The 112,887-nt window shown below is 57.3% G+C and carries 108 protein-coding genes, 2 tRNA genes, 1 other RNA gene, 5 pseudogenes and 1 other annotated feature (2 of these 117 only partly in view); of the genes and pseudogenes, 55 read left to right on the top strand and 61 right to left on the bottom strand.

Going from position 1 to position 112,887, the window contains the following annotated elements; genetic code table 11:
* On the top strand, positions 1-746 hold the 3' portion of the coding sequence (gene cfa / locus ACZ6J2_RS00860) for a cyclopropane fatty acyl phospholipid synthase (RefSeq protein ID WP_023335428.1). The gene continues 403 nt to the left of window position 1, outside the view; only the last 746 of its 1,149 coding nucleotides appear in the window; the start codon falls outside the window, past its left edge; its stop codon occupies positions 744-746.
* Positions 747-776: 30 nt separating this feature from the next.
* Here the strand turns inward: cfa and ACZ6J2_RS00855 are convergent, their stop codons facing one another.
* Positions 777-1,421, bottom strand: a complete 645-nt coding sequence (locus ACZ6J2_RS00855; protein ID WP_471724516.1) for a riboflavin synthase subunit alpha — start codon at positions 1,419-1,421, stop codon at positions 777-779.
* A gap of 225 nt (positions 1,422-1,646) precedes the next feature.
* Here ACZ6J2_RS00855 and mdtK point away from each other — a divergent pair, with 225 nt between their 5' ends.
* From mdtK to ACZ6J2_RS00835, 4 genes are all read left to right on the top strand, one after another.
* Positions 1,647-3,020, top strand: a complete 1,374-nt coding sequence (gene mdtK / locus ACZ6J2_RS00850; protein ID WP_471724515.1) for an MdtK family multidrug efflux MATE transporter — start codon at positions 1,647-1,649, stop codon at positions 3,018-3,020.
* Between the two features lie 153 nt (positions 3,021-3,173).
* Positions 3,174-3,250, top strand: a tRNA-Val gene (locus tag ACZ6J2_RS00845).
* A gap of 4 nt (positions 3,251-3,254) precedes the next feature.
* A tRNA-Val gene (locus ACZ6J2_RS00840) sits at positions 3,255-3,331 on the top strand.
* Between the two features lie 117 nt (positions 3,332-3,448).
* Complete coding sequence (locus tag ACZ6J2_RS00835) at positions 3,449-5,044, top strand: FAD-NAD(P)-binding protein (protein ID WP_471724513.1); 1,596 nt, start codon at positions 3,449-3,451, stop codon at positions 5,042-5,044.
* Between the two features lie 28 nt (positions 5,045-5,072).
* Here ACZ6J2_RS00835 and ACZ6J2_RS00830 read toward each other — a convergent pair whose 3' ends face one another.
* Together ACZ6J2_RS00830 and ACZ6J2_RS00825 are read right to left on the bottom strand one after the other, a co-directional pair.
* Positions 5,073-5,708 carry a carbonic anhydrase gene (locus ACZ6J2_RS00830; RefSeq protein WP_039262341.1) on the bottom strand — a complete coding sequence of 212 codons (636 nt, stop codon included), beginning with the start codon at positions 5,706-5,708 and terminating at the stop codon, positions 5,073-5,075.
* Positions 5,709-5,780: 72 nt separating this feature from the next.
* Positions 5,781-6,563 carry an MBL fold metallo-hydrolase gene (locus tag ACZ6J2_RS00825; RefSeq protein WP_471724512.1) on the bottom strand — a complete coding sequence of 261 codons (783 nt, stop codon included), beginning with the start codon at positions 6,561-6,563 and terminating at the stop codon, positions 5,781-5,783.
* 125 nt (positions 6,564-6,688) lie between these two features.
* On the opposite strand from ACZ6J2_RS00825, the gene ACZ6J2_RS00820 reads away from it, so the two are divergent.
* A complete protein-coding gene (locus ACZ6J2_RS00820; protein ID WP_003857665.1) occupies positions 6,689-6,829 on the top strand; it encodes a hypothetical protein in 141 nt (46 codons plus the stop codon).
* Between the two features lie 92 nt (positions 6,830-6,921).
* Here the strand turns inward: ACZ6J2_RS00820 and ACZ6J2_RS00815 are convergent, their stop codons facing one another.
* A complete protein-coding gene (locus tag ACZ6J2_RS00815) occupies positions 6,922-7,089 on the bottom strand; it encodes a hypothetical protein (protein WP_014831607.1) in 168 nt (55 codons plus the stop codon).
* Positions 7,090-7,334: 245 nt separating this feature from the next.
* On the opposite strand from ACZ6J2_RS00815, the gene ACZ6J2_RS00810 reads away from it, so the two are divergent.
* From ACZ6J2_RS00810 to ACZ6J2_RS00795, 4 genes are read left to right on the top strand one after another with little or no spacing between them, the layout of a single operon-like run.
* The gene (locus tag ACZ6J2_RS00810; RefSeq protein ID WP_471725046.1) at positions 7,335-8,165 is read left to right on the top strand and encodes an ABC transporter substrate-binding protein; all 831 of its coding nucleotides are present in this window, start codon (positions 7,335-7,337) and stop codon (positions 8,163-8,165) included.
* 2 nt (positions 8,166-8,167) lie between these two features.
* On the top strand, positions 8,168-8,983 hold the full coding sequence (locus tag ACZ6J2_RS00805) for an amino acid ABC transporter ATP-binding protein (RefSeq protein ID WP_471724510.1): 816 nt from the start codon (positions 8,168-8,170) through the stop codon (positions 8,981-8,983).
* Positions 8,983-9,759 (top strand): amino acid ABC transporter permease, encoded by a 777-nt coding sequence (locus ACZ6J2_RS00800; RefSeq protein WP_471724509.1) that lies wholly within the window; start codon positions 8,983-8,985, stop codon positions 9,757-9,759. Before ACZ6J2_RS00805 ends, ACZ6J2_RS00800 begins: the two co-directional genes overlap by 1 nt.
* On the top strand, positions 9,743-10,429 hold the full coding sequence (locus ACZ6J2_RS00795; RefSeq protein ID WP_471724508.1) for an amino acid ABC transporter permease: 687 nt from the start codon (positions 9,743-9,745) through the stop codon (positions 10,427-10,429). The genes ACZ6J2_RS00800 and ACZ6J2_RS00795 overlap by 17 nt, the downstream gene beginning before the upstream one ends.
* Here the strand turns inward: ACZ6J2_RS00795 and fumD are convergent.
* The 4 genes from fumD to ACZ6J2_RS00775 all read right to left on the bottom strand — a co-directional run bounded on the left by fumD (position 10,410) and on the right by ACZ6J2_RS00775 (position 13,249).
* Positions 10,410-10,619 carry a fumarate hydratase FumD gene (gene fumD, locus ACZ6J2_RS00790; protein WP_008500615.1) on the bottom strand — a complete coding sequence of 70 codons (210 nt, stop codon included), beginning with the start codon at positions 10,617-10,619 and terminating at the stop codon, positions 10,410-10,412. The genes ACZ6J2_RS00795 and fumD overlap by 20 nt on opposite strands.
* A 110-nt stretch (positions 10,620-10,729) precedes the next feature.
* The gene (locus tag ACZ6J2_RS00785) at positions 10,730-11,542 is read right to left on the bottom strand and encodes a MetQ/NlpA family ABC transporter substrate-binding protein (protein ID WP_008500616.1); all 813 of its coding nucleotides are present in this window, start codon (positions 11,540-11,542) and stop codon (positions 10,730-10,732) included.
* Between the two features lie 23 nt (positions 11,543-11,565).
* The gene (locus ACZ6J2_RS00780) at positions 11,566-12,234 is read right to left on the bottom strand and encodes a methionine ABC transporter permease (protein WP_008500617.1); all 669 of its coding nucleotides are present in this window, start codon (positions 12,232-12,234) and stop codon (positions 11,566-11,568) included.
* Positions 12,227-13,249, bottom strand: coding sequence for a methionine ABC transporter ATP-binding protein (locus ACZ6J2_RS00775; RefSeq protein WP_032657779.1), 1,023 nt, complete (start codon positions 13,247-13,249; stop codon positions 12,227-12,229). Before ACZ6J2_RS00775 ends, ACZ6J2_RS00780 begins: the two co-directional genes overlap by 8 nt.
* A gap of 400 nt (positions 13,250-13,649) precedes the next feature.
* On the opposite strand from ACZ6J2_RS00775, the gene ACZ6J2_RS00770 reads away from it, so the two are divergent.
* The 5 genes from ACZ6J2_RS00770 to lpp all read left to right on the top strand — a co-directional run bounded on the left by ACZ6J2_RS00770 (position 13,650) and on the right by lpp (position 18,522).
* A complete protein-coding gene (locus ACZ6J2_RS00770) occupies positions 13,650-15,020 on the top strand; it encodes a pyridoxal-phosphate dependent enzyme (protein ID WP_471724506.1) in 1,371 nt (456 codons plus the stop codon).
* Between the two features lie 11 nt (positions 15,021-15,031).
* A complete protein-coding gene (locus ACZ6J2_RS00765; RefSeq protein WP_471725044.1) occupies positions 15,032-16,177 on the top strand; it encodes a trans-sulfuration enzyme family protein in 1,146 nt (381 codons plus the stop codon).
* A gap of 73 nt (positions 16,178-16,250) precedes the next feature.
* Positions 16,251-16,547, top strand: coding sequence for a protein YnhH (gene ynhH, locus ACZ6J2_RS00760; RefSeq protein ID WP_418921897.1), 297 nt, complete (start codon positions 16,251-16,253; stop codon positions 16,545-16,547).
* A gap of 7 nt (positions 16,548-16,554) precedes the next feature.
* Positions 16,555-17,976 (top strand): pyruvate kinase PykF, encoded by a 1,422-nt coding sequence (gene pykF, locus ACZ6J2_RS00755; RefSeq protein WP_029739779.1) that lies wholly within the window; start codon positions 16,555-16,557, stop codon positions 17,974-17,976.
* Between the two features lie 309 nt (positions 17,977-18,285).
* Positions 18,286-18,522, top strand: a complete 237-nt coding sequence (lpp, locus tag ACZ6J2_RS00750; protein ID WP_010430241.1) for a murein lipoprotein Lpp — start codon at positions 18,286-18,288, stop codon at positions 18,520-18,522.
* A gap of 60 nt (positions 18,523-18,582) precedes the next feature.
* On the opposite strand, the gene ldtE is transcribed toward lpp, so the two are convergent.
* From ldtE to ACZ6J2_RS00705, 9 genes and pseudogenes are all read right to left on the bottom strand, one after another.
* Entirely contained in the window at positions 18,583-19,596 is a 1,014-nt protein-coding gene (gene ldtE / locus ACZ6J2_RS00745) for a L,D-transpeptidase LdtE (RefSeq protein WP_202769960.1), read from the bottom strand.
* A gap of 97 nt (positions 19,597-19,693) precedes the next feature.
* Positions 19,694-20,110 (bottom strand): cysteine desulfuration protein SufE, encoded by a 417-nt coding sequence (gene sufE / locus ACZ6J2_RS00740; RefSeq protein ID WP_063438351.1) that lies wholly within the window; start codon positions 20,108-20,110, stop codon positions 19,694-19,696.
* A 14-nt stretch (positions 20,111-20,124) separates the two neighbouring features.
* Positions 20,125-21,344: pseudogene (gene sufS / locus ACZ6J2_RS00735) on the bottom strand (cysteine desulfurase SufS).
* Positions 21,341-22,612, bottom strand: coding sequence for a Fe-S cluster assembly protein SufD (gene sufD / locus ACZ6J2_RS00730; protein ID WP_471724505.1), 1,272 nt, complete (start codon positions 22,610-22,612; stop codon positions 21,341-21,343). The pseudogene sufS and the gene sufD overlap by 4 nt, the downstream one beginning before the upstream one ends.
* Positions 22,587-23,333: a Fe-S cluster assembly ATPase SufC gene (gene sufC, locus ACZ6J2_RS00725; protein ID WP_014831592.1), complete on the bottom strand. Its 747-nt coding sequence runs from the start codon at positions 23,331-23,333 to the stop codon at positions 22,587-22,589. The genes sufD and sufC overlap by 26 nt, the downstream gene beginning before the upstream one ends.
* Before the next feature lie 9 nt (positions 23,334-23,342).
* On the bottom strand, positions 23,343-24,833 hold the full coding sequence (sufB, locus tag ACZ6J2_RS00720) for a Fe-S cluster assembly protein SufB (RefSeq protein ID WP_023335409.1): 1,491 nt from the start codon (positions 24,831-24,833) through the stop codon (positions 23,343-23,345).
* 8 nt (positions 24,834-24,841) lie between these two features.
* The gene (sufA, locus tag ACZ6J2_RS00715) at positions 24,842-25,210 is read right to left on the bottom strand and encodes a Fe-S cluster assembly scaffold SufA (protein ID WP_008500631.1); all 369 of its coding nucleotides are present in this window, start codon (positions 25,208-25,210) and stop codon (positions 24,842-24,844) included.
* 313 nt (positions 25,211-25,523) lie between these two features.
* Entirely contained in the window at positions 25,524-26,252 is a 729-nt protein-coding gene (locus ACZ6J2_RS00710) for a MerR family transcriptional regulator (protein ID WP_336668173.1), read from the bottom strand.
* Between the two features lie 188 nt (positions 26,253-26,440).
* Positions 26,441-27,661, bottom strand: coding sequence for a diguanylate phosphodiesterase (locus tag ACZ6J2_RS00705; RefSeq protein WP_181594939.1), 1,221 nt, complete (start codon positions 27,659-27,661; stop codon positions 26,441-26,443).
* 336 nt (positions 27,662-27,997) lie between these two features.
* Between ACZ6J2_RS00705 and ycgZ the strand changes: the two genes are divergently transcribed.
* The 4 genes and pseudogenes from ycgZ to fdhF all read left to right on the top strand — a co-directional run bounded on the left by ycgZ (position 27,998) and on the right by fdhF (position 31,210).
* Entirely contained in the window at positions 27,998-28,237 is a 240-nt protein-coding gene (gene ycgZ / locus ACZ6J2_RS00700; protein ID WP_029739771.1) for a regulatory protein YcgZ, read from the top strand.
* Positions 28,238-28,241: 4 nt separating this feature from the next.
* Positions 28,242-28,562, top strand: a complete 321-nt coding sequence (locus tag ACZ6J2_RS00695; RefSeq protein ID WP_033145299.1) for a hypothetical protein — start codon at positions 28,242-28,244, stop codon at positions 28,560-28,562.
* A gap of 29 nt (positions 28,563-28,591) precedes the next feature.
* A complete protein-coding gene (locus ACZ6J2_RS00690) occupies positions 28,592-28,870 on the top strand; it encodes a biofilm/acid-resistance regulator YmgB/AriR (protein WP_048977426.1) in 279 nt (92 codons plus the stop codon).
* Positions 28,871-29,060: 190 nt separating this feature from the next.
* Positions 29,061-31,210, top strand: a pseudogene (gene fdhF, locus ACZ6J2_RS00685) (formate dehydrogenase subunit alpha).
* A gap of 88 nt (positions 31,211-31,298) precedes the next feature.
* Here fdhF and ACZ6J2_RS00680 read toward each other — a convergent pair.
* From ACZ6J2_RS00680 to ydiJ, 3 genes and pseudogenes are all read right to left on the bottom strand, one after another.
* Positions 31,299-31,493: a YdiH family protein gene (locus ACZ6J2_RS00680; protein ID WP_003857766.1), complete on the bottom strand. Its 195-nt coding sequence runs from the start codon at positions 31,491-31,493 to the stop codon at positions 31,299-31,301.
* An 85-nt stretch (positions 31,494-31,578) separates the two neighbouring features.
* Positions 31,579-31,989, bottom strand: a complete 411-nt coding sequence (menI, locus tag ACZ6J2_RS00675; RefSeq protein WP_023311321.1) for a 1,4-dihydroxy-2-naphthoyl-CoA hydrolase — start codon at positions 31,987-31,989, stop codon at positions 31,579-31,581.
* Positions 31,986-35,040: pseudogene (gene ydiJ, locus ACZ6J2_RS00670) on the bottom strand (D-2-hydroxyglutarate dehydrogenase YdiJ). The gene menI and the pseudogene ydiJ overlap by 4 nt, the downstream one beginning before the upstream one ends.
* Before the next feature lie 199 nt (positions 35,041-35,239).
* Between ydiJ and ydiK the strand changes: the two are divergent.
* Both ydiK and rprA read left to right on the top strand, forming a co-directional pair.
* Entirely contained in the window at positions 35,240-36,355 is a 1,116-nt protein-coding gene (gene ydiK / locus ACZ6J2_RS00665) for an AI-2E family transporter YdiK (RefSeq protein WP_471724503.1), read from the top strand.
* A gap of 209 nt (positions 36,356-36,564) precedes the next feature.
* Positions 36,565-36,672: antisense sRNA RprA (rprA, locus tag ACZ6J2_RS00660), an RNA gene on the top strand.
* 4 nt (positions 36,673-36,676) lie between these two features.
* Here the strand turns inward: rprA and ACZ6J2_RS00655 are convergent.
* The 3 genes and pseudogenes from ACZ6J2_RS00655 to ppsA all read right to left on the bottom strand — a co-directional run bounded on the left by ACZ6J2_RS00655 (position 36,677) and on the right by ppsA (position 43,067).
* Positions 36,677-39,051, bottom strand: a pseudogene (locus ACZ6J2_RS00655) (glycoside hydrolase family 3 N-terminal domain-containing protein).
* Between the two features lie 3 nt (positions 39,052-39,054).
* The gene (locus ACZ6J2_RS00650; protein WP_143345001.1) at positions 39,055-40,455 is read right to left on the bottom strand and encodes an MFS transporter; all 1,401 of its coding nucleotides are present in this window, start codon (positions 40,453-40,455) and stop codon (positions 39,055-39,057) included.
* Between the two features lie 233 nt (positions 40,456-40,688).
* On the bottom strand, positions 40,689-43,067 hold the full coding sequence (gene ppsA, locus ACZ6J2_RS00645; protein WP_023311316.1) for a phosphoenolpyruvate synthase: 2,379 nt from the start codon (positions 43,065-43,067) through the stop codon (positions 40,689-40,691).
* Positions 43,068-43,402: 335 nt separating this feature from the next.
* Here ppsA and ppsR point away from each other — a divergent pair, with 335 nt between their 5' ends.
* From ppsR to ACZ6J2_RS00605, 8 genes and pseudogenes are all read left to right on the top strand, one after another.
* Entirely contained in the window at positions 43,403-44,236 is an 834-nt protein-coding gene (gene ppsR, locus ACZ6J2_RS00640) for a posphoenolpyruvate synthetase regulatory kinase/phosphorylase PpsR (RefSeq protein WP_023311315.1), read from the top strand.
* A gap of 152 nt (positions 44,237-44,388) precedes the next feature.
* Positions 44,389-45,435, top strand: coding sequence for a 3-deoxy-7-phosphoheptulonate synthase AroH (gene aroH / locus ACZ6J2_RS00635; RefSeq protein ID WP_471724501.1), 1,047 nt, complete (start codon positions 44,389-44,391; stop codon positions 45,433-45,435).
* 209 nt (positions 45,436-45,644) lie between these two features.
* On the top strand, positions 45,645-45,827 hold the full coding sequence (gene hemP / locus ACZ6J2_RS00630; RefSeq protein ID WP_471724499.1) for a hemin uptake protein HemP: 183 nt from the start codon (positions 45,645-45,647) through the stop codon (positions 45,825-45,827).
* Between the two features lie 77 nt (positions 45,828-45,904).
* A complete protein-coding gene (locus tag ACZ6J2_RS00625; protein WP_471724498.1) occupies positions 45,905-47,887 on the top strand; it encodes a TonB-dependent hemoglobin/transferrin/lactoferrin family receptor in 1,983 nt (660 codons plus the stop codon).
* 35 nt (positions 47,888-47,922) lie between these two features.
* Positions 47,923-48,951 carry a hematinate-forming heme oxygenase ChuS gene (gene chuS / locus ACZ6J2_RS00620; protein WP_471724496.1) on the top strand — a complete coding sequence of 343 codons (1,029 nt, stop codon included), beginning with the start codon at positions 47,923-47,925 and terminating at the stop codon, positions 48,949-48,951.
* Positions 48,948-49,769, top strand: coding sequence for a heme/hemin ABC transporter substrate-binding protein (locus ACZ6J2_RS00615; protein ID WP_471724495.1), 822 nt, complete (start codon positions 48,948-48,950; stop codon positions 49,767-49,769). The genes chuS and ACZ6J2_RS00615 overlap by 4 nt, the downstream gene beginning before the upstream one ends.
* Positions 49,769-50,760, top strand: a pseudogene (locus ACZ6J2_RS00610) (FecCD family ABC transporter permease). Before ACZ6J2_RS00615 ends, ACZ6J2_RS00610 begins: the two are co-directional and overlap by 1 nt.
* On the top strand, positions 50,753-51,532 hold the full coding sequence (locus ACZ6J2_RS00605; protein ID WP_471724493.1) for a heme ABC transporter ATP-binding protein: 780 nt from the start codon (positions 50,753-50,755) through the stop codon (positions 51,530-51,532). Before ACZ6J2_RS00610 ends, ACZ6J2_RS00605 begins: the two are co-directional and overlap by 8 nt.
* On the opposite strand, the gene ACZ6J2_RS00600 is transcribed toward ACZ6J2_RS00605, so the two are convergent.
* Entirely contained in the window at positions 51,499-52,422 is a 924-nt protein-coding gene (locus tag ACZ6J2_RS00600; protein WP_471724491.1) for a LysR family transcriptional regulator, read from the bottom strand. The genes ACZ6J2_RS00605 and ACZ6J2_RS00600 overlap by 34 nt on opposite strands.
* A gap of 139 nt (positions 52,423-52,561) precedes the next feature.
* On the opposite strand from ACZ6J2_RS00600, the gene ACZ6J2_RS00595 reads away from it, so the two are divergent.
* From ACZ6J2_RS00595 to ACZ6J2_RS00575, 5 genes are read left to right on the top strand one after another with little or no spacing between them, the layout of a single operon-like run.
* Positions 52,562-53,269, top strand: coding sequence for a CoA transferase subunit A (locus ACZ6J2_RS00595; RefSeq protein WP_471724489.1), 708 nt, complete (start codon positions 52,562-52,564; stop codon positions 53,267-53,269).
* Between the two features lie 2 nt (positions 53,270-53,271).
* Positions 53,272-53,928, top strand: coding sequence for a CoA transferase subunit B (locus tag ACZ6J2_RS00590; protein WP_029740425.1), 657 nt, complete (start codon positions 53,272-53,274; stop codon positions 53,926-53,928).
* A 9-nt stretch (positions 53,929-53,937) separates the two neighbouring features.
* On the top strand, positions 53,938-55,119 hold the full coding sequence (locus ACZ6J2_RS00585) for an acetyl-CoA C-acetyltransferase (RefSeq protein ID WP_471724487.1): 1,182 nt from the start codon (positions 53,938-53,940) through the stop codon (positions 55,117-55,119).
* A gap of 44 nt (positions 55,120-55,163) precedes the next feature.
* Positions 55,164-56,555, top strand: coding sequence for a GntP family permease (locus ACZ6J2_RS00580; protein ID WP_471724486.1), 1,392 nt, complete (start codon positions 55,164-55,166; stop codon positions 56,553-56,555).
* A 10-nt stretch (positions 56,556-56,565) separates the two neighbouring features.
* Complete coding sequence (locus tag ACZ6J2_RS00575) at positions 56,566-57,336, top strand: 3-hydroxybutyrate dehydrogenase (RefSeq protein ID WP_471724485.1); 771 nt, start codon at positions 56,566-56,568, stop codon at positions 57,334-57,336.
* Between the two features lie 40 nt (positions 57,337-57,376).
* Here ACZ6J2_RS00575 and selO read toward each other — a convergent pair whose 3' ends face one another.
* From selO to thrS, 14 genes are all read right to left on the bottom strand, one after another.
* Entirely contained in the window at positions 57,377-58,819 is a 1,443-nt protein-coding gene (gene selO, locus ACZ6J2_RS00570; protein ID WP_471724483.1) for a protein adenylyltransferase SelO, read from the bottom strand.
* A 61-nt stretch (positions 58,820-58,880) separates the two neighbouring features.
* Positions 58,881-59,597 (bottom strand): EAL domain-containing protein, encoded by a 717-nt coding sequence (locus ACZ6J2_RS00565; RefSeq protein ID WP_471724482.1) that lies wholly within the window; start codon positions 59,595-59,597, stop codon positions 58,881-58,883.
* Between the two features lie 294 nt (positions 59,598-59,891).
* Positions 59,892-60,356: an NlpC/P60 family protein gene (locus ACZ6J2_RS00560; RefSeq protein ID WP_471724481.1), complete on the bottom strand. Its 465-nt coding sequence runs from the start codon at positions 60,354-60,356 to the stop codon at positions 59,892-59,894.
* 74 nt (positions 60,357-60,430) lie between these two features.
* Positions 60,431-61,186: a vitamin B12 ABC transporter ATP-binding protein BtuD gene (gene btuD / locus ACZ6J2_RS00555; protein WP_471724479.1), complete on the bottom strand. Its 756-nt coding sequence runs from the start codon at positions 61,184-61,186 to the stop codon at positions 60,431-60,433.
* Positions 61,186-61,737, bottom strand: a complete 552-nt coding sequence (locus ACZ6J2_RS00550; RefSeq protein WP_023311298.1) for a glutathione peroxidase — start codon at positions 61,735-61,737, stop codon at positions 61,186-61,188. Before ACZ6J2_RS00550 ends, btuD begins: the two co-directional genes overlap by 1 nt.
* 34 nt (positions 61,738-61,771) lie before the next feature.
* Positions 61,772-62,752 carry a vitamin B12 ABC transporter permease BtuC gene (gene btuC, locus ACZ6J2_RS00545; RefSeq protein ID WP_409244946.1) on the bottom strand — a complete coding sequence of 327 codons (981 nt, stop codon included), beginning with the start codon at positions 62,750-62,752 and terminating at the stop codon, positions 61,772-61,774.
* Positions 62,753-62,855: 103 nt separating this feature from the next.
* Positions 62,856-63,155: an integration host factor subunit alpha gene (gene ihfA, locus ACZ6J2_RS00540; protein WP_003857805.1), complete on the bottom strand. Its 300-nt coding sequence runs from the start codon at positions 63,153-63,155 to the stop codon at positions 62,856-62,858.
* A 4-nt stretch (positions 63,156-63,159) separates the two neighbouring features.
* Complete coding sequence (gene pheT / locus ACZ6J2_RS00535) at positions 63,160-65,547, bottom strand: phenylalanine--tRNA ligase subunit beta (protein WP_471724477.1); 2,388 nt, start codon at positions 65,545-65,547, stop codon at positions 63,160-63,162.
* Positions 65,548-65,562: 15 nt separating this feature from the next.
* Entirely contained in the window at positions 65,563-66,546 is a 984-nt protein-coding gene (gene pheS, locus ACZ6J2_RS00530; RefSeq protein ID WP_029740434.1) for a phenylalanine--tRNA ligase subunit alpha, read from the bottom strand.
* Positions 66,547-66,608: 62 nt separating this feature from the next.
* Positions 66,609-66,733, bottom strand: a sequence feature (Phe leader region).
* Positions 66,684-66,728, bottom strand: coding sequence for a pheST operon leader peptide PheM (gene pheM / locus ACZ6J2_RS00525; protein WP_001386830.1), 45 nt, complete (start codon positions 66,726-66,728; stop codon positions 66,684-66,686). Its footprint overlaps the feature before it by 45 nt.
* Before the next feature lie 117 nt (positions 66,734-66,850).
* The gene (rplT, locus tag ACZ6J2_RS00520; RefSeq protein ID WP_000124850.1) at positions 66,851-67,207 is read right to left on the bottom strand and encodes a 50S ribosomal protein L20; all 357 of its coding nucleotides are present in this window, start codon (positions 67,205-67,207) and stop codon (positions 66,851-66,853) included.
* A gap of 50 nt (positions 67,208-67,257) precedes the next feature.
* Positions 67,258-67,455 (bottom strand): 50S ribosomal protein L35, encoded by a 198-nt coding sequence (gene rpmI, locus ACZ6J2_RS00515; RefSeq protein WP_003030583.1) that lies wholly within the window; start codon positions 67,453-67,455, stop codon positions 67,258-67,260.
* 97 nt (positions 67,456-67,552) lie between these two features.
* Positions 67,553-68,095, bottom strand: a complete 543-nt coding sequence (gene infC, locus ACZ6J2_RS00510) for a translation initiation factor IF-3 (RefSeq protein WP_014069901.1) — start codon at positions 68,093-68,095, stop codon at positions 67,553-67,555.
* A 3-nt stretch (positions 68,096-68,098) separates the two neighbouring features.
* Positions 68,099-70,027: a threonine--tRNA ligase gene (thrS, locus tag ACZ6J2_RS00505; protein WP_008500657.1), complete on the bottom strand. Its 1,929-nt coding sequence runs from the start codon at positions 70,025-70,027 to the stop codon at positions 68,099-68,101.
* Between the two features lie 142 nt (positions 70,028-70,169).
* Between thrS and yncL the strand changes: the two genes are divergently transcribed.
* Positions 70,170-70,442, top strand: a complete 273-nt coding sequence (yncL, locus tag ACZ6J2_RS00500; RefSeq protein ID WP_319875770.1) for a stress response membrane protein YncL — start codon at positions 70,170-70,172, stop codon at positions 70,440-70,442.
* Positions 70,443-70,540: 98 nt separating this feature from the next.
* Complete coding sequence (gene yniD, locus ACZ6J2_RS00495; protein WP_008500658.1) at positions 70,541-70,648, top strand: small membrane protein YniD; 108 nt, start codon at positions 70,541-70,543, stop codon at positions 70,646-70,648.
* Between the two features lie 80 nt (positions 70,649-70,728).
* Here yniD and ACZ6J2_RS00490 read toward each other — a convergent pair whose 3' ends face one another.
* Positions 70,729-71,487, bottom strand: coding sequence for a DUF481 domain-containing protein (locus ACZ6J2_RS00490; RefSeq protein ID WP_058840788.1), 759 nt, complete (start codon positions 71,485-71,487; stop codon positions 70,729-70,731).
* A 295-nt stretch (positions 71,488-71,782) separates the two neighbouring features.
* Here ACZ6J2_RS00490 and pfkB point away from each other — a divergent pair, with 295 nt between their 5' ends.
* The 3 genes from pfkB (at position 71,783) to ACZ6J2_RS00475 (ending at position 74,078) form a co-directional block, all read left to right on the top strand.
* Positions 71,783-72,715: a 6-phosphofructokinase II gene (pfkB, locus tag ACZ6J2_RS00485; RefSeq protein ID WP_182071285.1), complete on the top strand. Its 933-nt coding sequence runs from the start codon at positions 71,783-71,785 to the stop codon at positions 72,713-72,715.
* 106 nt (positions 72,716-72,821) lie between these two features.
* A complete protein-coding gene (gene ghoS, locus ACZ6J2_RS00480; protein WP_471724476.1) occupies positions 72,822-73,112 on the top strand; it encodes a type V toxin-antitoxin system endoribonuclease antitoxin GhoS in 291 nt (96 codons plus the stop codon).
* A gap of 105 nt (positions 73,113-73,217) precedes the next feature.
* The gene (locus tag ACZ6J2_RS00475; protein WP_029740438.1) at positions 73,218-74,078 is read left to right on the top strand and encodes a fructosamine kinase family protein; all 861 of its coding nucleotides are present in this window, start codon (positions 73,218-73,220) and stop codon (positions 74,076-74,078) included.
* 36 nt (positions 74,079-74,114) lie between these two features.
* On the opposite strand, the gene ACZ6J2_RS00470 is transcribed toward ACZ6J2_RS00475, so the two are convergent.
* Positions 74,115-74,651: a YniB family protein gene (locus tag ACZ6J2_RS00470; protein WP_471724475.1), complete on the bottom strand. Its 537-nt coding sequence runs from the start codon at positions 74,649-74,651 to the stop codon at positions 74,115-74,117.
* 148 nt (positions 74,652-74,799) lie between these two features.
* Between ACZ6J2_RS00470 and hxpB the strand changes: the two genes are divergently transcribed.
* From hxpB to ACZ6J2_RS00455, 3 genes are all read left to right on the top strand, one after another.
* Positions 74,800-75,471, top strand: coding sequence for a hexitol phosphatase HxpB (gene hxpB, locus ACZ6J2_RS00465; RefSeq protein WP_471724474.1), 672 nt, complete (start codon positions 74,800-74,802; stop codon positions 75,469-75,471).
* A gap of 101 nt (positions 75,472-75,572) precedes the next feature.
* Entirely contained in the window at positions 75,573-76,163 is a 591-nt protein-coding gene (locus ACZ6J2_RS00460; protein WP_014883483.1) for a metal-dependent hydrolase, read from the top strand.
* 127 nt (positions 76,164-76,290) lie between these two features.
* Entirely contained in the window at positions 76,291-77,682 is a 1,392-nt protein-coding gene (locus ACZ6J2_RS00455; protein ID WP_029740442.1) for an L-cystine transporter, read from the top strand.
* Positions 77,683-77,730: 48 nt separating this feature from the next.
* On the opposite strand, the gene cedA is transcribed toward ACZ6J2_RS00455, so the two are convergent.
* Positions 77,731-78,087 carry a cell division activator CedA gene (gene cedA, locus ACZ6J2_RS00450; protein WP_072196682.1) on the bottom strand — a complete coding sequence of 119 codons (357 nt, stop codon included), beginning with the start codon at positions 78,085-78,087 and terminating at the stop codon, positions 77,731-77,733.
* An 86-nt stretch (positions 78,088-78,173) separates the two neighbouring features.
* Here cedA and katE point away from each other — a divergent pair, with 86 nt between their 5' ends.
* Positions 78,174-80,423, top strand: coding sequence for a catalase HPII (gene katE, locus ACZ6J2_RS00445; protein ID WP_211437883.1), 2,250 nt, complete (start codon positions 78,174-78,176; stop codon positions 80,421-80,423).
* 102 nt (positions 80,424-80,525) lie between these two features.
* On the opposite strand, the gene chbG is transcribed toward katE, so the two are convergent.
* From chbG to osmE, 7 genes are all read right to left on the bottom strand, one after another.
* Positions 80,526-81,275: a chitin disaccharide deacetylase gene (gene chbG / locus ACZ6J2_RS00440; RefSeq protein ID WP_471724472.1), complete on the bottom strand. Its 750-nt coding sequence runs from the start codon at positions 81,273-81,275 to the stop codon at positions 80,526-80,528.
* An 11-nt stretch (positions 81,276-81,286) separates the two neighbouring features.
* Complete coding sequence (locus ACZ6J2_RS00435; protein WP_471724471.1) at positions 81,287-82,642, bottom strand: 6-phospho-beta-glucosidase; 1,356 nt, start codon at positions 82,640-82,642, stop codon at positions 81,287-81,289.
* A 109-nt stretch (positions 82,643-82,751) separates the two neighbouring features.
* Positions 82,752-83,594, bottom strand: coding sequence for a transcriptional regulator ChbR (chbR, locus tag ACZ6J2_RS00430; protein ID WP_072034209.1), 843 nt, complete (start codon positions 83,592-83,594; stop codon positions 82,752-82,754).
* A gap of 5 nt (positions 83,595-83,599) precedes the next feature.
* Positions 83,600-83,947 (bottom strand): PTS N,N'-diacetylchitobiose transporter subunit IIA, encoded by a 348-nt coding sequence (chbA, locus tag ACZ6J2_RS00425; RefSeq protein ID WP_063142895.1) that lies wholly within the window; start codon positions 83,945-83,947, stop codon positions 83,600-83,602.
* Positions 83,948-83,994: 47 nt separating this feature from the next.
* Complete coding sequence (gene chbC / locus ACZ6J2_RS00420; RefSeq protein ID WP_023311283.1) at positions 83,995-85,353, bottom strand: PTS N,N'-diacetylchitobiose transporter subunit IIC; 1,359 nt, start codon at positions 85,351-85,353, stop codon at positions 83,995-83,997.
* A 79-nt stretch (positions 85,354-85,432) separates the two neighbouring features.
* Positions 85,433-85,750: a PTS N,N'-diacetylchitobiose transporter subunit IIB gene (chbB, locus tag ACZ6J2_RS00415; RefSeq protein WP_008500676.1), complete on the bottom strand. Its 318-nt coding sequence runs from the start codon at positions 85,748-85,750 to the stop codon at positions 85,433-85,435.
* A gap of 280 nt (positions 85,751-86,030) precedes the next feature.
* Positions 86,031-86,375, bottom strand: a complete 345-nt coding sequence (gene osmE, locus ACZ6J2_RS00410; protein WP_010430142.1) for an osmotically-inducible lipoprotein OsmE — start codon at positions 86,373-86,375, stop codon at positions 86,031-86,033.
* Positions 86,376-86,607: 232 nt separating this feature from the next.
* Between osmE and nadE the strand changes: the two genes are divergently transcribed.
* Positions 86,608-87,435 (top strand): ammonia-dependent NAD(+) synthetase, encoded by an 828-nt coding sequence (gene nadE / locus ACZ6J2_RS00405; protein ID WP_033145265.1) that lies wholly within the window; start codon positions 86,608-86,610, stop codon positions 87,433-87,435.
* Between the two features lie 178 nt (positions 87,436-87,613).
* On the top strand, positions 87,614-88,492 hold the full coding sequence (gene cho / locus ACZ6J2_RS00400) for an excinuclease Cho (RefSeq protein WP_075204792.1): 879 nt from the start codon (positions 87,614-87,616) through the stop codon (positions 88,490-88,492).
* On the opposite strand, the gene ves is transcribed toward cho, so the two are convergent.
* From ves to astC, 7 genes are all read right to left on the bottom strand, one after another.
* Positions 88,470-89,027 carry an environmental stress-induced protein Ves gene (ves, locus tag ACZ6J2_RS00395; RefSeq protein WP_471724470.1) on the bottom strand — a complete coding sequence of 186 codons (558 nt, stop codon included), beginning with the start codon at positions 89,025-89,027 and terminating at the stop codon, positions 88,470-88,472. The genes cho and ves overlap by 23 nt on opposite strands.
* Positions 89,028-89,324: 297 nt before the next feature.
* A complete protein-coding gene (spy, locus tag ACZ6J2_RS00390) occupies positions 89,325-89,819 on the bottom strand; it encodes an ATP-independent periplasmic protein-refolding chaperone Spy (protein WP_039262058.1) in 495 nt (164 codons plus the stop codon).
* Positions 89,820-90,157: 338 nt separating this feature from the next.
* Positions 90,158-91,123: a succinylglutamate desuccinylase gene (astE, locus tag ACZ6J2_RS00385; protein ID WP_471724469.1), complete on the bottom strand. Its 966-nt coding sequence runs from the start codon at positions 91,121-91,123 to the stop codon at positions 90,158-90,160.
* Between the two features lie 10 nt (positions 91,124-91,133).
* On the bottom strand, positions 91,134-92,459 hold the full coding sequence (astB, locus tag ACZ6J2_RS00380; protein ID WP_094935579.1) for an N-succinylarginine dihydrolase: 1,326 nt from the start codon (positions 92,457-92,459) through the stop codon (positions 91,134-91,136).
* Positions 92,446-93,933, bottom strand: coding sequence for a succinylglutamate-semialdehyde dehydrogenase (gene astD, locus ACZ6J2_RS00375; protein WP_471724467.1), 1,488 nt, complete (start codon positions 93,931-93,933; stop codon positions 92,446-92,448). Before astD ends, astB begins: the two co-directional genes overlap by 14 nt.
* A complete protein-coding gene (gene astA, locus ACZ6J2_RS00370) occupies positions 93,930-94,964 on the bottom strand; it encodes an arginine N-succinyltransferase (RefSeq protein WP_023311275.1) in 1,035 nt (344 codons plus the stop codon). Before astA ends, astD begins: the two co-directional genes overlap by 4 nt.
* The gene (gene astC, locus ACZ6J2_RS00365; RefSeq protein ID WP_039262052.1) at positions 94,961-96,181 is read right to left on the bottom strand and encodes a succinylornithine/acetylornithine transaminase; all 1,221 of its coding nucleotides are present in this window, start codon (positions 96,179-96,181) and stop codon (positions 94,961-94,963) included. Before astC ends, astA begins: the two co-directional genes overlap by 4 nt.
* Before the next feature lie 433 nt (positions 96,182-96,614).
* Between astC and xthA the strand changes: the two genes are divergently transcribed.
* From xthA to ACZ6J2_RS00335, 6 genes are all read left to right on the top strand, one after another.
* On the top strand, positions 96,615-97,421 hold the full coding sequence (gene xthA / locus ACZ6J2_RS00360; protein WP_023311273.1) for an exodeoxyribonuclease III: 807 nt from the start codon (positions 96,615-96,617) through the stop codon (positions 97,419-97,421).
* A gap of 6 nt (positions 97,422-97,427) precedes the next feature.
* Complete coding sequence (locus ACZ6J2_RS00355) at positions 97,428-98,111, top strand: TVP38/TMEM64 family protein (protein ID WP_471724466.1); 684 nt, start codon at positions 97,428-97,430, stop codon at positions 98,109-98,111.
* A gap of 15 nt (positions 98,112-98,126) precedes the next feature.
* Positions 98,127-99,287, top strand: coding sequence for an ABC transporter substrate-binding protein (locus tag ACZ6J2_RS00350; RefSeq protein ID WP_471725041.1), 1,161 nt, complete (start codon positions 98,127-98,129; stop codon positions 99,285-99,287).
* Positions 99,260-100,789, top strand: coding sequence for an ABC transporter permease family protein (locus ACZ6J2_RS00345; RefSeq protein ID WP_471724464.1), 1,530 nt, complete (start codon positions 99,260-99,262; stop codon positions 100,787-100,789). The genes ACZ6J2_RS00350 and ACZ6J2_RS00345 overlap by 28 nt, the downstream gene beginning before the upstream one ends.
* Entirely contained in the window at positions 100,789-101,409 is a 621-nt protein-coding gene (locus ACZ6J2_RS00340) for an ATP-binding cassette domain-containing protein (RefSeq protein ID WP_471724463.1), read from the top strand. Before ACZ6J2_RS00345 ends, ACZ6J2_RS00340 begins: the two co-directional genes overlap by 1 nt.
* Positions 101,410-101,482: 73 nt before the next feature.
* The gene (locus ACZ6J2_RS00335) at positions 101,483-102,790 is read left to right on the top strand and encodes a sulfurtransferase (RefSeq protein WP_471724462.1); all 1,308 of its coding nucleotides are present in this window, start codon (positions 101,483-101,485) and stop codon (positions 102,788-102,790) included.
* On the opposite strand, the gene ACZ6J2_RS00330 is transcribed toward ACZ6J2_RS00335, so the two are convergent.
* Positions 102,787-103,404 carry a CDP-alcohol phosphatidyltransferase family protein gene (locus ACZ6J2_RS00330; RefSeq protein ID WP_471724461.1) on the bottom strand — a complete coding sequence of 206 codons (618 nt, stop codon included), beginning with the start codon at positions 103,402-103,404 and terminating at the stop codon, positions 102,787-102,789. The genes ACZ6J2_RS00335 and ACZ6J2_RS00330 overlap by 4 nt on opposite strands.
* Complete coding sequence (locus tag ACZ6J2_RS00325; RefSeq protein WP_471724460.1) at positions 103,397-103,966, bottom strand: carboxymuconolactone decarboxylase family protein; 570 nt, start codon at positions 103,964-103,966, stop codon at positions 103,397-103,399. The genes ACZ6J2_RS00330 and ACZ6J2_RS00325 overlap by 8 nt, the downstream gene beginning before the upstream one ends.
* A 75-nt stretch (positions 103,967-104,041) precedes the next feature.
* Between ACZ6J2_RS00325 and ACZ6J2_RS00320 the strand changes: the two genes are divergently transcribed.
* Complete coding sequence (locus ACZ6J2_RS00320; RefSeq protein ID WP_471724459.1) at positions 104,042-104,458, top strand: pyrimidine (deoxy)nucleoside triphosphate diphosphatase; 417 nt, start codon at positions 104,042-104,044, stop codon at positions 104,456-104,458.
* Here the strand turns inward: ACZ6J2_RS00320 and ACZ6J2_RS00315 are convergent.
* Positions 104,418-104,696, bottom strand: a complete 279-nt coding sequence (locus ACZ6J2_RS00315) for a DUF1496 domain-containing protein (RefSeq protein ID WP_115874800.1) — start codon at positions 104,694-104,696, stop codon at positions 104,418-104,420. The two genes, ACZ6J2_RS00320 and ACZ6J2_RS00315, sit on opposite strands and share 41 nt — an antisense overlap.
* Before the next feature lie 228 nt (positions 104,697-104,924).
* Between ACZ6J2_RS00315 and gdhA the strand changes: the two genes are divergently transcribed.
* Positions 104,925-106,268: an NADP-specific glutamate dehydrogenase gene (gene gdhA / locus ACZ6J2_RS00310; RefSeq protein ID WP_048979437.1), complete on the top strand. Its 1,344-nt coding sequence runs from the start codon at positions 104,925-104,927 to the stop codon at positions 106,266-106,268.
* A gap of 71 nt (positions 106,269-106,339) precedes the next feature.
* On the opposite strand, the gene ACZ6J2_RS00305 is transcribed toward gdhA, so the two are convergent.
* From ACZ6J2_RS00305 to ACZ6J2_RS00295, 3 genes are all read right to left on the bottom strand, one after another.
* The gene (locus ACZ6J2_RS00305; protein ID WP_471724458.1) at positions 106,340-108,247 is read right to left on the bottom strand and encodes a DNA topoisomerase III; all 1,908 of its coding nucleotides are present in this window, start codon (positions 108,245-108,247) and stop codon (positions 106,340-106,342) included.
* Between the two features lie 4 nt (positions 108,248-108,251).
* Positions 108,252-109,295, bottom strand: coding sequence for a selenide, water dikinase SelD (gene selD, locus ACZ6J2_RS00300; RefSeq protein ID WP_008500702.1), 1,044 nt, complete (start codon positions 109,293-109,295; stop codon positions 108,252-108,254).
* A 115-nt stretch (positions 109,296-109,410) separates the two neighbouring features.
* Positions 109,411-109,962 (bottom strand): NAD(P)H nitroreductase, encoded by a 552-nt coding sequence (locus tag ACZ6J2_RS00295; protein WP_033145247.1) that lies wholly within the window; start codon positions 109,960-109,962, stop codon positions 109,411-109,413.
* A 167-nt stretch (positions 109,963-110,129) separates the two neighbouring features.
* On the opposite strand from ACZ6J2_RS00295, the gene sppA reads away from it, so the two are divergent.
* Positions 110,130-111,986, top strand: coding sequence for a signal peptide peptidase SppA (gene sppA, locus ACZ6J2_RS00290; protein ID WP_471724456.1), 1,857 nt, complete (start codon positions 110,130-110,132; stop codon positions 111,984-111,986).
* Positions 111,987-112,049: 63 nt separating this feature from the next.
* Positions 112,050-112,887, top strand: the 5' portion of a protein-coding gene (gene ansA / locus ACZ6J2_RS00285; RefSeq protein ID WP_008500705.1) for an asparaginase. It continues 179 nt past the right edge of the window; 838 of the gene's 1,017 nt are visible here — the first part of the coding sequence; it begins with the start codon at positions 112,050-112,052; the stop codon falls past the right edge of the window.

Raw genomic sequence — 112,887 nt, 5'->3', positions numbered from 1 at the left:
TGCAGTACTCCTGCGCCTACTGGAAAGAGGCGTCGACGCTTGAAGAGGCCCAGCAGGCCAAGCTGCGTCTGATTAGCGAGAAGCTGCAGCTCCAGCCCGGAATGCGCGTGCTGGATATCGGCTGCGGCTGGGGCGGGCTGGCGTATTTTATGGCGAAGCACTATGGCGTCAGCGTCGTCGGCGTCACGATTTCAGCGGAACAGCAAAAAATGGCGCGGGAACGCTGCCAGGGCCTCGATGTCGATATCCGGCTGCAGGATTACCGTGACCTGAACGAACAGTTTGACCGGATCGTTTCCGTCGGCATGTTCGAGCACGTCGGGCCGAAAAACTACGCTACCTATTTTGAGGTGGTGGATCGGAATCTGAAACCGGACGGCATCTTCCTGCTGCACACCATCGGCTCTAAGCGGACCGACAATAACGTCGACCCGTGGATCAACAAATACATCTTTCCGAATGGCTGTTTACCGTCCGTCCGCCAGATTGCCAACGCCAGTGAACCCCATTTCGTGATGGAAGACTGGCATAACTTTGGCGCGGATTACGACACCACGTTGATGGCCTGGCATGCGCGTTTTCAGGAGACCTGGCCCGAGATTGCGGACAACTATTCTGAACGATTCAGGCGGATGTTTAGCTATTATCTGAATGCCTGCGCGGGGGCGTTTCGCGCACGGGATATTCAGCTCTGGCAGGTGGTATTCAGCCGTGGGATTGAACACGGACTACGTGTCGCACGCTAAAAAATAACCCCGGATAGCCGGGGTTATTTTTTATTCTTCTTCTGCGACGGTCTTTATTATTGCCGCTTCTTTTGCTGCCAGCACGCGCTCAACCGTATCCACCACCGCCTGGGTTTGCGGATCGATTTCGATATTCACGCGATGCCCCAGTTTTTTGGCGCCCAGCGTGGTGCGCTGCAGCGTTTCAGGAATTAAATGCACGCAAAAACGCGTTGGCGTCACTTCACCCACCGTCAGGCTAATCCCGTCAATGCCAATAAATCCTTTATAGAGGATGTATTTCATTAATGAAGGATCCTGCATTTTAAACCAGATTTGACGGTTATTTTCCGAGGTCACGATTTTTGCCACTTCAGCGGTGGTCATGATGTGGCCGGACATCAGGTGGCCGCCAATCTCATCGCTGAACTTCGCCGCCCGCTCAACGTTAACGGTATCTCCTACCGCCAGCTCGCCAAGGTTGGTGATGCGCAGCGTCTCTTTCATTAAATCAAAGCTAATCTGGTTGCCGTTAATTTCGGTAACGGTCAGGCAGCAGCCGTTATGAGCAATCGACGCGCCTGTTTCAATGCCCTCAAGCATATATTCCGGCAGCTCAACAACATGAGTACGGAAATTAGGTTTTTCATCAATGGACACCACTTTGGCGGTGCCCTGCACAATACCAGTAAACATGCTTACAACTCCTGTTTTTTCCGGACGGTGGTGACACCGTTTAATCCCACCACAATAACAGTTGGAAAAAGAGGTTGCCAGCGGAGCGCATTTTCTGGCGATTTTTTCACTAGATAAATAGCTAAAGCCCGCTACAATAGCTGGCACCCCCCTGCATTTTCTTCTTGCTGCCCGTTTCGGCGGCTTTTTTAGTCTCTCAAATAACAACAAAATAAAGGTGTTCACGTGCAGAAGTACATGAATGAAGCGCGCCAGCTATTGGCACTGGCTATACCAGTGATCGTCGCGCAAGTGGCCCAGACCGCAATGGGATTTGTGGATACGGTAATGGCAGGTGGCTATAGCGCCACCGATATGGCGGCCGTTGCTATCGGCACGTCAATCTGGCTTCCGGCCATCCTGTTCGGCCACGGTCTGCTGCTCGCGCTCACGCCGGTTATCGCTCAGCTCAATGGCTCGGGTCGTCGCGAGCGCATTGCCCATCAGGTTCGTCAGGGTTTCTGGCTGGCAGGGTTTGTTTCCGTGCTGATCATGGTCGTGCTCTGGAACGCGGGCCACATCATTCGCGCTATGCATAACATTGACCCGGCACTGGCTGATAAAGCCGTGGGCTATCTGCGCGCCCTGCTCTGGGGTGCGCCCGGCTACCTCTTTTTCCAGGTGGCGCGTAACCAGTGTGAAGGCCTGGCGAAAACCAAGCCCGGAATGGTGATGGGCTTTATCGGCCTGCTGGTCAACATTCCGGTGAACTATGTCTTTATTTACGGTCATTTCGGGATGCCGGAGCTGGGCGGCGTCGGCTGCGGCGTGGCGACGGCAGCCGTTTACTGGGTGATGTTTTTCGCGATGATCACCTATGTAAAACGCGCCCGTTCCATGCGCGATATTCGCAACGAGAACAGATTTAGCACGCCGGACTGGAACATCATGACGCGTCTGGTGCAGTTAGGGTTGCCTATCGCCCTCGCGCTGTTCTTTGAGGTGACCCTGTTTGCCGTGGTCGCCCTGCTGGTCTCCCCGCTGGGCATTGTGAACGTGGCCGGGCACCAGATTGCGCTGAACTTCAGCTCCCTGATGTTCGTCCTGCCGATGTCGCTGGCGGCGGCGGTCACGATCCGCGTCGGCTTCCGCCTGGGCCAGGGCTCAACGCTGGATGCGCAAACGGCCGCCCGGACCGGGCTGGGCGTCGGCGTCTGCATGGCTGTCTGTACGGCGCTCTTTACCGTTGCATTACGCGAGCAGATTGCCCTGCTCTATAACGACAATCCGGAAGTGGTCACGCTGGCATCGCACCTGATGCTGCTGGCTGCGATTTACCAGATCTCTGACTCCATCCAGGTGATTGGCAGCGGCGTGCTGCGCGGATATAAAGACACGCGCTCCATCTTCTTTATCACCTTCATCGCCTACTGGGTGCTGGGTCTGCCGTGTGGCTATATCCTGGCGCTTACCGATCTGGTGGTGGATCGCATGGGTCCGGCAGGGTTCTGGATGGGCTTTATCATCGGCCTGACGTCGGCGGCGATTATGATGATGATGCGAATGCGCTTCCTGCAACGCCAGCCATCAACGGTCATTTTGCAGCGCGCGGCACGTTAACGACGCGGTAGCCGCCGCCCGGCGGCTACTTTCTCTTCACTTTGCGCGGTAATGAAGCAATCGCGTGAAATCAGAGAGAAAAATGCATTTTCCCTCTTGCCACCTCGGTGCTGTGCCGCTAATATTCGTCCCCGTTGTCACCGACAACACGTTGCGTTCATAGCTCAGTTGGTTAGAGCACCACCTTGACATGGTGGGGGTCGTTGGTTCGAGTCCAATTGAACGCACCATTCTGCGTCCGTAGCTCAGTTGGTTAGAGCACCACCTTGACATGGTGGGGGTCGGTGGTTCGAGTCCACTCGGACGCACCATTTCAGTCCTGAAATGGTGCAAATCCTCTTCTGATATCCTGAATTTTCCTAATCCCTTATTTTCTTCATTGTTCTCCTGCTACGCTTTTCCTATGGAAAAACACAGGAAACGTGTTGATGAAGAAGATCGCGATTATCGGCTCCGGCCCCACAGGGATTTACACCTTTTATCACCTGCTTAAGAACAGCACGCCGCTCTCCGTTTCCGTTTTCGAACAGGCCGATGAAGCTGGCGTGGGTATGCCCTATAACGACGACGATAACTCTCGTCTGATGCTGGCGAACATTGCGAGCATTGAAATCCCGCCCATTTTTATGACCTACTTCGACTGGCTGAAGGATCAGAGCGAAGCTCATCTGGCGCGCTTTAAGGTCGATAAAACTCGTTTGCATGACCGGCAGTTCCTGCCCCGGCTTCTGCTGGGCGAGTATTTTCGCGACAGCTTTCGTTCAATCGTGAAAGAGGCCAGAAAGCTGGGGTTTCAGGTTGATGTCCATGAATCCGCCCAGGTCACCGATATCGTGTCCACGAAAGAAGGGGTCACGCTTTCCGTCAACGACAGCGCCTTTCCTGAACGCTTCGACCTTGCGGTTATCGCAACTGGCCACGTCTGGCCAGACGAGGACGAAGCCACGCGCACGTTCTTCCCAAGCCCCTGGTCCGGTCTGATGGATGCCAGTATTCCTCCCTGCCGCGTCGGTATTATGGGGACATCGTTAAGCGGTCTCGACGCGGCCATGGCGGTAGTGATGCAGCACGGTGAATTTCGTGATGATAAATTCGTGCTGGATAAAGGCAGCGACGCGTTGAAGATTGTCCTGATGTCCCGGACGGGCATTCTGCCGGAAGCCGATTTTTACTGCCCTATCCCTTACGAACCGCTGTCGGTCTTAACCGAATTCGTGGTTGAAAACGAGATCGCCAAAGGATCGGATGGCCTGCTCGACCGTATATTTACCCTGATGGTGAAAGAGCTTCAGCTCGCTGACCCGACTTGGTGTGAGAAAATATCCCTGCATAAGCAGAATGCGGACAGCATTCGTGAGGCCTGGTTTGAGGATCGTAAACGGCACGGCCCCTTTACCTGGGCGGAAGAAAATCTCAACGAGGTGGAGCGGAACAAACGCGAGCGGCGCACCGTAGCCTGGCGCTATACCGTGCTTCGGCTGCATGAGGTGGTTCAGGAGATTGTTCCCCACCTCAACGAACGGGACAGAGAGCGCTTTAAGCAAGGCCTCGCCCGCGTATTTATCGACAACTATGCGGCCATCCCTCCGCAGTCTATCCGCAGGCTGCTCGCGCTTCGCGAAGCCGACATCATCAGCGTGGCTACGCTCGGTGACGATTACGCGCTGGACGTTGGCAGCGATCGAACGGTAATCACCACACAAGAGACCGTTTACCGTTTCGACGTGTTTATTGATGCGCGCGGGCAGAAGCCGCTCAAAACGAAAGATCTGCCCTTTCCGACGCTGCGCAAACAGCTGGAAGCCACGGGCGAAGAGATTCCCGACGTCGGTGAGGATTACACCTTAAAAGCGCCTGACGCCGTTCGCGGACGCATTGCCTTCGGCGCGATACCGTGGCTGATGCACGATCGTCCCTTCGTTCAGGGGCTGGCGGAGTGTGCAGAGATTGCGGAAGCAATGGCAAAGGCGGCGGAAAAACCCGCGTCGCGATCGCGGCGCAGACTACCGTATATCGAGAACTGACAGGGCTTCCATGCCCTGCTGTCGCGGATTACTCGAAGAAGACTTCCGGATTTTCAGACAGCGAAACGAAGCTTTTCGTCGCTTTATCCAGGGCGAGGATTTTGCCGCTTTCAATGTCGTACACCCAGCCGTGCAGTCGGATGGAGTTATTACGCAGGCCCACCGCGACGGACGGGTGGGTCTTAATGTTGCTCAGCTGCGCAAACACGTTCTCCTGCACCATCGCATTGACCTTATCGATCGGCTTATCCCAGGTTTTCTTCTCTACCACGGCTTTCGCCGCGTCGGAATAGCGCAGCCAGTGTGACACAGCAGGCATCGGTTCCAGGTTCGCGTTATCGGCAATCGCCTTCATCGCCCCGCAGTTGGAGTGACCGCAAATCACGATATCCGTGACGCCCAGCGCCACCACGGCGTATTCGATAGTGGCGGAGACGCCGCCAGGCTCCGGCCCGAACGGCGGCACGATGTTGCCAGCATTACGAATGACAAAGAGTTGTCCTGGCTCTTGCTGGGTGACCAGTTCCGGGACCAGACGGCTGTCGGAGCATGAGATGAACAGCGCTTTGGGATTCTGGCTGGACGCTAAACTGCGGAAGAGTTCTTTACGTTGCGGGAAAATCTCTTTTTGAAAGCTGAGAAAACCTTCAATGATATGTTGCATAGCAATGTCTCTTTTATCTGTTTTAGTTTAGGCATGATCGAGATCACACTCGTAAAGTTTACCCATCGTGGTTTACTTCAGACAAGCAATATATTTCTGGCCCGACCGCTGCACAATCTCGTCCGCGAAGGCCGGGATGTTCTGCCCTTCGAACGCGCCGTACAGACGTTCAAAGGTTTTGCTTTCGAGATGATTCACCACCGACGTCACGGTGCGGGCCGGCAGCGGAAGATAATTCGGATAGCTCCACATAAACGAGACGGCGTCTTTACCCGGCGTGACCTGCAGAATATCGCCCACCAGCAACACCCCATCCCCCTCCTGCCAGTGCAGCACCGTTCCACCAGCAAAATGCCCGCCCAGACGCAGCAAGGTGACCGACGGGAAAATCTCCAGCGCATCCCCCTCCCAGAAATGAATGTCCGGGCTGTCGCGCATGACCCACTCTCTGTCGCTGGCGTGCAGGTACACCGGCGCATCAAACGCCGCAGCCCACTCCTGCATCGTGGTGTAATAGTGCGGATGTGAAATCGCTATCGCGCTGATGCCGCCGAGGGCGGTAATGAGCGCTTTGGTTGCGGGGTCGAGGTTGGCGATGCAGTCCCAGAGGATATTGCCGTGGGGCGTTTGCAGGAACAGCGCCCGCTGGTTTATCGCAAACGCGGGGACCGTTTTGATCCCAAACAGCCGCGGCTCCAGCAGCTGCCATTTGTTGCTATGGCTGGCGGTGACGGTGTCGAAATCGGTCCATGCCTGGCCCGTGGCGGGCACGTACTGGCGTTCATCCTCGCAAATTGGGCATCTGTCCGGGCGGGCATCGTAGGCGGTTCCGCAGGTTTTACAGAGTGTAATCATGTGCTCTCCTCAGCGATAAAGCACTGAGTATGGCAGGGATTATCCTTATGTGCTGCGAGGTACATTGCTGGCTTTTTTTGCCCTATACTGTGCCAGTATCAAAAACTGAACAGAGCAGGTGCCACATGGAAATTGATCTCGATAACTTAGTCTTTAACGGTCTGGATGAAGCCGAAGAGCGTAATGCCGAACGTCTGGACGATGCAGACAAAAAAGCGCAGGCGATTGTCGCCGACGACGACTGCGGCGACGCCTGCAAGATCTAATAAAAAAGCACCGGGAAACCGGTGCTTTTTTATTTCACTCGTTAAACGTCACGCACACCTCGTTCCAGTACGTTTCGCGCGTGCGGCGCAGTTCAGCGTGACGTTTTATCATGGAACCACTCCGGGTCAATGTTGGCAACGTCAACGCCATACAGGCTGGCGACAGGCAGGATTGACTCAAGAACACGTTGCGCGCTGTTCTCCGCATTCACTGGTCGGGTCGCAAAAAACCGCCGTAACGTGCTGATCCATTTTTTCATCGTCTTACCCTCTCTTGCCGTGTCTGACCTCAGTTAAGCACTCAAATGCCGCGCGGGGGAAATACCAAAATCCACTGTCGATGTGCAGGATCTGCAAATAGCCTCCCGTTCTTTTCACTCTTCATTAACACCTTGTTCACTAATGCTTTTTTGCTCATAGCAAAGAACGATTTCTTATTTGGCGATAGCTTTCGCTTATGGGAGCGTAGCGGGGTAAAACAAAAACAACGGGATGGCGAATGACTATGGCAGCAAACATGAAAGGGTTTACCAAACGGACACTGGTTCTGGGATTACTGGCGGCGGGCAGCCTGCTTTCAGCGCAGGCACAGGCCGATCAGCTGGCGGATATTAAGGCCGCAGGCGTGGTGAAAGTGGCCACGTTTGACGCCAACCCGCCGTTTGGCTCTATTGATGCCAAAACGCACGAGATCGTGGGCTATGACGTGGACTTCGCCAAAGCGCTGGCAAAATCGCTCGGCGTGAAGCTTGAACTGGTTGCCACCAATCCGGCTAACCGTATTCCGCTGCTGCAGTCCGGAAAAGCCGACCTGATCGTGGCGGATATCACTATCACCCCGGAACGCGCGCAGGTGATTGATTTCTCGACGCCTTACTTTGTCACCGGCCAGCAGTTCCTCGTGCCGGCGAAATCACCGGACAAGCTTGATGACTACAGCCGGGCGCGTATTGGCGCGGTCAAAGGAACGACGGGCGAGCAGGCGCTGCACCAGCGTTTCCCACAGTCACGCGTGCTCTCTTATGACGATATTCCGCTGGCGCTGACGGCACTGCGCAACGGTAACGTACAGGCCATCACCCAGGACAGCACCATTCTGGCCGGTCTGCTGGCGCAGGCGCCGGATAAAGCGAACTTTAAAATCCTGCCCGACCTGCTCAGTAAAGAAGAGATTGGCGTTGGGGTGAAGAAAGGTGAAACGGCGCTGCTGAAGACCGTTAACGACGAGCTGGTTAACCTCGAGAAGAACGGTCAGGCAGCAAAAATCTACGATGTCTGGTTTGGCCCAAACACGCCTTCCCCACAGCCTCGCGCCTTTAAAATAGAAGCCAGATAATTATGCTCTCAGGTTTATTTTCACACTCCGCGGCCGGTGCCGCGGATTTTTCACATCTGGAACAGGCCAGCGTCGAGTTTCGTCACGTGGACAAACGCTACGGTGACCATCAGGTTTTAAACGACATTAACCTCACCATCACGCCCGGTGAAGTGGTCGCCATCCTCGGCCCTTCGGGTTCCGGTAAATCCACCCTGATCCGCCTCATCAACCAGCTTGAAACCCTGAGCGGCGGAGAGATTCTGGTCGACAACAAGCCTACCGCAAAGCTCTCCGGTAGAGGGCTGCGCCAGCTGCGCAGCCGCGTGGGATTTGTGTTTCAGCAGTTCAATCTTTACGCCCACCTCACCGCAAGCCAGAACATCACCCTGGCGCTGGAGCAGGTTCACGGCTGGAAGCCGCAGCCTGCCCGGGAGCGCGCGCTGGCCCTGCTGGAGAAGGTCGGGATGCTGGAAAAAGCCCACCATTTCCCGGCAGAACTTTCCGGTGGACAGCAGCAGCGCGTCGCGATTGCCCGCGCCCTGGCCTCCTCACCGCAAATCATTCTGTTCGATGAACCCACCTCCGCGCTGGATCCGGAGATGATTGGTGAAGTGCTGTACGTGATGAAAGCCCTCGCCCACAGCGGGATCACGATGATCGTGGTGACCCACGAGATGCAGTTTGCCCGGGAAATTGCCGACCGGATTGTCTTTATCGACGGCGGGCAAATTCTGGAAACCGCGCCCCCGGCGCAGTTTTTCAGCCAGCCGTCGCATCCGCGCGCGCAGCGGTTCCTGCAGAAGGTGCTCAACCCGCTGCATCAGGAGCATCTGTAATGCCCGCGCTCGACTGGCAGGGGGTACTGACCGGACAGCCTCTGCAGTGGATACTCTCCGGATTCCTCACCACCCTGTGGGTCACGCTTGCCGGGATGCTGCTGGCCAGCCTGCTCGCACTGCTCTTTATGCTCCTGCGCCTTTCCGGCGGACGCCCCGGGAACGCGGTCGTCAGCAGCTGGGTGTCGCTGTTTCGCAATACGCCTCTGCTGGTGCAGCTGTTGTTCTGGTATTTTGCCGCCTGGAACGGGCTACCGCAGGCGTTCCGCGACGCGGTGAATGCGGATCACAGCTGGTCAATTCTGCCCGGTAACGTCTGGTGGTTTACGCCCGAATTTTTATGTTCTGCCTGGGGGTTGGGCGTCTTTACCTCGGCGTTTTTAATCGAAGAGGTGGAGTCGGGGTTACGTTCCGTGCCTGCCGGACAGCGGGAGGCAGCGCTCGCGCAGGGATTCTCCGCGTGGCGCCTGTTTCGTTACATCCTTCTGCCGCAGGGCCTGGCCAACGCCTGGCAGCCGGTCGTGGGCCAGTACCTAAATCTGATGAAGCTCTCCTCGCTCGCGAGCGGGATTGGCTTTGCCGAGCTGACCTATCAGGTCAGGCAGATCGAGAGCTATAACGCGCACGCGCTGGAGGCGTTTACCCTCGGAACCGCACTCTATCTGCTGACCGGCCTGGCCATGGGGATGGTGCTGATTCGCATCGGGCCTGACGCGAAACGTAAACGCCCAGGCGTCGCCACCACAGGGAGTGAAAAACATGATTGCCGGACTTAACGTCATCACCGATAACCTCGACTATCTGCTGTGGGGACGCGCGGCAACGGGTGAACCGGGGGGCGTATTGCTGTCGTTGATGATGGCTGCCGGGGCCGCCGTCATCGCCCTGCCCGGTGGGATAGTGCTCGCGTGTCTGGCCTGGCGCTTTACCGGGCTCGTGCGAAAGGCCCTCTTTTTATGGGCAGAGCTGATCCGCGGCATCCCGCTCATCTTCGTGATTTTCTGGATGTGGTATCTGCTGCCGCTTATGACCGGGGGCGATCTGCCGGGAGCGCTCACCGTCACGCTGGCCCTGGCCTGGTTTACCGCGGCAACGGTGATGCACTCGGTGCTGGCCGGGCTTAACGCGCTGCCGACCGGGCAGTACGAAGCCGCACTGTCACAGGGATTCAGCACGCAGCAAACCCTGTGGCGGGTGCTGCTGCCGCAGGCGTTGAGGAACACTCTGCCGTCGCTGGTGGGGATTTTTATCAGCCTGCTGAAGGATACGTCGCTGGCGTTTATCGTGAACGTCCCGGAGCTGACCACGGTGGCGGGACAGGTCAACAACCGGGTGCAAATCTACCCGGCGGCCATTTTTATCTTTACGGGCGTGGTCTACTACCTGCTCTGCTGCTCGCTCGAACAGCTTGCGAAACGCTGGCGCATTACCCGGCCAGCGCTTTAACCACCGTTTCCATCGCTTCGGTTGTCAATTCACTGCGCTTAACGCGCTGGTTCGCCAGCGCGGTACGCAGGACTCCGGCAATGACAATATGCTTTGGCTCCTGCCCTAAATCACGCATCTCAAGCACCACTTTCCCGACCACCCGGCACATTTCCTGGTACAGCGCTTCATCTTTGGTCACGTTACCCATCGTCATCACTCCATTGCCTGTTAAACGTTGAGCTTAAATGATTCTCCTGCCGGATACAAAAAAGAAGCCCGGCGAGAGACTCGCCGGGCTTCATCTGTAAAATCAGTAAATTAGTTGTTTACTGGGATGACCGCGCCTTTGTACTTGGTGCGGATCCAGTCCTGAATCTCTTTCGAGTGCAGCACGTTCACCAGGGCAACGATATCTTTCTTCTTCTCGTCACCGCGATGCACGGTAATGATGTTGGCGTACGGGTTGTTTTCACCGCTCTCTACCGCAATCGGGTCGTGAACCGGATCCAGACCGGCGTCAATCGCGTAGTTGGCGTTAATCACCACCGCATCACCTTCGTTGTTGTTATACATCTGCGGCAGCAGAGAGGCTTCCACGTTCGGCGTGAACTTCAGCTTTTTCGGGTTCTCAACGATGTCGCTGATGCGCGCGGTCACTTTATCGATGCCCGGCTTCAGCTTGATCACGCCCTCTTTCTCGAAGATAGAGAGAATACGCCCCTCTTCAGAAACCGCGTCACGCATGATGATCTTGCCACCTTCCGGCAGGTCTTTCAGCGACTTGTATTTTTTGGAGTAGATGCCGATTGGCTCAATGTGGATCGCGCCCGCACTGACGAAATCGTAGTCTTTATCGCCCGCATGATCCTTCAGCACGCTGTTCAGGTAAGGAATGTGCTGGAAATAGTTCGCGTCGATGTCATGACCCGCCAGCGCGGTGTTCGGCAGAATGTAGTCCTGGAACGGTTTAATCTCCAGGTCGATACCCTGCTTCGCCAGAATCGGCTTAGCCTGCTCCAGAATTTCGGCGTGCGGCGTGTTGGATGCGCCCACGGTCAGGGTGTCGGCCCAGGAGGCGAAGCTCAGGGCGCTCAGGGTTGCGGCGGCGATCAGTGTCAGTGTTTTTTTCATGATGTGGTTCCTGTGTGTATTTATTAGCGTTTATCTAACAGTGAAGTAATGACATCGCCGCAGAACTGGATAATGAAAACGATGATCAGAATGGTCACCGTTGCCACCAGCGTGACGTCACCATGGTTGCGCTGGAATCCTTCCAGATAAGCCAGATTTCCCAAACCGCCGGCGCCAATCACCCCCGCCATTGCGCTGTAGCTCACCAGCGCAATCAGCGTCACCGTAATACCCGATACCAGTGCGGGTGATGATTCCGGCAGTAAAACCCGAAACACTAACGTGCTCAGTCGTGCGCCCATCGAGCGCGTTGCTTCGATGACGCCTTTATCCACTTCACGCAGGGCGATCTCCACCAGGCGTGCGTAGAACGGTGCGGCACCCACAATCAGCGCCGGCAGCGCCGCGTTGGCGCCAAGAATGGTGCCGACGACGGTCTTGGTGAACGGGATCAGCAGGACAATCAAAATGATGAACGGAATAGAGCGGAACACGTTCACCACAATCGAAATCACGCTGTAGACCGTGCGGTTGTGGAACAACCCGCCGCGCGCGGTTAAAAACAGCGCCAGCCCCAGCACGATGCCCAGCACAAACGTCGCTACGCCGGACAGCGCGGTCATGTACAGCGTCTCCAGCGTCGCCGCCCAGAGCTGATCCCACTTGAGATGCGGAAAGAGATTCTCAGCCATGTTTAATTACCTCGCCTTCAATATCGCTGTGCTGCAGGTCGGCGAGGATATTGTTCAGTTGTTCATCGGATGCCACCACGTGCACCCAGAGCTGACCAAACACCCCGTGGGCGGTTTGCGTCATTTTCCCGTGCAGGATGTTAAACGGCAGGCCGTAGCGCAGGGTCAGTTCACCCACGATCGGCTTATGGGTGCTGTGCCCGGTGAAGGTCAGCCTGATGACCGTGCCTTCCAGATCGTTTGCCAGTTCGGTATTGAAGGTTTCTTCCTCAGCGTACTGGCTCACCTGGCGGACAAACTGCTGCGTAATCGGCTGCTGCGGATGGGTAAAAACGCTCAGCACGTCGCCCTCCTCCACCACTTTACCGTTCTCCATCACCGCCACGCGGTCGCAGATTTTGCGTACCACGTGCATCTCGTGGGTGATCAGCACGATGGTCAGCCTGAAGCGGCGGTTAATATCCAGCAGCAGATCGAGGATCTGATCGGTGGTCTGCGGGTCGAGCGCCGAGGTAGCTTCATCGCAGAGCAGCACGTCAGGGCTGTTAGCCAAAGCGCGCGCAATGCCGACGCGCTGCTTTTGCCCGCCGCTCAGCTGGGACGGGTACGCATTCTCGCGCCCCTTCAGGCCAACCAGCTCCACCAGCTCGGCGACGCGCGCCTTGATGCTGGCTTTTGGCACACCGGCGATTTGCATCGAGAAAGCGATATTCTCGCTCACCGTGCGCGACCACAGCAGGTTGAAGTGCTGGAACACCATGCTGATTTTCAGGCGCGCCTGGCGCAGCGCTTCACCCTTTGCAGCAGAGATATCCTGTCCGTTAATGGTGACGCTTCCGGCGCTGGGTTTTTCCAGGCCGTTCAGCAGACGAATCAGCGTGCTTTTCCCGGCTCCGCTGTAGCCGATAATTCCGTAAATTTGTCCCTGCTCTATCGTCAAATTGACGTTATCAACGGCAGTCAGCGCGACCTTTCCGTTGTCAAAAACCTTCGAAATATTCCTGAGTACGATCATTCTTATTCTTTATCCGTTTCGCGCATGGCTGTTTAGCAGTATGGATGTCCAAACGATAGTAAACAGGCGTTATCAGCTTTCAAATGAACAAAAAAGAATTTGTTATAACTTTCGGAAATAAACAGCGGATTTACAGGGTGGGAAGCATTTAGACCAATTTCAGCAATGATTATCTACCGGATGCATATCTGCTGGTGGATGCCCACGAAAAACGGTCATTTTTTCAGCATTTCATGCCGGTATAGACATCCTCACATCCAGACAACTTTACGTCTTGCTGTCCTGACATCCAAAAATGGCATTTATATTCTTTTCTGTTCTAAAGAGCAGTGAATGGTTCTTTATTGCGAAAATTTCGCCGCTCTATCATCCCGTCATGACATCCAGAAAGGAAAACATCATGACGATTTACCATTCCGTCACCGAACTGATTGGCCGTACCCCGCTTATCCAGCTGCACAAGCTTGATACCGGTCCCTGCTCGCTGTTCCTGAAGCTGGAAAACCAGAATCCGGGCGGCTCAATTAAGGATCGCGTTGCGCTGTCGATGATTAACGAAGCGGAGCGTACCGGCCAGCTGCAGCCGGGCGGCACGATTATTGAGGCGACGGCGGGGAATACCGGTCTCGGCCTGGCCCTGATTGCCGCCCAGAAAGGCTACTCGCTGATCCTGGTGGTGCCGGACAAAATGAGCCGCGAGAAGATTTTCCACCTGCGCGCGCTGGGTGCCCAGGTGGTGCTGACCCGCTCCGACGTTAACAAGGGCCACCCTGCCTACTACCAGGATTACGCCCAGCGCCTGGCCAACGAGCTGCCCGGCGCGTTTTACATCGACCAGTTCAATAACGAGGCCAACCCGCTGGCGCACCGCACCACCACGGCACCGGAACTGTACGAGCAGCTTGACGGGCGGATCGACGCCATCGTGGTGGGCGTCGGCTCAGGCGGTACGCTGGGCGGCCTGCAGGCGTGGTTCGCCGAGCACTCTCCGCACACGGAGTTCGTCCTGGCAGACCCGGCCGGATCGGTTCTCGCCGACCAGGTAGAAACCGGACGCTACCACGACGCGGGCTCCTGGCTGGTTGAGGGTATTGGCGAAGACTTTATTCCGCCGCTGGCCCACATTGAAGGGGTGAATCGCGCCTGGCGCATTACCGACCGCGAAGCCTTCACCACCGCGCGCGACCTGCTGAAAACGGAAGGCATTCTGGCGGGCTCTTCCAGCGGCACGCTGCTGGCGGCCGCGCTGAAATATTGCCAGGCGCAAACCGCGCCGAAACGCGTGGTGACCTTCGCCTGCGACAGCGGCAATAAGTATCTCTCGAAGATGTTCAACGATGACTGGATGCGTCAGCAAGGGCTCATCACGCGCCCTCAGGCCGGCGATCTCTCTGACTACATCGCCCTGCGCCACGATGAAGGCGCCACCGTTACCGCCGCCCCGGACGACACGCTTTCCACCGTACTGGCACGCATGCGCCTGTATGACATCTCCCAGCTGCCGGTGCTGGAGAACGGCAAGGTGGTGGGCATTGTCGACGAGTGGGATCTCCTGCGGCACATCGGCGGCGACGGCGACCGCTTCGCGCTTCCGGTGACGGCAGCCATGACGCGTCAGGTGGAGTTTCTTGATAAACACGCCCCGGAAAGCGCCCTGAACGCCATCTTCGACCGCGGTCTGGTGGCCGTGATTAATGACAATGACCGTTTTCTCGGTCTGATTACGCGCAGCGACGTTCTGACCGCCTGGCGCAACCGTCTTCAGCAATAAAGGAATCGATGATGAAAAACCTGGCTACCCTGAGCGTACACAGCGGCGAGTTCAACGACCAGCACGGCGCCGTCATGCCGCCGATATACGCCACCTCAACGTTTGCGCAACCGTCACCCGGCGAGCATACCGGCTATGAGTATTCCCGCAGCGGCAACCCTACCCGCCATGCGCTGGAAACCGCCATCGCCGAACTGGAAGGCGGCACGCGCGGCTACGCCTTCGCCTCCGGTCTGGCGGCCATCTCCACGGTGCTCGAACTGCTGGATAAAGACAGCCATATTGTCGCCATTGATGACGTTTACGGCGGGACGTACCGCCTGATTGAAAACGTGCGCAAGCGCAGCACCGGCCTGCAGGTCAGCTGGGTTAAACCGGACGACTTAGCCTGTCTCGAGGCCGCCATTCGCCCGGATACCCGCATGGTGTGGGTCGAAACGCCAACCAACCCGCTGCTGAAGCTGGCGGATCTGGCGGCCATTGCGGCGATCGCCCGCCGTCATAACGTCATCAGCGTGGTGGATAACACCTTCGCGTCGCCGGTGATCCACCGTCCGCTGGAGTCGGGTTTCGATATCGTGGTGCACTCCGCCACCAAATACCTGAACGGCCACTCTGACGTGGTGGCAGGGCTGGCGATTGTCGGGGACAACAGGGAACTGGCGGATAAGCTGGGCTATCTGCAAAACGCGGTAGGCGGCGTACTGGATCCGTTCAGCAGCTTCCTGACGCTGCGCGGTATTCGCACGCTTGCTTTGAGGGTAGAAAAGCACAGCACCAACGCGCTGGCGATTGCGCAATGGCTGGAGCAGCATCCTCTGGTCGAAAAGGTGTTCTATCCCGGCCTGGAATCGCATCCGCAATATCAGCTTGCCCGTACGCAGATGGCCCTGCCCGGCGGCATGATTTCCGTCGTGGTAAAAGGCGATGCGCAACGCGCCACCGAGGTGATTCGCAACCTGAAGCTGTTCACCCTCGCGGAAAGCCTCGGCGGTGTGGAAAGTCTGGTGAGCCAGCCTTACAGCATGACGCACGCCTCGATTCCGCTTGAGCAACGCCTGGCAAACGGCATTGTGCCGCAGCTGATCCGTCTGTCAGTCGGGATTGAAGATCCGAAAGACCTGATTGCCGACCTCAGCCAGGCGCTGCAAAAATAAGCAAAACGCGGCAGGTCAATCACCTGCCGCCACAAGTTGTCATCATGGCTTAACGCCTTGATAACAATATTATGTGAAACTGCACAGATTATTTCTGAAACACCGTTTCCATTTTCCTTTTATCTTAAAATCAGCGTATAATGCGCGCCTAATCCCTGGTGAATGGTTTCAGCGCTTGGAATACAAAAAACAACGTACAACTTCTCCTCTCCTTCGTTGGGCTGTCACTCAGGCACACTTTCTTCTGCACGCTCATTTGATGTCTCCTATCCTTAGTGCGTGTCATATACTCTTTTGCAACACAGGTTTGACTCCGCGGCGGTGCGCCCCCGGAGCGAGATTTCCATATCCTTCCCAACTTAAAGACTAAGACTGTCATGAAAAAGACGAAAATTGTTTGTACTATCGGCCCGAAAACCGAATCTGAAGAGATGCTGACCAAAATGCTGGACGCCGGCATGAACGTGATGCGTCTGAACTTCTCCCACGGTGACTACGCAGAACACGGCCAGCGTATCCAGAACTTGCGCAACGTAATGAGCAAGACCGGTAAAAAAGCTGCGATCCTGCTGGATACCAAAGGTCCAGAAATCCGCACCATCAAACTGGAAGGCGGTAACGACGTCTCTCTGAAAGCGGGCCAGACCTTCACCTTCACCACCGACAAATCCGTTGTTGGCAACAGCGAAATCGTTGCAGTGACCTACGAAGGCTTCACCAACGACCTGTCCGTCGGTAACACCGTGCTGGTAGACGATGGTCTGATCGGTATGGAAGTCACCGCTATCGAAGGCAACAAGGTTATCTGTAAAGTGCTGAACAACGGCGACCTGGGCGAAAACAAAGGCGTTAACCTGCCGGGCGTTTCTATCGCACTGCCAGCACTGGCTGAAAAAGACAAACAGGACCTGATCTTCGGTTGCGAACAAGGCGTTGACTTTGTTGCGGCCTCCTTCATCCGTAAGCGTTCTGACGTGGTTGAAATTCGTGAGCACCTGAAAGCGCACGGCGGCGAGAAGATCCAGATCATCTCCAAAATTGAAAACCAGGAAGGCCTGAACAACTTCGACGAAATCCTCGAAGCGTCTGACGGCATCATGGTTGCACGTGGCGACCTGGGCGTAGAAATCCCGGTTGAAGAAGTGATCTTCGCGCAGAAGATGATGATCGAGAAATGTGTTCGCGCGCGCAAAGTGGTTATCACCGCAACTCAGATGCTGGACTCCATGATCAAAAACCCACGCCCAACCCGCGCAGAAGCAGGCGACGTGGCTAACGCCATCCTCGACGGTACTGATGCCGTTATGCTGTCCGGCGAATCCGCAAAAGGTAAATATCCGCTGGAAGCGGTGTCCATCATGGCCACCATCTGCGAACGTACCGACCGCGTAATGAAAAGCCGTCTGGACTACAACAACGACAGCCGCAAGCTGCGCATCACCGAAGCGGTATGCCGTGGTGCAGTAGAAACAGCTGAGAAGCTGGAAGCACCGCTGATCGTGGTTGCCACCCAGGGCGGTAAATCTGCTCGCGCGGTGCGTAAATACTTCCCGGATGCGACTATCCTGGCGCTGACCACCAACGAAACCACGGCTCGTCAGCTGGTGCTGAGCAAAGGCGTGATCCCTCACCTGGTGAAAGAGATCGCGTCTACGGATGATTTCTACCGTCTGGGTAAAGAAGTGGCTCTGGAGCTGGTTGATCGTGGTCTGGCACAGAAAGGTGACGTTGTGGTCATGGTTTCTGGCGCGCTGGTGCCAAGCGGAACCACCAATACCGCATCTGTTCACGTGCTGTAATAATTCCCGAACGAATTAATTTTGATAAAAAGCGCCCTCCGGGCGCTTTTTTTATTCCTGGCATTAGCCAAAGTCATTCAAATTGCAAATCGGGTTTTTCTATTTAATTGCGAATTATCTAAGATGAATCCGATGATAAATGCCTTTTTTTACATAGTTTTTTGCTCAAAAAGGGCCGATTCGATGCTTCTTTGAGCGAACGATCAAAAATAGGTGTATTCCCATCAAAAAAATATTCTCAACCCAAAAAACTTTGTGTAATACTTGTAACGCTACATGGAGATTAACTCAATCTAGAGGGTATTAATAATGAATCGTACTAAACTGGTACTGGGCGCGGTAATCCTGGGTTCTACTCTGCTGGCTGGTTGCTCCAGCAACGCTAAAATCGATCAGCTGTCTTCTGACGTTCAGACTCTGAACGCTAAAGTTGACCAGCTGAGCAACGACGTGAACGCAATCCGTTCCGACGTTCAGGCTGCTAAAGACGACGCAGCTCGCGCTAACCAGCGTCTGGACAACCAGGCTACTAAATACCGTAAGTAATAGTACCTGTTAATAAAATGGCGCACATTGTGCGCCATTTTTTTTGCCTGCGTCAAACGGCTACTGCGTCACCTTCTCCCCTTCATCTTCCGCTACCGCAGCGGACACCCGACTGTTCTGCACCGATAACACGCTATTGCTGGCCGACGGGCCGCTCCCTGACGACACGATAACCGGGATCCCGGCGCGGCGCGACAGGGCTTTCTCAATCAGCGTCTTATCGCTTCCCGCCTGAGAAACAAAGGTCGCAAAGTCGGCGGAATGGGTAATGGGCGAGACCTGCGGGTTTTCTCCCTCAGCCTGCGCCAGCGGGCGGTGGACTTCAATATAGCGTTTACCATCCGGCTCCACGGAGAACTTCACGGGTTCATTGATAATCTGTACCCGCGTGCCAACCCGCACCTGTTCGAACAGGGCCTTAATGTCCGGGGCGTTCATCCGCATACAGCCGGAGCTGACCCGCAGGCCGACGCTGTCCGGCGCGCTGGTGCCGTGGATGAGATATTCCCCGTTGCCCACGCCTAAACGCAGTGCGAAGCGTCCCAGCGGGTTATTTGGCCCGGCAGGTACCACCGGCGGTAATTTAATTCCCTGCTCAAGAGAGCGGGCTCTGATGCCCGGCGTGGGTGTCCAGGTGGGATTCGGGATTTTCTGGCTTACGCGCGTGGTCGTGACCGGTGTTTCCAGCCCCAGCTGTCCGATGCCGAGCGGGAAGACCTGAACGATGTTTTCTCCCGGCGGGAAGTAGTAGAGCCGCAGCTCTGCGAGGTTCACCACAATCCCCTCGCGCGGCGTGTCCGGCAGCAGCATCTGCGACGGGATGGTAATGACGGTTCCCGGCGCCGGGTTGACCGGCGCAATGGTGTTGTTCGTTTCCAGAATCACCTGCGCCGCGGTATTAAACCGGCGGGCGATGGTCTGCAGCTTATTATCCCCTTCCTGTATCGTGTAGGTTTGATTTTGCCCAATCAGGCGACTGCCTGCGGGCGGCAACGGATAGTCCATCGCGCGGGCCGAATTAAGTGCGCCGAGCGAACTGAGGAGTAATAGAGTTATGAGAGACGCGCGCTTCATGCTGAGATTCCTTATTCACTGGCAGGACGCCAGAAAGCTGAAAAACCAGCGAGGCGGGAACCACCTCGCGAAACAGAATGAATGCTGTTCTGTAAGTCTAGCTAAGGATTGCAGCTTTGGCGCGAATCGCGCGAATCATCGCTTCCAGTCCCTGGGAACGAGACGGGGTGAGGTGTTGTGTGAGGGCCATTTTTTCAAACCACGGGCGGACGTCGAACGCGACAATATCCTGCGCCGACATCTGGTGATAGAGAATAAAGACGACGGCAATAAGCCCTTTTACAATGGCCGCATCGCTGTCGCCGTGCAGTGCTATCGTGCCGTCGTCAGACTGTTCCATCACAATCCACACCTGGCTCTGACAGCCCTGAATAATATTTTCCGGGTTATGCGCCTCTTCACCGAGCGGCGGCAGACGCTGCCCCAGCTCGATGATATAAAGGTACTTCTCTTCCCAGTTTGCGCAACGCCCAAAGTTGCGCAGCAATTTGTCTCTGTCCGGCAGTTCTGCCATCTTTTGCCTCTCCGTTAGCCCAGCAGCTGGTGAATACGCTTAAGCCCCGCCACCAGCCTGTCGACCTCTTCCGTTGTGTTGTACATCACCAGCGACGCGCGGCACATTGCCGGCACCTGGTAAAACGCCATCAGCGGCATGGCGCAGTGGTGCCCGGTACGGACCGCCACGCCGTAGTTATCGAGGAAACTGCCCACGTCATAGGCGTGATGTTTCCCGAGATTGAACGCAATCACCCCTTGCCGGTCGGCAGGCCCGTAGAGGGTCAGATCCGGCACGCTGGCAAGCTCGGCAAGCGCATAGTGCATCAGCAGCTGTTCGTACTCCTGGATGCTATCAAGGCCGATCGCGGAGACGTAGGAAACCGCCGCCCCCAGCCCGATAATCCCACCGGTGTTGGGCGTACCCGCCTCAAAACGCCACGGCGCGCGCGCGTAGGTGGTGCCTTCCGTCAGGCTGACGGTGGCGATCATCGACCCGCCCCCTTCCCACGGCGGCATCGCCTGCAGGATATCTTCTTTCACGTACAGCACGCCAATCCCGGTCGGCCCATAGAGCTTGTGGCCTGAAAAGACGTAGAAATCACAGTCCAGCGCCTGAACGTCAACCGCGTGGTGCATCACCGCCTGAGCGCCGTCAATCAGCACCTTCGCGCCAGCCTGGTGGGCTTTTTCGATAATCTCTGCCACCGGGTTTTCAGTCCCGAGCACGTTAGAGACCTGGGTGACCGCCACCAGCCGCGTTTTATCATCCAGCAGTGCGTCGAGCTGGTCGAGCTGCAGCGTCCCGTCAACGTTGAGCGGAATGACCCGCAATTGCGCGCCAACGCGCTCGCAGAGCATCTGCCACGGCACGATATTGGCGTGGTGCTCCATCTGGGTGATGATGATGTTATCCCCCGCGTGGACCTGCGCGTTGCCCCAGCTGTTAGCGACAAGGTTGATCCCTTCGGTGGTCCCGCGCACGAAGACCAGCTCTTCAGGCGATTTCGCATTGAGGAAGGCGGCAATTTGCGTGCGCACGTTTTCCATACGCTGGGTCGCTCGGCGCTCAGGGTATGAATACCGCGATGCACGGCGGCGTAGCCGTGGCGATAAAACTCGGCTTCCGCATCCACGACCGGGTTCGGCTTCTGCGCGCTGGCCGCGCTGTCCAGATAGGCCAGAGGAAGACCGTTCACTTCACGGGTCAGAACCGGAAAATCTGCCCGTACTTTCTCGACGGGAAAACTCATGCTTCGCCTCCAGGCAGACGCTGACCGATACGCGCCAGCACCTGCTGTTTCAACTGACCATCGTTCAGCGCTTCCGTCAGTTCGGCGGCAAACGCATAGATAATCATTTTCTGCGCCGCCTGCTGGTCGATGCCGCGGGAACGCAGGTAGAACATCTGCTCGTCGTCGATGCGCCCGACCGTCGCACCGTGGCTGCACTTAACGTCGTCGGCGTAGATCTCCAGCTGCGGTTTGGTGTCCACCTCTGCCAGGCGACCTAACAGCAGATTGTTGTTGGTCATCTGCCCGTCGGTTTTAATGGCGTGCTGCGCCACGTTAATCAGTCCGTTAAAAACCGCGCGGCCTTTATCACTCACGATAGTTTTGTGCAGCTGGCGGCTGTTGCAGTAGCCCTTGTTGTGCTCAAGCCAGGTGCGCGTGTCGCACACTTCAGATTTAACCGGCATCGCCAGGCTGTTGATGCGCAGCGTGGTGTTTTCACCGTTAAGCTGCGTGCTGGTGTTGTGGCGCAATACCGACCCGCCGAGCAGGAAACTGTGGCTGTACGCCGCGGCATCCTGATCCAGCACAATGTCGTTATGGGCAAAGTGGTGGCTCTGCGCATTCTCAAACGCCAGCTTGACGTGGTGAAGCTGGGCATTGGCGGCAACGTTCATCGTCAGACGCGATCCGGTAAAGTGCCGGACATCGTTAAGGCTGACGTAATGTTCGATTACCGTGGCCTCCGCTCCCTCCGCCAGCTCAAGATGGTGGCGATAGTGCGCGGTGTTGATTTCGTCGCCGTCCAGACCCTGGGTGATGTGCATCAGCAGCAGCGGTTTTGCCGGACGCTGGTTACGCTTCACGTGGATATGCGTCACGCTGCGGGCCAGGCTCTCGGTCAGGTGCAGGAACACCTCAGGCTGAACCGGGGCGCTCAGGGGCTGGCGATCGTCGTTTATCACAATCTCAAATCCGCTCCCCTGAAGGGCGTCGCTCAGATCCGCACGAAACTCACCGTCGACAAACACCAGGCGCACGGCGTCCACGTTTACGGCCAGCGCGTCACGCTGCGCCGGGGTGAGATCCGCCAGACGGGACACAAACTCGGCGTTCAGCAGGCCATCAAGCGGGGTGTATTTCCAGTTCTCATGCTTACGCGTCGGCAGGCCGAGACGCAGCATCTGCTGCAGATGCTGCTGCGCCTGCTCAGAGCGCGTGCCGCCCTGGGCTTCAAACAGCCGGTGCCACTGCTGGAGCGCATTACTGCTGTTCGGTAAGCCAGCCATAGCCCTGCTCCTCCAGTTGTTTAACCAGCGTGAAATCACCGGATTTCACAATACGCCCCTGGTAAAGCACGTGAACGTAATCCGGCTTGATGTAGTCCAGAATGCGCTGGTAATGGGTAACGATAATGAACGAACGCTTGCCGTCGCGCAGGGAGTTCACCCCGTCAGCGACAATCTTCAGGGCGTCGATATCCAGACCGGAGTCGGTCTCATCCAGAATGCACAGCTCGGGCTCCAGCACCGCCATCTGCAGAATGTCGTTACGCTTTTTCTCGCCGCCGGAAAAGCCAACGTTCACCGAGCGGGTCAGCAGGTCTTCCGGCATTTTCAGCAGCTTGATCTTCTCTTCCATCAGGTCCTGGAAGTCAAAGCGGTCCAGCGCCTCCAGGCCGCGATACTTGCGCACCGCATTCAGCGCCGTCTGCAGGAAGAACTGGTTGCTGACGCCAGGAATTTCGACCGGGTACTGGAAGGCCATGAAGATGCCCTCTCCCGCGCGGTCTTCCGGCGACATCTCAAGCAGATCTTTACCGTTAAACTCGACCGAGCCGTGGGTTACCTCGTAATCTTCGCGCCCCGCCAGCGTCGCAGAAAGCGTACTTTTCCCGGAGCCGTTCGGCCCCATGATGGCGTGGACTTCACCCGGCTTAACGTCAAAATTGAGGCCACGCAGGATGGCTTTGTCTTCTACGCTAACCTGTAAATCTTTAATGCTTAACATGTGCTTTCCTTAACCGACGCTGTGTTCAAGACTAATGGCGAGGAGTTTCTGGGCTTCAACGGCAAATTCCAGCGGCAGTTCAGAGAACACGTCCTTACAGAAGCCGTTAACGATCATCGAGATGGCGTCTTCTTCGCTGATCCCGCGCTGCAGGCAGTAGAAGAGCTGATCTTCCCCAATCCGCGACGTCGTCGCCTCGTGCTCAAGCTGGGCCGTGTTGTTACGGCACTCGACGTACGGGAAGGTATGCGCCCCGCAGTCAGCGCCAATCAGCATCGAGTCACACTGGGTAAAGTTTCTCGCATTGGTGGCCGTCGGCATGATTTTCACCAGCCCGCGATAGCTGTTCTGGCTATGCCCGGCAGAGATCCCTTTCGAGATGATGGTTGATTTGGTGTTTTTACCAATGTGGATCATCTTGGTGCCGGTATCGGCCTGCTGATGGCCGCTGGTCAGCGCCACCGAGTAAAACTCGCCGATGGAGTTATCCCCGCGCAGAATGCAGCTCGGGTATTTCCAGGTGATGGCAGAGCCGGTTTCAGACTGGGTCCACGACATCTTGCTGTTTTCGCCTTCGCACAGCGCGCGCTTGGTGACGAAGTTCAGGATACCGCCGGTATTGCCGTCGCCCGGGAACCAGTTTTGCACCGTGGAATATTTCACCTCGGCGTCTTTGTGGATGATGACCTCCACCACCGCCGCGTGCAGCTGGTAGCTGTCGCGGACCGGGGCGGAGCACCCTTCGATATAGCTGACGTAGCTGCCTTCATCCGCAACCAGAATCGTGCGTTCGAACTGGCCGGTTTTTTCGGCATTGATGCGGAAATAGGTGGACAGCTCCATCGGGCAGCGCACGCCTTTCGGCACATAGATAAAGGTGCCGTCAGAGGCTACCGCCGCGTTGAGCGCCGCAAAGAAGTTGTCGTTAGAAGGCACCACGGTCCCAATGTATTTTTTCACCAGTTCCGGATGATCGTGAATCGCTTCGCCGAAGGAGCAGAAAATGATCCCCTGCTCTGCCAGCTTCTCGCGGTAGGTGGTCGCCACCGAGACGGAGTCGAAAATAGCGTCCACCGCCACCTCTTTCCCCTCACGCACGGGCACGCCAAGCTGGTTAAAGGCTTCTTCCACCTCTTTGCTGAGGAAACTGTTCTCCGCACCGGTTTGCTGGACCGCGCCGGGCTGCGAGGCGCAGGTATCATCACAGCTGCCGCAGGAGGGCGCAGAGTAGTAGCTGTAATCCTGATAGTTCAGCTTGTCGTAGTGCGCTTTCAGCCAGTGCGGCTCTTCCATCTCCAGCCAGGCGCGGAAGGCGCTCAGGCGGAACTCCAGCATCCACTCGGGTTCGTTACGTTTCGCCGAGATCGCCCGCACGACATCTTCGTTAATGCCTTTCGCCAGCTCATCGGTCTGCAGCTGGGTGAAGAACCCCTCTTTATAGTTGAGGTGCCCACCGCCCCAGGTATTTACTTCACTCGTTGCTTCAGTATTACGAGACATAGTACCGCCTATACCCCAAAGCTTTCGCCGCAGCCGCATTCGTTCTGGGCTTTCGGGTTATGAAATTTGAATAACTGGTTTAAGCCTTCGCGGACGTAGTCCACTTCGGTACCGTCAATAAACGGCATGGCCTGCAGCGCGACGTAAAGTTTTGCGCCGTCCGTCTCGAACACCAGGTCATCTTTCTCGGGCTCGGTGACGGTATCGAGCACGTAGCCGAAACCCGCGCAGCCGGTCTGTTTAACGCCCAAACGTACGCCGAGGATCTCGGGCTTTTTCGCCACCAGCTCGTGAATATGTGCCGCCGCCGCTGGCGTGAGCGTTAAGCCGCGCCAGGCAAAATCGGCAGGATTAAAGGTTTCTGAATGCAGTTCCATAGGTCCACCTCATCTGATAAGCCATCAGGGCATAACACCATGTTAGTGATAACGATTATCACTTCAACCCTCTGTCAGCAGGGGCATTCGGCTAAACCGCCCTTTTTGCCTACTTTTATTAAGCATAGACCCTGTGAGAGGATGCAGTCAGGATGGATGTATTTGTTCAATGCATTGATTAATAATGCATTTCATCGCGGCATTTATGACGAGGAAGAGAAAAGTAAAATATGCATCGGAAATGCCTATTTTTGAGATAGCTTTTGCTCAGAAAATGACTAAAACAAAAAAAGGCCCTCTGGGCCTCTGACGATCAGTGATGAAATGAGACGGCAAACCCCTGTTCACGCCAGTGGTCGAGCTGTTCCTGCTGGCGAGGCGTTGGGGATTTCCCCGTCCAGACGAAGATTTTTTGCCCAGGAAACAGTTCAGGGCGCGGCGAATCAATAGGTTCCGCCAGGACGTCAATGTGCCAGCCCTTCTGCGACAAGCGCGCGGCTTCCAGCCACAGGTGGGTGCGGTCATCGCATTCCCAGCCAATCAGGAGCGCGTCTTTACCGGTTTTTTTGCGGGATTCCGCCAGGCTTGCAATCGCGAATTCGATCAGGACGCCGTCAAACAGGCTTGCCATGTGACGCACGGTGTTTTGATCCTGATTCATGCGCTGACGAACGGGAGAAATGATATTGTCGATCAGCGCATCTATCGCGTGATCGCGGCGGAATTCGCCCATTTTGGCGCGCAGCTTTGCCGGGCTGGCGTAACGCAGAACGGTCATCATCTCTTCCTGGAACGAGACCCAGTTGCCCTGAGTCAATACTTCTTTGTTTTCCAGCAAGGCTTTGACTTTTCCGACCGAGACGCCGCTTTTCATCAGGCGCTTGATCTCTTCTATGCGGAGGATATCTTCATCGTCAAACTGACGATGCCCCCCTTCGCTGCGCTGCGGCTTCAACAATCCATAACGGCGCTGCCAGGCACGCAGCGTAACGGGGTTGATACCGCATCGTTCGGCCACTTCGCCGATACTGTAATAGGCCATTAACTCCCTCACGCTCAGAACTTCCATACCTAACTGCACCAACCTTATCAGATTGTACACACCATTTGTATAACTAAGACCGCATTTTGCTCAGGTGAATGGGCTACTCCTCCCTTCACCTGTTAATACATTGTTGTATAAAAATTACCATTCGTACAGTTAACTCTGCCGTAATGTGTACAGCTTTATCAGAAGTCGAACTTTTTCTCCGGCCACGCAATCGCGGGAATACCGCCGTGTCGCGGGCTGGCAAAAAGATGACCCTGGAACTGGGAAATCCCGGCGGATTCCAGCCACATCCACTCTTCAGCCTTCTCTACTCCTACCGCGCAGAACTGGATCTCAAGCGAGGAACAGCATTTGATAATCGCCTGAATAATGGCCTGCCGGGGGCCACTTTTATGCACGTTCGCGACCAGATCGCGATTAATCTTAATTCTGTCCGGCTGGAACTGCGCCAGCAGCTGTAGCCCGGCAAAACCGGCGCCAAAGTGATCGATCGTCACGCTGATACCCGCGCTTTTTAACTGCCTGACCGAGTCCGTGAAGTCATCAAAACGGGAAATGGCTTCGCTCTCGGTGAACTCCACCACAATTTGCTCGGGGACAAACCCATTAGCTTCAATCGCGGTGAGCAGGAAATCCACGGCGTTGGGAATATTGACCAGCGTCATGGGCCGCAGATTGAGGGATAACGTCTGGTCCTGGAGCCCCAGCGCGCTGGCCATGGAGAGCGCCACCTGCTTGCTGTGTAAATCAGAGGCATACACCTCGTCATGCGGCAGATTAGCAAAGTAATCTCCCGGAGCGCCGCCGTCAGGCGTGCGGAGAAGCGCCTCCCAGGAGACGACCTGCTGCATAAACGGATCGACTATCGGCTGGAACGCAAAGCTGCAATCCGCCCCTTTCGCGACCACTTCGGGCTGCGCGGACAAACGCGTTTCCTCGCGAACGAACTCCCAGGAATCCGCAGGCGGCAGTTCAAAATAGTTCGCTTTTTCCGTGGCCTCGACAAAGGTGCGGAAAAACTGCAGCGGGCGGTCGTTATACGTCAGCTGATAGCGCGTCGTCCCCCTGTTGAGCACCTGCTGCAGCACTTCGTCCCTGTCGAAGTGGCGCAAATCAAAAAGCTCCATGCCCACGTTGCCAAAACGCCGGACAGGTCCGTGATCGCGCATCAGCTCCACCACGTTATGGTGGCGCGGGTCGTTGCAGATCTGCTCATAGATAGCAGAGACGTGTTCCACTGGCCCTTCAAGCAGCTGAAAAAAATGTGTGCCGTTAAACAGCAGGATCCCCGTGACGTTGGATTGCCGGTTTTTACTATTTGCTGCAGCGACCATGGCTTCCAGCGCTTTCACTGGAACGTCCTCGCAGATATGGCTGCGGTAAATGATGGTTGTGAGCATGCGATTCCTGGGGTTAGGGTTTTGGCCACAAAAAGGTGGGTAAGTATCATTTATAGCACATTCATTGCCTGACAAATAATTTACATCTCAATCATTTACGGCAGTTAGTGAAACATTTTTCTGCGCTGTACAACTTACCAGTGCCAGACCTTTTTGTACAATATATCCTGTAACATTACCGGTTCATACCAACTAATTAACCATCTGAAAATAAAGCAATTTATAAAATATATCATAAAAATATTAAAAATCTGTACATTTTAAGTGTACAGATTTAAGAATTGTGTATACCTTAATTGTAACGTTAGTGATTACAAAATTTTACAGGAGCGAAACATGCAGCAGAAAGGTTACGCCACAGATTCCGCAGCAGCGATCGCACAGTACTTCGAAAAGGCTGCGCTTCCCACCCAGCAGGAGACGCTGGGCCAGGTGGTTGTCGAAATCCTCAGCGACGGGCGAAACCTGAATCGCAAATCGCTCTGTACCAAACTGCTCAGCCGCCTCGAAAGGGCCGATGGTCCGGAAGAGGAAGAGCACTACCACATGCTGCTTGGTCTGCTCTTCGAACGATAACGTGATGAATAGCAGTGACGCAGACCGACTGATCGACACGCTTATCGGTGAAGCCGTTCTCTCTCTTCTGAAAGAGCGGGGGCCAGTGACAACCGAAGGATTGCTGCAGCGTCTGCGGGTTATGAAAGAACATGAAAAGGATCCCCGGCGGCGGGAGACACTAGCGGTGGTGATTGCCGAGATCGGCTCAAACAGCATCGCCTTTACACGTCGCAGAACCGCGCAAGGACGAACGAACAGAGAGGGACCTCTCAACGATAACAGAGACAATGTAGTGCCGTTATTTGGAAGTGGAAAACCGTCCGACCCCAAAAAAATACATTGACTGCAATTTAACAGCTACGGTGAGAACAAATGAGACAAAATATTCAGCTTCAACCCGAATACCACTCTGCTTTTTTAGACAGTGCGCTGGCGGAATATTTCCGTCATGCAGGCGATCGTTTTGCTGAAGAGTCCGCTATTTTTTCTACTGCAGTACGCTGTGTTCTGGCCTCCGAAGGCCATCTGTCCAACAAAGCGATCATCCTCTGGCTCATTCAGACGCTGGAAGCGACCCACGACGTTGTCCAGGCGGATGTGATTCGCAAGACGCTGGAAATTGTCGTGGGCTACACCATGGACGACCTGTAATTTCACGGCTCCTCATCCTGCTTTCGTGTCATCGTCAAAACTGACGAACAGCCTGACGATGACACGCGCCTTCCCCGCTTAACACCCTGTAAAACCAGCAAAGCCAACCTGGCACGGTTCCTGCTTACCTCTGCTTACGGGACTGGGTTTCCAGTCAACTTTGCTTCATTTCTTAACAGGTCTGTTATTGATGAAAAAGATCGCCAGCGTCTGCCCCTACTGCGGTGCAGGCTGTAAATTAAACCTTGTCGTTGAAAATAACCGTATCATCCGTGCCGAAGCCGCAGAGGGCGTCACAAACCAGGGTACCCTGTGTCTGAAAGGCTTTTACGGCTGGGACTTCCTCAACGATACCCGTCTGCTCACCCCCCGCCTGACCCAGCCGATGATCCGCTACCGCAAAGGCGAGGCATTCACTCCCGTTACCTGGGAAGAGGCTATCCGCTACACCGCGCACAAACTCAGCAGCATTAAAGCGCAGCACGGGCCGCGGTCGATCATGACCACCGGATCCTCTCGCGGAACCGGCAATGAAACAAACTATGTGATGCAAAAATTTGCCCGCGCGGTGCTTAACACCAACAACGTGGACTGCTGCGCGCGCGTCTGTCACGGCCCTTCCGTGGCCGGGTTACAGGAAACGCTCGGCAACGGCGCGATGAGCAACTCAATCAACGATATTGAAAACTCAAAATGCCTGCTGGTGTTTGGCTATAACTGCGCGGACTCCCACCCTATCGTCGCCCGACGCGTGCTGAAAGCGCGGGAAAACGGCGCAAAAATTATCGTCTGCGATCCGCGGCGTATTGAAACGGCGCGCATCGCCGACCAGCATCTGCAGCTGAAAAACGGCAGCAACATGGCGCTGGTAAACGCCTTTGGCTACGTGCTGCTGGAAGAGGAGCTCTACGACAAAAGCTACGTGGCGCGCTTTACCGAGGGGCTTGAGGCCTATCGCCAGACGGTGAAAGACTATGCGCCGGAGAAGGTTGAGCATCTTACCGGCATTCCCGCCCGTGACGTTCGCCAGGCGATGCGCACCTTCGCGGCGGCCCCTTCCGCCACCGTGATGTGGGGGATGGGCGTGACCCAGTTTGGTCAGGCCGTGGATGTGGTTAAAGGGCTTTCCAGCCTGGCGCTGCTGACCGGCAACCTGGGTCGACCCGCCGTCGGCGTCGGGCCGGTGCGCGGACAAAACAACGTTCAGGGCGCCTGCGATATGGGTGTTCTGCCGAATATGTTCCCCGGCTATCAGGATGTGACCGATCCGGCGGTCAGGCAGAAGTTTGCCGATGCCTGGGGAATTGACGTCAATAAAATGGACGATCGGGTCGGAACGCGCATTACCGAGGTGCCCCATCTGGCGCTGGAAGGCAAGGTCAAGGCCTACTACATCATGGGGGAAGATCCGCTTCAGACCGAAGCCGATCTCGGTCTCGTTCGCAGCGGTTTTGAGGCGCTCGACTTTGTGGTGGTTCAGGACATCTTTATGACCAAAACGGCAGAAGTGGCGGACGTCCTGCTTCCTGCCACCTCCTGGGGTGAACACGGCGGCGTCTTTACCTGTGCCGATCGCGGGTTCCAGCGTTTTGGCAAAGCCATTGAGGCCAGCGGCAACGTGAAGCGCGACTGGGAAATCATCAGCCTGCTCGCCACCGAGATGGGCTACCCGATGCATTATGACGACAACCAGCAGATCTGGGATGAGATGCGCGAGCTGTGCCCGCTCTTCTACGGCGTGACGTATGAAAAAATGGGCGAGATGGGCCACGTGCAGTGGCCGTGCCCGACGCTGGATCATCCGGGAACGCCGTACCTGTATAAAGACAATCAGTTCGACACCCCAACCGGTAAAGGCCAGCTCTTTGCCGCCCCGTGGCGCGCGCCGGCGGAAACTCCGGACGCGGATTTCCCGCTGGTGCTGTGTACGGTTCGTGAAGTGGGACACTACTCCTGCCGCTCGATGACCGGGAACTGCGCCGCGCTGCAAAGCCTGGCCGATGAGCCGGGCCGGGTGCAAATGAACCCAGCCGATGCGGAAAAGCTGGGCATCTCGGAGGGCCAGCTGGTCTGGGTGCGTTCGCGTCGCGGTAAAGTGATTACCCGCGCCAGCATTAGCGAGCGTATCAACGCCGGAGCGGTCTACATGACCTATCAATGGTGGATTGGCGCCTGCAACGAGCTGACCCAGGACAACCTCGACCCCATCTCCAAAACGCCGGAAACGAAGTACTGCGCGGTACAGCTGGAGGCGATTGAGGACAGCGCTGGGCGGAGGATTTTGCGGCGTCGGCGTATCAGTCCATGAAGTCGCGGCTGATTAACGCGGTGAATGTCTGAAGACAATGCCGGGTGGCCTCACCGCCGCCCGATACTGAATTTCAGACACAAAAAAGGCCGCACTCGCGGCCCTTTTACTCTCATGTACTCAATGGACGTGAACGCCCAACCGCCAGGCAAAGTAGATCTCTTCTTTCAGTTCATTCGAAGAGAGCGCCAGCAAATCTGTAAATTCCAGCTCAAGCTGTTTCAGCTTTTTCAGGTACTGCGCCGGAGACAGGTTGCTCTTATCGCGACGTAAATATTCAATTGCCAGCTGAGTTGGGGTTATTTCAGTATCCATGATGTCCTCGCTTATGTACAAAACCTGACCAGTATATCACAACGCACTGGCTAGTTTTTGACCAAAGGCAAAACATCTGAAAACTTTACACAACCGCCGTGGTCAGCCGCGACGAGCAGCACAGGCGATCCTGCTCATCGAGAATATCTATCTGCCACACCTGATGGCGGCTTCCGGCGTGCAGCGCGCGGCAAACACCGCGCACGCGCCCGCTGCGCACCGAGCGAATGTGGTTAGCATTCACCTCGAGTCCGACAACCTTCTGCTCCCCTTCGGTACAGAGATACCCCGCAACAGAGCCCAGCGTTTCGGCCAGCACGACGGAGGCCCCGCCGTGCAATAAACCAAACGGCTGGTGGGTGCGACTATCGACCGGCATGGTAGCCTCAATTTCATCGTCGCCAATGCGGATGAACTGGATATCCAGCAGCCCCACCATATTCCCCTCGCCCATGGCGTTCAGCGCCTGCAGCGTCACGGCACGTTTCCAGATCATCCAATTATCTCCAGTAAAGCCTGCAATGGGTGACGCACACCGTTACCTTCTACCCGTTTTACCTGGCTGCGGCAGGAGTAGCCCGTCGCCAGACAGCGGTTTCGCGGCAAACGCTGCATCGCCTGATGCCAGGACAGCTCATAGATGCCGAGCGAGTTGGCGTGGTTTTTCACTTCGTGTCCGTAGGTTCCGGCCATCCCGCAGCAGCCTACGTTGACGCTCTCCAGCTTCGCACCGAAGCGGGCAAAAACGGACGCCACTGCGCGGGGGCACCCGGCAGCGCGGTCACTTCCGTGCAGTGGCCGAACAGATACCACGGTTCACCGCTGACGTCCTGAACGGCCTTATCTGCCAGCGCCACCGGAAGCCACTCGTGCACCAGCATGACGTTGAAATCACCGCGCTTATCGCCCAGCGTCTGCTTGTATTCATCGCGATAGCAAAGCACCAGCGCCGGATCGACGCCGACCATCGGTATCCCGAGCTGCGCCACGCGGTTTAAGAAGTCAGACGTTTTCTGCGCGGTCTTCGCAAAGCGGTTCAGAAAACCCTTAATGTGCTGCGCCTTGCCGTTGGGAGAGAACGGCAGCACAACCGGCTGGTAACCCACCTTCTCCGCCAGACGGACAAAATCGGCCACGACCTGCGCATCGTAGTAGCTGGTGAACGGATCCTGCACCACCAGCACCATACTGGCTTTGTGCTCCGGAGCGAGCGCCTCCAGCTGTTCGAGGGTCATGTTCGCCGAACGGTGACCGACGAGCTGGCGCTGCAGAGACGGCACCGACAGCAGCGGGAGATCGACCATGCCGATGTGTTTTTCGGAGAGCTTGCGCACCAGCGGCTGGTTGATAAAGAAGTTGAAGGTCTTTGGCGCCCGCGCCATCAGCGGCGCGTAGCTTTCCACCGTCGCCACCAGATGGTCGCGCACCGGGCGGAGGTATCGGGTGTGGTAGAGCTGCAGGAAACGCGAGCGGAATTCCGGCACGTCGATTTTAATCGGGCACTGGGTGGAGCAGGCTTTACAGGCCAGACAGCCGGACATCGCCTCTTTCACCTCATGGGAGAAATCATACTCGCCCTTGTTGGCATGCCAGCTGTTGCGGGTGCGCTCAATCAGCGAGCGCAGGCTGGCCCGTTTTTCCGGCAGCTCCTGCTCCAGCTTGAGCGGATCCACCCCGCGGTCGGCCAGCAGACGCAGCCACTCGCGCACCAGCGTCGCCCGCCCTTTCGGCGAGTGGATACGGTTGCTGGTGATTTTCATCGACGGGCACATCGGGCTTTTCACATCAAAGTTAAAGCACAGGCCGTTGCCGTTGCACTCCATCGCGCCGCGCCAGGACGAGCGCACCGCAATCGGGATCTGCCTGTCGTAGGTGCCGCGCTTGACGGCATCCACCTGCAGCATCGGGGCATCAACACCCTCAGGCGGGCAGATTTTACCCGGGTTAAGGCGGTTATGCGGGTCGAAAGCCGCTTTCACCTTACGCAACTCCGCGTAGAGCTGTTCGCCGAAGAATGCCGGACTGTATTCCGCGCGGAACCCTTTCCCGTGCTCCCCCCACAGCAGACCGCCGTATTTGGCGGTTAAGGCCACCACGTCGTCGGAGATCTGCTTCATCAGGATCTCCTGCTGCGGGTCGCACATGTCCAGCGCCGGACGCACGTGCAGTACCCCGGCGTCGACGTGGCCGAACATGCCATAGCTCAAGCCGTGGCTGTCCAGCAGGGCGCGAAACTCCACGATGTAATCCGCCAGATGCTCGGGCGGCACGCAGGTATCTTCGGCAAAGGGAATGGGCTTCGCCGCCCCTTTCGCATTGCCGAGCAGGCCCACGGCCTTTTTACGCATCGCATAGATACGCTCAATCCCGGCCAGATCGTTACAGAGCTGCCAGCCGATCACGCCGCCTTCACCCTGCGCAATCAGCTCATCCAGCCGCTGGCAGAGCGTGGTGACCTGCCGCTCAATCAGCTCCGCATCATCGCCGGCAAATTCCACAATGTTGAGACCGAGCATCTCTTTGTCCGGCACGTCGGTAATGAGGTCACTCACGGAGTGCCAGACAATATCTTCCCGGGCAAGATTGAGCACCTTAGAGTCGACGGTTTCCACCGACAGCGCCTGCGCTTGCACCATAAACGGCGCATTGCGCAGCGCGGAGTCGAAGGAGTCATATTTGACGTTCACCAGACGGCGCACTTTCGGCAACCGGGTGATATCCAGCCGCGCTTCGGTGATAAACGCCAGCGTTCCCTCGGAGCCGGTCAGCACGCGGGTTAAATCAAACTGGGTCAGGTCATCGTTAAAGACGTGGCGCAGATCGTACCCGGTCAGGAAGCGGTTCAGCTTGGGGAATTTATCGAGAATAAGCTGGCGGTTGTCGCGGCAGCGTTCCAGCACGGTACGATAGATGCGCCCGCTGGCGGTGTTGTCTTTACCCAGCGTTTCCGCCAGTTCGACCGGCATCGGCTGGGTATCGAGGATGTCGCCGCCCAGCAGCACCGCACGCACGCCCAGCACGTGATCGGAGGTTTTACCGTAGACCAGCGAGCCCTGGCCGGAGGCATCCGTGTTAATCATCCCGCCAAGGGTCGCGCGGTTGCTGGTGGAAAGCTCAGGGGCAAAAAGTAGCCGTACGGCTTGAGATACTGATTAAGCTGATCTTTGATGACGCCCGCTTCGACCCGCACCCACCCCTCTTCCGGGTTGATCTCAATGATGCGGTTCATATAGCGCGACATATCAACAATGATGCCCTGGTTCAGCGCCTGACCGTTGGTTCCGGTGCCGCCGCCGCGCGGCGTGAAGACCAGCGAGGCAAACCGCTCCTGCGTGGCCAGCCGGGCGATAAGCGCGACGTCGGCCGTTGAACGGGGGAAAACCACGGCATCGGGAAGAAGCTGGTAGATACTGTTATCGGTCGCCATCGTCAGCCTGTCGGCATAGTTCGTGGCGGTATCACCTGTAAAACCCTGTTGCTCCAGTGCCTGCAAAAAATTAAGCACCAGCTGAACGACGCCAGGTGCCTGAGAAATCTGTGGGATCATGACTGTCGACCCTAATTAGAGTTGTATGAAATCGTTTGCGTGTATCTTAAAAGTTTTATCACATTTTTTTCTTATAATCTCTGCTGAATTACAGGCAGAATTCGCCTGTTAAAAACCGCTGAGATCATTAATGATTAAAGAGACGCGGTTTTCCGTTCCCGCCAGTCTTACTGGCGTTCTTTTAAGGAAAGTTTCATTTATGGTCAATCTTCGCCAGCCCAGGGATGTTGCGCAAATTTTGCTGTCGGTGCTGTTTCTGGCCCTCATGATTATTGCGTGTCTGTGGATTGTTCAACCCTTTATTCTTGGCTTTGCGTGGGCTGCGACCGTTGTCGTGGCCACGTGGCCTTTGCTGCTGCGCTTGCAGAAGCTGCTGTTTGGCCGCCGCGGGCTCGCCGTGCTGGTCATGACGCTCCTGCTGTTCCTGCTGTTTATTATTCCGATTGCCCTGCTGGTAAATAGCCTGGTGGATTCCAGTGGCCCGGTTATTCGCGCCATTAGCAGCGGCGACCTGACGCTGCCGGATCTCACCTGGCTGAACAGCATTCCGCTCGTGGGCACCAAACTCTACAGCGGCTGGCATAGCCTGCTGGAGATGGGCGGCAGCGCGCTGATGGCAAAAGTCCGCCCGTATATTGGCACCACCACCACCTGGTTTGTCGGTCAGGCCGCGCATATCGGCCGCTTTATGATGCACTGTACCCTGATGCTGCTCTTCAGCGCCCTGCTCTACTGGCGCGGCGAGCAGGTGGCTTTAGGCGTTCGTCACTTTGCCACCCGCCTGGCGGGCAAACGCGGTGACGCAGCGGTGCTGCTGGCCGCGCAGGCCGTGCGCGCGGTTGCGCTGGGCGTGGTGGTCACCGCGCTGGTGCAGGCGGTGCTGGGCGGGATCGGTCTGGCAATTTCCGGCGTACCGTACGCCACCGTGTTCACCGTTGTCATGCTGATGACCTGTCTTGCGCAACTGGGACCGTTGCTGGTGCTGGTCCCCAGCATTATCTGGCTCTACTGGACGGGCGATACCACGTGGGGAACGGTGCTGCTGGTCTGGAGCTGCGTGGTCGGCACCATGGATAACGTGATTCGTCCGATCCTCATCCGCATGGGGGCAGACCTGCCGCTGATCCTGATCCTCTCCGGGGTCATTGGCGGTCTGATTGCCTTTGGCATGATTGGCCTGTTTATTGGCCCGGTGCTGCTCGCCGTCACCTGGCGTCTGTTCTCTGCCTGGGTGCATGAAATTCCGCCGCCGGGAACTGACCCGGACGTGATTTTGAGCGAACTGGAAGAGCTGGAAGAGAAGAACACGCATTAAGGTATGCTGCCGGGTTGCGTTAACGCTCACCCGGCCTACACTCTCTCGCATGATACTTAAACGCTGCTAAAGTATTTATTCGTTGCTCACTGGTCAGACCCGCCTTTTCAGCAGTAAGTCTGCTAATAACCTCAAGAATTCTTTACGTCTCTTTAACTATTGAGACGAATCCGATCGACGCTAAATAACACAATGCCTACTATTAGCACACGGTTATAAATCAACACCTTGATTTATAAGCATGGAAATCCCCTGAGTGAAACAACGAATTGCTGTGTGTAGTCTTTGCCCATCTCCCACGATGGGCTTTTTTTATCCTGACTACGCGCGCTTCACGTCACAGCGACTGAGCATCCGCCATTCAGCAGGCAGAACCCGCGTCTCTCCGGTTACGTTGACCGTCACGACCTCGTGGATATCCGCCGACGATGCGCCAACCTGCAGCTCAAACTCGCCCGGCTCAACGATGCGTTTTCCGTCGCGACGGGTGAAGTTGAACATCTCAACCGGCAGCATAAAGGTGAGCGTGGCGGTTTCTCCCGGCGAGAGCGTGACGCGCTGGAAGGCCTTCAGCTCCTGAAGCGGCCGCACCTGCGTGGCGACCTTATCCCTGACGTAAACCTGCACCACCTCGCTGCCGCTGCGCTCTCCGGTATTGGTGATATCCACGCTCAGCGTCACCTCGCCGTCAACCGGCACGCTGCTTTCGGCGACGCGGACAGCGCCCCAGCAAAACGTCGTCCAGCCGAGGCCGAAGCCAAACGGATACCGTGAGCCGAAATGGAACGCAAACGGCGTACCGCCGCTTTTGAGCTTGTGATTGTAGTAATACGGCATCGCACCGGCGCTTTTCGGTACGCTCACCACCAGACGACCCTGCGGCTCCGCACGCCCGGTTAACACGTCCGCAATCGCCCAGCCCCCTTCCTGTCCCGGCGCCCAGGCCATCATCAGCGCCGCGACCTTATCTTCCAGACCCTGCAGGTTGTATGGACGCCCCCCGTCATGACCACAATCACCGGTTTACCGGTGGCGACCAGCGCTTCCAGCAGCTGTTGCTGCACGCCCGGCAGGTTCAGGGAATCGGTATCGGAACCTTCCCCCACGGTACCGCTCTGGAACAGCCCGGCGAGATCGCCCACGCAGGCCACCACCACGTCACTCTTCCGCGCGGCGTTCACGGCCTCGGGGATCAGAGCAGTACTTTGCGATACCGGTGACTGCTGCATCGGTTTGCCGCCGCTGTCGCCCGGGAAGACCGGCGCGCCCGCCATCCGTTTTTCGATGATGTGGCACCCTTTGGCATAGCGGACGTTCGATGTACCGAGATACTGCTCCAGCGCCGCGCGCGGGGTCGTGACCTGCGAGGTCTCTTCCACCATATCGCTGATGATCAAATGCACCGGGAAGCTGTAGCCGCTCAGTAACGCCAGCGGATCGTCTGCCGTCGGCCCCACCACCGCCACCCGGGGTTTGCCGCCGAGCGGTAAAATCCCGTTGTTTTCCAGCAGCGTGATCGATTTCGTCGCCACCTCCCGCGCGGCCTGTCGGGTGATAGTATTTTGCAGATCGATACCGTTTTCATCCGCGTACGGCTTTTCAAACAGGCCAAGGCGGAATTTTTCCGTCAGCGTACGCGCCACGATCTCATCGACCTTCGCCATAGAGATCAGCCCGCGCTCTACCGCTTCCGCCAGATGCCGCGCGCAGTCATCTTTCGGCAGCTCAACGTCCAGCCCGGCGTTGAACGCCAGCGCGGCAGATTCGGCCGCGTCGTGGGAAATCCCGTGGTGCTGGTGCAGCAGGCTGACGCCGCCGTAGTCCGCAACAATAATCCCGTCGAACCCCCACTGCTCTCGCAGGACGGTGGTCAGCAGGAAGCTGTCGCTGTGTCCCGGCTGGTTATCAATATCGTGGTACGCGGGCATCACCGAACCGGCGTTTGCCAGCTTAACCGCCATTTCAAACGGCAGCAGGAAGGTGTCGTTCAGCTCGCTGAAGCCAAGATGAACCGGGGCGTGGTTACGCGCCCCTTCGCTGAACGAGTGGCCCACGTAATGCTTGAGCGTCGCCAGCAGATCGCGCTTATCGCCCTGCAACCCTTTCACGTAGGCGGTCGCCATCACCCCCACCAGCCAGGGATCCTCCCCGAAGGTCTCTTCGGTTCGCCCCCAGCGCACGTCGCGGGAAACGTCCAGCACCGGGGCCAGCCCCTGCTGGCAGCCGACGGAACGCGCCTCTTTACCAATCTGCTCTGCCGCGCGCTGCACCAGTTCAGGGTCCCAGGTGGAACCGTAGTTCAGCGACGACGGGAACAGCGTGGCGTCTTTGCACAGCAGCCCCACCAGGCACTCTTCATGGAACAATGCCGGAATGCCAAGACGCGTCTCCTCCATCATCATGCGCTGCAGGCGGTTAGCGGCGCGCACGCCGGTTTTCGCGTCAACGATGTGGGTGCCCAGCGGCCGCGTGATCTGCCCGACGCCCAGCTTAAGCCGTTCGCTGAGCGCAGCCTGCTCGCTCACGCCGGCGAATTCGTCGCTGAGGTCGCTGCGCTCGCGGTGGTTACCGTTTTCATCGAGGATCAGCCAGTACGCGTGCATCTGGGCGAACTTCTCTTCCGGGGTCATGCGCGCCAGTAAATCGGCGACGCGCTCGTGCACGGGACGTCCCGCGTCCTTATAGATAGCAGTCATATTTTACTCCTGTAGTGCGGAAGGGGTTGCCGGGCTGAGCTGCCCCGCTTCGGGTCTGACTTCACGCTTGCTGGCCAGCTCCCGGGCGATGGAATCCACCAGCCGGCTGTTGAGTTTGTAGATGGCAAGCAGCGCGACCATGCAGAGGAACAGCGCGCAAGGGATAAGGGTGAACAGCGCGTTAATGGTCGAGAGAACGCCTGGCGCCTGGGTTGCCTGGCCCGGGGCGTAATCCACCATGCCAAGCACCCAGCCGACGACCGCCCCGCCCAGCGCCAGGCCAAACTTGATGGCAAACAGCGCGGTGGAGAAGACCAGCCCGTCCAGACGACGGCCGCTGCGGTGCTCTTCGTAGTCGACCACATCGGAGAACATGGTCCACTGCAGCGGCGTGGTGAGGTTTTGAATAAAGCTAAAGACGATGTTAAGGCCAAAGATTAGCCAAACCTGTGAAGGAGGCAGGAAGAAAATCAGCGCGCCGAAGATAACGAAGGAGATAATCGTCCACTGGTAGGCGCGCACGCGGTCAAATTTCCCCAGCAGCCGTTCAGATAATAATGCGCCGCTTAAGGAGGCCACCATGCCGGAAACAATAAAGGCAAAAACCAGATCCGGGCGCAGCAGCACATAGTTTACGTAATACATGGTGGCGGAACCGCGCGTCACCACCGCCGTTAACAGCAAAATATTAAACAGGAAAACAATCCGCCACTGGCTGTTCCCGGCCAGCAGTTTTAAATCGGTGAGCATGGAGCCGGAGGTATCATTGCGCGGGGAATATCGCTCGCGGGTCATCAGGAAACAGCAGAAAAACAGCACAATCCCCAGCAGCCCCATCAGGCTCATGGCGTAGAAATAGCCTTTCTGCACGTTGCCCTGTCCTAACAGTGAGACCAGCGGCAGGGCAATAACCGTCACGATCAGCCCGCCGATAAACGACAGGCCAAAGCGCCACGACTGCAGAGAGTGGCGCTCGCGCGGGTCCAGCGTCAGCGCGCCGGGCATGGCGCAGTAAGGCACGTTAATCGCGGAGTAAATCAGGCTTAAAATCGCGTAGGTCGCGCAGGCGTAAACGATTTTTGCCGTCGGCCCAACGTCCGGTACGTAGAAGGTAATAAGGCAGCTTACGCCAAAGGGAATAGCAAACCACAGCAGCCAGGGACGAAAACGTCCGTGACGCGTCTGCGTGCGGTCAACCAGTGCGCCAATGCACGGGTCGACAAACGCATCGACCACGCGTACCACTAAAAACATGGTGCCCATAATCGCGGCGGGCAGCCCAAATACGTCTGTATAAAAATAAGCAAGAAATAACGTGGCCGTTTGCCAAACCAGCGCGCTAGCCATATCGCCTAAGCCATAACCTATTTTATCTTTGGTACGCAATACAGAGGAAAGTGTCATTGTTATTTGCCTTTTTATCAGGTTAAAACGTATTTCAACCAGTTGCGCATCTTCCGAAGGGAAATGCGCAGTAAGGCTCAAGTATTAGCAACGGTTTGCGCGCTAACAATTGTCTAAATTGACAGACAAATTATGATATTTGGTTTTTTACTTTATTTGTGATGGGGAGCAAATAAGAAATGAAATAAAAAAGGCGAGGAATAATATCCTCGCCTTTTCGGGTCAGCGTGGCGTTACTTGTTCAGTTCCGCCAGGCTCAGCCAGGTTTGCACCACGGTGTCCGGGTTCAGGGACAGGCTATCGATCCCCTCTTCCATCAGCCATGCGGCAAAGTCTTCATGGTCGGATGGACCCTGACCGCAGATCCCGACGTATTTACCCTGCTTCTTCGCCGCGCGGATGGACATGGAGAGCAGCGCTTTCACCGCCTCGTTGCGCTCGTCGAACAGCTCGGAGACCACGCCGGAGTCGCGGTCCAGACCCAGCGTCAGCTGAGTCATGTCGTTCGAGCCGATAGAGAAGCCGTCGAAGTGCTCCAGGAACTGCTCGGCCAGCAGGGCGTTGGACGGGATCTCGCACATCATGATGATCTTCAGCCCGTTTTCACCGCGCTTCAGCCCCTGACGCGCCAGCTCGTCCACCACCGCTTTCGCCTGATCCACGGTACGCACGAACGGGATCATGATTTCGACGTTGGTCAGCCCCATATCGTTGCGCACGCGTTTCACGGCCTCACACTCCAGCGCGAAGCAGTCGCGGAAGCTGTCGGACACGTAGCGTCCGGCGCCGCGGAAGCCCAGCATCGGGTTCTCTTCTTCCGGCTCGTAGCGCTCGCCGCCGACCAGGTTGGCGTATTCGTTAGACTTAAAGTCAGACAGACGCACGATCACGCGTTTCGGATAGAAGGCGGCGCCCAGCGTCGCGATCCCTTCGGTCAGACGGCCGACGTAGAACTCTTTCGGCGAGTCGTAGCCTTTCATCATCTCGCGGATTTCGTTCTGCAGCTTCGGATCCTGATCGTCAAACTCCAGCAGCGCGCGCGGGTGAACGCCGATCATACGGTTGATGATAAATTCCAGACGCGCCAGGCCAACGCCTTCGTTCGGCAGGCAGGCGAAGTCAAACGCGCGGTCCGGATTGCCGACGTTCATCATGATCTTCAGCGGCAGGTCCGGCATGGTATCCACGCTTGAGCTCTTCACGCTGAAGTCGAGGATATCGGCGTAGACGTAACCGGTATCGCCTTCGGCACAGGAGACGGTCACGTTCTGCCCGTCCTTCATGCGCTCGGTGGCGTCGCCGCAGCCGACAACCGCAGGAATGCCCAACTCGCGGGCAATGATCGCCGCGTGGCAGGTACGACCGCCGCGGTTGGTGACGATAGCCGCCGCTTTCTTCATGATCGGTTCCCAGTCCGGGTCGGTCATGTCGGTCACCAGCACGTCGCCTGGCTCAATTCGGTTCATCTCGCTGATGTCGTGGATCACTTTGACCGGACCGGCACCGATGCGGTGACCGATGGCGCGGCCTTCCGCCACGATTTTACCCTGCGCGTGCAGCGTATAACGCTCCATCACCTGACCGCGCGAGCGAACGGTTTCCGGACGCGCCTGCACGATAAACAGCTTGCCGGTGTTCCCGTCTTTCGCCCATTCGATGTCCATCGGACGGCCGTAGTGTTTTTCGATCTGCACCGCCTGCTTCGCCAGTTCCTGCACTTCGGCGTCGGTCAGGGAGAAGCGGTCGCGCTGCTCCTGCGGTACATCTTCAATTTTAACCTGCTTGCCATGCTCCTGGGTCGGGGCATAGATCATGCGGATTTTTTTCGAGCCCATGGTGCGGCGCACCACCGCCGGACGGCCAGCGGCCAGCGTTGGCTTGTGGACATAGAATTCGTCAGGGTTTACCGCGCCCTGCACAACCATCTCACCCAGACCCCACGCGGAGGTGATAAACACCACCTGGTCGAAGCCGGATTCGGTATCAATGGAGAACATCACGCCGGATGAGCCCACGTCCGAGCGCACCATGCGCTGCACGCCAGCGGAGAGCGCCACGCCGCGATGGTCGTAGCCCTGGTGCACGCGATAGGAGATGGCGCGATCGTTGAACAGGGAAGCAAACACGTGCTTCACCGCCACCAGCACCGCATCGTAACCCTGGACGTTCAGGAAGGTTTCCTGCTGCCCGGCAAACGAGGCGTCCGGCATATCTTCTGCGGTCGCAGAGGAACGTACGGCAAAGGAGGCCTGCGCATCGTCAGCTGAGAGCTGGTTGTACGCGTCGTGAATGGCTTTTTCCAGTTCCGGCTGGAAAGGTGTGTCGATGATCCACTGGCGGATCTGCGCCCCGGCTTTGGCAAGCTCGGTTACGTCATCAATATCCGTTTTATCCAGCAGGTCGTAAATGCGCTGGTTAACACCGCTCTGGTCTAAAAACAGGTTAAAGGCATCGGCGGTGGTGGCAAACCCGTTCGGTACGGAGACACCCATACCCGACAGATTTGTAATCATTTCACCCAGGGAGGCATTTTTGCCCCCAACTCTGTCTACATCATTCATGCCGAGTTGGTTATACCAAAGCACCAGCGGTGACGAGCCATTGTTGGACATCGAAACAATCCTTTTGTGATATTTGATCGGAGTAAGTAACACCTGACTACGTATTTATACTGGCATATTTATTTCCGCTAAAAAAACGGTGAATCGTGTAAGCAATTTAAAATTTCAACTTTTCGGATACTTTCCCATCAACGATTAACCCGATGATTCCTCTATATTCAGCCAGAAACCCCAAAAATAAAGTCGCTATTTGAAAAATGAAATCCACTTTTCAGGAAAATCAAAAACAGCGTTTCATTCATAATTAGGATAAGTTCTTTGCTGTGTAATTTACTTTTTTAATTTATGCTTTCAGACAATTAGGTCTGATATTCAGGGTGAGTAAAATGGATAGTGCTGTCGATCGCCACGTTTTTTATATTTCTGATGGTACGGCGATCACCGCCGAGGTGCTGGGCCACGCGGTGATGTCGCAGTTTCCCGTCTCGATTAACAGCATCACGCTGCCGTTTGTCGAAAACGAGAGCCGCGCTAAAGCGGTGAAGGATCAGATTGACGCCATCTACCAGCAGACCGGCGTCCGCCCGCTGGTGTTCTACTCTATCGTGATCCCGGAGATTCGCTCCATCATTCTGCAAAGTGAAGGCTTCTGCCAGGATATCGTGCAGGCGCTAGTGGCTCCGCTGCAGAGCGAGCTTAAGCTCGACCCGACCCCCATTGCCCACCGCACCCACGGGCTTAACCCCGGCAACCTGACCAAGTACGACGCGCGTATCGCCGCTATCGACTACACCCTCGCACACGACGACGGTATCTCTCTGCGTAATCTCGACCAGGCGCAGGTGATCCTGCTTGGCGTGTCGCGCTGCGGCAAAACCCCGACCAGCCTCTATCTGGCAATGCAGTTTGGCATTCGCGCCGCAAACTACCCGTTTATCGCCGACGACATGGATAACCTTGTGCTGCCCGCCGCCCTTAAGCCGCTGCAGCACAAGCTGTTCGGCCTGACGATCAACCCTGAACGCCTTGCGGCCATCCGCGAAGAGCGCCGCGAGAACAGCCGCTACGCCTCCATGCGCCAGTGCCGGATGGAGGTCTCGGAAGTGGAAGCGCTGTACCGCAAAAACCAGATCCCGTGGCTGAACAGCACCAACTATTCGGTTGAAGAAATTGCCACCAAAATTCTCGACATCATGGGGCTTAATCGCCGCATGTACTAATATGCTAGTACATTAACTCAGATTCAGGTATCATCATCTGCAACCACGGGGCGGTGTCGCCCCGAACTTGAAATCAGCAGGGATTGGTTTAAGGTGATGCCCATCACTTCCCGGTAGTCTGCCGATGAAGCAAAAATTTTCTGAGACATTCCATGAATAAAACCGATGAACTCCGCACTGCGCGCATTGACAGCCTGGTCACGCCGGCTGAACTGGCACAGCGGCATCCCGTTTCCGCCGCCGTCGCGGAACATGTGACGGCCTCCCGCCGCCGCATTGAAAAAATCCTGAACGGTGAAGACAAACGTCTTCTGGTGGTGATTGGGCCTTGCTCCATCCACGATCTGGATGCCGCCATGGATTATGCAAAACGACTTCAGGGACTGCGGGATAAGTACCAGCATCGCCTTGAGATCGTGATGCGCACCTACTTTGAAAAACCGCGCACCGTGGTGGGCTGGAAAGGCCTGATTTCCGATCCTGACCTCAACGGCAGCTATCGCGTTAACCACGGCATCGAGCTGGCGCGGAAGCTGCTTTTACAGGTCAACGAGCTGGGCGTTCCGACGGCGACCGAGTTTCTCGATATGGTGACCGGGCAGTTTATAGCCGATCTGATCAGCTGGGGCGCGATTGGCGCGCGGACCACCGAAAGCCAGATCCACCGCGAGATGGCCTCCGCCCTCTCCTGCCCGGTCGGCTTTAAAAACGGGACCGACGGCAATACCCGTATCGCGGTAGATGCGATCCGCGCCTCGCGTGCCAGCCACATGTTCCTGTCGCCGGACAAGAGCGGTCATATGACCATCTACCAGACCAGCGGTAACCCTTACGGGCATATCATTATGCGCGGCGGGAAGAAGCCCAATTACCATGCAGAAGATATTGCGGCGGCCTGTGAAACGCTGGCCGAGTTCGACCTGCCGGAACATCTGGTGGTGGATTTCAGCCACGGCAACTGCCAGAAGCAGCATCGCCGCCAGCTGGACGTCTGCGATGAGATCTGTCAGCAGATCCGCAGCGGCTCGACCGCCGTTGCAGGGATTATGGCTGAGAGCTTTATCAAAGAAGGCACGCAGAAAATCGTTGCCGGACAGCAGATGGTTTACGGCCAGTCGATCACCGACCCGTGCCTGAGCTGGGAAGACAGCGAACTGCTGCTGGAAAAGCTGGCAGCTGCGGTTGATTCTCGCTTCTGATGTTATTGTCGGGTGGCGCTGCGCTTACCCGACCTACGATTGTGCCCTTCTCCCTCTCCCTGTGGGAGAGGGTCGGAGTAAGGGCATCAGACCGCACCTCACCCCCAAATTTGATCCCCTCATCCTTTTTTCACAAAAACGCTTGCCGTCAATTTGCAGTTTATTGATAATGATTATCATTGTTACATTGATTGTTATTTATAAACATTATGTCACGTACGGATAACAGCGCGGCAACGCCAGCAAAAACACACACAGCGCCAGCCCCCGCCGAGCGTCGCATTGACAGCAAAACCCTCCTCGGCGATGAGGGACGGGTCATTATCGAGCATCACGGACAGCGCTATCTTCTGCGCCAGACCCATGCCGGAAAACTGATCCTCACAAAATAAACAACACCTAAAAATACGCCAGCCACCCAGGTGATACCCAGGCAGCCAGCGCTTTTCACTTCTTATGGAGAGTTGCTATGCTACACCTGCCTTCCGCATCTTTACGTCCGTCACTTCTGGCGCTGGCGATTGTTAGCGCCCTGCCGGGCATCGCGTTCGCCGTCACAGACGACATTACCGTCACCGCCACGGGCAACGCCCGCAGCGCCTTTGAGGCGCCCATGATGGTAAGCGTGATTGACGCCAGCGCGCCGGAGAAACAAACCGCAAGCTCGGCGGCCGACCTGCTGCGTAACGTCCCCGGTCTGACGCTGGACGGCACCGGGCGCACCAACGGGCAGGACGTCAACCTGCGCGGCTATGACCGTCGCGGCGTGCTGGTGCTGGTTGACGGCGTGCGCCAGGGAACCGATACCGGCCACCTGAACAGCACCTTCCTCGACCCGGCGCTGATTAAACGTATCGAAGTGGTGCGCGGTCCTTCGGCCCTGCTGTACGGCAGCGGCGCATTGGGCGGCGTGATTTCCTATGACACCGCCGACGCCAGCGATCTGCTCGAACCGGGTAAAAACAGCGGCTACCGCGTGTTTGGAACGGGCGCGACGGGCGATCATAGCCTCGGGATGGGGGCCAGCGCCTACGGCCGCACCGATACGCTTGACGGTCTGGTCTCCTGGTCCAGCCGGGATCGCGGTGATGTCCGCCAGAGCGACGGTGCAACCGCGCCTAACGACGAATCCATCAACAACATGCTGGCGAAAGGCAGCTGGAAAATCGACCCCGCCCAGACCCTGAGCGGCTCCCTGCGCTACTACAACAACGCCGCTCAGGAGCCGAAAAACCCGCAAACCACCGGGGCGGACAGCAGTAACCCGATGACCGACCGCTCCACCATCCAGCGCGATGCGCAGGTTGGCTACCACATTTCACCGGAAGGGTACGACTGGCTGGACGCCGACGCGAAGGTCTACTGGTCCGAAGCGCGCATTAATGCCCAGAACGTCGACGGTAGCGGTGAGTTCCGCAAGCAGACCACCAAAGGCGGCAAGGTGGAAAACCGCACCCGTCTGTTCAGCGACACCTTTGCAGCACACCTTCTGACCTACGGTGGGGAATACTATCGTCAGGAGCAGCATCCGGACGGGGCAACCACCGGCTTCCCGGACGCGAAAATCGACTTCAGCTCCGGCTGGCTGCAGGATGAGATCACCCTGCGCGATCTGCCTGTTACCCTGCTGGGCGGCACGCGCTATGACAACTACCGCGGCAGCAGCGACGGCTACAACGATGTGGATGCCGATAAGTGGTCATCCCGCGCCGGGTTAACCGTCAGCCCAACCGACTGGCTGATGCTGTTTGGCTCTTACGCGCAGGCCTTCCGCGCACCGACCATGGGCGAGATGTATAACGACGCCAAACACTTCTCCATTGGCCGCTTCTATACCAACTACTGGGTGCCAAACCCGAACCTGCGCCCGGAAACCAACGAAACGCAGGAGTTTGGTTTTGGCCTGCGCTTTGACGATCTGATGCTTGCCAACGATGCGCTGGAGTTTAAAGCCAGCTATTTCGACACCAAAGCCAAAGACTATATCTCCACCACCGTCGATTTTGCCGCCGCGACCACCATGTCGTACAACGTCCCGAATGCCAAAATCTGGGGTTGGGATATGATGGCAAAATACTCGGCCGATCTCTTCAGCCTCGATCTGGCCTATAACCGCACGCGCGGGAAAGACACCGATACGGGCGAGTACATCTCCAGCATTAACCCGGACACCGTCACCAGCAAGCTGGATATCCCGGTGGCGCAAAGCGGGTTCTCCGTCGGCTGGATCGGCACCTTTGCCGATCGCTCAACCCACGTCAGCAGCAGCTACAGCAAGCAGCCGGGCTATGCGGTCAACGATTTCTACGTCAGCTATAAAGGCCAGGAGCGGCTCAAAGGCGTGACCACCACGCTGGTGCTGGGCAACGCCTTTGACAAAGCGTACTGGTCACCTCAGGGTATTCCGCAGGACGGTCGTAACGGCAAGATTTTCGTAAGCTATCAGTGGTAATTCCCTTCGGGGCAACTATTCAGAAGGAAGAGACAATGAATCACTACACGCGCTGGCTTGAGCTAAAAGAAGCCAATCCGGGTATGTACGCGCGCGACGTTGCGGGGTTAATGAACATCAGTGAAGCAGAGCTGACCTTTGCCCGCGTAGGTCACGACGCCTGGCGACTGCGCGGTGAAATCCGCGAGATCCTGGGCGCGCTGGAGGCGGTGGGCGAAACCAAATGTATCTGCCGCAACGAATACGCCGTACACGAGCAGGTCGGGAGATTTACCAACCAGCACCTGAACGGCCACGCCGGGCTGGTGCTGAACCCGCGCGCGCTGGATCTGCGCCTGTTCCTCAACCAGTGGTCGAGCGTGTTTCACATCAGTGAAGCCACCGCACGCGGCGAGCGGCAGAGCATTCAGTTCTTCGACCACCAGGGCGATGCCCTGCTGAAGGTCTACGCCACGGACAACACCGACGTTTCCGCCTGGGGCGACGTGCTGACCCGCTTTATCTTTGCCGACAACCCGCCGCTGGCGTTGAGGATAGCCGATGTCCCGGCTCATGCAGAAAACGCAAATGCTGCTCTCGTGGATAACGAGTGGCGCGCCATGACCGACGTTCATCAGTTCTTCAGCCTGCTCAAGCGCCATAACCTCAGCCGCCAGCAGGCGTTTCGCCTGGTGGGTGACGATCTGGCCTGCCGGGTAGAAAACAGCGCGCTGGCGCAGCTCCTGGGAACGGCACGCCGGGACGGTAACGAAATCATGGTCTTCGTGGGCAACCGCGGCTGCGTGCAGATCTTCACCGGCGCGGTGGAAAAGCTGGTGCCAATGAAAGGCTGGCTAAACGTCTTTAACCCAACCTTTACCCTGCATCTGCTTGAAGGATCCATTGCGGAAACGTGGGTCACGCGCAAGCCGACGGCTGACGGGTATGTCACCAGCCTGGAGCTGTTTGCCGCCGATGGAACGCAAATCGCCCAGCTGTACGGCCAGCGTACGGAAGGCGAACCGGAGCAGAGCCAGTGGCGCAGCCAGATTGACGCCTTAACGGCGAAAGGGCTGGCCGCATGAAACGGTGGCTTGCCCTGCTCAGCGCCCTGCCCCTGCTGGCGTCTGCGGCGCCGCAGGAGAAAATCGTTACCCTCGGCGGCGACGTCACCGAGATTGTCTACGCTCTCGGCGCGGCGTCCTCGCTGGTGGCCCGCGACAGCACCAGCCAGTGGCCGCAGGCGGCGAATTCACTGCCTGACGTGGGCTATCTGCGCCAGCTCAATGCGGAAGGGATCTTATCCATGCGCCCCACGCTGGTGCTGGCCAGCGCTCAGGCGCAGCCGTCTCTGGCGCTAAAGCAGGTTGAGCAAAGCCACGTCAGGGTGATCGCTGTTCCTGCCGGTAACGACCTGAACGCCATTGACGAAAAGGTGCGGATCGTCGCTGAAGCGACGCACCGCGAGGCCGAGGGGGAGGTCCTGCGCAGCACGCTGCGCCAGGCGCTGTCGGCGCTTCCCGCGTCGCCGCTCAATAAGCGGGTGCTGTTTATTCTCAACCACGGCGGGATGACCGCCATGGCCGCCGGACAGCAGACTGGCGCGGATGCTGCCATTCGTGCGGCGGGGCTGCAGAACGCGATGCAGGGGTTTACCCGCTATCAGCCGCTGTCTCAGGAAGGCACGATCGCCAGCCGACCCGATCTGGTGGTGATTTCTCAGGACGGTCTCAACGCCCTGGGCGGTGAAGCAAATCTGTGGACGCTGCCCGGCCTGGCGCAAACCCCGGCGGGACGGAACAAGCAGGTGCTGGCGATTGACGATATGGCGCTGCTGGGCTTCAGCGTGCGAACGCCGGAAGCCATCCAGCAGCTGCGTGCCAAAGCGGAGCTGCTGCCCTGATGTCCCGGCGGATCGCCTTATCGTTATGGATGCTGACCGCGATCCTGACCATCATGACGCTCGCAGCGACCGGGGTTGGGGCATTACATCTGCCGATCAGCCTGCTGTGGAACGGGACCGACGAGGCGCTGCGTCAAATCTGGCTGACAATCCGCCTGCCTCGCGTGCTGCTGGCGCTGGCGATCGGCGGTTCACTGGCGCTGGCGGGCTGCGTGATGCAGGGGCTGTTTCGAAATCCGCTGGCGGACCCGGGACTGCTCGGCATCAGCAGCGGCGCGGCGCTCGCCGTTGCGCTGTGGGTGGTTCTTCCGCTCTCGCTGCCTGCACTGGTGATGCTGTATGCCCCGATGCTGGCGGCGTTTCTCGGCGCGCTGGCCGCCACCTTCGTGATTTTCCTGCTCAGCCGACAGCGTGACGCTTCCCTGTCGCGCCTGCTGCTGGTGGGAATTGCCATTAACGCCCTGTGCGGCGCGGCCGTCGGGGTGCTGTCATGGCTCAGCAATGATGCCCAGCTTCGCCAGCTTTCGCTCTGGGGAATGGGCAGCCTCGGCCAGGCGCAGTGGTCAACGCTGCTGGCCGTCGCGTCGCTGATGGTTCCCACCGCGCTAGCGATCTGGCGTCTGGCAGGCGCCCTCAACCTGCTGCAGCTGGGCGACGAAGAGGCACATTACCTCGGCGTGGAGGTTGCCGCCGTGCAGCGGCTCCTGCTGTTGTGCAGTGCCCTGCTGGTGGCCGCCGCCGTTGCGGTCAGCGGCGTGATCGGCTTTGTCGGCCTGGTGGTGCCGCACCTGGTGCGTATGTGGCTGGGAGCCGACCACCGGGCCGTGCTCCCCGGCTCGGTGCTGGCCGGCGCGTTGCTTCTGCTGGTTGCCGATACGCTGGCGCGCAGCCTGGTCGCACCGGCGGAAATTCCGGTCGGCTTACTGACCAGCCTTCTCGCGCGCCGTGGTTTCTGTGGCTTATCTTTCGTCGCGGAGGTGCGCATGGCTGAGCGCTATTGTGCAGAGAACATTTCCTTTCACGCCGGTCAACGGACGCTGATCGACGACGTTTCGCTTACCCTGTCTCAGGGTGAACTGGTCGCGCTGATTGGCCCCAACGGTGCCGGAAAATCGACATTATTGCGTCTGCTTACCGGCTATCTCAAACCGGCAAGCGGACGGTGCACCCTGGCGGGCACACCGCTTGCGGCCTGGCAGCCGCACAGGCTCTCCCGCTACCGGGCGGTGATGCGCCAGAACACGCAGCTCGGATTTGACTGGCCGGTTGAGGCGGTCGTCGGTATGGGGCGAGCGCCCTGGACCCGCACGCCCGAAGCGTCGGTTATTGAGGAGGTCATGGCCGTCACCGGCTGTTTACCGCTGGCGGGCAGGCAGTTTGCCGCACTCTCCGGCGGCGAGCAGCAGCGCATCCAGCTCGCCCGCGCGCTGGCTCAGCTCTGGTGCGACGGCGCCCCGCGCGGCTGGCTGTTCCTTGATGAACCCACGTCTGCGCTGGATCTCTATCACCAGCAGCATCTGCTGCGCCTGCTGAAATCCCTGACCCGTCGGGGTCACCTCCACGTCTGCGTGGTGCTGCACGACCTTAATCTGGCGGCGCTGTGGGCGGACCGCATCCTGCTGCTGCATGACGGCAGAATCGTGGCCCAGGGAGCACCGGAAACCGTTTTGCAGACCGACGCGCTGGCGCGCTGGTACGGCGCGCAGGTTATCGTCGGCAGGCATCCGGCTCACGCCGCGCCGCAGGTGTTTCTCGCCCCCTGATTGGGCTGGTAAAAATCTTTCAGCGTTTCCAGCAGGGCATGCGCCGCTTTAGAGAGCTGCGTGTGTCCTGGATGGATCGCTCCAATGCACTTTTCTATCGGCGGGTTATCCAGCGGAATACAGACCGCGCCCAGCGCCGTCATCTGCGCCTCGCAGAGCGCCGGAACGGCACTGCCGCCCAGCCCGCTCGCGACCATTCTCCCGACCGTCACCAGCTGATGACTCTCCAGCGCCACGTCCAGCTTTCTGCCGCTTCGCGCCAGCTCCTCCTCCATCATCAGACGTACCGCCGACGGGCGCTGCAGGGTGATGAAATCCAGCGTCAGCAGCTCTTCCCATGACAGGCGCTTCTTGCCTGCCAGCGAGGAATCTTTCGGCACTATGGCCACAAACCTGTCGAGGCCCAGCGGAGTAAACAGCAGGTTGTGCGTTGGCGCGGGCTCAAAGGCGATCCCCATCTCGACCCGCCCTTCCCGCACCATCTCTATCACCTGCTCGTTAATGACATCATGCACGGTGACGTTGATCCCGGCATGGCGATCGCGAAACGCTTTTAGCACCTCGGGCAGGACATTCGCGGCAAATGACGGCATAGCCGCGACCGAAATTTTACCGCGCTGCAGGGTAAAGCACTGGTGCATCGCCTCTTCGACGTTATCCCAGTCGGCAAGCAGCTGGCGCGCCATCGGCAAAAACGTCTCTCCCTCCTGCGTCAGCGCGACCTTGCGCGTGCTCCGCTGCAGCAGCGGTCCGCCGAGCGCCTCCTCCAGCGCTTTAATCGTCAGGCTCAGGGCCGGCTGGGAAAGATTCAGCCGTTCGCTGGCGTGCGCGAAATTGAGAGTGTGAGCTACCGCTAAAAACGCGCGTAACTGTTTGACACTCATTCTCATTTTTCATCCTGTTAACTAATTGAAAAAATTTAGTTAACAGGAAATTAATAAAAAACCAAATGAGTGGGTCACAAATTCAAAATTAACAAATGAGTCGCCGCCCCTAATGATACCGGCACGGATAACGGGAGGGATGACTATGGCGGGACTGGATAAGCGCGTCGGCAGCTATGCGCAGGCGCTCGAAGGGCTGACGGACGGAATGACCTTGCTGGCGGGCGGCTTCGGCCTGTGCGGTATTCCGGAGAACCTGATTGCAGAGGTCAGACGCCGTCAGGTGAAAGATCTGACGGTGGTATCAAACAACTGCGGCGTGGACGGTTTCGGTCTCGGGATACTGCTCGAAACGCGGCAGGTTCGCAAAGTGGTGGCCTCTTACGTCGGCGAGAACGCCCTGTTCGAGCGGCAGGTGCTGAGCGGCGAACTGGAGATTGAACTCACGCCCCAGGGCACGCTGGCGGAAAAGGTGCGCGCGGGCGGCGCGGGCATTCCGGCATTTTACACGGCCACCGGCTACGGCACGCCCGTGGCTGCCGGCAAAGACGTGCGCCAGTTTGCGGGGAAACACTACATCCTTGAAGAGGCCATTACCGGTGATTTTGCGCTCATTAAGGGCTGGAAAGCGGACTGGTACGGCAACGTTGTCTATCGGCACACCGCGCAAAATTTTAATCCGCTGATGGCAACGGCGGGCCGGATAACGGTTGTCGAGGTGGAAGAGATAGTTCCCCCGGGTGAGCTGCCCCCGTCGGCCATTCATACCCCGGGAATTTACGTCGACAGGCTGATTGTCGGCCAGTTTGAAAAACGCATTGAACAGCGCACCCTGCGCGCGGAAGGAGTCTGACGATGTTAACCCGTGAACAGATGGCCATGCGCGTCGCCCGCGAGCTGCGCGACGGGTATTACGTCAACCTGGGGATAGGCATCCCTACCCTGGTGGCGAACTACATTCCGGACGGGATGGACGTGATGCTTCAGTCGGAAAACGGGCTGCTGGGGATGGGGGCTTTTCCTGACGAGCAGAGCCTTGACGCTGACATGATCAACGCCGGTAAACAGACCGTGACCGCGCGCACCGGCGCGGCCATTTTCGACTCGGCCCAGTCGTTTGCCATGATCCGCGGCGGTCATGTGGATCTGACCGTGCTGGGCGCGTTTGAAGTGGACGTCGAGGGCAATATCGCCTCGTGGATGATCCCCGGAAAGATGGTGAAGGGCATGGGCGGCGCGATGGATCTCGTGGCCGGGGCGCAGAACATCATTGTGGTGATGACCCACGCATCTAAAAGCGGTGAGTCAAAGCTGCTGCCGCGCTGCACGCTGCCGCTCACGGGCGCGGGCTGTATCCGTCGGGTCTTAACCGACCTCGCACTGCTGGAGATCGAGGACGGCGCGTTCATTCTGCGGGAATACGCCCCCGGGGTCAGTATCGACGAAATTGCGGCTAAGACAGCCGGGAAAATGATTGTGGCGGACGACGTTCGCGAGATGCGCTTCAACTGAGGACTCACGATGAAAGAGGTCATGATTGTCGGGGCAACGCGAACCCCCATTGGCAGTTTTCGCGGATCGCTATCGTCCCTTTCAGCGGTTGAGCTGGGGGCCGTCGCGGTGCGGCACCTGCTGGAGAACAGCGATCTTCGCGAAGAACAGGTAGATGAACTGATTTTCGGACAGGTGCTGACGGCGGGATGCGGGCAAAACCCGGCGCGTCAGACGGCCATCGCCGCCGGATTACCCGTCAGCACGCCGGCGACAACGGTCAACCTGGTGTGCGGCGCGGGCCTAAAAGCGGTGCAGCTCGCCGCGCAGGCGATCCGCTGCGGCGACGCGGACGTGGCTATCGCTGGCGGTCAGGAGAGCATGAGCAACGCCCCCTATCTGCTGGACGGCGCGCGATCAGGGCTGCGTTTTGGCCATACGGGCCTGCAGGACAGCATGATTACCGACGGCCTGTGGGACGCGTTCAACGATTATCACATGGGGATCACCGCTGAAAACGTCGCCCGGGAGAATGCCATTTCCCGCGAGCAGCAGGACGCCTTCGCCGCCCGGTCGCAGCACAAAGCGGTCTCCGCCATCGAAGCGGGTCGGTTTGACGCCGAGATAGCGCCGGTGACGGTAAAACAGGGCAAAAAACCGCCGCTTATCGTCAGCCGTGACGAACAGCCCCGGCCTGGCACCACCGCTGAGCAGCTGGCGCAGCTGCGCCCCGCCTTTCTGCAGGCGGAAGGCACGGTCACGGCCGGAAATGCGTCAACGCTCAACGACGGTGCCGCCGCGGTGCTGCTGATGAGCGGCGAAAAGGCGCGGGAGAGCGGTTTGCCGATCCTCGGTCGCATCGTGAGCTACGCCGTGACGGGCGTTGACCCGTCGGTAATGGGCATCGGACCGGTCAGCGCCTGCCGGACGGCGCTGGCGCGGGCGGGCTGGACGCTTGATGACGTGGATCTCATTGAAGCCAATGAAGCCTTTGCCGCTCAGGCGCTGGCGGTAGGCAAGCAGCTCGGCTGGGATGAGCGCAGGGTGAACGTTAACGGCGGCGCTATCGCCCTGGGTCATCCGATTGGCGCCTCCGGCTGCCGCATCCTCGTGACGCTGCTGTACGAAATGCAGCGGCGTGACGTCAAAAAAGGGCTCGTCACCCTGTGCGTGGGCGGCGGGCAAGGCATTGCTCTGACTGTCGAGCGTTAAGCATCTCGTTGTTACCCGAATAATAATTAAAGTGAGGAGTCGTAATGAGCGTGTTAATTGCCCTGGCGGCGCTGGCGCTGCTGATGCTGGCGGCCTATCGCGGATACAGCGTTATTTTGTTTGCGCCGATTGCGGCGCTCGGCGCCGTGCTGCTGACCGATCCGGGTGCCGTCGGCCCGACGTTTACCGGCCTGTTTATGGAAAAGATGGTGGGCTTCGTCAAGCTCTACTTCCCGGTGTTCCTGCTGGGGGCCGTTTTCGGCAAGCTGATTGAGCTTTCCGGTTTCTCACGCTCCATCGTCGCCGCCGCGATTCAGATCCTCGGCCGTCGCCACGCTATTCCGGTGATTGTCCTGGTGTGCGCGCTGTTAACCTACGGCGGCGTGTCGCTGTTCGTGGTGGCGTTTGCGGTTTACCCTTTTGCTGCGGAACTGTTCCGCCAGAGCGGCATCCCTAAGCGGCTGATCCCGGCCACCGTGGCGCTGGGGGCGTTTTCGTTTACCATGGACGCCCTGCCCGGCACGCCGCAGATCCAGAATATCATCCCCACCAGCTTCTTTGGCACGAACGCCTGGGCCGCGCCGTGGCTGGGGCTTATCGGCTCTCTGTTTATTATCATCTTTGGCCTGCTCTGGCTGGAGCGCCAGCGTCGTAAGGCGTTCAATAACAACGAGGGCTACGGCACGGATCTGAAAAATGAACCCGAGACGTCGGATAACATTAACCTTCCGCACCCGCTGATTGCTATCTCCCCGCTGCTGGTGGTAGGCATACTGAACCTGCTGTTTACCCGCTGGATCCCCGACTGGTACGGCACGACCCACGAGCTGACTCTGCCAGGCCTGGCGAAACCCATTGTGACCGAGGTGGGCAAGATCACCGCCATCTGGGCCGTGGAAGCGGCGCTGATCTCCGGCATCGTGCTGGTGCTGATTTTTGGCTTTCGCAATATCCGGGGTCGTCTGGCTGAAGGCAGCCGGACCGCGGTGAGCGGTGCCATTCTGGCCGCGATGAATACCGCCTCCGAATACGGTTTCGGCGCGGTTATCGCCGCCCTGCCCGGGTTCCTGGTGTTATCCAAAGCGCTGGCGGCCATCCCCAATCCGCTGCTGAATGAAGCCATCAGCGTGACGGTGCTTGCGGGGATCACCGGCTCGGCGTCCGGCGGGATGAGTATTGCCCTCGCCGCCATGTCCGACTCGTTTGTCGCCGCCGCCCACGCCGCCAATATCCCGCTTGAGGTGCTACACCGCGTGGCCTCGATGGCGAGCGGCGGGATGGATACGCTGCCCCATAACGGCGCGGTGATTACCCTGCTGGCGATTACCGGCCTGAGCCATCGTCAGGCCTACGGCGGCATTTTTGCTATCACCCTCATTAAAAGTCTGGCAGTGCTTTTTGTCATTGCCGTGTTCTATCTGACCGGCATTGTGTAAGGAGAGAAAGATGAATCTGAACGGTAAGACCGCGCTGGTGACGGGCTCGACCAGCGGCATTGGACTTGGGATCGCCCGCGTGCTGGCGAAGGCCGGGGCGCAGCTGATCCTCAACGGTTTCGGCGACAGCGAATCAGCAAGAGAAGAGATTGCGCAACTGGGCAAAAAGCCGGGCTATCACGATGCGGACCTGCGTGACGTGCTGCAAATTGAAGCCATGATGCGCTACGCCGAATCGCAGTTTGGCGGCGTGGACATTCTTGTCAACAACGCCGGGATACAGCATGTCGACCCGGTTGATGCGTTTCCGGTGGAGAAATGGAACGACATTATCGCCATAAATCTCTCCTCGGTATTTCACACCAGCCGGCTGGCGCTGCCCGCCATGCGCGAGAAAAACTGGGGGCGCATCATTAATATCGCCTCCGTTCACGGCCTGGTGGCCTCAAAAGAGAAGTCAGCCTACGTGGCCGCCAAGCATGGCGTAGTGGGCTTTACGAAATCGCTGGCGCTGGAAACCGCCCGCACCGGTATTACCGCCAACACCATCTGCCCCGGCTGGGTACTGACGCCGCTGGTGCAACAGCAAATCGACCAGCGTATCGCTGAGGGCGTCCCGCCGGAGCAGGCTCGCGATCGGCTTCTGGCAGAGAAACAGCCTTCGGGCGAGTTTGTGACCCCGGAGCAGCTGGGTGAACTGGCGCTGTTTTTGTGCAGCGAGGGCGCCGTGAACGTTCGCGGCGCCGCGTGGAATATGGATGGCGGCTGGGTTGCGCAGTAATTTTTGCCGGGTAAGGCGACGCCGCCACCCGGCAAAATCTCTAGCTTGAGCAGCTGACCTCCAGCCGCTTGCCCCAGTCGGGCGGGCGGCTGACGTAGTCATCATCCCGCCCGGCAAACGGCGTGCGCAGCGCCAGATGCAAACGGTGTAGCTCGTCGTATTCCCCCTGCTCTGCCTGCTCAATCGCCCGCTGCGCCAGCCAGTTGCGCAACACCATCGCGGGATTCGTCGCGTTCATCTTCGTCTGGCGGGTGGCGTCGTCCACCTGCTCCTGCTGTAGACGCGCGCGGTAAGTGGCAAACCAGTCGTCAAACGCCTGTCTGTCAATAAACTCGTCGCGCAGCGGCGAGGCCGCACTGTGCTGCTCCGTCTGGCCCAGCATCCGGAAGGTACGGGTATAATCGCTGCCCTCGCGCGCCATCAGGGCAAACAGACCGTTGAGAATGTCGTTATCGCCCCTCTCCTGCGTCATCAGCCCCAGCTTGTTGCGCATCAGCGTGCCGTATTCTCGCAGCAATATATCCTGATAGCTGTCGAGCGCATCATTGAGGGCATCTACGTCGATGAACGGCGACAGGGTTTGCGCAAGCCGCTGCAGGTTCCACAGGCCAACCGCTGGCTGATTATCAAAGCTGTAACGTCCCTGATAGTCGGAGTGGTTGCAGATATAGCCAGGCTGATAATCGTCCAGGAAACCAAACGGACCGTAATCAAAGGTCAGCCCGAGGATCGACATGTTGTCCGTATTCATGACGCCATGCGCAAAGCCCACCGTTTGCCAGCGGGCAATCAGGCTTGCGGTACGGGCAACCACGTCCCTGAACCAGAGAACGTATTTATCCGCCTCGTCCTGCAAATGCGCCCAGTGGTGCCGAATGGCAAAATCAGCCAGCTGGCGAACCTTGTCCGGCTCGCGGCGATAGTAAAAGTGCTCAAAATGACCAAAGCGCAAATGGCTTTGCGCAATACGCATCAGCATTGCCCCTTTTTCCACCGTTTCGCGCGCTACCGGCGTATCGCTGGTGACAATCGACAGCGCGCGCGTAGTGGGAATCCCCAGGGCATGCATCGCTTCGGACGCCAGGCACTCGCGAATCGTTGAACGCAGCACCGCGCGCCCGTCGCCCATTCGCGAATAGGGAGTAAGGCCTGAGCCTTTCAGGTGCCAGTCAACCGTCTCCCCGTTGGGAAGCCGTTGTTCGCCGAGCAGGATCCCCCTGCCGTCGCCCAGCTGCCCCGCCCAGACGCCAAACTGATGTCCGCTATAGACCTGAGCCAAAGGCTGCATACCGGCGAGAAGCGTTTCACCGCCCCAGACGCCTGCGCCTTCTGAACGCTGAAACAGCTCAGGCGGAATGGCCAGCTCTTCTGCCAGCAAATCGTTATGCCAGATAAGGCGTGAATTTTGTAACGGTGTTGGTTTGAGTGCGGTGTAAAAGCCAGGCAACTCATCATGCCAGTGAGCAGTAAAAGACAGGGTCATAAGTCCTCCTGCTTTTAGTGTAGAGGGTTTACCCGGACTTAAACACGGGCGAAAGCAAGGGTTATCGCTGCTGAACCAGCGATGTAACGTGCTCCGCAGAGACGGCTGGCCAGAGTGCGCCCTGCATGGCGCCAAAATTGAAGGACAAAACGCGTTGCAACAGGCCGTGGTCGTCAATGCCCGAGACGATCACCGACTGGCAGTGCGGCGTGATTTGCCAGAGGATGGCGCGCATAAAAGGCTCAAAAGAGAGCTCCGTGGCACGCTGCTGAATGAAGCCTTTGTCGAGAATAACCCGTTTAAATAATCCATCATAGACCGCTTTGAGCGATGCGGCGCCTGCGCCAAAGTTTGCCAGGACCAACGGGAAATGGATTGCCATTCTCGCCAGCTGCAGATCGTCCTTTCCGTTATTTAAACCTGGATAATTCTCATTAACAGTAAACTCAAGAAACGGATAACGCTCAAGGATTGAAACAGCGTTTCCATTACTTAATAAAAATTCAACTATTGCAGGTGTAATATTGATCCATGCAATTAACTGATGCTGAATAAAAAACAGTTTACAGGTATCAAGCAATTGCAATTTTTCGTTAAACAGCACTAACTCTTCAGCTGCTGAAAGCCGAGGGATAACAAGCTCAGTGGGGATCCGCACATCGCTGCCGACGCCAGTAAAGTTAACCAGAACCTCTAAACCTTTAAGCTCCCCTGCGCTATTACGAGCAGGCAGAAGCAGCAGTTCAGACTGGTAAGCATTATCTAGCGTAATAATCATTGCACTCGCTCCACATTAAAGATGAGAGAGAACATCCTGGAGCAATTGCCGACACAATTCCACTGTCTTGATTTTAATAAGATTAATTTCATTAGTTCCGTATTTATTTTCAGATTTATCCCTGAATCTAAATTAATTTTATCCTGGTTGTCGAATAATAGCCAGTTTTAGATAAAACAGACACATGCAGGATTCGCTAATTTTAGATAAATTTAACTTTAAGCATCTTATTTGAGAAAAAACGGCATGATTTATTAGATACCATGCCGTCATAAGAGAAGTGTCTGACAAAGACTATATACGTCGTGCCTGCCAGAAATTTTTACGCCAGTAAACATTATCAAGAGAAGAGCGCATCACCCCGCGGCTTGTCGAGGCGTGAATGAACTGATTGTCTGTATCATATATGCCCACATGGAGACCGCTTTCACCCGAGCCGGTTTTGAAGAAAACCAGGTCCCCGGGCAGAAGATCGTCTTTATCAATTTCAGTGCCAATTTCGGCCTGCTTGCGCGTTTCACGCGGAAGCTGTAAATCAAACTTGTCGCGGAACGTCATCAGAACGAAGCCGGAACAATCTACGCCGCCGCGACTCATGCCGCCGTAGCGATAAGCCGTACCGCGCCAGTTGCTCAGCTGATCGTTGAGGCTGGCAATGACGGTGATCGAATCTGAAAGCCGTGGGTTAGGCGGCGGCGCACGATGGCTACTGCATCCCGCAAGAAAAAGTGTGGCCATCAGGAGAAACCAGAATCGCATTTTCAGACGAATCCTCTGCTTTTTTTGTTCTTTTCGTAATTTAGCGTGCAATTGTGCTAAGAGGCAAGAAACGGTTACTTCTGCCCGGTAGAAATCAGCATCTTATGTCCCTCTATATCAAGCCTGCGGAACGACATGTTGTACGCGCGGGCAAGATGGGGCGGCGTAAGAACCCGATCCCGCGCGCCGCTGGCGATCATCTTTCCCTGCGACAGCAGCCACACCCGGTGGGCATGACGCAGGGTGTGGTTGAGGTCATGACTGCTCATCACCACGGCGATACCTTTTCGGCTCAGGGTACTTAACAGCGCATCCAGTGCCGCCTGCTGCGCCACGTCCAGACCGCTCATAGGTTCATCGAGAAGCAACATTCGCCCGTGAGGATTACCAGCCGGGTGGATCTGAAGAATGACCGCCGCCAGACGTACCCGCTGCCACTCTCCGCCGGAAAGCTGGCTGGCATGCCGGGACAGTTTATCTTCCAGCCCCAGGGCCGCGGCAACGTCCGTCAGCAGTGACGTCTGTTGTTTGTCGTGCAAATGCAGCATCAGATAGTGCCAGACCGGCATCGCAAAGGGCGGCACCTGCTGCTGCACAAGATAACTGCGCCGGTGCGCCAGCGAGACCGGCGACCAGTCGGCGAGCGTATGCTCCAGCAGCGTTATCTGCCCTTCTCCGTCGGTCATGCCTGCCATCCGCGCCAGCAGCGTGCTCTTCCCTGCACCGTTTGGCCCGACAAGATGCAGGATTTCTCCCGCATTGATGGTACCGGTTATCGGCTCCAGACGTCCCCTCTCGGCAACGTCCGTTAGCTGCATCAGCAACGACATTATTTCGCCAGCGCCAGCTTGATCGATTCCATGACGATCGGATCCTCAGGGGTCATATCCGGCGAAAAACGCTGAACGACCTGGCCGTCGCGGCCAATCAGGAATTTTTCAAAATTCCACAGGATATCGTCCGGGTAAAGCGGCGCGCGGCCTTTGCTGGCCATGCGTTCATAAAAACCGCTTCCTTCAGGCGCAACGGCCTTCGGCGCGGCAGCGATCAGCTTCGCATACAGCGGATGGCGGTCTTCACCGTTGACATCGATTTTGCTGAACATCGGGAACGTCACGCCATAGGTGGTGCTGCAGAAGGTTTTAATCTCCTCTTCGCTGCCCGGCTCCTGGCCCAGGAACTGGTTGCACGGGAAGCCCAGCACGGTGAAACCGTCTTTCTCCCAGGCCTTCTGAATGTTCTCCAGCTGCTCGTACTGCGGCGTCAGGCCACATTTCGATGCCACGTTGACGATAAGCAGCACGTTGCCTTTGTAGCCTTCCAGCGTGGTGTTATCGCCATCAATGGTGGTCACTTCAGTATTCAGGATATCTGACTGCATAGCATTCCCTCATGTTGTCTTACGGCTTGTTGATTTAACGTCCAGCTTTTAATAGTAGCCAGATAAATACCGGCGCGCCCAGCGTGGCGGTGACCACGCCAATCGGCAGCTCTGCGGCCGTCAGGGCAAGCCGGGCGATGATATCGGCCACCAGCAGCGTGACGGCCCCGGCAACCGCAGAGGCAGGAAGCAGGGTCCGATGGTCCGTGAGGCCACACAGGCGCAGCATGTGCGGAATCACCAGCCCGATAAAGCCGATCGCGCCCGCCAGAGCCACGCTGACGCCGACCAGCCAGCCAATAGCTATTACCAGCACATTACGCCAGAACCCAATCGGCATGCCGAGCTGGCGGGCAGAGGTTTCACCCAGCGCGAGCATATTCAGCGGCTGCGCCTGCAGGGCAGCCCACACGATAACCGGTACAAGCAGCGCCATCAGCCAGCCCTGGTGCCAGTCAACGCCGCCAAAGCCGCCCATCATCCAGTACATCAGCTGACGCAGGTCAAAGGATGTTGAAAAGTAGACCGCCCAGGTCATCAGCGCGCTACAGATGATCCCCAGCGCCACGCCGGCAAGCAGCAGACGGCTGGTCGATAAGTGCCGTCTGGCAAAACGAAGAAGGATCGCGGTGATCAGCAGCGCGCCGAGGATAGCGCTCAGGCTAATACTCCATCCGGAGAGTTCTCCCCCACCCAGCATCACCGCCGCAATCAGGCCTACGCCTGCGCCGTTTGACACGCCGAGCAGCCCGGGCTCCGCCAGAGGGTTATCAAACAACGCCTGCATTATGGTGCCGCACAGCGCCAGCGCGGCGCCGACCAGAACCACCGCGACGGTGCGCGGCAGGCGAATTTGCCAGACGAAGAGCTGCCCGTCAGGCCCCCACCAGCTTTCAGGCCCGATCCATCTGTCGCCCGCGCAGAGGCTCACTCCTGCGGCGACAATGAGCATCAGCACCAGCAAAAGCAGGTGACGCCGATCGGAACGGTGCTGGTGATGGGCATAATCAAGCATGGGTACGGTTTTAGTAGCGTGAGATGTAATTGATTTTACGGCGGGTTTGCCGGAGAGCGCAAAGAAAAAAGGCCGCGTGGGCGGCCTTTTTAGTTAGTTCATATTACTCTGCTTTGGGCGTTGCGTTTTCGACACGGCTTTTCAACTTCTGGCCGGGTCTGAAGGTCACCACGCGGCGGGCTGTAATGGGAATATCTTCCCCCGTCTTCGGGTTGCGGCCCGGACGTTGGTTTTTGTCTCGCAAATCAAAATTGCCAAAACCGGAGAGTTTTACCTGCTCACCATTTTCCAGAGCACGACGGATCTCTTCGAAAAACAGCTCTACCAGCTCTTTGGCATCCCGTTTGCTAAGCCCAAGCTTATCAAACAGATATTCTGACATTTCAGCTTTTGTAAGCGCCATAGGTTCAATCCCTCAATGATGCCTGGAATCGCTCTTTTAATGCCTCTACACATTTGGCGACGGTAGCGGCAATCTCCTCTTCTTCGAGTGTACGGCTGGTATCCTGAAGGATAAGGCTAATAGCGAGGCTCTTGAAACCTTCTGCTACGCCCTTGCCGCGGTACACGTCAAATAAGTTTACGCCAACTACCTGATTTACGCCAACTTTCTTACATTCGGCCAAAATATCTGCTGTAGGCACATTTTCCGCGACCACAACCGCGATATCACGGCGGTTTGCCGGGAAGCGGGAGACGTCCTGAGCCTGAGGAATAACGCGGTCAGCCACCGGGTTCCATTCCAGCTCGAATACGATGGTACGGCCGTTCAGGTCCAGCTTGCGCTCCAGCTCAGGGTGAACAACCCCAATAAAACCAACGCGTTTGCCGTCTAAATAGATAGCTGCGCTCTGGCCCGGATGCAGAGCCGGGATGGCTTCTGCGCGGAATTCAATTTCAGATAATTTACCGGTCAGATCCAGAATCGCTTCCAGATCGCCCTTCATATCGTAGAAATCAACCGTGCCTTTTGCCAGGTCCCAGTGCTCTTCATAGCGGTTGCCGCTGATGGCGCCAGCCAGCATGAGATCCTGACGGATGCCTAAATTTGCCTGATTATCCGGTACAAAGCGCAAACCGCTTTCGAAAATTCGCACGCGGTTTTGCTGGCGATTCTGGTTATAAACGACAGTGCCCAGCAGGCCCGTCCACAGAGACAGACGCATCGCGGACATTTCGCTGGAAATTGGGCTTGGCAGGATCAGCGCCTCCTGACCCGGGTGGATCAGCTGCTGCAGCTTTGGATCAACGAAGCTGTAGGTGATCACTTCCTGGTAGCCTTTGTCGTTCAGCATGGTTTTCACACGCTTCAGAGACAGGTCGGCTTCGCGGTGGGAGCCCATCACCAGACCTGCCTGGACAGGCTCGTCAGGGATGTTGTTGTAGCCGTAAACGCGGGCCACTTCTTCCACCAGATCTTCTTCAATTTCCATGTCGAAACGCCATGATGGCGCAACGGCTTTCCATTCGTCCTGGCCTTCGGTTACTTCACAGCCCAGACGTTTCAGGATGTCGGTTACCTGCGCATCGGCAACGTGATGGCCAATCAGGCGATCCAGCTTGCTGCGGCGCAGGGTGATGGTCGCACGCTTCGGCAAGGTCGCTTCGTTGGTGACGTCGATAACCGGCCCCGCTTCACCGCCGCAGATGTCGATCAGCAGGCGGGTCGCACGTTCCATCGCTTTGTACTGCAGCGCCGGGTCAACGCCGCGCTCGTAGCGGTGAGAGGCATCGGTATGCAGGCCGTGACGGCGTGCGCGACCGGTGATGGAGAGCGGGCTGAAGAACGCGCATTCCAGCAGGACGTTTTGCGTCTCGTCGTTCACGCCTGAGTGCTCGCCACCGAAGATACCGCCCATTGCCAGCGCTTTGCTGTGGTCAGCAATCACCAGGGTGTCGGCGTTCAGTTTCGCTTCGCTGCCGTCCAGCAGAACCAGGGTTTCGCCCTCTTTCGCCATGCGCACAACGATGCCGCCGTCGATACGGTCTTTATCGAATGCGTGCATTGGCTGGCCCAGCTCCAGCAGAACGTAGTTGGTCACGTCGACCACTGCGTCGATAGAGCGAATACCGCAGCGGCGCAGCTTCTCTTTCATCCACAGCGGAGTTGGCGCTTTCACGTTGATGCCTTTCACCACGCGACCGAGGTAGCGCGGGCAAGCATCCGCAGCGTCAACCTGAATAGGCAGCACGTCACTGATGGTCGCTTCAACCGGCGCAATGTCCGGCGCGCTCAGCTCAGTCTGGTTCAGCACGGCCACGTCGCGCGCCACGCCGATAATACCTAAGCAGTCGGCACGGTTTGGCGTGACGCTGATTTCGATAGTGTTGTCATCAAGCTTAAGGTATTCACGGATATCGGTGCCGATTGGCGCATCCAGCGGCAGTTCAATAATGCCGTTGTGATCGTCGGAAATACCCAGCTCGGAGAAGGAGCACAGCATGCCTTCAGACGGCTCGCCGCGCAGCTTAGCCGCTTTAATTTTGAAATCGCCCGGCAGCACTGCACCGACGGTCGCCACGGCCACCTTCAGGCCCTGACGGCAGTTTGGCGCACCGCAGACGATATCCAGCAGACGGTCACCGCCCACGTTTACTTTTGTTACGCGCAGTTTGTCAGCATTAGGGTGCTGACCGCACTCGACCACTTCGCCAACGACCACGCCGTTGAAGGCACCGGAAACCGGCTCAACGCCGTCCACTTCCAGACCCGCCATGGTGATCTGGTTTGAAAGCGCGTCGCTGTCCAGAGTGGTGTTCACCCACTCGCGTAACCACAGTTCACTGAATTTCATTGTTCTGTCCTGCCCTTATTTAAACTGTTTGAGGAAACGCAGATCGTTTTCGAAGAATGCACGTAAGTCGGTCACGCCGTAGCGCAGCATAGTCAGACGCTCCATGCCCATGCCGAAGGCAAAGCCGGAGTAAACTTCCGGATCGATACCCACGTTGCGCAGCACGTTTGGATGCACCATGCCGCAGCCCAGCACTTCCAGCCATTTGCCGTTTTTACCCATCACGTCAACTTCCGCAGACGGTTCGGTGAACGGGAAGTAGGACGGGCGGAAACGAACCTGCAGATCTTCCTCAAAGAAGTTGTTCAGGAAATCGTGCAGCGTGCCCTTCAGGTTGGTGAAGCTGATGTTTTTATCAACAATCAGACCTTCCATCTGGTGGAACATTGGGGTGTGGGTCTGATCGTAGTCGTTACGATAGACGCGGCCCGGCGCGATAATGCGGATTGGCGGTGCCTGATCCTTCATGGTACGGATCTGAACGCCGGAGGTCTGAGTACGCAGCAGACGCGTAGCGTCGAACCAGAAAGTGTCGTGGTCAGCGCGTGCCGGATGATGGCCAGGAATGTTCAGGGCGTCGAAGTTGTGGTAATCATCTTCGATTTCCGGGCCAGTCGCCACGGTAAAGCCGAGCTCACCGAAGAAACTTTCAATGCGATCGATGGTGCGGGTAACCGGGTGCAGACCACCGTTTTCGATGCGGCGACCCGGAAGAGAAACGTCGATCGTCTCTGCGGCCAGACGCGCATTCAGCACCGCGCTTTCCAGTTCGGCTTTGCGCGCGTTTAGCGCCTGCTGTACCTGCTCTTTGGCTTCGTTAATCACCGCACCCGCTGCTGGGCGTTCTTCTGCCGGCAGCTCACGCAGGGTTGTCATCTGAAGGGTCAGGTGCCCTTTCTTCCCAAGATATTCGACGCGGACATTGTCTAACGCGGCAACATCTGAGGCCTGATTAATGGCGGCTGTTGCACTGGCAACCAGCTCTGCGAGATGTGACATGATTTTCCTCATTATGTCGGTGCAGACACCGATTTGGTGGAGTTATTCTCTCAAATTCAGGCACAAAAAAAGCCTCCATCGGGAGGCTTATCTGGCGCTGTTTTTCGTTTCATCTTTCACGCGCTAGCCTCCTGAAATCAGGTGCTAAAGTAAAAGAAGAAGCGGAAAATAGCAGCATTCATGCTTGCGTTACCTTGTCTGGTAAAAACCGTTGAGACCTTATTGAAAAGCCTGGACGGATAAATGTCAATCTTCTGATGGTGTTAAATGAAAAGAGGGAGCAAAGCCCCCTCTCTCAACTGGCTTATGCCAGCGCTGCTTTCGCTTTTTCGACCAGAGCGGTGAACGCTACTTTGTCGAATACTGCGATGTCAGCCAGGATCTTACGGTCGATTTCAACAGAGGCTTTTTTCAGGCCGTTGATGAATTTGCTGTAAGAAATACCGTTCTGACGTGCTGCTGCGTTGATACGCGCAATCCACAGTTGACGGAACTGACGCTTACGCTGACGACGGTCACGGTAAGCGTACTGACCTGCTTTGATAACAGCCTGGAAGGCAACGCGGTAAACGCGTGAACGCGCACCGTAGTAGCCTTTAGCTTGTTTCAAAATTTTCTTGTGACGTGCACGTGCAATTACACCACGTTTTACGCGAGCCATATGTGCTCTCCTGTATCTATATTCTTAGTAAAAAATTAAACGTTAACGGCTTATGCGTACGGCAGGCACGCGATAACCAGACCCAGATCGCCTTTAGAAACGAGGCCTTTTGGACGCAGGTGACGTTTACGCTTAGTAGATTTTTTGGTCAGAATATGACGCAGGTTTGCGTGCTTACGCTTAAATCCACCACCACCGGTTTTTTTGAAGCGCTTAGCAGCACCGCGTACGGTCTTAATTTTTGGCATCTTAATAACTTCCACTTCGCATTGTTAAATAAACGAAACATAGGCGAACAAAACCTATGAAACCCGAAGGCTCCACAGATTTTGCTGCTTGAAGGCCTTACTGTTTCTTCTTAGGAGCGAGCACCATGATCATCTGGCGGCCTTCGATCTTCGTAGGGAAGGATTCGACTACTGCCAGTTCACTCAGATCGTCACGGACGCGGTTAAGCACTTCCATACCAATCTGTTGGTGGGCCATCTCACGACCGCGGAAACGCAGTGTGATCTTGGCCTTATCGCCATCTTCCAGAAAGCGAATCAGGCTGCGGAGTTTTACCTGATAATCGCCATCGTCGGTACCAGGACGGAATTTGATTTCCTTAACCTGGATAACTTTTTGCTTCTTCTTCTGTTCCTTAGAAGACTTACTCTTTTCATAAAGGAACTTGCCGTAGTCCATGATACGACAAACTGGCGGTTCGGCGTTAGGGCTGATTTCAACTAAATCTACTCCAGCTTCTTCAGCTTTTTCGATCGCTTCTCTCAGACTCACAATCCCCAGTGGTTCACCTTCAAGATCTGTTAAGCGAACTTCCTGGGCGCGAATCTCGCCATTGATACGATTCGGACGTGCCGTTTGAACTCGTTTTCCGCCTTTAATACCTTATTCCTCCAGTTGTTGAAGACTGCGGCTGCGAATCTCTTGTTGCAGCTTCTCAATCACTTCACTTACGTCCAGGCTCCCCAGGTCTTTACCACGGCGGGTGCGAACGGCAACTTTGCCTGCTTCCACCTCTTTATCACCACAGACCAACATATACGGGACACGACGTAAAGTGTGCTCGCGGATTTTAAAGCCAATCTTCTCATTTCTCAAGTCTGCTTTTACGCGAATGCCCGCATTTTGTAGTTTCTGCGTCAATTCTTTAACGTAATCCGCCTGAGAATCGGTAATGTTCATCACCACGACCTGCACTGGCGCAAGCCAGGTTGGGAAGAAGCCAGCGAACTCTTCGGTCAGGATGCCGATGAAGCGCTCCAGAGAACCGAGAATTGCACGGTGAATCATTACCGGTACCTGACGCTCGTTGTCTTCGCCAACATAAGAGGCGCTTAAACGCTGCGGCAGGGAGAAGTCCAGCTGTACAGTACCGCACTGCCATGCGCGATCGAGGCAGTCATACAGGGTAAATTCAATTTTCGGACCGTAGAATGCGCCCTCGCCCAGCTGGTATTCGAACGGAATGCCGTTCTCTTCCAGCGCCACGGCGAGATCCGCTTCTGCGCGATCCCATGTCTCATCGCTGCCGATACGTTTTTCCGGACGCGTTGAGAGTTTGACGACGATCTTCTCGAAGCCAAAGGTGCTGTACATATCGTAGACCATACGAATACAGGCGTTAACTTCGTCACGGACCTGATCTTCAGTACAGAAGATATGCGCATCATCCTGAGTAAAGCCACGAACACGCATCAGACCGTGCAGCGCACCTGATGGCTCGTTACGATGGCAGCTACCGAACTCCGCCATACGCAGCGGCAGGTCGCGGTAGGATTTCAGACCCTGGTTGAAGATCTGAACGTGGCCCGGGCAGTTCATTGGCTTGATGCAGTATTCACGGTTCTCAGACGAGGTGGTGAACATCGCATCTTTGTAGTTGTCCCAGTGGCCGGTTTTTTCCCACAGCACACGGTCCATCATGAACGGGCCTTTCACTTCCTGATATTGGTACTCTTTCAGCTTGGAGCGTACGAAAGTTTCCAGTTCACGGAAGATGGTCCAGCCGTCGTTATGCCAGAACACCATGCCCGGCGCTTCTTCCTGCATGTGGTACAGGTCAAGCTGCTTACCGATTTTACGGTGGTCACGCTTCGCCGCCTCTTCCAGGCGCAGCAGGTACGCGTTCAGGGCTTTTTTATCAGCCCACGCGGTACCATAGATACGCTGCAACATCTTGTTGTTGCTGTCGCCACGCCAGTAGGCGCCTGCGATCTTCATCAGCTTAAAGTGATGACAGAAGCGCATGTTCGGCACGTGCGGTCCACGGCACATGTCGACGTATTCTTCGTGATGGTACAAGCCAGGCTTGTCATCATGCGAAATGTTTTCGTCAAGAATAGAGACCTTGTAGCTCTCGCCGCGCTTCACGAAGGTTTCACGCGCTTCGTGCCAGCTGACTTTCTTCTTGATGACGTCATAGTTCGTTTCGGCGAGCTCGTGCATGCGTTTTTCGAGCGCGTCGATATCTTCCTGAGTCAGGGTGTGGTCAAGATCAACGTCGTAGTAGAAACCATTGTCGATAACCGGACCGATCGCCATTTTGGTGTTTGGCCACAGCTGTTTGATAGCATGGCCTAACAGGTGCGCGCAGGAGTGACGAATGATCTCCAGACCTTCTTCGTCTTTCGCGGTGATGATTGCAAGCGTCGCATCGTTTTCGATCAGATCGGAAGCATCCACCAGCTCACCGTTAACGCGGCCAGCGATAGTCGCTTTCGCGAGGCCAGGACCAATGTCCAGGGCAACATCCATTGGGCTAACAGCACGGTCGAAATGGCGTTGGCTGCCATCAGGAAGAGTAATTACAGGCATTTTATATCCTTATTTGCAGTGATGCCCCACACATAAGAGCATATACAAAGAAAATAATCGTGATTTGACAATAGATTACGACACCATCTGACCAACAATCGTCAAATTGGTTCGTCATCATTCACCTGCCGAATTCAGATTAATGTGGATTTACGGCAAGCGACGTAATGTTAACACTAACGGCAAGGAGATTGCACCCTCTGCGGCCAGATTGATGGGCTGGCGCTTTCGCACGAATTTGCAGGTTGCTTCTCCCCTGCGCTCGCATTTCAAAGATGCTGGGCTACTCTTGAACAGGTCTTTAAACCCAAAGGTGCATACCATGAACGTATCCAGTAGAACGGTTGTGATATTGAACATCCTTTCCGCCACAGGTTTATTGTTGATTCTCGCCGAACGATTCCACTGGTTCTGAGCCGAACCTTGCGCTGGCATAACCCAATCGTTCCTGAGAAGGGGCATATTTCGGCCCTGTTTGGTAGACTGGGGACATCAACCAACAAGGATTAGGTTATGCCAACTAAACGATTTGCCGTAAAACACTGGAAAATGGTGCTGGTGCTGATTGCCATCTGCGGCGCAATGCTGCTACTCCGTTGGGCGGCAATGATTTGGGGCTAGGGGCGAAGACAAGTCATCAGAAGGGACGTCTAAAGACCGCAGACAATAAACGGGCCGACATCGTCATCGGCCCGCTTTTATTACATTCTATAACCCAGTGAAACCGTGGTTCTGCGGTCGGTATGATCCGGTGCAGATTCTGGTGGTGAAGAGTTCCAGGTCACGTTGTAGGCGACTTTCAGGCCAAAGTGTTCGTTGATAGCCACGTTCAGCGCCGTCTCAGAGTTCAGCGTCGTATCGTCGGCACCAAATACAGAAACACCCTGGGTAAATTTGGTGTTGTCAGTCATCTGCCAGGCATAGGTACCGGAAGCGTAACCGAGCGGTTGGGTTTTGGTATCGCCATTGGTGTACTCGTCATAACGCACACCCGGACCGAATTCAAAACGGAAGCTGTGTACCGGACCGTTCAGGAACTGGCGACCATAACCGGCGGTGAATACATCGCGCTGGCGATAACCGTTATAACGGTCGGTTAACCAGCTTGCCTGACCAAACAGGTAGTCATAGTCGGTCATGTTGTAACGGCTACGTCCACCTACCGCATACTTCTCGGAAGAACGTTCGTCGTTAGCGGAAGTGTTGCTGGCATTACCCCACAGAGACCAGGCGGTGGTGTTGCCGTACCAGGTGAGCGTACTGTCCGCCGTCAGAGAAGAGCTTTTCGTGTTACCGGATTGTGCCAGGTATCCGGCGTTCAGGTTACCTTCAAACGGTTTTTTCGCGGAGGAAGGATCGTCCATGACAGTAAAAACGGTATCATCAGCGGTCGCGTTCATAGCCGCAAACACGCCACCCGCCAGCATCAGTGCAGCGGGCACTGTCTTTAAAAGCTTCATTTTATTAAGTAGTCCGTACAACAAAAAAAGAGACCACACGGTCCCGGAATCTTTCTTGAGGATCAATGACAAGGCGTCCAGAGAAAGGTAACAAATTATAAAAAGCCGCAAATAACATAGCAATGTTTTCTTATTTCATTTTTTGAATAAGAACGATCCCAAAAAGCGTTTTATTTTATATATCCCCCGCCTCACTTTTCGTCAGTATTCATATTTAAAATCATACTGTTATTTACATTGCCTTCCTGACAAATGGTGCCAGGCTAATAAGAACCCATGCTAAAAGGAGGTAATGATGGTTTCTATTTATACTCTGACGCTCTCCCCTTCCCTGGATTCCGCCACCCTGACGCCGCAGATTTACCCGGAAGGTAAATTGCGGTGCAGCGCCCCGGTCTTTGAGCCCGGCGGCGGCGGGATCAACGTGGCGCGCGCCATTACACACCTCGGCGGCAAAGCCACGGCAATTTTCCCCGCAGGCGGTGCCACCGGTGAACACCTGGTCTCTCTGCTGGCCGATGAACAGGTGGCCGTTGAAACCGTTGAGGCCAAAGACTGGACGCGGCAAAACCTGCATGTCCACGTAGAATCAAGCGGCGAGCAGTACCGTTTTGTCATGCCGGGCGCGAAACTCAGCGATGACGAGTTTCGTCAGCTTGAAGAGAAAGTGCTGACGATAGAAAGCGGCGCGCTGCTGGTGGTAAGCGGCAGCCTGCCGCCCGGCGTAAGCCCGGAAAAATTAACGGCGCTGATTCAGGCCGCGCAGCAGCGCGGCATCCGCTGCATTGTCGACAGCAGCGGCGAGGCCCTGCAGGCGGCCCTGGTGCCGGGCAATCTGGAGCTGGTCAAACCCAACCAGAAAGAGTTAAGCGCGCTGGTCAACCGCGAACTGACGCAGCCTGATGATGTGCGCACCGCCGCGCAGGAGCTGGTGCGAAGCGGAAAAGCGCGGCGCGTAGTCGTCTCCCTTGGCCCTCAGGGGGCGCTGGCAGTCGATGAATCGTCATCCGTTCAGGTTGTCCCACCGCCGATGAAGAGCCAGAGCACGGTTGGCGCGGGCGATAGCATGGTGGGTGCGATGACGCTAAAACTGGCGCAGGGCGCCTCTCTGCTCGAGATGACCCGCTACGGCGTGGCGGCGGGTAGCGCCGCCACCATCAACCAGGGCACGCGTCTCTGTTCGCTTGCCGATACGCAAAAAATCGTCGATTACCTGTCCCGAAATTAACCCCTGTTCCCCTTCGTCTTTACGGAGGGGAAGGTCGTCTCTGAGTCGCCAAACGCAAACTATCGACTATGCTAAGAAAACTTCCATGATAACAATGAGGTGAATTATGAGCAGTGGTGACATCACACGCTACGTCGTGACCATCAACCTTCATGAAGCATCGCTGACCGAGCTGAATGAGCTCAACAATGCTTTCACCCGGGCTAATTTTCTCCTCACGCTGACGGATGACGAGGGCAATATTCATGATTTAGGCACCCTGACATTTGGTCTTATCGGCGCCCTGAACCAGGAAGAGGTTCATGCGCTGGCCGCCAGTCTGGTGGAGAGCGTGACCGACAAGCCTGCCGAAATTGACGTGGATACCTGGGAAAGCTGGCGGAAAAAAGAACAATAAGTGCGCTGTATGAATTTAAACCGCTCAGGTGTGCGTTAGTTCGTATTTTTTTACCGCAGTTATGCGCTAACTTTATGATCTGGCAGACAACATGGGAGAGACAACATGTGGCAGGCTATCAGTCATCTTTTACGTGAGCAGCTGGGTGAAGGTGAAATTGAACTGCGTAACGAACTGCCAGGCGGTGAGATCCACGCCGCGTGGCATTTACGCTACGCTGGGCGCGATCTCTTCGTTAAATGCGATGAGCGAGAGCTGCTTCCAATATTTACCGCCGAAGCCGACCAGCTGGAGCTGTTGTCCCGCAGTAAAACGGTCACGGTCCCGCAGGTTCTGGCCGTGGGGAGCGACCGCGACTACAGCTTCCTGGTGATGGAATATCTCCCCGCCCGCCCGCTGGATGCCCATAATGCGTTCATCCTTGGCCAACAGTTGGCGCGCCTGCATCAATGGAGCGACCAGCCGCAGTTTGGTCTCGACTTTGACAACGATCTCTCCACCACGCCACAGCCCAATGCCTGGCAGCGTCGCTGGTCGACATTTTTTGCCGAGCAGCGCATTGGCTGGCAGCTAGAGCTAGCCGCCGAGAAAGGGCTGGAATTTGGCAATATCGACGCCATCGTCGAGCACGTTCAACAGCGTCTGGCATCCCACCAGCCTCAGGCGTCTCTGCTTCACGGCGATTTGTGGTCCAATAACTGCGCGCTGGGTCCCAACGGCCCGTACATCTTTGACCCGGCCTGCTACTGGGGTGACAGAGAGTGCGATCTTGCCATGCTGCCGCTTCATCCTGAGCAGCCGCCGCAAATATACGACGGATACCAGTCTGTTTCTCCCCTGCCGCCCGGTTTCCTCGACCGCCAGCCGGTGTATCAGCTTTATACGCTGATGAACCGTGCCATTCTTTTTGGCGGAGAACACCTTGTTAACGCGCAGCGGGCACTCGAGCGTATGCTTGCCGCCTGAGAAGATAACGGGTGGCCTTGCCGCCACCCTTATCGCTTACAGAAAACCGAGCAGTGAGAAGAAGAAGTATCCCGCCGCAATGATAATCACGGGAAGGATATAGAGCGGGAAAATTTGCAGGAAAATGGTGTGACGCGGCACAACGATGCGGGATTCAATCTGCTCCCGACTCATTCCTTCCGGGCCTTTGGCCTGCTCCAGAATCAACTGATCCTCAACGCCTTCGCGTAAAAAGCGCGTCTGGCGACTCATTCTCGCGCCAGAGGCCTGTAATGCCAGCGCGACAAAGATCAGGGCATATATCACCCAAAAGCCGATATTCAGCTGTTGATGAAAATCCGGGGTGGGTGAGTTAAACCAGAAGACATTCAAAAATGGCGTATTAAAACGCATCATCTCAATCATGACATGAGCGAAATCAAGCATTACCGCATTGATACCCGGCTGTTTTTCGCTGTGGTCGTACATAAATTTGAGTACAGAAATCAGCGTAGAAATGACGGCAGGAATAAAAATCACCCAGCCAGCAATACGTTTTAAGACCGCAATGCGTCCAGCTTGTTGATACGTCATCAGTTCCTCTTCATAAAGACGCGTTATTTGTGCCTAAGTCTACCTGCTGGTCATCAATTTCGCCCGCTCTTTAAAAGCAATATGCTAAATTGCAGAGTGTGCTTAGCACGTATCGTCTGTCGAACACCCTGGATAAGGAGACGTTGTGATGTCGACACCGCGCCAAATTCTTGCCGCAATTTTTGACATGGATGGATTACTGATCGATTCCGAACCGCTGTGGGATCGCGCCGAACTGGACGTTATGGCCAGCCTGGGCGTGGATATCAGCCGCCGTAATGAACTTCCCGATACGCTGGGCCTGCGCATCGATATGGTGGTTGACCTGTGGTTTGCCCAACAGCCGTGGGTGGGTCCCGGTCGCGATGAGGTGACCGCACGCATTATCAGCCGCGCCATTTCGCTGGTGGAAGAGAACAGGCCGCTGCTGCCCGGCGTACGTGAGGCCGTTGCGCTGTGTAAAGCCCAGGGGCTGAAGGTTGGCCTGGCCTCGGCTTCGCCGCTGCATATGCTGGAAAAAGTGCTCACGATGTTTGAACTGCGCGACAGTTTCGACGCGCTGGCGTCCGCTGAAAAATTGCCTTACAGCAAGCCGCACCCGCAGGTCTATCTGGACTGCGCCGCAAAGCTGGGCCTGGATCCCCTCAACTGCGTTGCGCTGGAAGATTCCGTTAACGGTATGGTGGCGTCGAAGGCTGCGCGGATGCGCTCCATTGTGGTGCCCGCTGAAGAAGGCCGTCACGATCCCCGGTTTGCTCTTGCCGATGTGAAGCTTAATTCACTGGCAGAACTCACGGCGCATCATCTGCACGGAGGTTAACGCCCTCCTCCGGTTTGTGACAAACAGTTACACCGTCACCTCTTCCGCCTACTGTATAAAAACCCTATACTGTATGAATTGACAGTTTTGTGGGTTTTATCATGACGGCGGAAGGCCACCTGCTTTTTTCTATTGCGTGCGCGGTATTTGCCAAAAACGCTGAACTCACCCCCGTGCTGGCACAGGGGGACTGGTGGCATATTGTCCCTTCCGCCGTATTGACCTGTCTGCTGCCCGACATTGACCACCCCAAATCTTTCCTCGGACAACGCCTGAAGTGGGTGTCGAAACCCATCGCCCGCGCGTTCGGACACCGGGGTTTCACGCACAGCCTGCTGGCCGTGTTTGGCCTGCTGACGCTTTTCTATTTGAAGGTGCCCGAAAGCTGGATAGTCCCCGCCGATGCCATCCAGGGGATGGTGCTGGGCTATTTAAGCCATATTCTCGCCGATATGCTGACGCCTGCGGGCGTGCCGCTGCTTTGGCCCTGCCGCTGGCGTTTCCGTTTTCCGATCCTCGCACCGCAGAAAGGTAACCAGCTTGAGCGCGTATTGTGCATGGCGCTGTTTGCTTACGCCGTCTGGATGCCGCAAACATTGCCCGAAAACAGTGCAGTTCGCTGGTCATCCCAGATGATTAATTCGCTGCAATTTCAGTTCAATCGCTTTATTCATCACCAGATTGAACAGTAAACCAACAAAATTATCCCATTTGTCATAAACCATTCCATTTGGATATAAGCGCTACATCACACTTCTGCTAACCTTCCGCCAACAGGATCGGTAAAAACCGACCCAATAATAAATCAGGAGAACGGGGATGAATTTTCCACTCATCGCGAACGTCGTTGTGTTCGTTGTACTGCTATTGCTTCTCGCGCAGGCGCGCCACAAACAGTGGAGCCTGGCGAAAAAAGTGCTGGTTGGTCTGGCCATGGGTGTCGTATTTGGTCTGGCATTACAGGCAATTTATGGCTCCGATAATCCAGTTCTGAAAGACTCTATTCAGTGGTTCAACATCGTCGGTAACGGCTATGTTCAGCTGCTGCAGATGATCGTTATGCCGCTGGTATTCGCCTCTATTCTGAGCGCCGTTGCCCGCCTGCATAACGCGACCCAGCTGGGAAAAATCAGCTTCCTGACCATTGGTACGCTGCTGTTCACCACGCTGATTGCCGCGCTGGTGGGTGTGCTGGTCACCAACCTGTTTGGCCTGACCGCAGAAGGTCTGGTTCAGGGTACCGCTGAAACGGCGCGTCTTACCGCGATTCAAACCAACTACGTTGGTAAAGTGGCAGACCTGACCGTGCCGCAGATGGTGCTCTCCTTCATTCCGAAGAACCCGTTTGCTGACCTGACCGGTGCGAGCCCAACCTCGATCATCAGCGTGGTTATTTTCGCCGCGTTCCTGGGCGTAGCGGCGCTGAAGCTGCTGAAAGACGACGCGCCTAAAGGCGAACGCGTGCTGACCGCGATTGATACCCTGCAAAGCTGGGTGATGAAGCTGGTGCGTCTGGTGATGCAGCTGACGCCTTACGGCGTGCTGGCGCTGATGACCAAAGTGGTTGCCGGCTCTAACCTGCAGGACATCATCAAGCTGGGCAGCTTCGTTGTCGCCTCTTATCTGGGTCTGGGCATTATGTTTGTGGTGCACGGCATCCTGCTGGGCGTAAACGGCGTCAGCCCGCTGAAATACTTCCGTAAAGTCTGGCCGGTGCTGACCTTTGCCTTCACCAGCCGTTCCAGCGCCGCGTCTATTCCGCTGAACGTTGAAGCGCAAACCCGTCGTCTGGGCGTGCCTGAATCCATCGCCAGCTTCTCTGCCTCCTTTGGTGCCACCATTGGTCAAAACGGCTGTGCGGGTCTGTACCCGGCGATGCTGGCGGTGATGGTTGCGCCAACCGTGGGTATCAACCCGCTGGATCCGGTTTGGATTGCCACGCTGGTCGGGATTGTTACCATAAGCTCCGCAGGCGTTGCGGGTGTTGGCGGCGGTGCAACCTTCGCCGCGCTGATTGTGCTGCCTGCGCTGGGCCTGCCCGTGACGCTGGTCGCGCTGCTGATCTCCGTTGAGCCGCTGATCGACATGGGCCGTACCGCGCTGAACGTGAGCGGCTCCATGACCGCCGGTACGCTGACCAGCCAGTGGCTGAAGCAAACCGACAAAGCGATTCTGGAAAGTGAAGACGACGCCGAGCTGGCGCACCGTTAATCACTTTAGAAATAAAAAAACCGCCTGATGGCGGTTTTTTTATGGCTGTTATTCTTCAACCTCTTCATCCTGGCGGATCTGCATCGCCCACCGCTGCGCCGATTCCGGCACCGTAAACGTGGGTGAACGACGGAAGTGTTCGCCGATCAGCACAAAGGCCACATATTTCCCCCGCAGCTGCCAGACATCGCGAAAACCCTCCACTTTCAGGGCATGGTCAGGCGGCGCGGGCTCAACGCGGGGCACATAGCTAATAACCTGGCGGTTTTGTTGACGAAGAGGTTTCATAAGCGACTGGTTCACTAAAGCAAATTCTTGAAGCAGGAAAATTCTATGATAGCCGATCCTGCTGCCTTCCGTCGCGCCCCGAGTGGGCGAGAAGGCTCCTTTCGTCAATGACGGCATGTGAAAACTCTTAGTTCGCGAGCCATCTCGCGACATTGTTCTATCCTTAATAGGGTTTTTAGCAATGGATAAAGGAGAAGCGTGCAATGTCGAACAAAGATAAAACACATCAATCACCGATTCATGGCACTGAGGAATCTCAACCGGGTATGGACTCTCTCGCCCCTGCTGACGGATCTCACCGCCCCTCCCCTGGCCCCTCTGCACCGGGCGAACAGCCTACCGCACCGGGAAGCATGAAATCGCCGGAGACGGGAAACGAGAAGCTGAAATCACTTGAGCCGCACCGCAAAGGCGGCGAAGGTTTTGCGCTGACCACCAATCAGGGCGTGCGCATTGCTGACGATCAGAACTCCCTTCGCGCAGGCGCGCGCGGGCCAACCCTGCTGGAAGATTTTATCCTGCGGGAAAAAATCACCCATTTCGACCACGAGCGGATACCGGAACGCATCGTCCACGCGCGAGGTTCAGCTGCGCACGGCTACTTCCAGCCCTATAAGAGCCTGAAAGCGATCACCAAAGCGGATTTCCTCTCCGACCCGGACAAAATCACTCCGGTATTTGTGCGCTTCTCCACCGTGCAGGGCGGCGCGGGTTCGGCAGATACCGTCCGGGATATCCGCGGCTTTGCCACCAAGTTTTATACCGAAGAGGGTATTTTCGATCTGGTGGGCAATAACACCCCGGTGTTCTTCATTCAGGACGCGCACAAATTTCCTGACTTTGTCCATGCGGTAAAACCGGAGCCCCACTGGGCCATACCGCAGGGACAAAGCGCGCACGACACCTTCTGGGACTATGTCTCCCTGCAGCCTGAAACCTTACACAACGTAATGTGGGCGATGTCAGACCGCGGTATTCCGCGCAGCTATCGCACCATGGAAGGCTTTGGCATCCATACCTTCCGACTGATCAACGCCGAGGGTAAAGCCACGTTTGTCCGTTTCCACTGGAAGCCGGTGGCGGGTAAAGCCTCGCTGGTGTGGGACGAGGCGCAGAAGCTGACCGGGCGCGACCCGGACTTCCACCGCCGCGAGCTGTGGGAGTCCATCGAAGCGGGCGACTTCCCGGAGTACGAGCTGGGCCTGCAGCTCATTCCGGAAGAGGACGAATTTAAGTTCGATTTCGACCTGCTTGACCCGACGAAGCTGATCCCGGAAGAGCTGGTGCCGGTACAGCTGGTGGGCAAAATGGTGCTCAACCGCAACCCGGATAACTTCTTTGCCGAAAACGAACAGGCCGCGTTCCACCCAGGGCATATCGTGCCGGGGCTGGACTTCACCAACGATCCGCTCCTGCAGGGTCGTTTGTTCTCGTATACCGATACGCAGATCAGCCGTCTGGGCGGGCCGAACTTCCACGAAATTCCGATTAACCGCCCAACCTGCCCGTACCACAATTTCCAGCGCGACGGGATGCACCGTCAGGATATTGATACCAATCCGGCGAACTATGAGCCGAACTCCATCAACGATAACTGGCCGCGCGAAACGCCTCCGGCGCCGAAACGCGGTGGATTCGAATCGTACCAGGAGCGTATCGACGGCAACAAAATTCGCGAGCGCAGCCCGTCGTTCGGCGAGTATTACGCCCACCCTCGCCTGTTCTGGAACAGCCAGACGCCGATTGAGCAGCAGCACATTATCGGCGGCTTCAGCTTTGAGCTGAGCAAAGTGGTGCGTACCTACATCCGCGAGCGGGTGGTCGATCAGCTGGCGCGCATTGATATTCAACTCGCCCAGAGCGTTGCGGATAACCTGGGCATTACGCTGACCGACGAGCAGCGCAACCTTGCCCCGCCGAAAGAGGTTAACGGCGTGAAGAAAGATCCGTCGCTGAGCCTGTATGCCGTGCCGGGTGGCTCGATTAAAGGCCGCGTGGTCGCCATCCTGCTGAACGACAAAACCCGCGCCAGCGACGTGCTGGGGATCATGCAGGCGCTGAAGACCCAGGGCGTGCATGCGAAACTGCTTTATTCCCGCATGGGGGAAGTGACCGCCGATGACGGCTCCGTGCTGCCGGTGGCGGCGACCTTTGCCGGGGCGCCATCGCTGACCGTCGATGCGGTGATTGTGCCGTGCGGGGATATTGACAGCCTGCTAAACAACGGTGACGCGGTGTATTATCTGCTGGAAGCCTATAAGCACCTGAAACCGATCGCGCTGTCCGGCGACGCGCGACGGTTTAAGGCGCAGCTGAAGGTGGCCGATCAGGGTGAGGACGGTATTGTCGAGGGCGACAACGTTGACGATGCCTTTATGACGAAGCTGTTTGATTTGCTCGCCGCGCACCGCGTCTGGTCGCGCAGCAGTAAGATTGACCAAATCCCGGCGTAAAAAATACCCTCACCCCACCCCTCTCCCACGGGAGAGGGAGAAAACAATAAAAACGGTAACCCAGGTTACCGTTTTGCTTTTACCTCGCCACCGGGCTGTATCTCAAAGATCCCCGAACGTCCCCAACCGATACCCGCGCTCGGCAATCGCGTATTTCAGCGACGGCGACGTCAACACGTCCAGCTCCGCCAGGCGCGGCCAGCAGTAGGCGCTTTTCCGCACGGTGTTATCGACAAAAGCAGGGTGCGCCATGACCTCCAGCGACTTTTCCCCCCGCGCGGCGGAATCATCCAGCACCTTCAGGAACAGCGCTTCGTCGATCTCGTCGCCGTAAAATGCGCTGCTGAACCCCTCTGTGGTTGTCACGGCGCAGTCCGGCACGCCGCGCGCCTCCCGATCCACGCGCATCGCCACGCCTTTGCGCTGAGCAAACTCCGCGACAATCGGGAAAATCGCCGGGATCATATGCACGTGGTGATGGCTGTCGATGTGCGTCGGCGCCTTACCAAACACATCAACAAAGCGGTTGAACTGGCACTCCAGCTCGCGGGCAATCTCTTCGAGCGGCAGGGCATCCTGCTCCGCCAGTTCCCAAATCCATTTGCCCAGCTGGCCGTCGCGCGTCAGGCCCGGCATTGGCGAAAGCGGCATCCCGAGCGTCAGCACAAAATGCATGCCGACGCCCAGCTCCGGCACCTCGCGGCTCAGCTGCGCCGCGTGTTCAACCGCCTCACCATTCACCAGTGCCGTGGCAGAGGTCACAACCCCCCGGCGACAGGCTTCAATAATGCCGTAGTTTTGGCCTTTCGAGAGGCCAAAATCATCGGCATTAACGATCAGCAGGTTTTCCATTGTGCGTCCTCTTAGTGGTGTTTGAACTTCAGCTTCTCGATCGTGGCGGCAAAGTTCGGCAACCATTTTTCATGCGCCAGAATCATCTCACTGGCCAGCTGCTCCGCATCGCGGTCGGAATGCACCAGCGGGCTGAGGTTCAGCGCCAGAAGCACGTCATTGAGCTCGCCGCTCAGCGCCGCGTTGCTTGCCGCTACTTCAAAGCCTTTGATGGTGTGGATCAGGCCCATGACCTTATCATCGAAGTGGGTGATGCGTGGATGCGGTTTAGCGCCATCGCGTCCCAGGATGCAGGTCATCTCAACCGCCCAGTCCGCAGGGATATTGTCGATATGGCCGTGGTGCGGCACGTTGACATAGTGCTCCGCCTGCTTATCGTTGTAGATGGCGTTAATCACCTCGCACGCCGCATCGGAGTAGTAGGCCCCGCCGCGCTGCTCCAGCTCTTTCGGTTTAACGTTCAGGTTCGGATCTTTATACAAATCGAACAGCTGCTTCTCGACTTTCTGAACAATCTGCGCGCGCGCGCCGCCCTTATAGTACTCGCCCATTTCGATGGCCAGCATCTCTTTCTGCTTGAAGTAGTAAAGCAGGTACGAGCACGGCAGCAGGTTCAGCGAGCGGATCAGCCCTTCGCTGAACGGCAGGTCAAAGATGTTTTTCACGGAGGCCGCCGTCAGGCGCCCGGAAGCCACGCCGTCCAGCAGTTCGGCAAAGCGCGATTTTCCGTTCACGATAACGTCTTTAATGAACACCATGTGGTTCAGGCCGAACAGGTCGATGGAGAGATCGTCGCCGTCGGTCAGCGCCAGCACGTCGCGGATAAACATATTCATACCGATCGGAATATTGCAGACGCCGATAAAGCGTTTGAAACCGGTATGACGATAGACCGCCTCGGTCACCATCCCGGCCGGGTTGGTGAAGTTAATCACCCACGCGTTCGGGCAGATCTCCTGCACGTCTTTGACGATATCGAAAATGACCGGGATGGTACGCAGGCCTTTGAACAGGCCGCCCGCGCCGTTGGTCTCCTGACCGAGATAGCCGTGGCTCAGCGGAATACGCTCGTCCAGCTCGCGTGCTTTCAGCTGGCCCACGCGCAGCTGGGTGGTGACGAAATCTGCATCTTTCAGCGCCAGACGGCGGTCCAGGGTTTTATGCACGGTCAGAGGCACGCCCGCTTTCTCCACCATGCGCTTGCACAGGTCGAAAATAATATTCAGCTTTTCCTGACCTTCCTCAACGTCCACCAGCCATAATTCGCTGACCGGTAATTCATGATAACGTTTCAGGAAACCTTCAAGTAATTCCGGGGTATAGCTGCTGCCGCCACCAATGGTTACGACTTTTAATTTCTTTTGCATAATATCTCCCTTAGCGTATCAGGTTAATCGCCTGCAAGGTATAGCGTACTCTTCCCGCTATTTGGGCAAGCCATTAAAGAAATATTTGTGGCGGGTAATCCGCCGAAAGTTAATTAATTACCGTTAAATTTTTCCGGTAACTGTTCGGTGTGAATGAAGTCAATTTCTTAAAGGTCTTAATAAACAGGCTGGGACTGCTGTATCCTGACTCGTACGCAATATCGGTAACAGAGTAGTTGGTAATTTCCAGCTGTTTCTTCGCAAAATTAATGCGGATTTCATTAATAATTTGCACGGGTGTTTTACGATAATAGCGCTGCGTCGCACGGGTCAGATATTCCTGGGATTTCCCCGACAGGGACACCATATTTTCCAGCGCATTTTCGCTGAACTGGCCTTTATCGTGCATCAGCTCAACGGTGCCGCGCAGCCACTGAGGAATATCATCCGTCACCTGCTGCTCTTCACGATGGTGGCGCAGCCGGTTCATCACGTAGAAGGTCACCGTTTCAATAAACTCATCAAATTCATTGTCGCGGAAGTTAAGCGAGGCGATAACCGTTTCAATCCAGGTCATAAACTCGTTTTTGACCCGATAAACCTGGGAGGCCACGAAGCAGAACGGCACCAGCGGCAGATAGTGCTTCTCAAAGAAGCGTCTGCTGACGCCCACATTCAGAATACGGGTGGCACCAAATTCGTAAAAGCTCTGGTGATAAGACCCCATCGGCAAGAAGACAAAATCCCCTCGCTCAAGCAGGACGCGCTTACCGTTGATCTCCTGGTAGTAGCGGCCGGTCAGAACAATCGTGAATTCGTAGTAGTCATGCTGGTGCAGACCGCTGGCGCTCTCCGTTTTGTTGTAGATAACCACGTGAAAATTTTTGCCGTTAAACAGCTGCTGTTCAAGTGCGGTTTTAATTTCCATCGTGCTGACCTCCTGCTGCGAAATTCGACTTAGTGCATTTTCTCGTGAAGCTCAATGAGCTCCGCCACCAGCTCACGCGCCAGCATCGAGGTCATCAGGTGATCCTGCGCGTGGACGAGTACCAGGCTGACCTTCATCTTCCCTTCGCCCTGGTCGCTTTCAATCAGCTTTGTCTGCACCAGGTGCGCTTCGTTGAGCGCCGTGCGGGACTGTTCCATCATGGTTTTCGCGGCGGCGAAATCCCCCTGCTTGGCCTGCTTCAGTGCGGCATAGGCCAGGCTGCGGGCCTGTCCGGAGTTGATGATAAGCCCCATCACCACTTCTTCGAGATCGTTCTCGACGGCTTCGTCTGCGACAATACTATCCAAATCTAACATGTTTAAGCTCCTTGTGGCTGGCGCAGGCTTCCCCGCGCCGGTCAATCTTAGAATTTCAGTGAGAGGGCAATATCCTCTTCGCTCTCTTCTTCATCAATAATGGTGGCGGCTTTGTTGGCAATCGCCACGAACGGCATGTACAGCAGGGTGGCAATCCCAAGGTTGAATATCGCCAGCAGGAAGGCCGCGACGCTGCCGTTGGTGTTGAAGAAGGCGCCCAGGCCCGCCGGCATGGTCCACGGTGCAATGTTGGTGACCGGAGGAATGATGCCCATGTAATACGCCGTCAGGGTGATCGCGGCCAGCAGCGGCTGAATCAGGATGAACGGAATGAACATTACCGGGTTCATGATGATTGGCAGACCGAACAGAATCGGTTCGTTAATCTGGAAGATGCCTGATGGCAGCGCCAGCTTCGCGACCTGACGGTAGTCAGCACGACGAGAGACAATAAAGACCGCGATGATCAGACCCAAGGTCGCCCCGGTACCGCCCAGGAAGATATAGGAGTCAAGCATCGGCTTCGCCCACACATGGAAGGTTTTACCCGCTGCCAGCGCCGCGTCAACGGAGCCGTACTGTTGGTAAAGCGCAACGTTTTCCAGTGCCCAGGGGGTCATAATCCCGCTGTCCAGCGCGGCCAGTGCCAGTGAACCATGCACGCCAAAGAACCACAGCAGAGAGGTGAAAATCACATACGCCCAACCGACCACGCCACCCATCGACGCCAGCGGCGTAGAGATAGAGTCCATGATGATCTGGTGGAAGTTTGTGCCCCAGTGGGAGAGCGCCCAGGCGATAATTCCCATGATGGAGAGAATAATGAAGCCTGGAATCAACGCGGAAAATGAACGAGATACGGAAGCCGGTACGCTATCCGGCAGGCGGATAACCCAGTTGCGACGGATAATAAAGGTGAACATTTCTGCCACCACCAGGCCGATAACAATACCGGAGATGATATTGGCCCCACCCAGCCAGTTGGCGCCAACGGCATAGGCTTCACCCACGCTGTATGGCGTCACGGTCATAAAAGCGGCGACGGATAATAACCCGGCAGCCAGCGGATCCACTTTACGCTCTTCTGCCAGCGCCATCCCAATAAAGAAAGGCGCCATCAGCGACATAATCCCCAACGTACCGTTATAGACGTTGCCGCCGATGGCTTTAAAACCATTAAGGGTTTCAATAGTGGAAGCGTCTAACCGAATTCCTAATGAATAAAAGAAGGAACCTTCACCAAAGCTCAGAAAAACGTTGTTAATTAAAACGAACATGGCCCCGGCCAGCGTCAACGGCATTAATTTAATAAAGCCGTTTTTGATGGCGTTAACGTGAGGCTGCTTTCCTATTTTAACAGCAAAAGGAAGGAGTACCTTTTCAAGTGAAGCGATGACTTTACTCATAGGAAAATACCCTTAAATGCCGTAACGCATGTTACGGCGTATTGTGTGTGAAATAACTCTTTGACGGGAAAAATAAAAATTAATTAGCAGCTTTTTTAATTGCTGCGACAGCAGCTTTAAGAACACCTAAACCATCAATCTTGCCGTACAGCCCCGAGTCGATCACTTCGACCGGTTTATTCGGTAACAGTCGTTGAATTTCGGGCAACATATAGGCAATTTGCGGCCCCAGTAAAACGACATCGGCTGTCTGGCCTTTTTCGCCCGCCAGCGTCTCTGGGAACGCTTCAATCACCACAGGGACTTCATACTTTTCAGCCTGCGCACGCATCTTTGACACCAGAAGCGACGTAGACATGCCCGCTGAGCAGAACAGGTAGATATGTTTCTTTTCCATCGTGATTTCCCTCTTGTATGACTACCTGCCATCGCGCTATCACTCGACTCGCTGTCCCGGCAGACAGGTAGCTTGCGTACTGTTGTTTATCGTTGGAGTGAGTATACGCAATGGTACAGACAGGGGATAATTCTGGATAGACTAAAATTGTCTCTCATTGACCTGGCTTATTGACTCCCTTCACATTTCGGGCAAATAATTCGCGCAAAGAAATAAGATTTTCTGATGCATAAAAAAACCGGCCCATGGCCGGTTTGTTAACATCCTCAGGCAAGCAGGGTTACTGCGCCTTAGGTGCCTGCGGATCGGTGTCGTATTCAGCACAGGTCTGATAGCCGGAGTTGATCACATGACCGGTATCATCCAGGGCGACGAAGTAGGTTTCTGCCTTACCATCACGTTGACCCAGGATATAGGTCTGGCAGGTCCCCTTCGCATGAATCATGGTCACTTCAGAAGAAGGTTTACCGGCAATCGCAGCCACCTGCGAACGGGTCATGCCTTTTTTAACGTCTTTTACTACGGGCTGCGTAAACTGATCCTTAGTGCGATCGTAAGCCGTACACCCTGCCAGCATAGTCAGTACCGCCGCTGCGCTAAGAATTCCTGCTACGTTCTTGTTCATATTCCGTCCTCTTGTTTATCAGCGTGTTATCTAAGCATGGGATAAAAAGTACTATTGTTCAACTTTGTGAGTTAAGCCAGACGAATTTCGGAAAATTCTAATAAAACAACGATAACCTGCTAAATCGGCGCAAATTAGCGCACTCGAAACTGTGATCCTTGTCGTTTCTCGCCCAAAGGGTTAGTTTTAACAGCTAACACATTCTGTTTATGTACTGCATATGGAGGGCGTGATGGCTCTGCAACAAGAGATTATTCAGGCACTGGGCGCGAAGCCTACGGTAGATGCACATGAAGAGATCCGCCGCAGCGTGGATTTTTTAAAATCGTACTTAAAAAAGAACGCTTTCCTGAAATCCCTGGTGCTGGGCATCAGCGGCGGCCAGGACTCTACCCTGACCGGTAAACTCTGCCAGATGGCGATTTCAGAGCTTCGCGAAGAGACGGGCGATGAGAAACTGCAGTTTATCGCGGTGCGTCTTCCTTATGGCGTGCAGGCGGACGAGCAGGATTGCCAGGATGCCATTGCCTTCATTCAGCCTGACCGCGTGCTGACCGTGAATATTAAGGGCTCGGTGCTGGCAAGCGAGCAGGCGCTTCGCGAAGCGGGCATTGAGCTGAGCGATTTTGTCCGCGGCAATGAGAAAGCCCGCGAGCGCATGAAAGCGCAGTATAGCATCGCCGGGATGACCAAAGGCGTTGTGGTCGGCACCGACCATGCGGCAGAAGCGATCACCGGTTTCTTCACCAAATACGGCGACGGCGGCACCGACATTAACCCTATCTTCCGTCTCAACAAGCGTCAGGGTAAGCAGCTGCTTGCCGCGCTGGGGTGTCCTGAGCATCTGTATAAAAAAGCACCGACAGCGGACCTTGAAGACGATCGCCCTTCCCTGCCGGATGAAGCGGCCCTTGGCGTCACCTATGACAACATTGATGACTATCTGGAAGGCAAAAAGCTGGATGAACGGACCGCGAAAATCATCGAGGGCTGGTATCTGAAAACCGAGCACAAGCGCCACACGCCCATTACGGTGTTTGACGACTTCTGGAAAAAATAAAGCAAAGCGGTAACCAGGTTACCGCTTTTAATGTTTGCGCCCTCTCCCGTGGGAGAGGGTTGGGGTGAGGGCATCAAGCCGCACGTCCTGGCCGGGTAAGGCGTAGACGCCACCCGGCTCTTTTTTAACCACCACACTCCTGCTACACTGTATACCTGAACAGTATATGGAGCAGTATGTGAGCAGGCGTCAATCCGCCCCGCGTCTTGAGTTTGAAGCGGCGGCTATCTACGAATATCCCGAGCACCTTCGCCCCTGGCTTGAGGCGCTGCCTAAACAGCCGGGCGTGTACATCTTTCACGGTGAAAGCGACACCCTGCCGCTCTATATCGGCAAGAGCGTTAACATTCGCAGTCGGGTGTTATCCCATCTCCGTACGCCGGACGAGGCCGCCATGCTGCGCCAGTCGCGACGCATTACCTGGTTCCAGACGGCGGGAGAAATGGGCGCGCTGCTGCTGGAGGCGCGGTTGATAAAAGAACAACAGCCGCTGTTCAATAAGCGCCTGCGCCGCAACCGTCAGCTCTGCTCCCTGCAGATAAACGATGGCAGGCCGCAGGTCGTCTACGCGCGCGACGTCGATTTTTCTCATGCCCCGAATCTTTATGGGCTATTCGCCAATAAACGCGCCGCGCTCCAGGCGCTGCAGACGCTGGCGGACGATTTACAGCTTTGCTACAGCCTTTTAGGTCTGGAGGCTACCACCCGCGGACGCGCCTGTTTTCGATCCGCGCTGAAGCGCTGCGCCGGTGCGTGCTGCGGGAAAGAGAGCGTTGAGGCGCATCACGCCCGGCTTCTCACCGGTCTGGCGGCCATCAGCGTGAACTGCTGGCCCTGGGAAAGCGCCGTTGCGCTAAAAGAAGTGGGCGAGGCCATGACCCAGTATCACATCGTCAACAACTGGCTCTGGCTGGGCGCCGTCGACGACATCAACGACGCGGCAACCCTGCTGCGCACGCCCGCCGGATTTGACCACGATGGCTACAAAATTCTCTGTAAACCGGTCCTGGCAGGAAAGTTTGAGATCATTGTGCTCAATGACCCGGCAGCCACGTGATTTCGCTGAACAATAAGGTGCCCTGAGCCTTCAGCAGACGCAGCGTATGGGTACCCTCCTCCCAGCTGGCACCCTGATCTGCCGTCAGCAATTTATCGCCCAGCTGCCACGCCCCGCTTAGCACGAACACCACGCCCCCGCGTGAGCCAAAGGTGGTGAAGGTTCGGTCAGCAACGCGCACCTTCGCCCGGCAGCAGTCGCGCCGGGTCATGATGTTAAAGTCCATCGCCATCCGCCCATCGGACAGCAGCGCTTTTACCGGCAGATCGCCGGCAAAACTGTAGGGCTGATGATGCTTGAGGGTATGGGAGAACGCCTGACCCGCATCCAGCGTCACCTCTCCCCCTTCCAGCAAGGTAATCACCCGGTCAACACCGGGAAACGAGGAGAATTCGCCGTTGCTGGCAATCGTCGCGATACTGGCGCGCCAGTGAAAATCGCGCGTCGCGGGAGGGAAGCAGCAAATCTCACGCGTTTCGCCAGCACCATTGCGCCAGAGGCTGACCGGCATCTTACGGATATCAAAGAACTCCATCACCACTCCTGAATGGCACAACCCGTGCCAGGGCAAGGATATCGCTATCGTTGCTGTCTTGTTTGTTATCGTTGGGTATTCACAGAAACAGTATCGGCAGCAGAGCGGGCAGGCCTTAGCGGAACGTTAATAAAAATTCTAACGCCATGACTCTGCAAACATTCTCTGAAGCGACTACAGGAGGATACCGCGCTGGCGGCGGCAGGCAAGAGGGCAGGAAAGAAAAACCGCCGGTCCTGTCCACAGCGGTTGCGCTTTTGTGGACAGGATCCCGGCGGTCTTAAGAGTGTGAACCGATTATTCGGTTGGTGCTGGCATTTTACCTTCCATCGCCGGACGTTCTGTCAGACGCTTCTCAAAATTCGCATTAAATTGTTTTTTCTGTTCCGGGGTCAGAATGTTGTAGATCTTGTTCTGGGTTTCCATGTGAGCCAGCATGCGGGCTTTGTGCTGCTCGGCCATTTTGTCGATCTGCGCTTCGGCTTTCGCCTTATCGAAGCTGTCGCTGGCGATGATGTCATGCATCGCACGGCGCTCTTCAAGCGGAGGACGTTTCATCTGGTCGCGTTCGCCTTTTCTGATGTCGCGGATCTGCTGCTTCTGCGCATCCGTCAGGTTGAGATCCTTAAACATCATCATCTCGTTGTGCATACCCGGACCTTTATGATGCATCATCATTTTGCCTTCAGCAGGCGCGGTAGGTGCAGTGGTCGCAGTATCTGCGGCGAACGCCATGCTGGTAGCGCCCAGAGCCAGGGTAGAAGCAACAAACAGTGCAGTAAACTTACGCATAATTTATTTCCTTTCTTTCAGTTATTCTTCGGCGCTATGCCGTGTTGACGAGATTAACTTTACGGGGTTTATCGTCAATTAGTCAGAGCAACGGTAAAACAATGAAAGTGTAAAAAACAAATTTTCGCCAAATGTGGAGGAAATAAGGATAAAGCGTGGAGAGTTGCAACAAAAAATATTTAACAGGATGATTTTAAAGAGATTAAGCAGAAGTATAGCGAAGTGAAGATCAATAATAAAGCAATTCACCAGGAATATTCTGCAAAACAAGCGCAAGCGCTTTAATCGTTAAGAAAAGTTTTTTACTTCCCCCACCCGGATGATGGGAGGGGAAAGGTTCAGGATATTTTTTCCAGCATCAGCCCGGCCCGCAGGCCAAACGCGACGGTGGGGTTAGGAAATAATACATACTCGGTGGTGTTCTGCACCTCGTAACGTTCCTCGCCATCCTCAGCCAGCAGCGCCCCTTTGCGGAACGGGGTGAAGTTCAGGGTGTGCGCGGCCATATGGAGCTGGAAGGCATCGCTGCGGCGCGTGATCTGCTGTACGACCCGATACCGCTCAACGGGCTGATGCGCGTGCTCGGGAGCCGTACCGCCCAGCAGCGCCCGAAGGGCGAGATGCGTAGGCGCAAAGCGGGTCAGATCGTTCTGGCCGAACGGCAGCGCTTTTCCCAGTTCCAGCGTGCAGGACAGCGCAGCGAAACGTTCACAGGTGAAATGGGTGAACGTTCCGCCCGGCGACTGATGAAATACCAGCGCCTCCAGACCGGCGTCACCCAGCCAGCTCAGGAACGCTTCATCCCACGGCTGACTGCGCTGCGGCAGAACGCCGAAGCGAACGTGGTAGGACGCGCGGATTGCCGTATGCAGATCCAGATGCCAGCGCCCCGGCCCCGCGACGGCAAAAAACGCGGTGACGACGTTTTCCAGCCACTCGGCCCGCGCCGTTTCATCGCTCTGCGGAAACTGCGACCAGCGGCCGCCAAACATGCGGTTAATGTCGCTCACCAGATACCGTTTGTTTTGCGCCAGCGCAGGGGGATTGCCGAGCACCACCAGCACGCGGCACTTCAGGGCGATCTCATTGCGGTACAGCGCACGCAGCAGCAGATCGACAATCTCGACGGGCGCGGTTTCATTCCCGTGGATACCCGTTGAAAGCAGCAGCGAGAGATCGCTTTTTACGGTCGGCGTCAGCTCAAGCACCCCTCGCCCCAGCCACCGCCAGCGAAATGAGGGGCCGTCCCCCTCTTTCTGTTCCGGCGTCTCATCGGCCAGGGTCAGCGCCAGTAAATTTTCCATATCCACTCCTTTAGCGCTGGAACGGGTAAACCGATCCCAGCTGCAGGATTGTCGATAACGCGTCCAGCGCCTCGCGCCCTTCACGCAGAAGCTGCGGGTCAACCAGATCCGCCTGCGTCAGACGATCGCGATAGTAGCGGTCGACCCAGTCATTCAGCCGCGTAAAGAGCGTATCGTTCATCATGACCGCCGGGTTCACCGCCTGCATTTCGTCCTGGGTGAGGACCACGCGCAGACGTAAACAGGCTGGACCACCGCCGTTGGCCATGCTTTCGCGCAGGTCAAACACGCGCAGTTCGTCAATCGGGTTATCGGCCTTCACCAGCTCCGTCAGGTAGCGCCACACGCCTTTATGATCCCGGGACTCCTGCGGCAGGACCAGCATCATGCTGCCATCGTCACGGCTCAGCAGCTGGCTATTGAACAGATAGGTTTCTACCGCGTCCTGCACGCTCACCGCCTCCGTGGGCACCTGGACTGGCGTGAAGCCGCGCACGCGCTCATGCAGCGTGGCGAGCAGCTTCTCCTGATGGGCAAACGCCTGCTCGTGGCAGAACAGCACCTGGCGGTTAGAAACGGCAATCACGTCGTTATGGAACACGCCCTGGTCAATCACATGCGGGTTTTGCTGGGCAAAAACCACCTGGGAAGGATTGACCTGGTTCAGTCGGGCAACCGCCTGGCTGGCCGCCAGCGTCTGACGAGCAGGATAACGGGTTGGCGCGGCGTGCCCCCCCTCTTCTCGCCCGTAGATAAACAGCTGCAGGCCCGGGTCGCCATAGTCGCCCCCCAGGCGGTTATGGTTGGCCGCGCCTTCGTCGCCAAACATCGCCACCTGCGGCAGGGCCTGATGCACCTCAAAATGGGCGTCATGGTTGAAAATGGCGCGCAGCACGCGCTCGGTGGTTTCCGCTTCGGTGGCGCGGTGGAATTTATTGTTCAGGTTCGCCACCGTCAGATGAACTTTGCCATCCAGCGTGTCGGCTGACGGCGCGACGGTCGCGGCGTTTGCCACCCACATAGAGGAGGCGGAGCTTGCCGCGGAGAGCAGGTGAGGGGTCTGCGTACCCGCTTTTTCGACGACCTGCTCATCGGTACCGCTAAAGCCTAGCTGACGAAGGACCGCCACGTTCGGGCGTTCCTGCGGCGGGATCACCGCCTGCGGGAAACCGGCATCCGCCAGCGCTTTCATCTTCAGCAGCCCCTGCTTCGCCGCCAGCTTCGGGTTGGAGACCTGAAAACGGTGCTTCGTCGAGGCTTCATTACCAAAAGAGAGACCGGCATAGTGGTGCGTCAGCCCCACCAGCCCGTCAAAGTTAACCTCACGCGCTTTCATGACGATCCCCTCCGGTAAAATCCAGCCCCGGATTAAGCGTCTCCGGCAGCGTCAGCGCCGGGGTTTCCAGGCTCGCCATCGGCCACGCGCAGTAATCGGCGGCATACCACGCGCTGGCGCGATGGTTGCCCGACGCGCCCACGCCGCCGAACGGCGCGGTGCTCGCGGCTCCGGTCAGCGGTTTATTCCAGTTCACAATCCCGGCGCGCGCTTCCAGCAGCAGTTGTTCAAACTTCTCGCGATGCGGCGAAATCAGCCCGCTCGACAGGCCGTAGCGGGTGTTGTTCGCCATCGCAATGGCCGCATCGAAATCGCCGTAACGCCAGACGCACAGTAGCGGGCCAAAGACCTCTTCATCCGGCACGTTGCTTGCGCCGCTCATTTCTACAATGCCCGGCGTCAGCAGCGAAGCACCCGGCTGAACCTGCTTCGGCTCCAGCAGGGTTTTCGCGCCGCGCGCGACGTGGTCCTGCCAGGCCTTCAGCACGTTCAGCGCGGCCTGTTCGGAAATCAGCCCGCCGATAAACGGCTGCGGGTCGGCATCCCACGCGGCAGGCACCAGACGCGCGCTCACTTCTACCAGACGCTTCAGGAAGGCATCCCCCTGCGCGCCCCGCTTGACCAGCAGGCGGCGGGCACAGGTGCAGCGCTGTCCGGCGGTAATAAAGGCGGACTGAATCGTCAGGTGCACCGCGGCGTCGATATCATCAGGGTCTTCCACAATCAGCGGGTTGTTGCCGCCCATCTCCAGCGCCAGGATTTTCTCCGGCTGCCCTGCCAGCTGGCGGTGCAGCTGATAGCCCGTACCGGCGCTGCCGGTAAACAGCAGACCGTCGATATCGTTCAGCGCGCTCAGCGCCTGACCGGTTTCCCGCCCGCCCTGCACCAGGTTCAGCACGCCCGGCGGCAGGCCGGCCTGTTCCCACAGCTTAACCACCGCCTCGCCGGTGAATGGCGTGAGCTCGCTCGGTTTGAAGATGACGGTATTACCCGCCAGCAGCGCAGGCACAATGTGGCCATTCGGCAGGTGTCCCGGGAAGTTATACGGGCCAAACACCGCCAGCACGCCGTGCGGACGGTGGCGCAGCGTGGCCGCGCCGTCCGGCATCTCGGTATGCTGTTCGCCTGTGCGGGTGTGGTACGCCTTCACCGAAATGGCGATTTTGTTGATCATCGCCGTCACTTCGGTTGTCGCTTCCCAGCGCGGCTTGCTGGTTTCTGACGCGATGATGCGCGTCAGTTCGGCCTTGTTTGCCTCCAGCAGCCCGGCAAACTTTTCGACAATTTCCTGGCGCACGGCGAAAGGCTGTTTTGCCCACGCCGGAAACGCGCGGCGCGCGGCACGGCAGGCTTGTTCTACCTGCCCGGCGCTGGCGTCATGCCCCTTCCAGAGCACCTCTTTTCCAACCGGATTGGTCTTTACGCGCTCTTCGCCTTCGCCCGTGACCCAGTCACCGTTAATCCATAATGTCATGCTGTTTTCTCCTCAGGGCAGAGACGCACCAGGCGAACCGTATCGCCGGCGTTACATTTCAGGGCATCCAGTTCTGCAGCCGTCAGCACCAGACGTTCACATTTCGGGTTGGTACGCACCAGCATGGCGCGGAAGTTGGCGTAATTTTCGTTCGACACCAGACAGGCGGGCCAGTCGCCCGGCGCGGGCTGACCTTCAGAGACCTCAACCAGACGGCTTTTACGGATCGCGCGCACGCGGTCGATATCGCACTCAAGCGTTGGGCCTCCGTCAAAGATGTCGACATAGTTCCGGTAGCGGAACCCCTCTTTCTCCAGCACCGCGCGGGCAGGCGCGGTCTGCGGATGGACTTCGCCAATCACCGCCTGGGCTTCCGGGCTGAGGAAATGGGTATAGATAGGATGCTTCGGCATCAGTTCGGCGATAAAGGCTTTCTGGCCGGTGCCGCAAAGATAGTCCGCCCGGCTGAACTCCATCGAGAAGAAGCGCTCGCCCAGGCTCTCCCAGAACGGCGAGTAGCCGGTGTCGTCGATCACGCCGCGCATCTCTGCGACCACTTTTTCGTTAAAGCGATCGCGGAAGGCGGCCATAAACATAAAGCGCGATTTGGAGAGCAGATAGCCGTTGCCCTCTTTGCGCCACGCCGGGTCGAGGAACAGCGTGCACAGCTCGCTGGCACCCGTGTGGTCATTGCAGAGAAACAGCGTGGGCAGCGCGTTATAGACGTTCAGCTCTTTCGAGGCGTGAACCATGGTGCCGACGCGGTAGTTGTACCACGGGTCGTTAAGCCCGACGGCCACTTCAATGGCGCAGATCCCGGCCACGGTCCCCGTGTCGGTGTCTTCCAGCACGAACACATACCCCTGTTCGCTTTTTGGCAACGTCCCCTGCCAGGTTTGCAGGGCGCGCTCAATGCGCGCCGACAGCGTTTTTTCATCGGCAGGAAGCGAGGTCAGCCCGCCTCCCGTCTTACCGGCAAGCTGCATGAGCCCGGCGAGATCGCCGCGCTCAACGGGACGGATGACCATCATGATGACACCCCGGATTTCACTTTTTCACACGCCAGCGCAAAACGGTCGAGACCGGTTTGCACCTCTTCCTCGCTGACGATCAGCGCCGGCGCAAAACGCACCACGTTGGCACCGGCAATCAGCACCATCACGCCCACTTTTGCCGCTTCCTGTGAAATAAGTTTAGCTTTTCCGGCAAACTCGGCGGTGAGCTCGCAGCCGATTAACAGCCCCAGACCGCGAATTTCTTTAAACAGCCCCGTTTTGCCGTTGATGGCATTCAGACGTTCAACAAACCAGTCGTGACGCTGCTTAACGCCTTTCAGCACCTCAGGCGTGTTAATGATGTCCAGAACCTGCCCGGCAACGGCGGTTGCCAGCGGGTTGCCGCCGTAGGTGGTGCCATGGGTACCTACGGTCATTACGCTGGCGAATTTATCGGTGGTCAGCGTCGCGCCAATCGGGAAGCCGCCGCCCAGCGCTTTGGCGGTCGAAAGCACGTCCGGCGTTACGCCATAGTGCATATAGGCATACAGCTCGCCGGTGCGGCCCACGCCGGTCTGGACTTCGTCGAAAATCAGTACCGCGTTGTGGCGATCGCACAGCTCGCGCAGCCCCTGCAGGAAGGCTTTTTGCGCCGGAAGCACGCCGCCCTCGCCCTGCATCGGTTCGACGATCACCGCGCAGGTGGTGTCGTTAATCAGCTCGCTGGCGGACTGCAGATCGTTATAAACACCGTGACGGATATCCGGCGGCAGCGGTGCGAAATCCTGCGAGTAGGAAGGCTGGCCGCCCGCGCTGACGGTAAAGAGCGTGCGCCCGTGGAAGGCATTTTTAAACGCCACGATGCCGCTCTTGTGGGTACCAAATTTATCGTGCGCATATTTGCGCGCCAGCTTCAGCGCCGCTTCGTTGGCTTCCGCCCCCGAGTTACAGAAAAAGACCTTTTCGGCAAACGTCGCGTCGATCAGTTTTTTGGCCAGGCGCAGCGCGGGCTCGTTAGTAAAGCCGTTGCCGGTATGCCAGAACTTCGCCGCCTGGTCATTCAGCGCCTGACGCAGCGCAGGGTGCGCGTGACCCAGCGCGTTGACCGCAATCCCGCCTGCAAAGTCGATATACTCTTTACCCTGCTGATCCCACAGGCGCGAGCCTTCCCCACGAACCGGAATAAAAGCCGCCGGAGCGTAAACCGGCATCATCCATTCATCGAAATTTTCACGCGTAATTGACAGAGACATAGCGACCTCATCCGGTAAATAAAAAGTTATTTGAATGTTAATTAATTGAGTGTTTGCACTGTGAATGTAGATTGCAGCCTTCGTGCCAGCCAGCGATAAAATTGCATAAACGGGTTGAGGTAACAGAATATCAATAAGTTACAATATGGAGTTATTCACTGTTAGTGCATAAAAAGTGAATATTTTTACGACAAGCGGCGCTTTGCCGCATGAAAATCAGAAAGAGTATGCACAGGCCAAATATAATTCTGGAATTGTGATCGCTCGCGAAATTTATCGGGCATTTACGCCCTGTTTGAGGGCGATGCGCGTCAGAATGGTGCAAATATTGCACCACCGGCATTATCTGTCGCAGTTATTGGCCGAACCCGGTAACAGTTGACGCAAATTCTGCTACCATCCATGCACTATTCACCTTGCACTGGCAGCGACTATGAAATTTGTCTCTTTTAATATCAACGGCCTGCGCGCCCGCCCCCATCAGCTTGAAGCTATCGTTGAACAACATCAGCCAGATGTGATCGGCCTGCAGGAGACCAAGGTTCACGACGACATGTTCCCCCTCGAAGAGGTGGCGAAGCTCGGCTACAACGTCTTCTATCATGGGCAGAAAGGCCATTACGGCGTTGCGCTGTTGACCAAAGAGACGCCAGTTTCCGTCCGCCGTGGGTTTCCCGGCGATGACGAAGAAGCACAGCGCCGCATCATCATGGCGGAACTGCCTTCCCCGCTGGGGAACATCACCGTGATTAATGGTTACTTTCCCCAGGGCGAGAGCCGCGACCATCCGACCAAATTCCCGGCTAAAGCCAAGTTTTATCAGGATCTGCAGAACTACCTGACAACCGAACTCAACAAAGACAATCCGGTGCTGATCATGGGTGATGTGAACATCAGCCCGACCGATCTGGATATTGGCATCGGTGAAGACAGCCGCAAACGCTGGCTGCGTACCGGCAAATGCTCCTTCCTGCCGGAAGAGCGCGAGTGGATGCAGCGCCTGCTGGACTGGGGCCTGGTGGATACCTTCCGTACCGCCAACCCGGACACGCAGGACCGCTTCTCCTGGTTTGACTACCGCTCAAAGGGCTTTGACGACAACCGCGGCCTGCGTATCGACCTGCTGCTGGCCAGTTCGCCGCTGGCAGAACGCTGCATCGAAACCGGGATCGACTATGAGATCCGCAGCATGGAAAAACCGTCTGACCACGCGCCGGTGTGGGCTAAATTCAAGCTGTAATGTCGCGTGAACATTCGAAAAACACTTTTCCTGTGCGCCCTTCTGGGCGCATTTATTCTGACGTTTGTCATGCTTCCTCCAGGCACGCTCTCCCTGGAAGGCATTAAAACCCACCAGCAGGCACTCCTTTCCTATGTTGATCACGCGCCGCTGCGAAGCGCGCTGATCTTTTTTGCGCTCTACGTGGCGGTCTCCGCCCTGTCGATCCCCGGCGCGGCGATCCTCACCCTGCTGGGCGGAGCGTTATTTCCCCTGTGGGAAGGCACCGTTCTGGTCTCGTTTGCCTCCACGCTCGGGGCGACGCTTGCGATGCTCGCCAGCCGTTATCTGCTGCGCGACGGGGTCCAGCGGCGGTTTGCTCAGCAGATGAAAACGGTGAACGCCGGGATGGCGCATGACGGCGCGGGCTATCTTTTTGCCCTGCGCCTGATGCCGCTGTTCCCGTTTTTCCTGGTGAATTTGCTGATGGGGCTGACCCGCATTGGAGTCTGCAGCTACTGGTGGGTCAGCCAGGTCGCCATGCTGCCCGCGACGGTGGTCTTTCTCAACGCCGGACGCGAGCTGGGGAAAGTGTCGTCGCTGCGCGATATTTTGTCGCCGGGCATGCTAATCGCCTTTACACTACTGGGGTTATTGCCGCTGGCGACGCGCCGGCTGTTTTCCCGTTATCTCCCGTCTGTTAAAAAGTGAGGCATTATGCGCCGTGTGCGTTTTTGCGCGTTCCTGACCGGTCTGCTGCTTGCAGCCCCCCTCTGTGCCGCCGAAAGCTGGCACGCTATTCAACAGCAGGCCAAAGGCCAGACCGTCTGGTTTAACGCCTGGGGCGGCGATCCGGCGGTCAACCGCTACCTTGAGTGGGTCAGCGGTGAGATGCAAACGCACTACGCCATTACCCTAAAAATCGTCCCGCTGGCGGATGCCGCCGATGCGGTAAAACGTATTCAGACCGAAGCCGCCGCAGGGCGTAAGGCCAACGGCTCGGTTGACCTGCTGTGGGTCAACGGCGAAAACTTCCGCACGTTAAAAGAGGCGAACCTGCTGCAAACCGGATGGGCGCAGACGTTGCCAGACTGGCGCTATGTCGATACCCGCAAACCCGTTACGGAAGATTTTGCGATTCCAACCGACGGGGCGGAATCCCCGTGGGGCGGCGCGCAGCTGACCTTTATCGCCCGTAAAGCCAGCATGCCGACGCCGCCGGCGGATCCGCAGACGCTGCTGGCGTACGCGCAGCAGCACCCGGGCAAGGTCAGCTATCCTCGCCCGCCCGATTTTACCGGCACGGCCTTTCTGGAGCAGCTGCTTCTGACGCTCACCGATCGCCCTGAAGCTTTACAAAAAGCGCCCGATGCAACGTTTGCTCAGGTTACGGCGCCGCTCTGGGCCTACCTCGATAAGCTGCACCCGCTGCTGTGGCGCGAAGGAAAAGATTTCCCTCCCTCACCTGCCCGAATGGATGCCCTGCTTGCCAGCGGCAGTCTGAACCTGTCGCTGACCTTTAACCCGTCCCATGCGCAGCAGAAAGTGGCGAGCGGTGAACTGCCCGCCGACAGCTACAGCTTTGGTTTCGAGAGCGGGATGCTCGGCAACGTCCATTTTGTGGCTATACCGGCCAATGCCGGCGCGAGCGCGGGCGCAAAGGTGGTCGCTAATTTCCTGCTGTCACCGCAGGCGCAAATCCGCAAGGCCGACCCGGCCATCTGGGGAGACCCGAGCGTCCTGGATGCGAAAGCGCTGCCCGAAGAGGAAGCGAAACAGCTGCTGGCCCATACGCCTCAGGGGCTGCCGCAGGTGCTTGCAGAGCCGCAGTCTGCCTGGGTGAACGCGCTGGAGCAGGAATGGCTGCGCCGTTACGGCACCCGCTGAGCGGGCTTGTCTGGCTGGCGATGGCAGTGATTTATCTGCCGATCCTTCCCGCCGGCGTGATGCTGTTCGCGCCGGCGCTTTCTGCGACAAACTGGCAGCGGCTGCTGAACGATCCGCAGCTGCCGCAGGCGACCGTCGCCACGCTGGTCTCAACGCTTATCGCCACGCTGGGGGCGTTGCTGATTGCCCTTTTCTTCGTCTGCCTTTTGTGGCCCGGTCAACGCTGGCGACGCCTCACGACCCGCCTGCCGTGGCTACTGGCGATCCCCCATGTGGCTTTCGCCACCAGCGCGTTGCTGCTGTTTGCCGAGGGCGGTCTGTTTTATCAGCTCTGTACCGTCTGTACGGCTCCGTTTGACCGCTACGGCGTTGGGCTGGGCGTGACGCTCGCGGTCAAAGAGAGCGCGTTCGTGCTGTGGGCCATTTACGCCGTGCTGCCGGAACAACGGCTCGCGCAGCAGAAGATCGTCCTGCAAACCTTTGGCTACGGGCGTATTCAGACGCTCAGCTGGCTGATCCTCCCGGCGATCGCGCCTGTCCTCGGCGCGGTGATGTTGGCGGTGCTGGCATGGTCGCTCTCGGTCGTGGACGTGGCGATTGTTCTCGGACCCGGCAACCCGCCCACCCTGGCCGTGCTGGCCTGGCAGTGGCTAAGCCAGGGCGACGCGCAGCAGCAGGCAAAAGGAATGCTGCTGTGCCTGTTTCTTCTTATACTGCTGGCCGCGCTTGCCGCCCTCGGATACGGCCTCTGGAGGGTATGGCGTCGCACAATCCCGGACCTCGCGGGGGCGCGCCGAAGGTCTCAGCGCGTCCTGCCTGAGCGGGCATTCAGCGGATTACTGCCCGCGTGCGGCATCCTGTGCGCCGCGGTACTGCTGATGCTGGCGCAAGGGGGCGACGTTGGCCCCGTGGAGACCAGCCTTTCCTTCGGCCTGCTGTCGAGCCTGATCGCCCTCATCGTTATTTTTCTCTGGCTGGAATGGGGACCGCAGCGCGGCGCAGCATGGGTGTGGTCACCGCTCGCCCTTCCTGCGCTGCCGCTCGTCACCGGGCAATACTTTATTGCATTGCGTCTGGGGCTCGACGGGCACTTTGCCGCCGTACTCTGGAGCCATCTGCTGTGGGTGTTACCCTGGATGCTGCTGGTTCTGCAGCCCGCCTGGCGGCGGATCGATCCCCGGCTTATCCTTACCGCCAGAACGCTCGGCTGGCGACGGGCGAAAATATTTCTACTGCTGAAATGCCCCCTGCTGGTGCGCCCGGCGCTGCTGGCCTTTGCCACCGGCTTTTCCGTCAGCATGGCGCAATACATGCCGACGCTCTGGCTTGGCGCGGGGCGTTTCGCCACGCTGACTACCGAAACCGTCGCGCTCAGCAGCGGGGGCAGCATCCCTGTTCTCGCTAACCGGGCGCTGGGATTACTGCTGGTCACGGGCACGGCGTTCGGTCTTGCCGCCCTGTTATCCCGGCTCGCGGGCCGATACCGTCAAGGATTACGTTAATGCTGAAGGTAAAAGATCTCACCATCGAACCGCTTTTCCGCGAGGTCAATTTTTGCGTTCCTCGCGGGGAGATCGTTACCCTGATGGGGCCGTCCGGCAGCGGCAAATCGACCCTTTTTGCGTGGATGATCGGCGCACTGTCAGACGATTTCCAGGCGCGGGGCGAACTGTGGCTCGACGCGCGCCGCTGCGACGGCCTTCCCGTTGAATCACGCGGGCTGGGCATTCTCTTTCAGGATACGCTGCTGTTTGAACCGTTCAGCGTCGGGCAGAATTTGATGCTGGCGCTGCCCGAGCGGATCGTCGGACGCGCGCGTCGGGAAGCGGTCGAGCAGGCGCTGGCTTCCGCCGGGCTGAGCGGTCATTACGCCAGCGATCCGGCCACGCTTTCCGGCGGCGAGCGTGCCCGGGTTAGCCTGCTGCGCGCCCTGCTCGCAGAGCCGCAGGCGCTGCTGCTGGATGAACCGTTCAGCCGTCTCGATAAAACGCTGCGCACAACGTTTCGGACATGGGTTTTTGACGCCGTCCGCGCGCGCAATATCCCGGTGGTGCTGGTCACGCACGATGAGGACGATATTCCACCCGGCGGCGAGCTGGTTGAGATTTCTCGCTGGCAATGATGTGCTAACGCAATGTTTTCCGTTTCGGGAGAGACGACAATGCCCCCCTCTTTTACTGACGTCAGGCTATTCGATGAAACGTGTTTCTCAACTGACCGCGCTGGCCCTGCTCTGCGGCCTCGCGTCCTTTTCCTCTCTGGCGGCTGATATGCCCAACGCGATGACGCTCTCCCAGCTTCAGGCGCAGCACGGCACGCCTGTCGACACCCGCCCCAGCGCGTTCTATAACGGCTGGCCGCAAACCCTCAGCGGCCCTTCCGGGCATGAACCCGCCGCACTCAACCTGGCTGCCGCCTGGCTGGGCGCAATGAGCGACGAGCAGATTGCGCTTTGGGCAAAGCAGCATCAGCTTACGCCCGCGACGGCCATCGCCCTGTACGGCGACGAGAACGATAACCTGGCGGTGAAATCCCGCCTGGAGAAGGCCGGATACCGCCACGTCTCGCTGCTCAGCGACGCGCTGCAGACGCCCGACCGCCTTCAGCGCCTGCCCCACTTTGAACAACTGGTTTACCCGCAGTGGATCCACCGCCTCCAGCAGGGTAAACCCGTGACCGCCGCGCCGGCGGGTGACTGGAAAGTGATTGAAGCCGCCTGGGGCGCACCGAAGTTTTACCTGCTGAACCACATTCCCGGCGCAGGCTACATCGACACCAACGAGGTGGAGAGCGAGCCGCTGTGGAATAAAGTCTCCGACGACGCGCTGAAAGCGATGCTGGCAAAGCACGGGATCCGTCACGACACCACCGTCATTTTGTATGGCCGTGACGTTTACGCCGCCGCGCGCGTGGCGCAGATCATGCTGTATGCGGGCGTGCAGGATGTGCGTATTCTCGACGGCGGCTGGAAGGCGTGGTCGGATGCTGGCCTCCCGGTTGAGCGCGGCACGCCCGCGAAAGTGACGCCAGCCCCCGATTTTGGCGCGCCGATCCCCGGCCAGCCGCAGCTGATGGTTGATATGGAACAGGCGCGCGGGATGCTGCACCGTCAGGATGCCTCCCTGGTCAGCATTCGTTCCTGGCCGGAGTTCATCGGCGAAACCAGCGGCTACAGCTACATCAAGCCAAAAGGTGAAATTGCCGGTGCCCGCTGGGGTCATGCGGGCAGCGACGCGACCCATATGGAAGATTTCCATAATCCGGATGGCACCATGCGCAGCGCGGACGATATCGCCGCCCAGTGGAAGCGCTGGAATATTCTGCCGGAACAGCACGTCGCGTTTTACTGCGGCACCGGGTGGCGGGCGTCAGAAACCTTTATGTACGCCCGGGCGATGGGCTGGAAGAATGTCGCCGTCTATGACGGCGGCTGGTACGAATGGAGCAGTCACCCGCAGAACCCGGTCACCACCGGAGAGCGCGGGCCCGAGAGTGCTCTCTAACGGGTGAGTGACTTCAGCGTTACATAGCCGCTCCAGACGCGCGTTGTGGTGGTCAGCCAGCACAGCGCGCCGAATACCCACGCGAACAGCGCAAAATGTGCCGGGAAGAGGCAGCACAGCACGAACAGCGCGATGGTCTCTGTCCCTTCCGTTAACCCACCGATGTAATAAAACGACTTGTGCGCATAGCCGGGGTTGTCGATGTCGTGCTTTGCGGCCAGCGCCGCAAACGCCAGAAAGCTGCTGCCGGTACCGATAAACGCAAACAGCAGCCAGGCGGCCGCAAGCGCATTCTCTGCGGGAGCCGCGAGCGCAAAGCCAAACGGCACCAGGGCGTAGAACAGAAAATCGAGCGCGATGTCGAGAAATCCCCCCGCGTCGGTCAGCCCTCTCCGGCGCGCCAGCGCGCCGTCCAGACCATCCAGCAGGCGGTTAAGCACGATGGCGGCCAGCGCCGCCGGATACCAGCCGAGGGCCAGAAACGGCAGCGCCAGCACGCCGATGGCAAACCCGGTCAGGGTCAATCCGTCGGGCGTGATGCCCGGCTTATCCAGCATGGAAACCAGACGATTCAGCGCGGGCTTTACCCGCGGGTGCAGGTGACGGTCAAGCATGGGGAGTCTCGTTAAACGTGGCGCACAGCCCCTGCGCCGGAATATCCAGCGCGGCATTAAAACGGGCGGAGAGATTCTGAAACGCAATCAGCGCCGTCATCTCGGTGATGGCCTCGTCCGTGAAGTGGCGTTTCAGCGCCGTTCTGACTGTCTCATCCGCCCGGGGCGGCGTGGCGGTTACCGCCTCGGCGTAGGCCAGCGCCGCGCGCTCCTGCTCGGTGAACAAGGCGGAATCCTGCCAGTCGCTCACGGCCTGAACCTTATCCAGCGTGCCGCAGCGCTCGGCCAGACGCAGGCTGTTGGCATCAATACAGAAAGCGCAGTGACAGAGCTGGGATACCCGCGTCATGAGCAGCGAACGCAGCGCGGGCGTCAGGCGCGCGCGACGGCGCTCCAGAAAGCCGACAAACAGCGCCACCAGCCAGAACAGACGCGGCATGCGCCCCCACCAGCGGGTGGGATTCAGCACCGCGCCAAAATGCTTTTTCTGCATGGCGGCTATCGGTTTAAGGCTGGCGGGAAGGGATTCGAGGGGGGCAACCCAGGCGGTGGACTCTTTCACCTGATTCTCCTGTTTACTGGACTCTGAGAAAGGGCACGATAATATGTCTTTTTTCGCTATCAATTATTGACGACCATGCTGAAAACACTCGATGTCGTTGCCGCCATCATCGAAAAAGAGGGCAACATTTTACTGGCGCAGCGCCCTGCCCACGCCGACCAGCCGGGAATGTGGGAATTTGCAGGCGGTAAAGTCGAGGCCGGAGAAACCCAGCCAGAAGCGCTTATCCGCGAGCTGCGTGAAGAGTTGGGCATTGACGCCCTGCCGGGGCAATACGTGGCAAGCCACCAGCGGGAAGTCTCCCAGCGGTTGATTAACCTGCATGCCTGGCACGTTCCTGATTTTCGCGGCGAGCTCACGGCGCACTACCACAGCGCGCTCGCGTGGTGTACGCCGGAAGAGGCGTTTGGCTACGCCTTAGCCCCTGCGGATATTCCGCTGCTGGAAGCCTTTATTGTTTTACGCGACGCCAGACCAGCGGGTTCGTGCTGATGGCGCGCTCGTCGCGCTGGCACTGCAGCAGAATGCCGTCCGCTTTCACAACGGCCCCTTCCGAGTAGTTCTGATTCTGATAGATACAGCACTGATTGCAGGGCTGCACCGTTTGATTCTGGCCGCTGGAGCTAAACACTTCCGGTGGCACATTCACCTCCACGTCCGGGCGAATGCGGTCAGCCTGCGCGCCTGCGGTAAAGATCAAGCATAACGCGGTGAGTAGATAACGTTTCATAGACACATCTTCCTGTAGTTCCTTGATAATGACTATAACGGTAAACCCGAGCGGAACCTTTAATTTATCTCTTCATCGCTTTTCGTTATGACGCCCGCCCTCTCATTAATTTCCCTTTCGTCATAAATTTCTGCTTGCCTCACAAAGCGGTACGGGTGGTATAGTCAAAAAAACAACACAAATCGCATAAGTAATAAACATAAAATACGATAAGAGGTTCTTATATCTATGGATCAGACACGCTCTCTGGAAAGTTTCCTTGCCCATGTTCAGCAGCGCGACCCGCACCAAAGCGAGTTCGCGCAGGCCGTGCGTGAAGTTATGACCACCCTGTGGCCCTTCCTTGAACAAAACCCGCGTTATCGCCAGATGTCGTTGCTTGAACGCCTTGTGGAGCCAGAGCGCGTGATCCAGTTCCGCGTGACGTGGGTTGACGATCGCAATCAGGTACAGGTTAACCGCGCGTGGCGCGTTCAGTTTAACTCGGCCATTGGCCCGTTTAAGGGCGGCATGCGTTTTCATCCGTCCGTGAACCTGTCGATTCTGAAATTCCTCGGCTTCGAGCAGACCTTTAAAAACGCCCTCACCACGCTACCGATGGGCGGCGGGAAAGGCGGCAGCGATTTCGACCCAAAAGGCAAAAGCGAAGGCGAAGTCATGCGCTTCTGCCAGGCGCTGATGACCGAACTCTACCGTCACCTCGGCCCGGATACCGACGTTCCTGCCGGTGATATCGGCGTGGGCGGACGTGAAGTGGGCTTTATGGCCGGGATGATGAAAAAGCTCTCCAACAACAGCGCATGCGTCTTTACCGGCAAGGGGCTGTCGTTTGGCGGGAGCCTGATCCGCCCGGAAGCGACCGGGTACGGCCTGGTTTACTTCACCGAGGCAATGCTCAAGCGTCACGGTTTAGGCTTTGAAGGCATGCGCGTCGCGGTGTCCGGCTCCGGTAACGTGGCGCAGTACGCGATTGAGAAAGCGATGCAGTTTGGCGCTCGCGTGGTGACCGCCTCTGACTCCAGCGGCACGGTGGTGGATGAGGCGGGCTTCACGGCAGAGAAGCTGGCGCGTTTGTGTGAAATTAAAGCCAGCCGCGATGGTCGCGTGGCGGATTATGCCCGGGAGCTTGGCCTGACCTACCTGGAAGGGAAACAGCCGTGGGGCGTGCCGGTGGATATCGCCCTGCCGTGCGCAACGCAAAACGAGCTGGATGCGGACGCCGCGCGTACCCTGATTAGCAACGGCGTAAAAGCGGTGGCCGAAGGGGCGAATATGCCGACCACCATCGACGCGACGGACCTGTTCCTGGAAGCGGGCGTGCTGTTTGCGCCGGGCAAGGCCGCTAACGCGGGCGGCGTGGCGACCTCCGGCCTCGAGATGGCGCAAAACGCCGCGCGTCTCGGCTGGAAGGCGGAGAAAGTGGATGCGCGCCTGCACCACATCATGCTGGATATTCACCATGCCTGCGTGGAGTACGGCGGCGAGGCGTCGCAAACCAACTACGTGCGCGGGGCGAATATCGCCGGATTCGTGAAGGTGGCGGATGCGATGATTGGGCAGGGTGTGATTTAAGGTTTATATCGTGCGGCCGGGTGCCCTCACCCCGGTCCTCTCCCACAGGGAGAGGGAGAAAACCGGGCGTATCAGGCCGCGCTCTTTTTCTTCTTGAACGGTTTCTTCGCGCCGCTACCGGGTGCAACCATCCCTCTGAACGTTTTCACCGGCGTGCTGCGCGCCTGATCGATCAGCTGGTAAAGCGTCCCGACCAGCGGCTGCATAAAGTCCTGATAGCGGCACTGCTTCTCGCTGATCTGCGTCAGCACCGATTCCCAGTGTGCGGTCATGTCCGGCCTGGCGGCCAGCTCCGGCAGAGAGTGGATTAGCGCCCGGCCCGGTTCCGTTGAGTGGATGTAGCGTCCCTTTTTCTCCAGGAAGCCGCGCTTAAAGAGCAGCTCGATGATCCCCGCTCGCGTCGCTTCCGTCCCCAGACCGTCGGTGGCGCGCAGGATCTTCTTCAGATCTTTATCCTGCACAAACCGGGCGATGCCGGTCATCGCCGACAGCAGCGTCGCATCGGTGAAATGGCGCGGGGGCTGAGTCTGACGTTCAACCACTTCGCCCTTCTCGCACAGCAGTTCGTCATCTTTGGCGACCACCGGCAGCGGCGTGCCGTCGTTCTCCTCGTCGCGCTCTTTGTTACCGAGCAGCGTGCGCCAGCCCGCTTCCGCAAGGAAACGCGCTTTGGCGACAAACTTACCTTTGGCAATCTCAAGCTCAATCACGCACTTGCGGAATACCGCGTCCGGGCAGAACTGCATCAGGTACTGACGGGCGATCAGGTTATAGACCTTCGCTTCGTTCTCGGTCAGGTTGACGCTGCTGGCGCGCGCCGTCGGGATAATCGCGTGGTGGGCATCGACTTTTTTGTCGTCCCAGCAGCGGTTATGGGTGTCCGGGTTTACCGCCGGCTGCGGGAGCAGATCCGGCGCGTGCACGCTAATGGCGTTCATCACCGAGTGGCGACCGGCAAAGTGCTCTTCCGGCAGATAGCGGCTGTCCGAACGCGGATAGGTAATAAGCTTATGGGTTTCGTAGAGCTTCTGGCAGATATCCAGCACGTTCTGCGCGCTGAGGCCAAAGCGCTTCGCGGCCTCAATCTGCAGGGCCGACAGCGAGAACGGCAGCGGCGCGGGTTCTGATTCCCGTTTATCGTTATAGCTGGTGACGATAGCCGGCTGGCCGGTAATGCGGTTAACCACATGATCCGCCAGCGGACGATGGAGCAGGCGCCCCTCTTCATCCTGGTACGATTCGCAGGCATCGCTCGGCTGCCAGACGGCGGTAAAGCGTTCGTCTTTAGGCGTGACGATATGCGCTTTCACTTCAAAGAAATCTTTGGCGACGAAGTTCTCAATCTCTTCGTCACGACGCACCACCAGCCCCAGCACCGGCGTCTGCACGCGCCCCACGGAAAGCACGCCCTGATAGCCCGCGTTGCGCCCAAGAATGGTGTAGGCGCGGGTCATGTTGATGCCGTACAGCCAGTCGGCGCGGGCGCGGGCTAAAGCCGAGACGCACAGCGGAATAAACTCGCTGTTGGCGCGCAGGCGCGAAATCGCCCGCTCGACGGCCTGCGGGTTGAGGTCGTTGATCAGGCAGCGCTGCACCTGCTGGCGCTTTTCCGGCGCCAGCTCAAGATAGTCCAGCACCTCATCCACCAGCAGCTGCCCTTCCCTGTCCGGGTCACCCGCGTGCACAATTTCAGCCGCTTCATGCAGGAAACGCTTGATCACGTTGAGCTGTTTGGTGACCGAAGGCCGGGGCTGCAGACGCCATTTTTCCGGCACGATGGGCAGATCGTTCAGGTTCCAGCGGGCGTAGCGGCTGTCGTAAACGTCCGGCTGCGCCTGCTCAAGCAGGTGACCAATACACCAGGTGACCACCTGCCCGTTACCGCATTCGATAAAGCCGTCGCCCTTGCGATGCGGCTTAGGCAGCACGTCGGCGATGGCACGGGCCAGGCTCGGCTTTTCGGCAATAAACAACCGCATCGAATTAACGGATCTCAATCATCGGACGACCGCCGCGTGCGGTCACCAGCTCGCCGATCGCCGTCAGGGTGATGCCGAACTCGGCGGCAGTGGCCTGAACCTCGGCTTCGGATTCCGGCGTGACCGCCAGCAGCAGGCCGCCGGAGGTTTGCGGATCGCACAGCAGGTTGCGCCACTCCTCAGGCATTTCGCCCATCAGGTGACCGTAGCTGGCGAAGTTGCGCTGGGTACCGCCCGGGACCGCGCCCTGAGCAATATACTCCTCCACGCCCGGCAGCTTCGGCACGTCCTGATACCAGACCTGCGCCTGCACGCCCGCGCCCTGACACACTTCAGAGAGGTGTCCCAGCAGACCAAAACCGGTGACGTCGGTCATCGCCTTCACGCCGTCGATATTGGCAAACGCCGCACCGGCGAGGTTCATCTGGCACATGACTTCGGTTGCCAGGCCTTTGTGCTCCGGTTTCAGCAGGGATTTTTTCTCGGCGGTGGTCAGCACGCCAATGCCCAGCGGCTTGGTGAGGAACAGTTTGCAGCCCGCCTGCGCGGTGCTGTTGCGCTTCACGCGTTCGGTCGGCACTACGCCGGTAACGGCCAGGCCAAAGATAGGCTCCGGCGCATCAATAGAGTGACCGCCGGCCAGGGCAATCCCCGCCTGCTGGCAGGCAAAGCGTCCGCCATCAATCACTTCACGGGCCACTTCCGGCGGGATGGTGTTGATCGGCCAGCCCAGAATGGCAATCGCCATGATCGGCTTACCGCCCATCGCGAAGATATCGCTGATGGCGTTGGTGGCCGCAATGCGCCCGAAGTCGAACGGATTGTCGACAATCGGCATAAAGAAGTCGGTAGTACTGATAATGCTGGTGCCGTTACCTAAGTCATAAACTGCAGCATCGTCACGCGTTTCATTGCCGACAAGCAGGTTCGGGTCGACAAACTTCGCCTGTTCACTGTGCAGGATGGTCTCCAGCACTTTCGGGGAAATTTTACAACCGCAACCGGCTCCGTGGCTGTACTGCGTTAAACGAATGGTTTGCTCGCTCATGGACGTCTCCTGTCATCTCAATCGCGCTATGGTAGCGCTCATTCCATAAAGAGGTAAGTATGACTGTCTGAATTCTGCGGCAGATGCTCAGAATCCAGACAGTTTAGGTGCGTTATCAGAAATGGCTGACGAAAGGCGTGGTGTCCGGAATGCTGATGGTGCTGGAGGCTTTAAGCTGCGGGGTGCCGAGATAGAGGAAACCGACAATTTTGTCATGCTCACCGCAGCCAAAACCGTCACGGACCGCCGGGCTTTCGGTCAGCGCACCGGTACGCCAGATACCGTTAAAGCCCTGCGCGACGGCGGCCATTTGCATCGCCATCACCGCGCAGCCTGCGGACATTTCCTGCTCCCAGACCGGCACCTTATGGCCGGCCTGGCATTTCGCCACGACGGCGATAATCATCGGGGCGCGGAACGGGGCATTGCGCGCCTTGTCGATCCCTTTCTCATCCTGCCCGGCGGCAACCGCGCCCTGTTCCAGCAGCTGGCTGAAACGATCGCGGCCTTCGCCTTCAATCACAAAGAAGTGCCACGGCTGCAGCGTGCCGTGATCGGGGGCACGCATGCCGGCACGCAGAATGTTCTCCAGCTGCTCGCCTGCCGGGGCAGGTTCGGCCAGACGGGAAGCGCTACGGCGGTTAACAAGCAGTTCGAGTGCGTCCATTGGTTAACTCCTTTCTTGAAATTTACTCACAAAATTAACACGACGGCAGATTTTGTTACAGCCTGGCAGGCGATTCCTGCTGACAAGTGGCGGTTGGGTCATTACGATAACCCAACATTACCGTCCAGTGGCGACGGAAACAGTCATTTTCTGGTTAGGGAGAATACATGCGAACCCTTTGGCGAATCATTGCCGGTTTCTTTAAATGGACGTGGCGACTGCTCAACTTCGTCCGCAACCTGGTGATGAACATCTTCTTCATCTTCCTGGTTCTGGTTTGCGCGGGCATCTGGATGCATATCAGCAGCGCGAATCAGGCGCAGCATTCAACGCGCGGCGCGCTATTACTCGATATCACCGGCGTTATCGTTGATAAGCCGTCCACCAGCAGTCGCCTGAGCGTGATTGGTCGCCAGCTGTTTGGCGCAACCTCAGATCGTCTGCAGGAAAATTCCCTGTTTGATATCGTCGATACCATCCGCCAGGCCAAAGACGACCGTAACATCACCGGGATCGTACTGGATCTGAAAGAATTTGCCGGGGGCGATCAGCCTTCTATGCAGTACATCGGTAAAGCGCTGCGCGAATTCCGCGACAGCGGCAAGCCGGTGATTGCCGTGGGCGACAGCTACAGCCAGGGGCAATATTATCTGGCGAGCTTCGCCAATAAAATCTGGCTCTCCCCGCAGGGGACGGTGGATCTGCACGGTTTTGCCACCAACGGCCTGTACTACAAATCCCTGCTCGACAAGCTGAAGGTTACCACCCACGTCTTCCGCGTCGGCACGTATAAATCAGCCGTCGAGCCGTTTATCCGCGACGACATGTCTCCTGCCGCCCGTGAAGCGGACAGCCGCTGGATTGGCGAGCTGTGGCAGAACTATCTCGGCACCGTTGCTGCTAACCGCCAGATTACGCCTGAGCAGGCGTTCCCCGGCGCGCAGGGCGTGCTGGATGGCCTGCGTAAGGTTGACGGTGATACCGCGAAATATGCGCTGGATAACAAACTGGTGGATGCCCTGGGCACCAGCGCCGAGATTGAAAAATCCCTGAGCAAGCAGTTTGGCTGGAGCAAAGAGGACAAAAATTACAGCGCCATCAGCATGTATGATTACTCGGCGAAAAAGCCGGATGACAGCGGTGACAGCGTCGCGGTGGTGTTTGCCAACGGCGCCATCATGGACGGCCAGGAGACGCCGGGGAACGTGGGCGGCGATACTACCGCGTCACAAATCCGCGATGCTCGCCTGGATCCAAAAGTGAAAGCAATTGTCCTGCGGGTGAACAGCCCTGGCGGCAGCGTCAGCGCCTCCGAGGTGATCCGCGCTGAACTGGCCGCGGCGCGTGCCGCCGGCAAGCCGGTCGTCGTATCCATGGGCGGAATGGCCGCCTCCGGGGGTTACTGGATCTCAACCCCAGCCAACTACATCGTGGCCAACCCAAGCACGCTGACCGGTTCGATTGGCATCTTCGGGGTGATCAACACCGTGGAGAACAGCCTGGATTCTCTGGGCGTGCATACCGATGGCGTGGCCACCTCTCCGCTGGCGGATGTGTCGGTGACCAAATCCCTGCCGCCGGAAGTCTCTGAGATGATGCAGCTCAGCATTGAGAACGGCTATAAGCGCTTTATCACCCTGGTGGCGGACTCGCGTAAAAAGACGCCAGAGCAGATCGACCAGATTGCGCAAGGCCACGTCTGGACCGGCCAGGATGCGAAGAGCAACGGTCTGGTGGACAGCCTGGGCGACTTCGATGACGCGGTGAAGAAAGCCGCCGAGCTGGCGAAGCTCAAGCAGTGGCATATCGAGTATTACCAGGACGAGCCGTCGTTCTTCGATATGGTCATGGACAGCATGTCCGGCTCGGTACGCGCCATGCTGCCGGAGGCGATGCAGGCTTACCTGCCTGCGCCGGTCGCCACGGCAGCGAAAGCGATGAAAGCGGAAAGCGATAAGCTCGCGGCCTTTAACGATCCACAGAGTCGTTACGCGTTTTGCCTGACCTGCGCTAACGTCCGTTAAAAACCGTCCCCTCTTCCCGCGAAGAGGGGATTTTTTTCTTTTGAAGAACAAGAACTCACTACCATGCAGAAGAAATCGATTTATGTAGCCTACACTGGCGGTACCATCGGTATGCAGCGCTCTGAAAACGGCTATATTCCTGTCTCCGGCCACCTTCAGCGTCAGCTTGCGCTGATGCCAGAATTCCACCGTCCGGAAATGCCTGACTTCACCATCCACGAATACGAGCCGCTGATGGACTCCTCCGACATGACGCCGGAAGACTGGCAGCATATCGCGGATGACATTAAAGCCCATTACGACCAGTACGACGGCTTCGTGATCCTGCACGGCACCGACACCATGGCGTTTACCGCCTCGGCGCTCTCCTTCATGCTGGAGAACCTGAGCAAGCCGGTTATCGTCACCGGGTCGCAAATCCCGCTGGCGGAGCTGCGCTCGGACGGGCAGATCAACCTGCTTAACTCCCTGTACGTGGCGGCGAATTACCCGATCAACGAAGTGTCGCTGTTCTTTAACAATCGCCTGTATCGCGGCAACCGCACCACCAAAGCTCATGCCGACGGTTTTGACGCCTTCGCCTCCCCTAATCTGCAGCCGCTGCTGGAGGCCGGAATTCATATCCGTCGTCTGGGCACGCCGCCTGCGCCGAACACCGCCGGCGAGCTGATCGTGCATCCGATCACTCCGCAACCGATTGGCGTGGTCACTATCTACCCGGGTATCTCTGCCGACGTGGTGCGTAACTTCCTGCGCCAGCCGGTGAAAGCGCTGATTCTGCGCTCCTATGGCGTAGGTAATGCCCCGCAGAACGGCGAATTCCTGAAAGAGCTCCAGGAAGCCAGCGAGCGCGGAATTGTGGTCGTGAACCTGACCCAGTGTATGTCCGGAAAGGTCAACA

Source organism: Enterobacter sp. E14S, from assembly GCF_055666685.1.
The sequence above is the reverse complement of the archived record's forward strand: the minus strand, read 5'-3'. Positions and strand labels throughout refer to the sequence as shown.

Coding starts and splice junctions, on each gene's coding strand:
- ACZ6J2_RS00855 (WP_471724516.1), bottom strand. CDS start 1,421: ATGTTTACTGGTATTGTGCAGGGCACCGCCAAAGTGGTGTCCATTGAT.
- ACZ6J2_RS00835 (WP_471724513.1), top strand. CDS start 3,449: ATGAAGAAGATCGCGATTATCGGCTCCGGCCCCACAGGGATTTACACC.
- ACZ6J2_RS00830 (WP_039262341.1), bottom strand. CDS start 5,708: ATGCAACATATCATTGAAGGTTTTCTCAGCTTTCAAAAAGAGATTTTC.
- ACZ6J2_RS00825 (WP_471724512.1), bottom strand. CDS start 6,563: ATGATTACACTCTGTAAAACCTGCGGAACCGCCTACGATGCCCGCCCG.
- ACZ6J2_RS00820 (WP_003857665.1), top strand. CDS start 6,689: ATGGAAATTGATCTCGATAACTTAGTCTTTAACGGTCTGGATGAAGCC.
- ACZ6J2_RS00815 (WP_014831607.1), bottom strand. CDS start 7,089: ATGAAAAAATGGATCAGCACGTTACGGCGGTTTTTTGCGACCCGACCA.
- ACZ6J2_RS00810 (WP_471725046.1), top strand. CDS start 7,335: ATGGCAGCAAACATGAAAGGGTTTACCAAACGGACACTGGTTCTGGGA.
- ACZ6J2_RS00805 (WP_471724510.1), top strand. CDS start 8,168: ATGCTCTCAGGTTTATTTTCACACTCCGCGGCCGGTGCCGCGGATTTT.
- ACZ6J2_RS00800 (WP_471724509.1), top strand. CDS start 8,983: ATGCCCGCGCTCGACTGGCAGGGGGTACTGACCGGACAGCCTCTGCAG.
- ACZ6J2_RS00795 (WP_471724508.1), top strand. CDS start 9,743: ATGATTGCCGGACTTAACGTCATCACCGATAACCTCGACTATCTGCTG.
- fumD (WP_008500615.1), bottom strand. CDS start 10,619: ATGGGTAACGTGACCAAAGATGAAGCGCTGTACCAGGAAATGTGCCGG.
- ACZ6J2_RS00785 (WP_008500616.1), bottom strand. CDS start 11,542: ATGAAAAAAACACTGACACTGATCGCCGCCGCAACCCTGAGCGCCCTG.
- ACZ6J2_RS00780 (WP_008500617.1), bottom strand. CDS start 12,234: ATGGCTGAGAATCTCTTTCCGCATCTCAAGTGGGATCAGCTCTGGGCG.
- ACZ6J2_RS00775 (WP_032657779.1), bottom strand. CDS start 13,249: ATGATCGTACTCAGGAATATTTCGAAGGTTTTTGACAACGGAAAGGTC.
- ACZ6J2_RS00770 (WP_471724506.1), top strand. CDS start 13,650: ATGACGATTTACCATTCCGTCACCGAACTGATTGGCCGTACCCCGCTT.
- ACZ6J2_RS00765 (WP_471725044.1), top strand. CDS start 15,032: ATGAAAAACCTGGCTACCCTGAGCGTACACAGCGGCGAGTTCAACGAC.
- pykF (WP_029739779.1), top strand. CDS start 16,555: ATGAAAAAGACGAAAATTGTTTGTACTATCGGCCCGAAAACCGAATCT.
- lpp (WP_010430241.1), top strand. CDS start 18,286: ATGAATCGTACTAAACTGGTACTGGGCGCGGTAATCCTGGGTTCTACT.
- ldtE (WP_202769960.1), bottom strand. CDS start 19,596: ATGAAGCGCGCGTCTCTCATAACTCTATTACTCCTCAGTTCGCTCGGC.
- sufE (WP_063438351.1), bottom strand. CDS start 20,110: ATGGCAGAACTGCCGGACAGAGACAAATTGCTGCGCAACTTTGGGCGT.
- sufD (WP_471724505.1), bottom strand. CDS start 22,612: ATGGCTGGCTTACCGAACAGCAGTAATGCGCTCCAGCAGTGGCACCGG.
- sufC (WP_014831592.1), bottom strand. CDS start 23,333: ATGTTAAGCATTAAAGATTTACAGGTTAGCGTAGAAGACAAAGCCATC.
- sufB (WP_023335409.1), bottom strand. CDS start 24,833: ATGTCTCGTAATACTGAAGCAACGAGTGAAGTAAATACCTGGGGCGGT.
- sufA (WP_008500631.1), bottom strand. CDS start 25,210: ATGGAACTGCATTCAGAAACCTTTAATCCTGCCGATTTTGCCTGGCGC.
- ACZ6J2_RS00710 (WP_336668173.1), bottom strand. CDS start 26,252: ATGGCCTATTACAGTATCGGCGAAGTGGCCGAACGATGCGGTATCAAC.
- ACZ6J2_RS00705 (WP_181594939.1), bottom strand. CDS start 27,661: ATGCTCACAACCATCATTTACCGCAGCCATATCTGCGAGGACGTTCCA.
- ycgZ (WP_029739771.1), top strand. CDS start 27,998: ATGCAGCAGAAAGGTTACGCCACAGATTCCGCAGCAGCGATCGCACAG.
- ACZ6J2_RS00695 (WP_033145299.1), top strand. CDS start 28,242: ATGAATAGCAGTGACGCAGACCGACTGATCGACACGCTTATCGGTGAA.
- ACZ6J2_RS00690 (WP_048977426.1), top strand. CDS start 28,592: ATGAGACAAAATATTCAGCTTCAACCCGAATACCACTCTGCTTTTTTA.
- ACZ6J2_RS00680 (WP_003857766.1), bottom strand. CDS start 31,493: ATGGATACTGAAATAACCCCAACTCAGCTGGCAATTGAATATTTACGT.
- menI (WP_023311321.1), bottom strand. CDS start 31,989: ATGATCTGGAAACGTGCCGTGACGCTGCAGGCGCTGAACGCCATGGGC.
- ydiK (WP_471724503.1), top strand. CDS start 35,240: ATGGTCAATCTTCGCCAGCCCAGGGATGTTGCGCAAATTTTGCTGTCG.
- ACZ6J2_RS00650 (WP_143345001.1), bottom strand. CDS start 40,455: ATGACACTTTCCTCTGTATTGCGTACCAAAGATAAAATAGGTTATGGC.
- ppsA (WP_023311316.1), bottom strand. CDS start 43,067: ATGTCCAACAATGGCTCGTCACCGCTGGTGCTTTGGTATAACCAACTC.
- ppsR (WP_023311315.1), top strand. CDS start 43,403: ATGGATAGTGCTGTCGATCGCCACGTTTTTTATATTTCTGATGGTACG.
- aroH (WP_471724501.1), top strand. CDS start 44,389: ATGAATAAAACCGATGAACTCCGCACTGCGCGCATTGACAGCCTGGTC.
- hemP (WP_471724499.1), top strand. CDS start 45,645: ATGTCACGTACGGATAACAGCGCGGCAACGCCAGCAAAAACACACACA.
- ACZ6J2_RS00625 (WP_471724498.1), top strand. CDS start 45,905: ATGCTACACCTGCCTTCCGCATCTTTACGTCCGTCACTTCTGGCGCTG.
- chuS (WP_471724496.1), top strand. CDS start 47,923: ATGAATCACTACACGCGCTGGCTTGAGCTAAAAGAAGCCAATCCGGGT.
- ACZ6J2_RS00615 (WP_471724495.1), top strand. CDS start 48,948: ATGAAACGGTGGCTTGCCCTGCTCAGCGCCCTGCCCCTGCTGGCGTCT.
- ACZ6J2_RS00605 (WP_471724493.1), top strand. CDS start 50,753: ATGGCTGAGCGCTATTGTGCAGAGAACATTTCCTTTCACGCCGGTCAA.
- ACZ6J2_RS00600 (WP_471724491.1), bottom strand. CDS start 52,422: ATGAGAATGAGTGTCAAACAGTTACGCGCGTTTTTAGCGGTAGCTCAC.
- ACZ6J2_RS00595 (WP_471724489.1), top strand. CDS start 52,562: ATGGCGGGACTGGATAAGCGCGTCGGCAGCTATGCGCAGGCGCTCGAA.
- ACZ6J2_RS00590 (WP_029740425.1), top strand. CDS start 53,272: ATGTTAACCCGTGAACAGATGGCCATGCGCGTCGCCCGCGAGCTGCGC.
- ACZ6J2_RS00585 (WP_471724487.1), top strand. CDS start 53,938: ATGAAAGAGGTCATGATTGTCGGGGCAACGCGAACCCCCATTGGCAGT.
- ACZ6J2_RS00580 (WP_471724486.1), top strand. CDS start 55,164: ATGAGCGTGTTAATTGCCCTGGCGGCGCTGGCGCTGCTGATGCTGGCG.
- ACZ6J2_RS00575 (WP_471724485.1), top strand. CDS start 56,566: ATGAATCTGAACGGTAAGACCGCGCTGGTGACGGGCTCGACCAGCGGC.
- selO (WP_471724483.1), bottom strand. CDS start 58,819: ATGACCCTGTCTTTTACTGCTCACTGGCATGATGAGTTGCCTGGCTTT.
- ACZ6J2_RS00565 (WP_471724482.1), bottom strand. CDS start 59,597: ATGATTATTACGCTAGATAATGCTTACCAGTCTGAACTGCTGCTTCTG.
- ACZ6J2_RS00560 (WP_471724481.1), bottom strand. CDS start 60,356: ATGCGATTCTGGTTTCTCCTGATGGCCACACTTTTTCTTGCGGGATGC.
- btuD (WP_471724479.1), bottom strand. CDS start 61,186: ATGTCGTTGCTGATGCAGCTAACGGACGTTGCCGAGAGGGGACGTCTG.
- ACZ6J2_RS00550 (WP_023311298.1), bottom strand. CDS start 61,737: ATGCAGTCAGATATCCTGAATACTGAAGTGACCACCATTGATGGCGAT.
- btuC (WP_409244946.1), bottom strand. CDS start 62,752: ATGCTTGATTATGCCCATCACCAGCACCGTTCCGATCGGCGTCACCTG.
- ihfA (WP_003857805.1), bottom strand. CDS start 63,155: ATGGCGCTTACAAAAGCTGAAATGTCAGAATATCTGTTTGATAAGCTT.
- pheT (WP_471724477.1), bottom strand. CDS start 65,547: ATGAAATTCAGTGAACTGTGGTTACGCGAGTGGGTGAACACCACTCTG.
- pheS (WP_029740434.1), bottom strand. CDS start 66,546: ATGTCACATCTCGCAGAGCTGGTTGCCAGTGCAACAGCCGCCATTAAT.
- rplT (WP_000124850.1), bottom strand. CDS start 67,207: ATGGCTCGCGTAAAACGTGGTGTAATTGCACGTGCACGTCACAAGAAA.
- rpmI (WP_003030583.1), bottom strand. CDS start 67,455: ATGCCAAAAATTAAGACCGTACGCGGTGCTGCTAAGCGCTTCAAAAAA.
- thrS (WP_008500657.1), bottom strand. CDS start 70,027: ATGCCTGTAATTACTCTTCCTGATGGCAGCCAACGCCATTTCGACCGT.
- yncL (WP_319875770.1), top strand. CDS start 70,170: ATGTGGATTTACGGCAAGCGACGTAATGTTAACACTAACGGCAAGGAG.
- yniD (WP_008500658.1), top strand. CDS start 70,541: ATGCCAACTAAACGATTTGCCGTAAAACACTGGAAAATGGTGCTGGTG.
- ACZ6J2_RS00490 (WP_058840788.1), bottom strand. CDS start 71,487: ATGAAGCTTTTAAAGACAGTGCCCGCTGCACTGATGCTGGCGGGTGGC.
- pfkB (WP_182071285.1), top strand. CDS start 71,783: ATGGTTTCTATTTATACTCTGACGCTCTCCCCTTCCCTGGATTCCGCC.
- ghoS (WP_471724476.1), top strand. CDS start 72,822: ATGAGCAGTGGTGACATCACACGCTACGTCGTGACCATCAACCTTCAT.
- ACZ6J2_RS00475 (WP_029740438.1), top strand. CDS start 73,218: ATGTGGCAGGCTATCAGTCATCTTTTACGTGAGCAGCTGGGTGAAGGT.
- ACZ6J2_RS00470 (WP_471724475.1), bottom strand. CDS start 74,651: ATGACGTATCAACAAGCTGGACGCATTGCGGTCTTAAAACGTATTGCT.
- hxpB (WP_471724474.1), top strand. CDS start 74,800: ATGTCGACACCGCGCCAAATTCTTGCCGCAATTTTTGACATGGATGGA.
- ACZ6J2_RS00460 (WP_014883483.1), top strand. CDS start 75,573: ATGACGGCGGAAGGCCACCTGCTTTTTTCTATTGCGTGCGCGGTATTT.
- ACZ6J2_RS00455 (WP_029740442.1), top strand. CDS start 76,291: ATGAATTTTCCACTCATCGCGAACGTCGTTGTGTTCGTTGTACTGCTA.
- cedA (WP_072196682.1), bottom strand. CDS start 78,087: ATGCCGTCATTGACGAAAGGAGCCTTCTCGCCCACTCGGGGCGCGACG.
- katE (WP_211437883.1), top strand. CDS start 78,174: ATGTCGAACAAAGATAAAACACATCAATCACCGATTCATGGCACTGAG.
- chbG (WP_471724472.1), bottom strand. CDS start 81,275: ATGGAAAACCTGCTGATCGTTAATGCCGATGATTTTGGCCTCTCGAAA.
- ACZ6J2_RS00435 (WP_471724471.1), bottom strand. CDS start 82,642: ATGCAAAAGAAATTAAAAGTCGTAACCATTGGTGGCGGCAGCAGCTAT.
- chbA (WP_063142895.1), bottom strand. CDS start 83,947: ATGTTAGATTTGGATAGTATTGTCGCAGACGAAGCCGTCGAGAACGAT.
- chbC (WP_023311283.1), bottom strand. CDS start 85,353: ATGAGTAAAGTCATCGCTTCACTTGAAAAGGTACTCCTTCCTTTTGCT.
- chbB (WP_008500676.1), bottom strand. CDS start 85,750: ATGGAAAAGAAACATATCTACCTGTTCTGCTCAGCGGGCATGTCTACG.
- osmE (WP_010430142.1), bottom strand. CDS start 86,375: ATGAACAAGAACGTAGCAGGAATTCTTAGCGCAGCGGCGGTACTGACT.
- nadE (WP_033145265.1), top strand. CDS start 86,608: ATGGCTCTGCAACAAGAGATTATTCAGGCACTGGGCGCGAAGCCTACG.
- ves (WP_471724470.1), bottom strand. CDS start 89,027: ATGGAGTTCTTTGATATCCGTAAGATGCCGGTCAGCCTCTGGCGCAAT.
- spy (WP_039262058.1), bottom strand. CDS start 89,819: ATGCGTAAGTTTACTGCACTGTTTGTTGCTTCTACCCTGGCTCTGGGC.
- astE (WP_471724469.1), bottom strand. CDS start 91,123: ATGGAAAATTTACTGGCGCTGACCCTGGCCGATGAGACGCCGGAACAG.
- astB (WP_094935579.1), bottom strand. CDS start 92,459: ATGAAAGCGCGTGAGGTTAACTTTGACGGGCTGGTGGGGCTGACGCAC.
- astD (WP_471724467.1), bottom strand. CDS start 93,933: ATGACATTATGGATTAACGGTGACTGGGTCACGGGCGAAGGCGAAGAG.
- astA (WP_023311275.1), bottom strand. CDS start 94,964: ATGATGGTCATCCGTCCCGTTGAGCGCGGCGATCTCGCCGGGCTCATG.
- astC (WP_039262052.1), bottom strand. CDS start 96,181: ATGTCTCTGTCAATTACGCGTGAAAATTTCGATGAATGGATGATGCCG.
- xthA (WP_023311273.1), top strand. CDS start 96,615: ATGAAATTTGTCTCTTTTAATATCAACGGCCTGCGCGCCCGCCCCCAT.
- ACZ6J2_RS00345 (WP_471724464.1), top strand. CDS start 99,260: ATGGCTGCGCCGTTACGGCACCCGCTGAGCGGGCTTGTCTGGCTGGCG.
- ACZ6J2_RS00340 (WP_471724463.1), top strand. CDS start 100,789: ATGCTGAAGGTAAAAGATCTCACCATCGAACCGCTTTTCCGCGAGGTC.
- ACZ6J2_RS00335 (WP_471724462.1), top strand. CDS start 101,483: ATGAAACGTGTTTCTCAACTGACCGCGCTGGCCCTGCTCTGCGGCCTC.
- ACZ6J2_RS00330 (WP_471724461.1), bottom strand. CDS start 103,404: ATGCTTGACCGTCACCTGCACCCGCGGGTAAAGCCCGCGCTGAATCGT.
- ACZ6J2_RS00320 (WP_471724459.1), top strand. CDS start 104,042: ATGCTGAAAACACTCGATGTCGTTGCCGCCATCATCGAAAAAGAGGGC.
- ACZ6J2_RS00315 (WP_115874800.1), bottom strand. CDS start 104,696: ATGAAACGTTATCTACTCACCGCGTTATGCTTGATCTTTACCGCAGGC.
- gdhA (WP_048979437.1), top strand. CDS start 104,925: ATGGATCAGACACGCTCTCTGGAAAGTTTCCTTGCCCATGTTCAGCAG.
- ACZ6J2_RS00305 (WP_471724458.1), bottom strand. CDS start 108,247: ATGCGGTTGTTTATTGCCGAAAAGCCGAGCCTGGCCCGTGCCATCGCC.
- selD (WP_008500702.1), bottom strand. CDS start 109,295: ATGAGCGAGCAAACCATTCGTTTAACGCAGTACAGCCACGGAGCCGGT.
- ACZ6J2_RS00295 (WP_033145247.1), bottom strand. CDS start 109,962: ATGGACGCACTCGAACTGCTTGTTAACCGCCGTAGCGCTTCCCGTCTG.
- sppA (WP_471724456.1), top strand. CDS start 110,130: ATGCGAACCCTTTGGCGAATCATTGCCGGTTTCTTTAAATGGACGTGG.